The organism is Actinacidiphila acidipaludis (genome assembly GCF_019890725.1).
Lineage (GTDB): Bacteria > Actinomycetota > Actinomycetes > Streptomycetales > Streptomycetaceae > Actinacidiphila > Actinacidiphila acidipaludis.
The window spans coordinates 1-112425 of the sequence record NZ_JAINZZ010000015.1 but is presented as its reverse complement, the minus strand read 5'-3'; the positions used below and the strand labels follow the sequence as shown (position 1 = coordinate 112425).

Below are 112425 nucleotides of genomic sequence, written 5' to 3'. Positions count from 1 at the left end.
GGTCGGTGTGCACCAGCACATTGCCGACGAGTTCGGAGGCCAGCAGGACCGCGACGTCCACCTGGTCGGGCTGCGACCAGTCGTGCAGGAGCGCGACGACCTCGGCCCGCGCCTCCGACAGCCCCTCGCCCTCGTCCTGGCCGATGGTCAGCACCAGCGTGCGCTCGGGCACCAGCGGCCGGGGCACGTCGGTGTCGCGACGGAGCAGCAGCAGCGCGATGTCGTCCTCGTTGCGCGGCGCCAGGTGCACGCGCCGCCCGCCCAGGCCGTCGCGCCGCCCGGCCTCGCCGGCCTCCCCGGCCCCGGCCTGGACGCGGTCCTCGGCCCGGTCGTCCCCCTCGTACCGGGTCATCGGATGGTGCACGGCCTGGATCAGCCGGTCCGCCATCCCCTCCAGGTCCGCGCCGGGCCCCGGCTCCATCGCGTCCCTGACCCGGACCCAGCCGGTGAACATGTCGTGCCCGCCGGTCTCGATCAGCCCGTCGGTGCACAGCATCATCACCTCGCCCGGGCGCAGCTCCAGGTCGGTGACCGGATAGTCGTGCTCCTCCGGCATCAGGCCCAGCGGCAGCCCGCCGTTGACGTGCTTGATCATGCAGGTGCCGTCCGGCAGGCGCAGCACCGGGTGCGGGTGCCCGGCCCGCGCGATGTGCAGCATCCCGGTGTCCGGCTCGGCCTCGATGTACAGGCAGGTGGCGTACCGGTCCTCGTCGAGCGCGGTGAGGAAGCGCGAGGTCCTGGCCAGCACCGCGTCGGGCCCGTGTCCCTCGGCGGCGTACGCGTGCACGGCCGTGCGGAGCTGGGCCATCAGTCCGGCCGCGTGCACGTCGTGGCCCTGGACGTCCCCGATGACCAGGGCGAGCCGGCCGCCCGGCAGGTTGATGATGTCGTACCAGTCGCCGCCGACCACCAGGCCGCCGCCGGTCGGCACGTACCGCGTCGCCACGCTGATCCCCGGCACGGCGGGCTCGGCCGAGCCCATGCTGCGCCGCAGCCCGCGGGACAACGCCAGCTCGGCGGTGCTGGTGCGGGTGCGTTCCAGGGCCTGTGCGACCAGCCGGGCCACCAGCACCAGCAGCCCGCGCTCGTCCGGCGTGAACGCCATGGGGGCGCTGAACGCCAGCAGGCACACCCCGGTGATCCGGCCGGAGACCACCAGCGGCAGGAACGCCCACGAGTGACGTCCGTGCCGCGCCGCCAGCGGCCAGGTCTCGGGGTACTGCGCGCGGTACTCGTCGGCGGAGTGCAGATAGACCGGGCGCCCGGACCTGACCACCTCGGTGGCCGGGAACCGCGACGTCACCGGCATCCGGAACACCCGCTCGGCCTCGGTCCTGCGATAGCCGTACTGGCCCAGGATGTTGAGGAACTTGTCGGTCACCCCGAAGACCACGACCCCGTCCAGGGCCAGGTCGGGGCTGTACAGCCGGGTGATCTCCTTCAGCGCCTCCGCGAGCGAGTCGGCCTCGGCGAGGGCGTGGCCGGTCTCCAGCAGGAGGGCGTCCCGCCAGCGGGAGGGGTGGCGGGCGGCGTCGGCGCCGGGTTCGCCCGGGCCGGGGCGGCCGATGCTGTCGACGCGGTCGGGATCCTCGGGGGCGGGAGGGGCGGTTCGATCACCGGGAGGGCCGGTTGCGCCGTCCGAGGAGCTCTCGCCACGGCCCTCGGCAGGGCCCTCGGCACGGGAACGCGCGCGGGACTCGATCCGGTTCAGCGCGTCGATCTGCCGCAGCTCCGCGGGGTCGGACGGCTCGCCTCGCGCCCCTCCCTGCGCTGTGTTGCCCATCGGCGCCCTCTCGCCTGGCGTGTGATCCCGTCCGTTCTCCCCCCATGCTCCGACGAGACGGACGGGGGCGCGAGCGGGGCGCTGGGCGCTGTGCCGATGGGGGCGGTGCCGGGGGCGCCCGGGGGCGGTGTTCGGGGTGCCCCTGGGGGTGCGTTGCCGGGTGCGGCAGGGCTGTGGCTGGTCGCGCTGGGGGCACCTCCCGGGCGGAATCTGGGGCGCCTCGGGCCCCAGCGCGGCTCGGGGCTACCAGGGGACTTCGGTGGCGTCCCAGGAGAAGAAGTGGCCGGTGGGGGCGTCGGGGGGGAGGAGGGCGAGGCGGACGGCGCCGGCGGCGGCTTCGGCGGGGTCGCCGTCGCTGGCCCGGGCCCGTTCGTTGAGGTCGGTGTTGCGCAGGCCCGGGGCCAGGGCGTTCACCTTGAAGCCCTCGGCGGCCAGGCTCTGGGCGTAGAAGAGGGTGACGGCGTTCAGCGCGGTCTTGGACGAGCGGTACGCGGCTCCCGAGCCGTTGGACGCCGCGAACTCGCGCTCGGGGTCCGCACTCCAGGTCAGGGACCCGGTACCGCTGGAGATGTTGACGATGCGGGGGGCCGGCGAGCGGCGCAGGGCGGGCAGGAACGCGTTGGTGACCTCCAGCACCCCGAACACGTTCGTCTCGTACGTCCGGCGGAAGGCCTCGACGCTCGTCTCGGTCGCCCTGCGCCCGTCGACCATCACGCCCGCGTTGTTGACCAGCACGTCCAGCCGCTCGACCTGGCCGGCGGCGGCCGCGATGCTGCCTGGATCCGTCACGTCCAGCACCAGGACGCGGGCGCCGCCGCCGATCTCCTCCGCGGCGGCCCGCCCCCGTTCGGCGTCCCGCGACCCGACGTACACGCTGAGCCCCGCGGCGACGAGCTGCCGGGCGATCTCCTTGCCGATGCCCTTGTTGGCACCCGTGACCAAAGCAGTGGGTTCGTTCATGCCTCCGACGATGCCCTCCGCCCGGGTCCCCTGCCAGGGACAGCCGATCCCTGGCAGGGGGACGCGCGGCCGGCGGGGTGTGTTTGGCTGGGAGGTGGACGGATCGGGAGTGCCCGGTCCGTTCGGGACGGACCCGGCTCGGAGGAGGGCGGCGTGGCGCGGACGGAACTGGGACGGTTCCTGCGGGCTCGGCGGGAGGGGCTGCGGCCCGCCGACGTGGGGCTGACGGCGGCGGCCGATGGAACGCCGCGCCGCACGCCGGGCCTGCGCCGCGAGGAGATCGCGGAGCTGGCGCACATGTCGGCCGACTACTACACCCGCCTCGAACAGGCCCGCGGCCCGCGACCGTCCGCCCGCATCCTCGACGCCCTCACCGACGCGCTGCGGCTGACCCCGGCCGAGCGCGACCACCTCTTCCGGCTGGCCGGGACCGGCGTGACGCCGCCCGCCGGTCCGGTGCGGCGGGTGCGGCCGCACGTGGCCGCGCTCCTGGACCGGATGCCGGGCACGGGGGCCGTCGTCACCGACGCCGCGTACGACGTCATCGCGTTCAACCCGCTCGCGGAGGCACTGCTCGGCAGCGGTCTGCGGGCCGAGCCGAACATGGCCCGGCGGCGGTTCCTCGGCACCGGCCGCCCCCGCGCGAACTCCGCCGCGGAGGAGTTCGGGCGCGTCGTGGTGTCGCGGCTGCGGCGTTCGGCCGACCGCTACCCGCAGGACGCGGGGCTCGCCGCGCTGCTGGCCGAACTACGGGACGGCAGCGCGGAGTTCCGGCGGATCTGGGACACCGCGCCGGTGCACGAGCCCGGGCACCGCACGAAGGTCATCACGCATCCCGAGCTGGGGCCGCTGACGCTCGCCTGCGACGTGCTGGCCGTTCCCGAGGACGATCAGCAGGTCGTGCTCATGACCGCCGAACCCGGCTCGCCCTCGGCCCGGGCCCTGGCCACCCTCGTTCCCCGGCCCGCGGCCCGCTCCTGACCCCCTGCGCGCCGGCGGGTCAGTAGCCGCGGCGGACGTTGTCGGCGGCGGCGTCCAGCAGGCGCCCGTCCCGCCGCTCCCGTTCCGCGGCGAGCTCGGCCACCGCCTCGGCGACCGCCGACAGCACGGCCGCCACGCCGGTGTCGCCCGCCGGGGCGTCGTCCGCTCCCAGGTCACCGGCCCCGGCGTCCCCCACCTGCGGCGACTCCTCCTCCGCACGGTGGTCGGTGACGCCGATCGTCGTGGCCAGCCCCGCCAGGACCGGCTCGTCCGCGTTCCACCGGTGGTGGGCGCGCCGGCGTTCGGCCGAGTCCAGCAGCATCAGGCGGCTGTTCCGGACCACCAGCCAGCGCCGCCAACTCTCCCGGGCGAGCAGCCCGGCCGCCTCCATCGCGTCGAGATAGGACTGGGCCAGCCCCCGCCCCCGTCGCCACAGCCACGCGTCGACCACCTCGTACGGCTTCTCCCGCACCACGGCCGCCGCGGCCTCGTCCAGCAGCGGGTCGCCCAGCGCGCGGCGCGGGGTCCCCGGCACGATGCGGTCGGTCTCCACGCGTATCGCCCCGGCGGCGAGCAGGTCGACGGCCTCCGCCCCGGCGAGGGCGAGCGACAGGTCGCCGCGCTCGACGGGCAGGTGGGACGGCATGTCCATCGTCACGATCAGCAGATCCTTCGACGTCGTCATGTCACCTCACCCGACGAGTCCGTAGATGCTCTTGCCCATCAGCCACAGGCCCAGCGCCAGGGACAGGGACACCAGCGCCTGCTCCTGGTGCTGGTCGATCCACCGTCGCACACCCTCCAGGCGCGCCTTCGCGGCGGCCGGGCGGAACGTCGTGTACAGCTCCATCGCCAGCAGGCTCGAGGTGGCCAGCAGACAGTAACCGACCAGTGCCGCCCAGGTCGCGGCCGAGGACAGATCCGCCTCGGCGACGGTGGCCGCGCCCGCCACGACCGCGCCCCAGGGCTGCAGCAGCACGCCGAGGGCCGCGGACATCCACGGTGAGACCTGGTCCAGACGGGTCTGCCACTTGGGGGTCCTGCGCTTCCGCCGCTTCTGCTGGCCGCCGCCGCGCCTGCGCCGCCGGTACTCGGCGAAGGCGACCATGCCGACGCCGATGGCCAGCTTGATCGCGAGTTCCGCGGTGCTGGACGCGCTGTGGTGCTTCGGGGGGTTGCCGCCGGTCAGCGTGACGACGAACGCGATGAGCAGCACCAGCATCGCGAGCCAGGCGAGGATGAAGGCGAGGCCGTTGCGCACGCCCCGCTTCGAGGAGAGCAGCAGGATGAACGCCGTGTTGTGCAGCGGGCCCAGGGTGATGGCCAGGCCGATGATGAGGAGGTCGGTGACCATGGGGGACGCTCACGCCGCGGGCGTTCTGTGGCGGTGCATGAGGTCTACCTTCGGTCTTCGGAGTGCGGTGCGCATCCCGAACCCTCCTCTTGGCCTTTGTGCTGCCCGCACGGCCATCCGGGGTACGCAACGCACCCCAGGGGCAGCCCGGAAGCCGTTGCCCGGGGGAGGGGGATCAGGGGTAGAGGGTGGCGACGTTGTCGCGGGGGGCGGGGTGGGAGTGGGCGGCGGGGCCACCCGCGAAGGCCCGGAGCAGGTTCTCCGTCGTCCGCGTGACGAACCGCGCCGTCGCCGCGGACATTCCGTGATCCCGCCCGTCCTCACGGGTCCCCGCCATCAGCCCCTCCACCCACCGCATCGTCCCGGAGGCGAAGACCCCGGCCCCGCTCGGCACGGTGTAGTACGCCGCGTCGGAATGGCTGTGGCGCCCCTGGCACACCAGCGGGGAGTGCGCGAGGATCTCGGTCGGCCCCGGCGGCGGCGATCCGGGCTGCACGCGGTCGTACTCCACGCCCACCAGGTGGGCGAACGACTGCCCCTTCCGTACGCCCGTCCCCGCGAACAGCCAGTGGTCCGCCTGCTCGACCACGAACGCCGCGTCCGTCGGAAACCCCTCGTAGAGCACTCCCGTCATCGACGACTCGGGGTCGGCGGCCGGCCGCGCGCGGAAGTCGGTCGTGGCCATCGTCGGATGCTTCGCCAGGTACGGGTCGGCGTGGAAGTCGGTCTTGTAGCAGACCACGGTCCTGACCTGGTCGCCCTGAGTGCCCGCCCGGCCCGCGCCCGCCCCGGAGAAGCCCGCGGTCCCGCCGACGCCCGGCGTCCCGGCCTGCCCCGCCGCGCCGCCGCCCGAACCGCCCGCCCCCTCCAACCGCACCCGCCGGAAACACGTGTTGGCCCCGAGGAAGGCGAGGTTGGTCCCGGCGTCCCGCGCCGCCGTGACGTGCCGCCGCTGCTCGGGCGTCCAGTACTCGTCGTGCCCGAGCGCGACGGCCGCGTGCGCGCCCCGCAGCACGTTCGGCGCGAGGTGGACGTCGATGCCGGTCGTGTACGCCAGCGGGATGCCGAGCCGTTCGGCGAGCACCACCAGCGCCCGCTCGTACACCAGGAACTTCTCCGCGCCGCTGCCGTCGTAGGGCCGGTCGAAGCTGACGGCGAGCGAGCGGTGCGCGTACGAGCCGTCCCGCCCGGCGTAGAGGCTGTAACCGCCCCACTGGTTGTACGCCTGCCAGGTGGCGGGCGCGTGCATGATCAGGGTCCGCCCGGCCGCGGCGGTCGAACGGACGACGAGCGGCACGTACCGCTGGTGGCCGTTCTCCGCGTCGAGGCGGAGCAGGTACGCGCCCTCGGGCCAGCCGTCGGTGGACACCTTCAGGCTGCGCTGCCAGCCGGACGCCTGCACGGTTCGCGTGGGCACCACCAGGTGCGGCCGGTCCTGACGGTGGCCGGCCACCCGGCCGGATCGCCACACCAGCGCGGCCTGCGCGCCGCCGTACCAGCCGACCCGGAAGGCCGAGACCCGGAAGCCGGGCGCGGTGGTGGACACGTACAGCCCGAACTCCTCGCCGGGCAGGACGCTGACCCGGTCCGCGTACCCCTCGACGGCGTCCGGCGGCCCGGCCGACCGGATCCGCCAGTCGTCGGCCCCGGCCGCCGGGAGCGGGGCGGTGGTGCCGGAGACGCCGGGCCGCGCTGTGCTGCCGGCGTGCGGGCCGTGGTCCTGGCCGGACCCGGAACCGGAGTCGCACCCGGCCAGGACGGTCGCCAGACCGGCGGCTCCCACGGCCGCCGCGCCCAGGAAGTGCCGGCGGTCGAGGCCGTGATGCGGTTCGGGGTCGTGGTGGGGTTCGAGGCCGTGCTGGGGTTCGACGGGGGGGCGGGGGTCCGCTTCCCCTGAGTCGTGGGCGCGCCCGGATGCGGGATCGCCCGCGGCCCGGGCCTCGGGACCGTGTTCCGCCGCCCCCACGGGGGCGTCCGATCCGTCGCGGTCAGGGGTGCCCGACCCGGTGTGAGCTGCCCCGGGCCCCTCGCCCCCCTCGCGTGCCGGGCCGTCCCCGCGGCCGGTGGTCGCGGCCTCGTCCTCGTCGTCCTCGTCGTCCATCCGCCGTCCCGTCCGTGACGTCACGCGTGGCGGCTCGTTCGGACCACGCGCCTTTCAAGAGCATGGTCGGGCGGGCGGGGTTGCCTCACGAGCCGGGAACGGCCGAAAGGCGGGCGGCGGCATCCCGGCGGTGCGTCCGCCTCGTCCCCGCACCCGGGCGGGTGCGGGGACGACGTCGGAACCGGGCCGCACGCTCCGGAACGGGGTCACACCAGGTCGGTGTAGGTGCTCCAGCCGGTGCCGACGGCCACGCGGGGCTTGTACGGCGCCGCGGCGTCGCCCGTGCCCGCGTAGTACCAGAGCTCGCCGGCCTTGTCGGTGGCGATGATGTCGGCGTGGCCGTCGGCGAGGAGGTCGCCGATGCCGACGATGTGGGTGTAGCCGTTCCAGCCGGTGCCGATCCGGACGCGGGCGCCGTAGGGCGCGGCGGCCTTGCCGGTGCCCTGGTACAGCCAGAGCGCGCCGGCGCTGTCGCGGGCGAGGAGGTCGGCGCGGCCGTCCCCGGTCAGGTCGCCCGCCTGGGTGACCAGGTTGTACGCGCCCCAGCCGGCCCCGACGCGGACCCTGGCGGTGAAGGGGGCGGCCGTCTTGCCCGTGCCCGGGTACAGCCACAGCACACCCGCGCTGTCGCGGGCGAGGAGGTCGGCGCGGCCGTCCCCGGTCAGGTCGCCCGCTCCGGCGAGGAGGTTGTACGTGTTCCAGCCGGCGCCGACGCGGGTGCGCGCGGCGAAGGGGCGGGCCAGGGTGCCGGTGCCGGCGTAGTACCAGAGCACACCGCCGCGGTCGCGGGCGACCACGTCCCCGGTGCCGTTCGCCTTGAGCGGGGACAGGGCGGTCAGCGCGGAGTAGGTGTTCCACCCGCCGCCCACGGACTGCCGCTTGTTCAGGAGGTAGGCGTCGACCCACTCCCGGCCCCGGTACTGCCACAGGGTGCCGGTGCCGTCCACGCCGTAGAACGCGGCCTGCAGGGACGCCGGGCGGACGTCGGCGGTGAAGTCGAACTCGGCGGTCCCGCCGGCGTATTGCCTGCCCTGCGTGTCCAGGACCTGGAGGGCGCCGAGGAGTTTCCCGGCCGGCAGGCCCCAGGCGGCCTGGACGCCGAGGTCCTGGTCCGTCTGGTTGCCGGCGACCTTCGACCAGTCGATGGTGGGCAGGTCGGCGGAGAGCGAGCCGTCGGCGTTCTTCACCCACGCCAACGGAGTCAGCGTGCCCGGGGCGACGCCCATACCCGAGCTCAGGCGCACGGCCGAGACGAGTTGGTCGGCCGTGTATCCGGCCTGGGCGATCTGGTCCGCGCTGAACACCAGCCGGGTGTGGACGGCCGGCACCGGAGTCGTCTTCGCCGACCACATCTCCGTGTGCAGGTCGAGCAGAGCCGGGCGCGTCTGTCCCGTGGCGACGGCGGTGGGCACCGCCGGTTCGACCCGCGGGCCCTGGACGTACCCCGTGGCCGCCGGCTCGGTGACGGCCAGTTCCGCACCGGTGGCGCCGTCCACGACGACTCCGGTGAAGTGCACGATCTGCGACACGGGGTACTCCGCGCTGATGTGCAGGCGGATGGTGCCGGCGGTCAGGGGCGCGCCCGGCACGCCGTTGCCGTCCGAGTCCTGCGCGCCGATCGTGGCCTCGACGTAGCCGTGACTCCAGTTACCGGTGCCGGTCGTCAGCGGCAGCTCGGTGCCGGAGTCGTCGGTGATGTGCAGGCCGGTCTGCTGGCCCAGGATCTCCAGCCGCACGTAGGCGTCGGCGGTGGGCGGCGACGCGACGGTGACGTCCAGCTCCTGTGCCGGACCGTACAGGTCGAGGGCGTGCGTGGCCGTCACGGAGATCGACGGCGGTGTCGGCGCCTCGTCGGCCAGGGCGCTCGGCATGGGCGCCAGTCCGATCACGGCGCCGAGGACAGTGATGGCGAGCCCTACTCGCCTGGTTCGCGTCGTGCGCGAAAACATGAATTCCCTCCCCAAGATCCCGCCGCTGCGGGAACCGGCACATTGTGCCAGGTGGGACGGGAGGTGACGGCAAAGTGACGGTCAAGGAGGTCCGGCGGGCGGGGGTCCGCAGAGCGGGTCGTCGATGACTGTGGCGAAAGGGGGACATTCGCGGGCGGTACGGGTGCGGGCCCGGGCGCTTACCCTCGACGGCATGGGTACGGGGGACGAGTTGGTGCTGGTGGCCATCGAGCCGGGGAAGCGGCGGCTCCACGGCGGGGAGCGGCTGCGGTTCGCCGTGCGGGCCGCGGAGCTCGCGGACCTGGCGGCGCAGGGGCGGATACGCGTCGGGGAGCGGCGGATCGCGGTGCTGGATCCGGAGCGGGTCGAGGACCGGCGGCTCAACAACGTTCTGCACAGCCTGGGGACGACGAGTCCGGCGCCGAGCCTGAAGGAGTGGCTGCGGGCCACGCCGCGATCGCTCGCGCACGAGTACCTGTCGCGGCTGGAGGACCGGAAGGCGGTCCGGGTGCGGCGGTGGCGTGATCGCGGCGGCCGCACGCACCACGACATCCTGTTCGTCGACGTGGAGCGGCGCCGGAAGGTGCTGGCGGGGCTGGACCAGGGGGTCGGGGACGACGTGCTGGCCGCGCTGGTCGAGGCGTCCGGCCTGGCCTCCGTGGCGTACCCGGGCCTGCGGGGCCGTGCCGCGCGTCGCCGCCTGGCGGCCCGGGCCGAAGCGGGCGCCCTGACACCGGCGTTGACGGAGGCGGCCCGGGCGGCGGACGAGGAGACCGCCGCGATCGTGAGCCGGGGCGTCGAGGCGCTCTCGCGCCGCCTCTTCGCGGAGCTCAGCGACATCTACGGCGACTTGACCACCGGGGGTCACGGCCTCGCCCACGACTTCGACCTCGGCGGCTGGTCGAGCGGCGATCTGGGCGGTCACCACGGCGGCGGCGACCATGGTGGGGGCGGCCACCACGGTGGCGGTGACGGTTCAGGAGGCTGGTGAGCCTCGTCGCGGCCCGGCCGGTTCCGGGCCGCCGCAGCCCCAGTTGGTGAAGTCGGCCGGGCCCCTCGACGTCTCGAGCGGCATTTACGCGGGCCACCACGGAGGACGGCCGCCGCGGCAGCGCGCGTGGACGTCGTGAACGTACAGACCGTGCTTCGGACCGGCGTCCGGCGGCGGTGGGGCCGATCCGCTCGGCCGGAGGCGCCCCCGGCTCGCCGCGGGCCGGGGGCGCGTCCCGTCCCCGCGCCCGTCGCTGCGGCGTCCCGGCAGGTCAGCGGGCGGGACGTCCCGCGATGCCGTCAATCCCGGGCCGCTCCTGGCGCCCGGTACCGACGCTCCCGCAGTCTCGTCGGGACAGGCCGGGCCGCGCGGTCGCGTGCCGCGCCGCCTGTACGTCACGAACCGGGGAGAGAACATGAAGCAGTTGATCAGGCGCGGTGCGGGAGCGGCCGGAGCGCTGGGCATGGCGGCCGCGATGCTGAGCGGTGCGGCAGTCGCCGGGGCGGCCACCCCCTCCGCGGCGCCGGACGCCGTCGTCCACCCGATGACCAGCAGCCACACGACCCTGTGGCTGCCGGACGGCAAGCGCACGGCGACCGTGTGGAAGACCTGGTACAGGAAGTCCAACGGCAAGTACCACGGCCACTACGGCTTCACCTCGGCCAGCAAGAACGTCCAGGTCTTCGTCGTCCTGTGGACCAGCGACAGGACCCGCTACCTGGCGACCGAGGGCAAGAGCTACGCCTACACCAACGAGTCCAGGGTCCAGCTCTTCGCGTGCTACCGGTACACCACGAACGGCCGGGACTGCACCGCGACGTGGTGACGGGTCGCGCGCGCCCGGCATCGGTCGCGGGCGGGTGATGGCCGTCGCGGCGGGGGACACCACCACGGCGGCCACCACGACGAGGAGGGGGGGAACCCGGGGCGGTCCGGCCCGGCCCCCTGCGTCGGGCCGGACCGCCGACAGGCTGCCTCAGCGGAGAGGGGCGGGCGGAAGCGCGGTGGCCGACCGGAGCATGGCGGCCTCCGCTGAGATCCAGGGCTCCCCTCCGCTGGAAGGGAAAACCGTGCCAGCCCACCGCCCGCGCTGTATTGGAAAAAACCGCCGGTTCAGCCCTGGAGACCGTTCAGCAGACGGGCGACGTCCAGGCCGGTGGTCAGATACGCGCGGAACGTCGCGTTGTGCAGCGCCCACGGGGACCGCTTCCGCCGGATCAGGCGGATCACGCCCTCGGCGTCCCCGCCCAGCAGGATGAGGGCCTGGGCCACGACCAGCCCGGAACGGTTGTAGCCGGAGTGGCAGCGCACGAGGGTGGTGCGGCCGCCGCGGACGGCGTCCACGGTCGCCCGCGCGAGCCCCTGCACCGCCTCGATCTGGTCCGCGGTGAGCGGCCGGTCGGGAATCTCCGCCACCAGATGCTCGGTCCCGGGCGCCGGTCCGTGGCCCGGCCGCGTGAACAGGCTGACGACGACGTCGAACTCGTCGTCGACGACCGCGGGCTGCAGCTCCCCGGCCGGATCGGTCCAGAAGTGGCCGCCCATCCACAGGCCGGGCACGATCTCGTCCCACGGGGTCCCGGGCCCCGGAACGTCACGGTCGCGCTGACGCGTCCTCTTCACGCGGCCACCTCCCTGACAGGTCAACGCCGCGCAGCCGAAGGCGAGTTCCGGTCCCCGTCACACGCCGTTGTGACACCCGCGGCCGGGCGTGAACGGGTGGGGGGATTGTCAGAGGCTCAGTGGAGGAGCGCGCTGGTGACGCGGCCGGGTACGCGGTCCACCGGACGCGCGGCCCGGCGGCGGCGGGCCAGGAACTCGCCGGGCGAGCTGCCCGTCATCGCCCGGACGTCGCGGTGCAGATGCGCCTGGTCGTAGAAGCCGCAGGCCGCAGCGACGGCCGACGGCGCCGCCCCCGCCGTCAGCATCCGCAGCACCCGCTGCATCCGCAGCACCCGCGACGCCGTCTTCGGCGACAGCCCGATCTGCTGGCGGAAACGCTGTTCCAGGGTGCGTGCGCTCCAGCCCGTCGCCGCGGCGAGCCTCCCCAGCGGTACCAGCCCGTCCGAGCGCGTCAACTGCTGCCACGCCCAGCTCACTTGCGGCGCGGCCGCCCTCCCCCGCTCGATCCGCCGCGCCAGGACGTCGTCCACGACCGCGAACCGGCCCGCCCAGCCCCGCGCCTCGGCGAGCCGGTCGGCCAGCTCGGCGCCCGCGCGCCCCAGCAGTTCCGGCAGCGTCAGCATCCGCCCCCGCAGCTCGTGCATGTCGGTGTGCAGCACCGAGTACGCCATCCACGGCGCCAGATGGATCTCGACGCCCTCCAGCCGCCCGTCGTGCTCGCCCACCGCGGGGCTGTCGCGCGGCCCGTTCACCAGCGACGTGAACGCCGGCCGGGGAGCCTCGGCGTCCAGCGGTCCGACGTACACGGAGTCCCGGAGGTTGACGACCAGGGTGATCATCCCGCTCGGCAGCTCGATCCGCCGCTGCGGCCGGTTCATGTCCAGCCGGAACCCCCGGTACCGCAGCACACCCGCGCCCAGCCGCGCGCCCGGCGGCGTGGTCACGAGCTCCCAGGTGCCGTCCTCGGTTCTTCCGCGCGTCCCACGCATGACGTCCGTCCGGTACGTCCCCACGCCTCGCCGCGGCGTCAGTACCGCGTGCCCGGCTGCCGCCCGGACGAACGGTTGGCGGCCTCCGCCGCGGCCGCCTGCGCCGCCCGGCGCGCGGCCGCGTTTCCTTCCTTGGCCTCGGCCTTCGCGACGACTCGGGTCACCCTCTCCGGGCTGCGGTGTACCCACCAGGAGTAGAGGGCGACCGCGGCGGTGAGGGAGGCCAGGACCGCCCCCGTGATGAGTGAGGCGGCCCAGGAGCGGCCCCAGCCGAAGCGCCACAGCAGCACGATGAGTGCGTCGAACGGAACGCCCCTCACCAGGATCTGGCGGGGCGTCACGAGACGTCGTTGGTCGGACATGCGCGCGATCCTAGACCGCGAAGTCCCCCCGCTTGACCGCTTCGACGAACGCCGTCCAGGCCGTCGCCGCGAACACCAGGGCGGGGCCGTCGGGATCCTTGGAGTCGCGTATGGGTACGCCGGCCGAGTGGCCGTCCACCACCTCGACGCAGCTAGCGGAATCGTTGTTGCTGTAGCTCGACTTGCGCCAGCCGGTAAGGACGGATGCGTTCGGGATGATCTGCTCAGCCATGGTGCCCGTAGCCCTTCGCTGTCGCCCGCAGGAAGGCTAGAGACTCCGCCCGCGGGAGTGCGTCGCTCAGCGCGAGATCGTACATGCCCTGCAGCCGCTTGATCGCCGCTGGGGAATCATGCAACTTACCAACGCTGCAGCCTTCCGAGTAGGCCACAGGGGGTTGGTCCTCGAACCACATGAGGGACAGCATGCCCGACATGAGGATGTGGGAGCCGAGAGATAGGGGAAGGATGTGCACCCTGATGCGATCCGACTCGGCCAGGCGCACCAAGTGCATGATCTGTTCGGCCATCACCTTTGGGCCGCCAACCGGGCGCCGGAGCACTGCTTCGTCGAGCACGGCCCACAGAGCGGGCTTCACCGGATCTGCCAGGACACGCGCGCGCTCAAGGCGTGTGACGACGTTCCTGTCACGTTCCTCTTCGCCCTGCGGCGGATAGACGGTGCTCAGCACCGCACGGGCGTACGCCTCGGTCTGCAGCAGCCCCGGGACGTAGGTGATCGCGAACTCCCGGATTTCCGTGGCTTGTTGTTCAAGCGCGCGGGCCGGTGCGAAGTAGTCGGCGACCACACGTTCGTCGAGGGGCAGAAAACTGCTGAGCACATCCCCGGTGTCCAGTGCGCGGTCCAGGCGCCTCGCGTCCTCCCGCGACGGGACACGCCGCCCCGCCTCGATGTGGGCGATGTGCGACCGCGTCATGATCGCGAGATCCGCCAGCTCCTGCTGCGTCAGGCCCGCGGCCTCGCGCTGGGCCCGCAGCCACTCCCCGTAGTTGTTGCTCACGGCCGGCTCCCGTGTGACAAAAGCGGTGTCACCTGCATGTGTCTGGCGAGCCTAGTCGTCCGTCTCTCACTGTGTGAGGTGATCGCTACAGAGCGAGACGGCGGGACGGGCGGGCGGCGGGTGCCGCAGGGGCCCCACGATCACAGGGAGTTGGGAACGTGCTGCACGAACAGGCCCGAGCGGCCGGTGGGATGGGTCGGTTACTGCCGTGGACGACGGCCGAGGGGAAGCCCTGCTATCTGCTCGGCGGCGACCGCGGCGACCGCGGCTACGTGTCCCGGGTGGCCGACAACATCGAGAGCGTCCAGCTCGGCATGGCGGCCGACCTGCTGGACCACGCCGCCGACATGCTCGCCGACCGCACGGTCACCCCGCCGCAGTTCCGCTTCCTGTCCGCCCGCCTGGCCGAGTCGCTGCGCGACGTGCACCGGATCGCGGAGAGCCGCGGCGCCCGCATCCCGCAGCCGGACGACGAGGGAGGCGATCCCCCTGGAGGGGGCGCGGCCGGATGACCGGCCGGCCGCGCCCCGTGCAGGCCCGCACCCCCATGATGCGGGTCTGCCGCCTACTCGGCCGGGCGGACGGCCACGGTGTGCGAGCCCGGCGCGAAGCCGGTCAGCACGATGTAGCCGTCCTCCGAACGCGCCTCGTACGCCTTGGCCTTGACGCCGTTCCACGCCAGACGCCGGTCGACGTGAACGGTGACGGCCCGGCCGCCGGTCGGGACGGCGACCGTTCCGGAGGTACCGCGCGGCGAGCGGACCGTGAGGGTGAACGTGCCGTCCGCGCCCTGCTGCCAGTCCGCCTGGACCGGGCCGTGCGGCGTCGGCGCCTGGCCGCGGGCCCAGGCGACCGAACCCGGGTGCGGGCGGACCGTCCAGGTGGCGAAGCCGGGTGACGTCGGCTGGATGCCGAGGAGTTCGTTGGTCAGGGCGGGCAGCACACCCGTCGACCAGCCGTGGGCCATGCTCGTGTACGCGCCCTCGTACAGGGAGCCGTCCGGGCCGATGCCCTCCCACGCGGTGATGCCCGGGTCGTGGGCGTCCATCCAGCCGTAGGTGCGGCGGATCTGGTCCAGGGCGGAGTCCGCGCGGCCGGTCTCGAAGCGGGCGACCAGCTCGGGGTAGGACGTGAACGCGTACACGCGCTGCGACGCGCCGTCGAAGATCGTGTCGTTGTCCATGAAGGCGTTGCCGTACGGGCGCACCGTTGTGGCGTCGAGGTGGGCGAGCGCGGAGGCGGCGCGGGTGGCGTCGGCGACACCGGCGGTGATGGCGATCGCGTTGCCGTCCTGGGCGTGCCGGGCGGGACCGCTGCCGGAGTCCAGGTAGGCGCCCGCGGCGGCGTCCCACAGGTGGGCGTTGACCGCCGCCGCGACGGTGCGGGCCCGGGCCGACCAGCGGTCGGCGTCGGCGCCGTGACCGAGCGAACGGGCCATCGACGCGGCGTCGTTGAGTGCCTGGACGTAGTTGGCGTTGTAGTACGTGATGCGGCCGGTGCGGCCGAGGAACGCGTAGTCGCCGTATCCGGACGTGCCGTTGAGGCCCTTGCTGAGCAGGCCGTCGGAGTCCGTCACCGACGGGTACCACGTGTCGAGGACCTTGAGGAGCTGCGGGTAGTAGTGGGCCGCGTAGTCCAGGTCGCCAGTGTAGAGCACGTAGTCCCAGCTGCAGGTCACCCACCAGAGCGGGTAGTCGAAGAGCGGCAGGGTGTACCCGTTGATGGAGGCCGGCGGGATCCAGCCGTCGCCGCGCTGGTGGTCGGCGAGGTCGGCGAGCACGTTGCGGACGGCCGCCGCCGCGTCGTCGTGCGTCAGGTAGAGGGTCCGGCCGGAGACGGCGAGGTCGCCGACGTACGGGTCGCGGTCCCGCTTGGCGCCGTCGTGCAGCACCAGCTTGCCTTCCAGGCCCGCGGTCGCGGCGCCGCGCGGGTCGACGTCGGTGGCGCGGAAGGTGTCGGTGACCAGCTCGTTGGTGTAGGCCGAGCCGTACCAGTAGCGGTTGAGGTCGTCGTCGGAGCACAGGAACCAGCCGCGATAGCTGTCGGGTGTGCCGACGTACGCGGTGAAGTCCAGCCACACGGCGTCGATGGCGACCTCGCCCCACGGCTGGGCGGCGGGGGCGTCGCCGGGCAGCGCGTCGAGGCTGATCTGCAGGTAGCGGAAGCCGTGCAGGCCGTCGGCGTACACCTTGGTGCCGCTCTGGTAGCCCTGCCGGTCCTGCCAGTCGGCGCCGCCGGCGGGCACCGCGAACTGGTCGGTGCCGTGGCCGGGCGCCCCGGACTGGTCGGAGCGCGTGAAGTCGCTCCGGTCGCTGAGGAATTCGAGGGTCTCGGAGAACGCCAGCCGCACCCCGGGGTTGCCGGCCGACGCCGAGGCGAACACGACGTGCGGGTAGCCCACGACGACCTTGCCGAAGTCCACGACCACGCGCGGGATGTCGTCGGTCGCCAGCACCGCCGGATACACCTCGTTGACGCGGGTGAAGTCGCCCTTGGAGGTGTCCTGGTCGGCCGTGACGGTGATGCGGACGCCCGTGGTGCTGACATCGTTGTCGAACGGCACGGCCCGCTGGACGGCGGTGTTGCCGCTGACCGTGGCGGCGGTGTGCCACGCGCTGCCGTCCCAGGTCTCGACGGTGAAGTCGGTCGGGAATCCGTCGGGGTTGGAGAGCAGCGTGATGCCGGGCAGCGTCACCGCGGAGGGTGTGGTGATGGTGAGGACGTCCGGATAGGCGGCGATCGTGTCGTCGTTCCAGAACGTGTCCGTGTCGCCGTCGATGGCGTTGGACGCGTCGTAGGTGCGCGGCTTGCCGTCGTTGCCGTTGTTCGGGGCGTGCGAGGAGGACGCGGCGGCCGTGGTGCCGGCCGGCCAGCGCGGCGGGGCGGCCGGCTGCGGCCGCTTGAGGACGGTGGCGCCGCCGCCCGGGCTGAGCAGGGCGTCGGGCGCGGTGACGGCGCCGGTCGACCGCAGCACGCGGGCCGGGCGGACGGTACGGCCGGCCGGGCCCTGCACATAGTGCTGCCAGCCATCGGCCGCCGGGGCCGCGTCCGCGCCGGAACCGGCCGATCCGCCCGCCCACGCCGGGGCGGCGGAACCGAGGGTCAGGCCGGTCGCGGCCAGGGCGGCGCCGCCGAGCCCGGCGAACAGGACGGTGCGGCGCTGGGGGCCGGGAGAGGAGGGGGTGCGGGGCGCGGCTTCGGCGGACGCGGCCTCGCGGGGTGACGGTTCGGAGGACGGGCATCCTGCGCGCGAGGATCCTCCTGCGACGGGCTCGTGGGACGCCGGGGTGTGCGGCATCTGCGGCTCCCTGGGGTGAGGGCACTGGGCGTGCGGCCGACGGGCGAGGGTGTATGCGGGTGCTGCGTGGTGCGGCGGTGCGGTGGGGAATAGGACGTGAAACGATTCAATCCCGGGTTGCGGGGAGAGACTACAAGGGGCCTCCGGTCGCGTCCATAGGTCGCACACACAGCGCGGATTTCTTGACGGGTGCGGGGTGCGCCCGCTGAATCGATCAGGGAACGACGGTCCGGTGAGGCGTCGTCACGCCCCCCGGCGCCGGGACCAGGAGCCGGGAACGGCTCAATTCCCGTCGCGGGCACGGAGATCGGGACTGACGGCCGAGGTCAGGGGCAAGCGGCTTCCAAGAGATGAGGAGGTTGTCATGCCTGTGACGTTCCGGAAGTCCTTTCACATCCTGCCCGGCGTGCGGATCAACGTGAACCGCAAGTCGCTGTCGCTGACGCTGGGCCGCAAGGGGGTTCATCGCACCTGGTCGACCACCGGCCGCCGCACCACCTCGGCGGACCTGCCCGGGCCGCTCGGCTACCGGCACACCGACCGGGGGTGAGGGCGGCGCGCCTCCGTGCCGGCGCGGGCCCGTCCGAGGGGAACGCGCGGGGCGCCGGGGCGCGGCTCCCCGGCGGGCGGGGGAGCGCTGGGTAGGGTCGCGCTGCCCGCGGGCGCGGGCACGCCTTCGCAAGGAGCACCGCCATCGCCCAGCCAGCGCACCCTCCAGCGGCCCAGCCTCCCGCGGACCGTCCGCCCGCCCAGGGCGACCAGTTGCGGGACGTGCTGCGGCATCCCGGCTACCTCAAGGGCCTGGTGTTCTGCGCGCTCCTCGGCATCCCGGTCTCGCTCATCGCCTTCTGGTTCCTGGCGGGCATCCACCAACTCGAACACATCATCTGGGTGTCGTGGCCGCACGACCTCGGGCACCACGACGCGCCGTGGTGGTGGGCGCTGCCCATGGCGATGGTGCCGGCCGTCGGGACCACGCTGGTCGTGCTCTACCTGCCGGGCCGGGGCGGGCACGTCCCGGCCGGCGGACTGCACGCGGGCGGGGCGAGTGCGTCCTGGATCCCCGGCGTGGTGCTCGCCGCGGCCTGCTGTCTGCCGTGGGGCGTCGTCCTCGGCCCCGAGGCGCCGCTGATCGCGCTCGGCGGCGGACTCGCCCTGCTCTTCCGCAACCTCCTCCGGCTGCCGTCCACCCCGGCGAGCACCATGCTGCTCGCCGCGGCCGGTTCGGCCTCGGCCATCTCGGCGATTTTCGGCAACCCGCTGGTCGGCGGGATCCTGCTCATGGAGGTCTCGGGGGTCGGCGGGACGCAGCTTCTCGCGCTCATGCTGCCCGCGCTGCTGGCCAGTGGGGTCGGCTCCATCGTCTTCACCGGCTTCGGCCGCTGGACGGGACTGCAGACCGGCAGCCTCACCCTCGACCTGCCCAAGCCGCCGCGGCTGGACACCGGGGACGTGGTCTGGTCCGTGCTGATGGCCGCGGCCATCGGGGTGGCCGTCCACTACATTCTCGCGCTCGGGCGGCACGTGGCGGTGCGGGTCGCGCCGCGGCCGCTGCCGATGATCGCGGTGTTCACGGCCGGGATGGCGCTGTGCATCACGCTCTACGCGCTGGCGACGGGACGGTCGCCCGCCGACGCGGCCCTGTCCGGGCAGAACGCGCTCGCCCAACTCGCCAAGGATCCCCACGCCTGGCCGGTGGGGGCGCTGGTCGCGGTCCTGGCGTTCAAGGGGCTGGCGTACGCGTTCTCGCTGGGCAGCCTGCGGGGTGGCCCGATCTTCCCGTCGCTGTTCCTCGGCGGGGCGGCGGGTGTGCTGCTGGCTCCGCTGCCGGGGTTCGGCGTGGTGCCGGCGATGGCCGCGGGGATGGCGGCGGCGGCGAGTGCGGCGTTGCGGTTGCCGGTGAGTTCGGTGGTGCTGGTCACCTTGCTGGTGGGGCATGCGGAGGCGTTGCCGGTGATCATTCTGGGGGCGGTGGTGGCGTTGATCGTCGCCGAACTCCTTCCCCCGGGTCCGCCGGTGCCGCCCTTCCCCGGCGAATAGCGTTGCCCGCGGCTTCCCCTGTTCGGCTTCCGTCCTGCCCCTTGCGGTGCGTTCTGGGGGACCCCGCGCCCCTTGATCACGTGCCGTTCGTCCGCACGTTGGGGGCAGTCCGGAAGCGTCTCCTCGGACTTGTGCGTGACCGTTCTTTCGGAGGGGCTGGGCGGGTGTGTGCACAAGTCCTTGCGGGGAGCGCTTCCTCCCCACCCCCTTGGCAGCCCATGGAGCCGCCTGGGCAGTACCGGAGTACCCCGGTAACACCCCCTGCGGCCACTTTCACTGCCAGGGGGTGGGGAGGAAGCGCTCCCCGCAGGAATGTGCATACGCCCCACCAGCTGAAAGGAAAAACCCGCCATGCACAGTCCGAGGAGACGCTTCCGGACTGCCCCCAACATATGGACGTACGGCACGTGATTCAGGGGCGCGAGGTCCCAGACTTCGTCCGGGAGGTGCCCCCAACGCGACAAGCCACGATGGCGCGGAGGACGGCACATAAGGCCCCGGGGCAGCCCGGAAGCCGCACCCCGGAAGCCGGACACGCCCACGGGTGGAAGAAAGGGGAAAAAAGGGGTGAAACCGGTGTTATGACATGCCTGACCTTGACCCCCGCGGCGAACTGGACCCGCTATGGAACCGCGTATGCACCGGATGGCCCGTCCCGCTGTGACGGCCTCCTCCCCGTCTGCGTCAGCCGAACACCCCCGCACGAAGGCCAAAACCAGGCGCAGCAAGGGCTGGCGTGCCCTGATGATCGCCTCGCTGCTGCCGCTGACCGCGGCCGCCCCCGCCCTGGCCAGCCCGGGCGCCACCCGCCCCGCCCCGGACCCCAACAAGGCCGGGCTGATGGAGAAGAAGCTGGTGCCCGACCTGATCGGCACGATGCAGAAGCTCCGCATCCCCGGCGCGATCGTCTCCGTGACGATGCCGAAGTGGGGCACGACCACCGCCGCACTCGGCACCGACTACCTCGGCAGCGGCCAGCGCATGGACGCCACCGAGCACATGCGCGTCGGCGACATCACCCGGACCTTCACCGGGACGGTGATCCTGCAGCTCGCCGGCCAGCACCGGATCGCGCTCGACGAGCCCGTCGCCGCGATCGTGCGCGGCGTCCCCAACGGGCGTCACATCACCGTCCGCCAGCTGCTGCAGATGACCAGCGGCCTGTACGACTACACGCAGGACACGGCGTTCAACGCGACCCTCGACCAGCATCCGGACGCGCAGTTCGCCCCGCGCGACCTGCTGGCCGTGGCCTTCCGCCACCAGCCGTACTTCGCGCCGGGGAAGGGCTTCCACGACTCCGCCACCAACACCGTGCTGCTGGGCATGATCGCCGAGCGCGTCACGCAGCGCCCGCTGCAGACGCTCTTCCAGGAGCGGATCTTCAAGCCGCTGGGCATGAAGGACACCCAGGTCACCAACGGCCCGGCGCTCACCGCGCCGTTCGCCCACGGCTACCAGTACGGCACGAACACCGCCGTGCTGACCGCGCCCGTGCTCACCGGCAAGGACGCGGCCTGGGCGGACTACTCGGCGGGCAAGCCGGTGGACGTCACCACGGCGAACGCCTCGTACACGTGGGCCGACGGCTCCGCCACGTCGACGCTGGCCGACCTCAACCGCTGGGCCCCGGCGCTGGCCAGCGGCAGTCTGCTCACGCCGCAGATGCGCAAGCAGCAGATGACGTTCACCGCCACCTCGGCGACGCCGGGCGCGGCCACCTACGGCCTGACCGTGGCCGACTTCGGCGGCTTCATCGGCCACGAGGGCCGCATCCCCGGCTACTCCACCTTCGTCGGTTACGACCCGGCGAAGCAGGCCACCGTGGTGGTGCTCGCCAACCTCAGCGTGTCGCCCGACGGCACCGTGCCCGCCACCGAGCTGAGCAAGCGCGTCCTCGCGGACGTCTTCGGCGGCTGACCGCCCGACCAGGAAGATCCGGCGCTGCCGCCGGTCAGGAGGACGACATGAAGCTCTTCGACGACGTGCTGTTCCAGCAGTTCGCCGAGCGCGGGCTGATGACCTTGACCGGCGGCGGGGCCGAGTACGGCGAGTGCGCCCTGACCGCGCGCCGCATCACCGAAGGGGACGCCGACAGCTGGCACCGGGAGTGGACGGCGACGGCCACCATGCTCCAGGGCTGGGCCGAGAGCAGCGACGAGGCCGGCCACCGGGTCAGCGCCCGCGAGGCGTACCTGAGGGCGTCGACATACCACCGGATGTCCTACTACCCCCTGTTCGGCGCTCCGGTCGACCCGCGGCTGAGCGCGGCCGCCGCCCGTGAACGCGACTGCTTCGCCCGGTTCGCCGAGCTGTGCGACCCGCCGCTGCGGCCGGTCAGGGTGCCGTTCGAGGGGACCTACCTGGACGGATATCTGTGCCCGGCGCAGGGGCCGTCCGGGGCAGGACCGTCGGCGGTGGCCGGAGCGGCCGGAGCGGCCGGAGCGGCCGCAGAGGAGCCGCGGCGGCCGCTGGTGATCGCCGTCAACGGCTACGACTCCAACGTCCACGAGATGTACTGGGCACACGCCCTGGCGGCGACCCGCCGCGGCTACCACTGCCTGCTGGTCGACGGCCCCGGGCAGGGACTCGCCCTGATCGCCCAGGGCCTGACGATGCGTCCGGACTGGGAGAACGTGCTGCGGCCGGTGGTCGACACCGCGGTGACGCTGCCCGGTGTCGACCCGCGCCGGATCGCCGTCGTCGGCTGGAGCCTGGGCGGCTTCCTGGCGCCCCGCGCGGTGAGCGGTGAGCCACGGGTGGCCGCGCTGGTCGCCGACCCCGGGCAGTACGACCTGCTGGCCGTGCTCGTGCCGCAACTGCCGATCCCGCAGGCGCTGGCGGAGCGGCTGCCGGACGTCGACCCGGCCGACCTCGAACCGCACCTGGCGCCGCTGGCCGCCGACCCCGTGCTGCGCTGGCGGCTGGTCCAGCGCGGCCTGTGGGTGCACGGCCTGGACAGCCTCGGCGCGTACGTGGTCGACCTGGCCCGCTACCGGATCTCCGACGTCGTGGGCGGCATCACCTGCCCGACGCTGGTCGCAGCCGGGGCCGGTGACCCGCTCGCGGCCCGTGCCGACACCCTGTACGAGGCCCTGACCTGCCCCAAGACGTTCGTCCGCTTCACCGAGGGCGAGGGCGCCGACGGCCACTGCGAGGCGTGGAACCGGTCCCGCTACAGCCAGCGCGTCTACGACTGGCTGGACGAGACCCTGTCCGCCGGCGGGGCGCCGGACGCCGCACCCGAGCCGGGCGCCGCACGCGGACGGGACTCCGGCCGTGGACAGCGGCCCGCTCGTGGAGAGGACTCCGCCCGCCCACAGGAGACCGTGCGCACCAGCGGCGTCCTCTGAGCGGGACCGTCCGGGCCGGCGGCGTCACGCGCCCGGGCGTTCGCGGACCACCTCGTGCGGCGCCTTGTCGTCGCGCAGGCCCAGGTACCGGGGGTGGCGCAGCAAGCCGTCGCGGGTCCACTCGGTGAAGGCGATCTGGGCGACGAGTTCGGGCTCGACCCAGGTGGCCGTCCGGTCCCGGAGCGCCGGGGCGAAGGGGCACGAGTCACGGCGCAGGCCGGCGAGGCGGGCGCCGAGGCTGCGCAGCGTCTGCTCGCTGAAGCCGGTGCCGGCCTTCCCGGCGTACCGCAGCCGGCCCGCCTCGTCGTAGTAGCCGAGCAGCAGCGCGCCGAACTCCGCGCGCGACCCGGCCGGCGCCGTGAAGCCACCGACCACGAACTCCTGGCCGAGCGAGCACTTCAGCTTGAGCCAGTCGCGGGACCGGCGCGGCTGGTACACCGCGTCGGCGCGCTTGGCGATCAGGCCCTCCCAGCCCTTGGCGCACGCCTCGTCGAGGTGCGCGGTGTTGCGGTGGGGCGTGAAGCGCAGCGGCTCGTGGAAGGTGACGGCCGTGCGCAGCAGGGACTTGCGGGTGCGCTGCGGGAGGCGGCCGGTGTCCCAGCCGTCGAGCGCCAGCAGGTCGAACAGGTAGTAGGTGACGGCGACCGGACTGGCCCGCACGGCCCGCGGATCGGTGAGGCCCATCCGCTGCTGCAGCAGGGAGAAGTCGGTGCGGCCGTCGCGCAGGGCGACGATCTCGCCGTCGACCGTGAGGCCTTCGCAGGGCTGGGCCGCGAGCGCGTCGACCAGTTCGGGGTAGGTGGCGTTCACCGTGCGCCCGGTACGGGAGAGCAGGCGCGGGCCGTCCTCGCCGGAGACCGCCAGCGCCCGGACGCCGTCGAGTTTCCGCTCGAACAGCCAGCGCTCGTCGAAGGACCTGCGGGAGGAGAGCGTGGCCAGCATCGGGGTGGCCGGCGGCTCCCCGCGGGCCGGGCGCAGCAGCGCCCGTTCGGCCGCGGACAACCGGTCCAGGGGTGAGCTCACGGCGCCTCCCGGTCCATCCTGTTCCTCCTCAGCTGGGCGTCCGGCGCCCGCGGGCCGGCCCGACCGGGCCCGTCCGTACCGCGGCGGCCGGACACCCTGCGGCTCCCCGGCTGCCGCGGACGGTAAACGGCGCCCTCCGGGTGACGCCCGGACCGCACCCCGCCGTCGCCCGGTCGTGCCGAGCAGCCGCCGGACAGCCGCCAGACAGAGCGGTCTGGCGAATCGGGGGCGCTCGTCCCGCGTGGCGACAGCATGAACACCAACACGACCTGCGGTTTCTGGTGTTCATTTGACGTGAACAGACAGGTCTGTCTAATCTAAGCCGAGTCAATAGACAGGTCGGTCTATCCAGGGAGTGCAGCCGTGACCACCGCCGCCACCGCCAAGCAGCAGAAGCAGGCCGCCGTGTCCCGCGGCACCCGCGCCCCGGCCGGCGCCGAGGGAACGGCCGGCCGCCGACGAAGGCTCGGCCCCACCGCGTCCATCGCGGTGATCGCCTCCCTGCTCATCTCGTTCCTGGCCGCCTCCAGCGCCCCGACCCCGCTCTACGCGGTCTACCAGCACGAGTGGGGCTTCTCGCCGATCACCACCACGGTCGTCTTCGGCGTCTACGCGGTGGCGGTCCTGGCCGCCCTGCTGGTCTTCGGCAAGATCTCCGACCACGTCGGCCGCCGCCCGCTGCTGTTCACCGGCCTCGCCGGGCAGATCGTGTCGATGGTCGTCTTCACCACCGCGAGCAGCGTCTCCGCGCTGATGATCGCCCGGGTGATCCAGGGCGTCGCGACGGGTGTCGCCTTCGGTGCGATAGGCGCGGGCCTGCTGGACGTCGACCGCAGGCGGGGCGCGGTCGCGAACTCCTTCGCGCCGCCGCTGGGCACCGCGTCCGGCGCGCTGGCCGCCGGCCTGGTCGTGCAGTTCCTGCCCGCCCCCACCCACCTCGTCTACCTGCTGCTGCTCGGCGTCTTCGCCCTGCAGGCGGTCGGCGTGGCCCTGCTGCCCGAGACCGTGACCCGCAAGCCCGGCGCGCTGGCGAGCATGAAGCCCGAGATCAAGCTGCCGCGGGCGGCGCGCAAGCCGGTGGCGATCGCCGCGCCGGTGCTGTTCGCGGTGTGGGCGCTGGCCGGCTTCTACGGCTCGCTGGGCCCGGCGATCACCCGCACCCTGGTCCACTCCGACTCCGTGGTGTACGGCGGCCTGGCGCTGTTCGTCCTGGCGGCCTCGGCCGCGCTGTCCGCGCTGGTGCTGCGGGACGCCCCGACGCGCACGGTGATGTCGCTGGGCGTCGCGACCCTCGTGGCCGGCGTCGCGCTGACCCTGCTGTCCATCGGCTCGGGCGGCGGCGGAGCGCTGTCGGTGACCGGCTTCTTCGTCGGCGGCGCCATCGCCGGGTTCGGCTTCGGCGCCGGCTTCCAGGGCGGCATCCGGCTGGTGGTGCCGCTGGTGGAGCCGCACGAGCGGGCCGGCGTGCTGTCGCTGCTGTACGTGGTGTCGTACCTGGGCATGGGTGTGCCCGCGGTGATCGGCGGCGTGCTGGTGGTGCACGGCGGCGGGCTGCTGGACACCGTTCGCGAGTACGGTGCCGCGGTGATCGTGCTCGCCGCGGCCGCGCTGGCCGGACTCCTGCTGAGCGGGCGCCGGGTGCCGCAGGCCGTCCGCGAGGGATGACCGGAAACAGGCTGCGGCGCTAGAATAGACAGATCTGTCTGAAAGGGTGATCGCGATGGCGAGCAGGGTTCCGGCGGGCACCGCGGCCAGGACCGGCGGGCGGCAGGAGGCCGGGCAGCCGGCCAGGCCCTCCGCGCGCGAGCGTCTGCTGGCGTCCGCCAACGAGCTGTTCTACAGCGAGGGCGTGCAGACCGTCGGCATCGACCGGATCATCGAGCACGCGGGCGTCGCGAAGGCCTCGCTCTACAACACCTTCGGCAACAAGGAAGGTCTCGTCCGGGCGTACCTGGAGTCCCGGCGGCAGCGAAGCCGCAACCGCATCGCCCGTGCCCTCACCCGGTACCGGGAACCACGTGAGCGGCTGCTCGCGGTCTTCGAGGCGCAGGGCGAGATGTTCACCGACCCCGACTACAACGGCTGCGCGTTCGTCTCCGCGAGCGCCGAAGCCGGTGCGGGCAGCGCCATCACGGACGAGGCCGACGAGTACCGGGCGTGGATGCGCGGGATGTTCACCGAACTCGCCGCCGAGGCCGGCGCGGCCGACCCCGAACTGCTCGCCCGCCAGCTCCACTTGCTCTACGACGGCGCGATGCTCTCGGCCCGGATGGACCGCGACCCCACCGCCGCCGGCACCGCCCGGGCCGCAGCGGCCGTGCTGCTCAACGCGACGCTGCCCCCGCGGCCGGCTTCCGACGGTGACGCCCGGAAGGGGCCGGGCGCGGCCCGCACGGCCGCCGTCTGACGGTGACGCCCGCTACCGGCGGGGAACTTAGTCTCCCAGGTGGCCGCATTGCTCCGAGGAGTTTTACGCTGAGTGAGGATGCGGACGCTTCGGGGACGGAAACCCGAAGCTCATCCGGTGGCAAGACAATCGCAACACGCGAAGGAGGTGGCTTTGATGGCCACCGATTCGAGTCACCCGACTGGCGGGCGGTCCGGTACGGCCGCGGCGCCGTCGGACGCGCACATCGAGAGCCATCCGGACATTCTGTCGCTGCGTAACCGGTACGCGGCGGTGTCCGAGACTCCGGTCTCCGGCCTCGTCGAGGGCCTGTGCCTGCTGACCGGCCTCTACCTGGCGATCTCGCCGTGGGTGGTGGGATTCCAGGGCTTCGCCGGCCTCAGGGTGAGCAACCTGATCACCGGTATCGCCCTGGCGGTGCTCGGCATGGGGTACGGCTCCGTACTGGAGAGGACGCACAACCTGGGATGGGTCGCCTGCGCCATCGGCGTGTGGACGATCATCGCCCCGTGGTGCGTGGCGGGTCAGCCCAGCTTCTTCAAGGTGATTCTCAGCAACGCGATCGTCGGAGGCGTGGCCTGTGCCCTTGGCCTTGCGACGATGGGGATGGGATTCATGGCCAAGCGGCGCGCTCGCCGCGCAGCCGTCTGACGCCGTCCCGAATCGCACACGGAAGGCAGGCGGCCCCGGAGTTCCGGGGCCGCCTGTGGTGTGTTCCGGTTGTGACAGGGGGTGTGGCAGGGGAGTCCGGGCGTGTGTCCGGGGCGTGTGCCCGATGCCTGGGGGGACGTCAGTCCAGGTTGTGCTGCCGGGCGTAGAGGGCGGCGGCCGACCGGTCCCGCGAGCCGGTCTTGGCGAAGATCCGGTTGATGTGCGTCTTGACGGTGTTGGCGCTCAGGAACAGCTCGCCGGCGATCTCGGCGTTGTTCCGGCCGCGGGCGATCAGCGTCAGGATCTCCGCCTCGCGCCGCGTCAGACCGTCCGGGAGATCCCGGCCCCGCGGCGGCTCCGGCCGGCCGCCGGCGTCGGCCGCCGCCAGCAGCGTGGCCTGCACCTGCGGGTCCAGCACGGTCAGCCCCGCCGCGGCGCTGTGCAGGGTGCGGGCGATGTGCCGCCGGTCGGCGTCCTTCGTCAGATAACTGCGCGCCCCCGCCCGCAGGGTGTCCAGCACCGACCGGTCGTCCGCGTAGGTGGTGAGGACGACGACGGCCACCTCCGGGTGCTCGGCGGTCAGCCGGCGCGTGGTCTCGGTGCCGTCCATCACCGGCATGTGGAGGTCGAGCAGGATCGCGTCGGGGCGGTGCTCGGCGACCACCGCGAGCGCCTCCCGGCCGTCGGAGGCGGAGCCCACCACCTCGATGTCGGGCAGCAGATCCAGCATCAGCACCAGGCCCTCGCGCACGGCGGCCTGGTCGTCGGCGACGACGACCCGCAACGGCCGCTCCGCCGGGGTCACCTGGGGACTCGCGCGGTGACGGTCCAGTAGGCGGTGGCGCCGGCCTTGCCCGCGTCTTCCGGGCTCGCATCCTCCGGGCTCGGGCCTTCCGGGCTCGGGCCTTCCGGGGCCGGGCCTTCCGGGGCCGGGGCGCCCGGCTGCTCCGGTCCCGACCGGTGGGGACCCGCGGTCAGCGTCCCGCCGAGGAGCAGCAGCCGCTCCCGCATGCCGGTGAGGCCGTAACCGCCGTCCAGGGTGGCGAAGCCGTCCGGTACGCCGGAGCCCAGTGGATTGCCGACGGTCAGCGTCACGTCGTCGTCCCCGTAGACCAGACGCAGGGTCACGGGCCGGCGGGGAGCGTGCTTGGCCGCGTTGACCAGGGACTCCTGCGCGGTGCGCACCAGGGCGAGGGTCGCCTCGGCCGGCAGGTCCGCGCGCGGGCCGGACACCTCGGCGGTCACCACCGCGCCGTGCCGTTCCTCGTGGACCGCGGCCATCCGCGCCAACTCCTCGTCCAGCGGCGGGGTGTCGGCCCGCAGCGCGTGCACCGCCCGCCTCGTCTCGGCCAGTCCGTCCGAGGCTATCCGCTGCGCCACCGCCAGCACGCCGTCGGCCTGCCCGGCCCGCGCCGGGTCGTCCGCGCCCTCCGCGAGCAGTGCGCGGGCGGCCTGGATCTGGATGCCGAGCGCGCCGAGCGAGTGCGCCAGCACGTCGTGGATCTCGCGGGCGATCCTGGCCCGCTCGTCCAGCACCGCCACCCGCCGCTGCTCGGTGCGCAGTTGCCGCAACTGCCCGACCAGCGCCGCCGACTGCTCGGCCTGCACCCGGTACGCGCGCCGGTTGTGTCCCATCAGCAGGCCGACGAGCAGCAGCAGCGGGTAGCCGATGACGCTGGCCCGGTCCGGGGCGTTGACCACCGAGCCGGCCGCCAGGGTCAGCGCGCCGGCCGCGAACACCGCCCAGCCGTGGACGAGACGGAGTCCGGTCCCCGCCTCGACGACGGCCATGGTGGCCAGCGCCACCATCGCGCCGGCGTGCAGCAGGGTGCAGGGGACCGAGGACGCGACGACCAGGACGGTGAGCACCGCGGGCAGCCGGCGCGGGTGCCGGTCCGCGAGGTCCTTGCGCACGTCGAGGAAGGCCCAGCAGGCCACGGCCGCCAGGCTCACCGCGAAGCCCGCGACCGTCACCGGGAAGGCGACGGGTCCGTGGGGCGGCGTGGGGAACACCGAGAGGCCGACGAGGACCACCGCGGTCATCCGCGCCATCCAGATCGCGGTACGCAGCACGTGGTCACCATAGCGCCGCGTCGGGCGGCGGCCGCGGGCCGCGGCGGGGGCCTGCGGCGGGGCGGAGCCGGGGGCGCGACGGCCCGCGTCGAGCCGGGAGCCGGCGGCCGTCCCGGGCCGAGCGGGCGTCGCCACCGGGGTCACCGCCGCCGGCCCGGGTCCTCGAACCCGAGGCCACGGCGCAGGCGCCGTCCGGAGCCGAGCCGCAGCCCCTCGCCCCGGCCGCGCCCGCGATCCCACCGGGGTCCGTACCCGGAACCGCCATACCCGAGGCCGCCCTCTCCCCGCCCGCCGTACCCGGAGTCCCCGCGGCCGGAGTCCTGTCCGGGTCCGCCGTACCCGGAGTCCCCGCGGCCGAAGTCCTGGCTGGAGTCGCCGTACCCGGAGTGCCCGCGGCCGGAGTTTTGTCCGGAGCCGCTGTACCCCGGACCGCTGCCGTACCCGGAGGGGTTGCCGTACCCGAGGCCGCCCTCTCCCCGCCCGCCGTAGCCGGAGTCCCCGCGGCCGGAGTCCTGGCTGGAGTCGCCGTACCCGGAGTGCCCGCGGCCGGAACCGCCGTACCCGTGGCCGGAGGCCTGGCTGGAGCCGCCGTACCCCGGACTGTCGTATCCGGGTCCGCCATACCCCGGACCGCTGCCGTACCCGGAGGGGTCGCCGGGCCCGGGGCCGGGGGTGTCCGGGCGGCCGGGGTCGGTCCACCGGCCCATGCGGTCCGCGAGGAAGACCCGGCCGTCCTTCTCGGGCGCGAACGGAATGCCGGAGCCGAGGGCGCGCAGGGTGATCACCCCGGCCTGCCCGAGCCGGTTGAGGCCCAGCATGACCACGATCGGCGCGGAGGAGGCGGCCAGGTGCGCGCCGCTCGCGCCGGCGAGCAGCGTCAGGCCGACGCGGGCGCCGACCAGCGCCGCCCACCACCACAGCCCGCGTACCGGCATCCGGCCCCAGAGCCCGCCGCCGCGGGACTCCAGCCGCATCGTGGCGCCCTGCCCGGCGCCGATGGCCACTGCGACCAGCGCGCCCGCCACCAGGAAGGCGACGTCGGCGGCTGTCACGGCGCCGTGACCGCGGAGCCGGGTGAGGCCCACGACGGTGAGGACGGCCGGCAGCAGCAGCACCCGGCGCCCGCGCAGGGGTTCCCCCAGGAACTGTCGGCCGATGACGAGTGCGGCGACGGCGACGACGGCCAGGATGTCGATCACGGCGGTTGCCCCTTCCGGGCGGGCGGTGGCTTCACCGGCGACGCTACGAAGAGCGCCGGGCGGCGGCGTCACACCGCGGGGTGACCTCCGGGGTGACGCGTGGGGTGAGGACGGGGGGCACACGCGCGGGCCGGATCACCCCGCGTCTCGCCCCCGGAGGTGGCGCCCGGCCGGGGGGTGCGCGGCCACGGTGGTGGCGTCAGGGCCGGGGCAGGCAGCGGCCGGCCGGCGCCCGAGCGGAGAGCGCCGGCACCGCACGCGCCGGCCCCGCCCCTGTCGCACACACCGCGCCCATCGCGCCCACCGCGCCCATCGCACACACCGCGCCCATCGGCGCACCGCACAGACAAGGACCCGTCATGTCCCCCGTCGCCCAAGCCATGGTGATCAACGCGACCGTCCTGTTCGCCGTCCTGGAGGCGGACGTCGGCCCGCACCGCAAGATCAACGCCTTCCGGGTGCTGCGGCCGCTGCTGATGGCCGCCGCGATCGTGCCGATCTACCTGAAGGCCGTGACCACGCACGGCACGGGCCTCGGCCTGGAGCTGACCGCCCTGCTGGCCGGCGTGGCGACGGGACTGGGCGCGGCGGCGCTCACCCGCGTCTACCGCAGCCCGCGCACCGGCCGGCCCGTGAGCGCCGCGGGCTTCGGCTACGCGGCCCTGTGGATCGTCGTCGTCGCCGCCCGGTCCGCCTTCTCCTACGGCTCGGCCCACTGGTTCGGGCCGCAGCTCGGGCACTGGATGGTGCGGCACTCCGTGACGGCCGACGCGATCACCGACTCCCTGATCATCATGGCCGTCGCCATGACGCTGACCCGCACCCTGGCGCTGGCCGGCCGTGCCTGGAAGGTGGTCCGGCCGGCCGTCGCGGCCTGACGTGAGGAGGCCGGCCGGACTCCGCCCGGCGCCCGCGGCGAGCCGGGGGCTGCCGGGGCCCCGGCCCGTCGACGACAATGCCTGAAGGGGCGCCTTCGCCGTGCCGGCCGCGATCTCCGCGGCACCGGTGTGATCCGCGTCGCACACCCCCTCCCGTCACGTTCGCCGGATCCGGGACGTCGAAGAGGTGACGGCGTCAGGGGACGGGCATCAGGCACCACCGAGGGGAATCCATGACCGACCGGATCACCGAGGAGTTCGAGCGGTACCGCGGGCAGTTGCGCTCGGTCGGCTACCGCATGCTGGGGTCGCTCAGCGAAGCCGACGACGCGGTGCAGGAGGCCTGGCTGCGCCTGAACCGCACCGACCCGGACTCGATCGACAACCTCGGCGGCTGGCTCACGACGGTCACCGCGCGGGTGTGCCTGGACATGCTGCGGTCCCGGACGTCGCGGCGCGAGGAGTCCCTGGACACGCACGTCCCCGATCCGGTGGTGACCGGCCCGGACGGCACCGACCCCGAGCAGCAGGCGCTGCTCGCCGACTCCGTCGGGCTCGCGCTGCTGGTGGTGCTGGACACCCTGGAACCCGCCGAGCGGCTGGCGTTCGTGCTGCACGACATGTTCGCCGTGCCCTTCGACGACATCGCCCCGATCGTGGACCGCTCGCCGGTCGCGGCCCGGCAGCTCGCCAGCCGGGCCCGCCGCCGCGTTCGGGGCGCGGACCCCGACCCCGATCCCGACCTCAACCGCCAGCGGCGGGTCGTGGACGCCTTCGTGTCGGCGTCCCGCAGCGGCGACTTCGAGGCGCTGGTGGCGGTGCTCGACCCGGACGTGGTGCTGCGCGCCGACGTCGGCGCGAGCCTGCTGGGCGTCTCGCACGAGATCCGCGGGGCGGCGAAGGTCGCCGGCCAGGCCCTGCTGTTCCGCAGCCACGGCGGTGTGCGGAGCCGCCCGGTCCTGGTCAACGGCGCGGTGGGCCTGCTCAACTCCCTGGACGGCAAGCCGATGTCGGTCCTCGGCTTCACCGTCCGCGGCGACCGGATCACCCGGATGCACATCCTGGCCGACCCCGAGCGGCTCGCCGCGCTGGAGCTGCCCGCGGTGTGACGCGGCCGTGCGCCGCGTTCCCCCGGGCATGTTCCGGGGCGCATTCCCCGGGCGCGGCCCTCACGACGCGGCCCTCACGACCCGGCCCTCACAGCGCGGCCCGCTCAGACGCGGCGGGTGATCCGTTCCAGCAGCGGCAGGGCGGCGGCCAGCAGGCGCTGCTCGTCGTCGCTGAGCTCCTCGGCGATCGCGGCCGTGAGCCGCCGCGCCCGCTCGGCGCGCGCGCCGGTCAGGCCCTCGCGGCCGGCCGCGGTCAGCGACACCACCATGCGGCGGCCGTCGGCGGGGTCCTGCGCGCGCTCGACCAGGCCGCGTTCCTGCAGCCGGTTGACGATCGTGCACATGGACTGCGGACGGATGCCCTCGCCCGCGGCCAGCTCCGACGCGGTCGCCGGGCCCTCGCGGTCCAGCCGGACCAGCGCGGAGGTCTGCGAGAGCGTCAGCTCGTCGTCCGGGCGGAACTGCCGCAGGCGGCGGAGCAGGGGACCCAGCGCGGCCCGCAGGTCGGCGGCGAGCCGGGCCGGTTCTGCCGTCGGGGCGCTCATGGTCTTCAGTATAAACTGTTCAGTCCAGCCTTATGGTAGAGATGGCGTCATGACTCAACTCCCCACCGGTGCCTCCGCCTCCGGCTCCCTCACCGCCACCACCGTCACCCTTCCGGGCCACGGCGGCGACACGATCGAGGCGTACGTGGCCATGCCCGAGGGCGACACGCGACGCGGCGGTGTCGTCGTCATCCACCACCTGCCCGGCTACGACCGGCCCACCAAGGAGATCGCCCGCCGGTTCGCCGAGCTCGGCTACGACGCGGTCTGCCCGAACCTGTACTCCCGCGAGGCGCCCGGCGCCTCCCCGGACGACGCGGCGGCGGTCGCCCGATCCAACGGCGGCGTCCCCGACGAGCGGCTGGTCGGCGACGTGGCCGGCGCCGTGGAGTACCTGCGCGCGCTGCCCACCTCCAACGGGAAGGTCGGCGTGATCGGTCACTGCTCCGGCGGCCGTCAGACCGTGCTCGCCGCCTGTCATCTGGACGTCGACGCGGCCGTCGACTGCTACGGCGCGTTCGTCACCGGCATCATCCCGCCGAACCTGCCGCTGAAGGTCACCACCCTGGTCGACCAGCTCCCGGAGCTGCGGGCGCCGCTGCTCGGCCTCTTCGGCGCGGAGGACTCGCACCCGAGCCCGGAGCAGGTCGCCGAGCTGGAGCAGCTCCTCACCGACCTCGGCAAGGACTTCGAGTTCCACTCCTACGAGGGGGCGGGGCACGCCTTCTTCGCGGTCAACCGGCCCAGCTACAACGTGGCCGCGGCCAACGACGGCTGGGAGCGGATCGAGTCCTTCTTCGCACGCCACATCGGGGGCTGACTGTGTGCACGTACCTCACCGTCAAGGACGGTGTCGAAGGCAGCGCCAAGGGGCCGGGCGGGTCGTGGTTCCGCGTCACCGACGTGACGGTCTACTACGACCACCCCGTCCACGCGATGGCCGAGCACACGCTGAACATCGACTTCAGCGCGCCCGCCGCCGGGCCGGGCGCCCGGGTGGCGCTGGAGCTCACCGCGGAGTCGGCGCAGGCGCTGGTCGCCGCCGTGCAGAAGGCCCTGGACGCGGTGCCGGTGGAGATGCTCAGCTGATCTCCCCGCCCCCGCGCCGGTCTACCCCGCCTCGCGGCGATCTGCCCGGCCCAGCGCTGGTCTCCCGGGCTTCGCGGCGCCCCTGACCTGGCGTGTCAGGGGCGTGTGCGCGGGCTGTCGGTGGCGTGTCAGCGGCGGGCGGCACAGTGCTGTGCATGCTGAGGACAACGGGGACCACCGCGCCGGCACCGGGCGCACGGAGACACCGCGGGAGGCGCCGCGCGGCGCGCTGAACGCCTTCGCCAGGTTCGTCGTCTGCGGAGGCGGCGTGAGCCTGGCGTCCAGCGCCGTCCTGCCGGCCGTCGGGCACCGCCTGCCGTTCGCCCTGGCCAACGCCGTCATCACCGCGGCCGGCACCCTGCTGGCCACGGAACTGCACCACCGCTTCACCTTCGGCGCCGCCCGGGCCGGCCGGGCCGGGTGGCGGATCCACGCCAAGTCCGCGCTCACCCTGGCGGCCGCCTACCTCGTCACGACCGCCGCCGTGCTGGTCCTGGGCGCGGTCCACCCGCACTCCGGCGCGCTGCTCGCCCAGGCCGTCTACCTCGCGGCCTCCGGGCTCGCCGGCATCGGCCGCTTCCTGGTCCTGCGGCTGGTGGTCTTCACCCGCCGGACGGCCGAACGGCCCGCCGCGGGCCCGGCCCTCTACCGCGGCGAGGTGGCGGTCGCCGCCTGATCGGCGCCGAGTGGCGGAAGTCACACCGGCGTTGGGCACCGTCTCTGGCCATGGGACAGATCAGGAAAGGTCTTCCCGTTCACGAGCTTTTTGCGCATGCTTTGAGTACCCGGGTGCCGTCGTCGGCGGCTTTCGGGTGACAATGCGACAGACGAAGCAGTAGTAGTCGGACCTTTGAGGAGCGAGGATCCCATGTTGCGAAACGGGCTCGAGCCGTGGCACCTGATCGTGGTGGCGATCGTCGTCATCGTGCTGTTCGGTTCCAAGAAGCTGCCGGAGGCCGCCCGCGGCCTGGGCAAGTCGATGCGCATCCTCAAGTCCGAGGCCAAGGCGATGAAGACCGACGACACGACGACCGCGAGCAGCGCGCCGACGTCGTCGCCGACCCCGTCCCCCGAGGCCATCACGCCCAGCGACGTGGTGACCGCCGGTGAGGCGAAGACCGAGCAGCACGAGGCCGGCGTCAAGTAACGGCCAAAGATCACCCACGGCCCCCGGCCCCCGCTTCCGGAATCCGGCAGTCTTGGTACGTTCATGACGTCCTGAAACCGGAAGAGACAGCGGGGGTCTGTGGTGGCGTCGGTGGTGGGGGCTGCCGCAGCGGTGCCCCCGGAGTTCGTCGCCGGGTTCCCGGAGATCCTCGCGGACATATCCGTGAGCTGCCGCGCGCTCAGCCGCGGTGAGCGGGAGAGCCGGCGGGCGCTCGGCGAGCAGGCCGCGGACGCCGGCTACGGGCTGCGTGACCTGACCGCCGTGCATCTGGCGGCCGCGCGCCGCGCCTGGGCCTCGCTGCCCGGCGTCATGGGCGCCCGGGACGCCTCGGAGCTGCGCAGGACCGGCGCCGCGGTGCTGGCCGCGCTGGAGGCGGGCATCGTCGCTCTCGGCGAGGGCCACGAGCGGGCCCAGCGGCACGCGGTCCAGCGGGCCGAGGCGGCGCGGCGGGCGTTCGTCGACGACCTGCTCTACGGCCGGACCGACCCCGGCCGCATCGCCGAACAGGCCGAGGGCTTCGGCCTGCGGCTCGCCGACCGGCACGTCGTCGCGGTGGCCGAGCCCCCGGACGGCGAGAGCTACGACCAGGCGCACCCGCTGCTGCGGCGGGTGGAGCGCGAGCTGGCCGGCCGGTTCGGCGACCACGACGCGCTGATCGCGCCCAAGGACGGGCGTCTGGTGTGCGTGGCGCCCACCTCCCAGCAGCCGGTCCTGGACGCCTTCGTGAAGCTCGCTTCGAGCCACCGGGTGGCCGTGAGCAGGCCGCACAGCGGGGCGGTGGGCGTGGTCCGCAGCTACGAGGAGGCGCTCAGCGCCCTGGACCTGGCCGAGCGGCTGGGGCTCGCCGCGAGCGTGCTCAGCTCCGCCGATCTGCTGGTCTTCCCGGTCCTGCTGCGGGACCGCGCGGCGATGGCGGACCTGGTCAAGACGGTGCTGGGCCCGCTGGAGCACGCCAGGGGCGGCGCGGAGCCGCTGCTCGCGACCATCACCGCGTACGCCGCCGCGGGCTACGTCAACGCCGAGGCGGCGCGCCGCCTCGACCTCAGCGTGCGCGCGCTGTCCTACCGGCTGGAGCGGATCGCCACCCTCACCGGCTTCGACCTGGACGACTCCCTGCAGCGCTACACCCTGGAGACGGCCGCCCTGGGCGCCCGCCTCCTCGACTGGCCCGTTACGCCCCTGTAGCGGCGCGCCCGGGCCGGTACGGTGGCCGGTGCGGGCTCAGCAGGGTTCTTCCTCGCAGCCCTCGGCCGCGGCCGCGTCGCACTCCTGCCGCAGCCCCGCGCTGATGGCCCGGCCGATGTCCCGCAAGGCGTCCAGCTGCTCGGGGGTGAGCACATCGAAGAGCTTCTCGCGCACCGCGGTGACGTGCCCGGGCGCGGCCGCCGCCAGCGCGGCGTACCCCGCGTCGGTGAGTTCGCACACCCAGCCGCGGCGGTCGCCGTCGGCGGGCCGGCGGGTGACCCAGCCGGTCTTCTCCAGGGCCGACACCGCATGCGACAGCCGGCTGCGCGAGGACAGCGACGCCCTGGCCAGCTCACTCATCCGCAGGCACCGGCCGTCGGCCTCGCTGAGCCGGACGAGAATCTCGTAGTAGGCCATGGGCATGCCGGAGTCGCGCCGCATCTGCCGGTCGATGTACGCCGAGAACTCGACGTTCGCGGTCATGTAGGCCCGCCACGTCTCCTGCTCGGCTTCCGTCAGCCACCGCACCTCACCACTCATACCCCCAGCATAGGGGTGGTTGAACTCTCAAGCTATGTGGGTTATGTTCGGTGTTGAAAGCTCAAGCATCTGTCCGGAGAACCCGGCTTCCCTAGGAGCCCACCATGACCTCGCAGACCGAAGTGATCGACGGCTACGTCGCCGGCACCTGGACCATCGACGCCGTGCACTCCGACGTGTCCTTCTACGTCCGCCACCTGGGGGTGTCGAAGGTCCGCGGCAACTTCGAGACCTTCGAGGGCACGATCGTCACGGGCGAGAACCCGCTCGACTCCAAGGTCGACGCGGTCATCAAGACCGCCTCGGTGAACACCAAGAACGAGATGCGCGACAACCACGTCCGCGGCGACGACTTCCTGGACGTCGAGAAGTTCCCCGAGATGACCTTCACCACCACCGCCATCCGCCCGAAGACCTCCGAGCTGTTCGAGGTCGACGGCGAGCTGACCCTCAAGGGCGTGACCAAGCCCGTCACCCTGCAGCTCGAGCTGAACGGCTTCGGCACCCACTACGAGGGCCACGCGATCGCCGGCTTCTCCGCCGCGACCGAGATCAGCCGCAGCGAGTTCGGCGTGACCGGCGGTGCCGCGGGTGCGGCCGTCAGCGACAAGATCCGCATCGCCCTGGAGATCGAGGCGACCCAGGCCACCGCCTGATCACCCGGTCCCACCCCCTCGGCCGCCGGCCGTCGTCCGCCACCTCCTCGCGGACGACGGCCGGCGGCCGTTCGGTTGCGGCCCGAACCGGGACGTGAGCGGCCGGTCAAGACTGCCGGAATCCGGAAATGCCGCGCGTCCCCCGCACCTGCCACGATCACTGCGGCCGTTCGGAGAGCCGACGAGGGGATGAGGGGGCGCAACGGGAATGGGGGAGTTCACCGCTGTCGTCCTCGGCTTTCCGACCGTGCTGTTCGGAGGGGCGATGCTGGTCGTGGTGGCCTTCTGGGGCCTTGTGCTGCTCGGCGGTGCCGACGCGCACGGCCCGGGCCACCACGGCCATCTCGGCTCCCACCACGCCGGGCCGCACCCGGCGTCCGGCCGCGGGACCGGCTCCCCGGCGAACGGCCCGCACGCGAACGGCTCCCACCACGCCGGGCCGCGCGGTTCGCTGACCGCGGCCACCGGACTGGACGGCGTGCCCGTCACCATCGTGCTGTCGCTGCTGGTCACCTACGCCTGGTTCCTGAGCCTGACCGGCTCCGTCGCGGTCGACGGCGCCGTCCCGCACGGCCTCGCGCGCACCGCGCTCGACGTCGCCGTGCTCGGCGCGGCCCTCGTCGGCTCCTGGTTCCTCACCTGGCTGTCCGTCCGCCCGCTGCGGCGGCTCTTCCCCGACCGGCGCCCGCCGTCCCGCGAGGACTTCGTCGGGCGGCTGTGCACGGTCCGCACCGGCCGCGTCACCGGCGCGTTCGGCCAGGCCGAGGTCGCCGCGCCGGACGGCTCCACCGCCGTCGTCCAGGTGCGGCAGAGCGGCGAGGAACGCCTCGCGGCCGGCAGCAGCGCCCTGCTCTACGCCTACGAGCCGGAGGGGGAGTTCTTCTGGGTCGCGCCGTTCGGCGACCCGCTGGGCTCCCCGCCGACCGGCCCCCTCGACGGCCCCGCCGTCCTCTGATCCGCGCACGCACCTGGTCCGCGCACCTGATCCGCACGTCGCCCGATCCGCGACTCCACCCTTTCCGCATCGAGGTTGATCCGTCATGGATGCCACCGCCCTGGGGATCGGCGTCACACTCGCCGTCCTCGCCCTGATCGCACTCGGCGTACTGCTCACCGTCAGCCGGCTCTTCCGCAAGGTCGAGCAGGGCCAGGCGCTGATCGTCTCCAAGACCCGGCAGGTGGACGTCACCTTCACCGGCGCCGTCGTCCTGCCGGTCCTGCACAACGCCGAGGTGATGGACATCTCGGTGAAGACCATCGAGATCCAGCGCACCGGCCGCGAGGGCCTGATCTGCCAGGACAACATCCGCGCCGACATCCACCTCACCTTCTTCGTCCGCGTCAACAAGACCGTCGAGGACGTGGTGAAGGTCGCGCAGGCGATCGGCACCGAGCGGGCCAGCCACCAGCAGACGCTGCAGGCGCTGTTCAGCGCGAAGTTCTCCGAGGCGCTCAAGACCGTCGGCAAGCAGCTGGACTTCGTCGACCTCTACACCCACCGCGAGCACTTCCGCGACCAGATCATCCAGGTCATCGGCACCGACCTCAACGGCTACCACCTCGAGGACTGCGCGATCGACTTCCTGGAGCAGACGCCGGTCACCCAGCTCGACCCGGCCAACATCCTCGACGCGCAGGGCATCCGCAAGATCACCGAGCTGACGGTGATCGAGCACGTGCGGACCAACGAGTCGCAGCGCACCGAGCAGAAGGAGATCACCCGGCAGAACGTCGAGGCGCGGGAGACCATCCTGGAGCTCGAACGCCGCCAGGCCGAGGCCGAGATCAAGCAGCGTCGCGAAGTGGAGACGCTGCGGGCCCGCGAGGAGGCGGTGACCGCGAAGGTCCAGGAGGAGGAACGCCTGGGCTCGCAGGGCGCGTTCATCCGCACCGAGGAGTCGCTGGGCGTCCAGCGGGAGAACCAGGCCCGCGAGGTCGCGGTCGCCCAGAAGAACCGCGAGCGGGTCATCGCGGTGGAGAACGAGCGGATCGAGAAGGACCGCGTGCTGGAGGTCATCGCCCGCGAACGGGAGACCGAACTCGCCCGCATCTCCAAGGACAAGGAGGTCGAGGGCGAGCGCCGCGAGGTCGCCGACGTGGTGCGCGAACGCATCGCGGTCGAGCGCACGGTCGCCGAACAGGAGGAGTCGATCAAGCAGTTGCGGCTCGTCCAGGAGGCCGAACGGGAACGGCAGGCGCTCGTCATCACCGCGGAGGCGCAGGCGCAGGAGCGGCTGGTCAAGGACATCAAGGCCGCGGAGGCCGCCGAGCAGGCCGCGCAGCACAAGGCGCGCGAGGCGCTGACCATGGCCGAGGCCCGCAAGCGCGCCGCCGACCTCGACGCCGACGCCAAGGTCCGGCTCGCCGAGGGACTGCGGGCCGAGGCGGCCGCGGCGGGCCTGGCCGAGGTCGAGGTGCAGGAGCGCAGCGCCGAGGCGATCAGCAAGGTGGGCGCCGCCGAGGCCGCCGCGATGACCGCCCGGCTCACGGCGGAGGCCGAGGGCGCCCGGCAGCTGGCGCTGGCCACCGCCGAGGGCACCGCGGCGCAGGCAGGCGCGGAGGCCGCGATGATCGGCGAGCGGCTCAAGGCCGAGGCCGCGGGCCTGACCGAGAAGGCCGCGGCGATGGCGGCGCTGGACGACGCGTCGCGCGGCCACGAGGAGTACCGGCTGCGGCTGGCCGCCGAGAAGGAGATCCGGCTCGCCGGGCTCGACACCCAGCGGCAGATCGCCGAGGCGCAGGCCACCGTGCTCGCGGGCGGCCTGGAGAAGGCCGACATCAGCATCGTCGGCGGCGAGGACGTGTTCGTCGACCGGCTGCTGGCGGCGGTCAGCGCGAGCCGCGCGGTCGACTCGTTCGTCGCCGGCTCCGAGACCGTGCGGAGCGCGGCCGCGCCCTGGCTGGACGGCTCCGGCCGCTTCACCGAGGACGCTACGCGGGTGCTGGCGCAGTTCGGCGCGAACAACGGGAACCTGGGGGCGCTGCTCGGGCGGCTCGGGCTCGCGGTCCCGGCTCAGGGCCAGACTCAGGTTCCGGTACCGGCTCAGGCTCCGGCTCCGGCCCCGGCCCCGGCCCCGGCTGACGGTGCCGCGGTCCCGGCGGCGAACGGACTCGTGAAGCAGTGAACGCCGTGCACGACGGGAGCGACCCCGGCGAGGATTCCGGCCCGGCGGGGGAGGCGGTGCCCGCGACCGGGCCGGGCGCCCCAGGGGCCGGCGAGGAGGCCGGGGACGGCGCGGCGCTGCTGCGGGCACGGCTCGTCGCGGCGGGGCGTGAGCTCGCCGAGCGGGCCGGGGCGCTGGAGGCCCGCCGCCAGGAGGTGTTCGGCGGCGGTGAACTGGTGCTGGCCGGCGCCGATTCCGTGCCCACCGCCCGCCCCGCCGTGCCGGCCGACCTCGCGCCGGTCGGCCCCTGCGCCCTCTTCGCGTCCAACCCCGCCGAGGTCACCGACCCCGCCGACGTCTTCCGGCTGCTGCCGGTGGCCGCAGTCGGGCGGCCGGACGGTGACGCGGACAGTGACGCAAACGGTGACGCGGACGCGGGCGGGCGGCCGACCGGCGGGTCCGCGGGCGCGGCCCGGGACGCGCGGGCGGACGAGGCCGCCGGGCCGGACGTGCCGGGGCTGCTGGACGACGCCGAGTTCCTGCGGGACTTCCGGGAGCTGTACCGGTACTACCGGGACACCCGGGTGCTGCGGTTGCGGGTCGAGGAGGACCGGCTGCTCGCGGTGTTCCGGACCGGCGCCGAGCCGTCGGACGTCCCCGTGCTGTCGTGGAAGGCGGAACGCGACGGGTCGTACCGCTACCAGGGCACGTCCCGTGAGGCGCCGCCGGCCGGCGCGGTCCACGAGATCGGCCGGATCCCGGTCGACCGGGACCGCCATGTGCCGGGCCGGCGGCCGCACATCGCCCTCACCGCGGAGGACGGCGGCCGCGTCACCCTGCGGACCACCGGCGGGACGCTGCGCGTCGCCACCGGTGAGTCCGGCCGCGAGACGGTCCACGAGGAGCCCGTCGAGGACGCGCTGCAGTCGCTGGCGGACGCCGACGTCGCGTACGCCGCGGTCGGCCCGCTGGTGCTGCTGCGGGTGCGGCCGTACCGGGAGGACGCCGACCGGCACTTCGTCGTCAACACCCGCACGGCGACGATCGACCGGGCCGACGCCCTGGCCCGCACCTGCCTGCCGCTGCCCGACGGGCAGGGCGTGGTGTTCCCCGGCGGGTACGCGCTCGCCGCCGGCGGCCTGCGCACCTTCGACCTGGGACCCGAAGTCCCGGCTGAGCAGCTGGAGTTCGAGCGGCTGGTGCGGTCCCCGGGCGGCGAGGACGTGCTGTACGTCTTCCACGCCGCCGCCGACGGGCGCCGCCTGCTGCTGCCGTACCGCACGATCTCCCAGGAGGCCGCGGCGCCGCTGCACGTCCAGGGCTGCGCGCTGTTCGACGACGGCACCCTGCTCACCCTGCGGCCCGCGGACGGCGGCGAACCCGCCCGGGTCCACACCGTGCAGCGCTGGCACACCCCGTACCTCGCGGACACCTTCGCGCCGGCGGCCGGCGACGGCCCGCTGCAGCGGATCGGCAACCCGGACCTCGTCCGCGCGGTGTCCGACGCCCTGTCGCTGGCCCGCGCCGCCCGCGAACCGGCCCCGACCGCGGCGGCGTACGAGGCTCTGGCGGCCGCGGCCGACCGCGTCCTGGACCGGCACCACTGGCTCACCGGGCCCGAGGCCGGCGGCCTGGCCGGACCGCTGGAGCGGGCGCGACACACCGCGCGGCAGATGGTCGCTGCCCACGCCCGGGCCGGAGAGCTGACCGCGCGGGCCGCGGCCGCCGCCGACGAGGTCGAGGCGCGCATCGCCGGGCTGGGCCGCCGGGTCCGCGGCGAGGCGACCGCGAGCGCCGACGAGTGGGTCGCCCGCCTCACCGAACTGCGCGCCGCCCAGGGCCGGCTGGCCTCGCTGCGGGAGATGCGGTACGCCGATCCGGCCCGGCTGGACGCGCTCGGCGCCGGCCTGGGCGGGCACCTGGCCGAGGCGGCCGGGCGGGCGGCCGCGTGCCTCGCCGAGGAGCACGCCTTCGACGGCTACCGGCAGCGCGTGGCGGAGACGGCCGCCGCGGCCGGGGCGATCGCGACCGCCGCGGCCGCCGGGCCGGTCGCCGAGCGGCTGGCGGAGCAGGCCGCCGGCCTGGCCACGGTCACCGAGACCGTCGCCGGTCTCGGCCTGGCCGACGCGACCGTGCGCACCCGGATCCTGGACCTGGCCTCCGCCGTCCTCGCCGAGGTCAACCAGGCCCGCGCCCTGCTGGACGCGCGCCGCCGCGAGCTGACCGCGGCCGAGTCGGACGCCGAGTTCGCCGCCCAGTCCGCCCTGCTGGCGCAGGAGGTGAGCGGGGCGCTGGCCGCGGCCGCCACGCCCGAGGCGTGCGACGAGCAGCTCGGCCGGCTGCTGGTCAGGGTCGAGAACCTCACCACGCGGTTCACCGCCGACCCGGAGCGGCTCGCCGCGCTCGACGTCCGCCGCGACGAGATCCAGCAGGCGTTCTCCGGCCGCCGCCAGGCGCTCGCCGACGAACGGGCCCTGCGCGTACGGCAGCTGACCGGTTCCGCGGCGCGGGTTCTGGACGGCGTGCGGCGACGCGCCGCGGCCGCGGACTCCCTCGACGCGCTCAACACCTATCTCGCCGCCGACCCGATGGCCGCCGAACACCGCCGGATCGCGGACCGGTTGCGGGCCATGGGCGAGCCGTCGCGGGCCGCCGAGCTCGACGCGGCGCTGGCCGCGGCACGTCAGGACGCGGGCCGCGCGCTGCGCGACCGTCTCGACCTGTACGAGGACGGCGGCGCCACCCTGCGGCTGGGCCGCCACCGCTTCCCCGTCAACCCGCACCCGTTCGCCCTCGCGCTCGTCCCGCACGGCGACGGCCTGGCCTTCACCGTCAGCGCCACCGACTACCTCGTGCCGGTCACCGACCCGGAGTTCGCCGCGACCCGGCGCTTCTGGGACCGGCCGCTGCCGTCCGAGACCCCCGAGCTGTACCGGGCCGAGTACCTGGCCGCCTGCCTGCTGCTGGACGCGCAGGCCGCGGCACGGCCGCTGCCGCAGGACGCCGACGAGGCCGAGCGGCTGGTGCGGGAGGCGGTCGCCGCGCGCCCGGGGGAGGGGTACGAGCGCGGGGTGCACGACCACGACGCGGCGCTGATCCTGGCCGCGTTGTCCCGGCTGGCCGCCGGCGCCGGACTGCTGCGCCACCCGGCCGCCGTGCGGGCCGCGGCGCAGCTGTTCTGGGTCCACGGCGTCCCCGCCGCGGCCCGCGCCGGGTGGACCACCCGCGCGCGCTCGCTGACCCGCGCGGCCGCGTCCTTCGGCGGCGGTCCGGCACTGGCGGAGCTGGCGCGGGAGATCGGGGCGGCCGCGGCGGATTTCCTGGAGCCGCGCGGCCTGGGGCCCGCGCGCGCCGCCCTGGGCCCGGACGCGCACCCGGTGGGGGAGGAGCCGGCGGACGGGCGGCTGGTGGGCGAGTACCTGGTGGCCGAACTGGCCGACGAGCGGCCGGGGTTCGCCGAGGGCCCGGGCGCGCGGGAACTGCGCGAACGCCTGACCGCGGCGCTCGGCGGCCCGGAGGGCGTGCCCTTCAAGGAGCTGGCCGCCGACCTGGAGGCGCTCGGCGCGGACCCCGCGGCGGGCCGGCAACTGGCGGAGGCGTGGCTGGCCGGACTCGGCGGCGAACCGGGCGACCGGGCCGAGGCCGCGGCCGTCCTGGTCTGCGGCGCCGCGGCCGACCACTACCCCGTGGACGCGCCCGTCGAGGCCCGCGTGGACGGCCTGCTCGGCGCGCACCCGCGCACGGCCGGCCGCCGGCTGACCCTGCGCCTGGACGAACTGCTGCCCCGGGTGCGGCGGTTCAGGGCCGAGGAGGTGCCCGCGTACGCGGCGTACCAGCGGCACCGGACGGCCGTGCTGGAGGCCGAACGCCGCCGCCTGGACCTGGACGCCCACCGCCCGCGCCCGCTCACCGGGTTCGTCCGCAACCGGCTGCTGGACGAGGTGTACCTGCCGCTGGTCGGCGACAGCCTGGCCAAGCAGTTCGGCCCGTCGGGCGGCCTGCTGATGCTCATGTCCCCGCCCGGCTACGGCAAGACGTCCCTGGTCGAGTACGTGGCGTCACGGCTCGGCCTGGCGCTGGTGCAGGTGTCCGGGCCCGCGCTGGGCAGCGGCGTGACGTCCCTCGACCCGGCGGCGGCGCCCGACGCGGCGGCCCGCCGCGAGGTGGAGAAGATCGACCTCGCCCTGCGGCTCGGCTCCAACGTCCTGCTCTACCTCGACGACATCCAGCACACCTCGCCCGAACTGCTCCAGAAGTTCATCCCGCTGTGCGACGCCCAGCGGCGGATCGAGGGCGCGCACGGCACGTACGACCTGCGCGGGCGCCGGTTCGCGGTGTGCATGGCCGGCAACCCCTACACCGGCTCGGGCACGGTCTTCCGGGTGCCGGACATGCTCGCCAACCGCGCCGACGTGTGGAACCTCGGTGACGTGCTGTCCGGCCGCGAGGACCTGTTCGCGTTCAGCTACGTGGAGAACGCGCTGACCGCCAACCCGGTCCTGGCACCGCTCGCCGGCCGCGACCGGGCGGACCTGGAACTGCTGGTCCGGCTCGCCGAGGGCGACCCGACGGCCCGCCCGGAGGACCTGCGGCACCCCTGTCCGGCGGCGGACCGCGCCGAGATCACCGCGGTGCTGCGCCACCTGCTGCGGGCCCGCCGCACCCTGCTCGCCGTCAACGCCGCCTACATCGCGTCGGCCGCGCAGTCGCCGCGCACCCGCACCGAGCCGCCGTTCCTGCTGCAGGGCTCCTACCGGACGATGACGGCGATCGCCGCGCGGATCGTGCCCGCCATGGACGACGCCGAACTCGACGCCCTGGTCGGTGACCACTACCGGGCCGAGGCGCAGACCCTGGCGGCCGGCGCCGAGGCGTCGCTGCTCAAGCTCGCCGAGCTGCGCGGCGCCCTCACCGGCCGGCAGGCCGCGCGCTGGGCCGCCCTGAAGGAGGAGACGGTCAGGACGGCCACCGGCTGACCACGCAGGTCACGGCCACCGTCCGGCGGCGGGCGTCACGGCCACCGCCCGGCCGCGGGCGGGCCGTCGTCCCCTGGGACGCGGCCGAGCAGCCCGCGGCCCAGCGCGGACGCGACGTGCACGACCGTGTTGCCGTGGCGGGTGCTGGTGATCAGCCCGGCCTCCCGCAGCACGGCGGCGTGCCGGCTCGCCGACGGCACGGACACCCCGAGCCGGCACGCGAGTTCGGTGGTGGACAGCGGGACCACCAGCTCCTGCAGCGCCTCGGCCCGGGTACGGCCGAGCAGTTCGGCCAGCCGGCCGGGCGCCTGGCGGGCGTGGGGCTCGGCGCGGGCCACCGGATAGACCAGCACCGGCGGCAGCTCGGGGTCGATGAAGGTGACCGGCGCGCCCCAGCAGAAGTACGCCGGGACCAGCGTCAGCCCGCGGCCGGCCAGGTACAGGTCGCGGTCGGCCGGATAGTCGCTCTCCAGCACCGGCGGCGACCAGCGCAGGGGCGGCGGCAGGCCGCGCAGCAGCGCGTGCACCCCACCGTGCAGCAGGTCGTGGGCGCGCAGCGACCGGTCGGCGTCCACGGCCGTGTCGATCGCCCGCTGCTGGGGCAGCAGCACGGTCCGCCCGTAGGCGCGCATCGCGTCGGCCACCGCCGCCAGCCGCCGGGGCTGCCCGCCGGCCAGCTCCCGCACCCAGGAGGGCGGCCGGCGGTCGCGGAAGACGCCCGCCAGGTCGGCCCGCAGCGCCTCGCCGGGCGTGGACCGCACGGCGTCGACGGCCTGCGGGAGGCCGGCGGTGTGGTGGTGCGGTGTGAGGAAGTCGGGGAAGTCGCCGACCGGGCCGACGAGCGTGGTCAGCAGGCGGGTCGGGCGGCTGAGGCCGGGGGCGGCGAGGGCGCCGCTCGCGCGGCTGCGCCAGGGGCGGAACACCGCCGGCACCTGGGGGTTCTGCAGCACCGCCAGGCTCAGCACCAGCTCCCACAGCATGTCCGCGCACCGCACGAGGGCGACGCGGGCCAGGTCCTCGGCCGTGAAGTGGATCCGCAGCGCCAAAGTTGACCACCGTTCCGCAGCCCCGGCCGTGGTGTTTTCGCTGCGGCTCAATCTAGTGGCCGGGCGCGCCCGGCGGGCCTGATCCTGGGGGCCCCGCCCGGGGAAGCCGGGGGGCCGCACCACAACGGGGGTGTGAAGGCGGCGGACCGGTCGGTACGCCGCCTTCGCGGTCGTGGCGCCCACAGCCGTGGCGGGCACGGCGGCGGGCGTCGCGGTCAGCCGTTCGCGGACAGCACCTCGTCGTCGCTGAGGAGGTGCGACAGCGGCTCGTCACCCTGGATCTGGCTGGAGTTGTCGTCGCACTGCTGGTTCTCCGGCGAGTCCAGGACGTTGACGTCCTGCACGGTGATCGGGATCAGGCCGATCAGCGAGCCGAGGTCGGCGTGGCCGTCCAGCCCCACGCACGGCTTGTTCAGCGAGCCCTGGACGAGGCCCAGCTCGGGGCTCTCGTTGCCGCCGGTCGTCGTGTTGCCGAACGACTCGCTGGAGTTGTTGCCGTCGAGGGTGATGGTGTCGTGGTCGTTGGCCGGCGCCGCGACGGCGGTCCCGGCGGTGCCGGTGATCACCGCGGCGGCGAGACCGACGGCGGCCAGGACGGTACGGATGCGCATGACGCTCCTCTGGGTTCACGGTTCACAGAACGGTCGGAAAGATCGCAAAGACGACAATCAGACAGTTCCACCCGTCGCGCCCGTATGTCCCTCTTTCACCTGAGTGGTGGCGCGCCGCCCGTCGCCGTGCCGGCCGGCGCCCGGCCGAACAGCGGGCCCAGCCGTCGCGAGCCGCGGAGCTGCTCCACGGCCGGCGCGGCCCGCCGGGCGGCCACCGTCAGCGGCCAGGCCACGGCCACGCCCACCACGACGCCCGCCAGGACGTCGTGCGGGTAGTGCACGCCGATCCACACCCGCGAGGCCGCCAGCAGCACCGCGACGGGCACCGCCGTCCAGCCCAGCCGCCGGTCGGCGATCAGCAGGGCCACGGCGGCCGCGACGGCGATCGCCGTGTGGTTGCTGGGGAAGGACCAGTCGCCGAGCCCCGGGCACGTCTCGACCGTGACGGTGTGCAGGGTCTGGCAGGGCCGCTGCTCGTCGAACAGCGACTTGATCACGTCGTTCACCAGATAGGCCACGACCACGACCAGCGGGACGGACAGCGCGGTGGCCATTCTGGCGGCGTTCGCGGGCCGCGCCCGCCACCAGGCCACCAGCATCAGCACCGCGAAGACGGCGAGGCCGTAGTCGCTGAAGAAGCGGACGGTCTCGTCGAGCGGCCCGGGGGTGCGCTGGGCCAGGTCGGTCACCCAGCGGTAGAGACCGGCGTCGAACTGGGAGGTCACAGGCGCTCCGGGTCCGCCGGACGGCTCGCCCTCCGGTCGGCACGGTGAGCTCCCCCGGGGGTGCCCGCCGCGTCGCCGGGCGCCCCGGGCCGGGAGGCCGCGCCTCCGGCCGCCCCGGTCGCTCCGGTCGTCCCGGCCGGCCCGGTCGCTCCGGCCGGCCCGGTGCCGGGCTGGTTGCCGGCCGCACGGTTCGCGCGGCCGCGCCGCAGTTCGAGCGCGAGCGGCAGCAGCGAGACGACGACGATCAGCGCGACGATCGGCAGCAGGTAGGTGTCGACGTGCGGGACCGACGAGCCCAGGCCGTACCCGGCGAGCACCAGGCCCACCGACCACACCAGGCCGCCGGCGACCTGCCACAGCGTGAAGGCGCGGGCCGGCACGCCCAGCGCCCCGGCCAGCGGGTTGAGCACCGTGCGGACCACCGGGATGAACCGGGCCAGCACCACCGCCTTGGCGTGCCCGTACCGCTCCAGCAGCTCCGACGCCCGGGCCGCTCCCTCGTGCAGCTTGCGGTTCCGCGTCCTGGCCAGCAGTGCCGGGCCCCCGCGGCGGCCGATGACGTACCCGGTCTGCGCACCGAGCAGCGCACCGGCCGCGGCGGCGATCAGCACCTGCCACAACGAGAGGTGCACCACGTCCGAGGCGCCGGACACGCTCAGCAGTCCGGCGGTGAAGAGCAGCGAGTCGCCGGGCAGGAAGAAGCCGACGAGCAGGCCGGTCTCGGCGAACATCACGACCGCGATGCCGAGCGCCCCGAAGGACGACAGCAGCGAGGTCGCGTCCAGCACGTTCACGGCCTGATCGAGCACGGGCAGGGGCATGGCGGTGGGGCCCTCCCATAATGGGTCCGGAGGCGCGTCGGGGGCGCCGCTACCGTCTACAGTGATGTAGTCGGTCTACAGCACTGTAGACGAACCAGCGGGAAGGGGCGATCGAGCGATGCCGGACGCCAGCGCGGGACGCCGCCCTTCGGGGGAGTTGGAGGCGAGCGTGCTCGCCGCCCTGTGGGCGGCGGACGGGCACGCGATGACGCCGGCCGACGTCCAGCGCGAGCTGGGCTCGTCGCTCGCCCGCACCACGGTGACGACGATCCTGGCCCGCCTGCACGACAAGGGTACGGTCAGCCGCACCCGCTCCGGCCGCGGATACGCCTACCTGCCGGTCCAGGACTCCCCGGGACTGGCCGCGCGGCGGATGCGCACCGAACTCGACAAGTCCGGTGAGGACGACCGCCACACCGTCCTGGCCCGGTTCGTCTCCGAACTCGCCCCCGACGACGAGGCGCTGCTGCGCACGCTGCTCGCCCAGGCCGACCGCGCCGAGACGGCGGGCCGCTCCGCGGGTCCGGACGGAGGCCTCGCCGGATGAACGTGGCCGTGTGGCTCCCCCTGCTGCTGCCGCTGGTGGCCGGGCCGGCCGCCCGCCGCCTGGCCGACGCGCTCCCGCCGCGGGCCGCGGCATGGCTGCTGGCCGGCTCCGCCGTGGTCCTCGCCGGCTCCAGCACCGCCGCCCTCGTGCTGCTGGCCGGCGCCGGCGCGCTGCGGCTGCCGCCGATCGCCGCGCTGGGAGACCTGCGGCTGCCCCTCGTCGGCGACGAGGTGACGGTGCCGGCCGCGTGCGCGGCGGCCGTCCTCCTCGCTTCCGTCGCGGTCGCCGTGGTGCGGACCGCCCGGCGGCACACGGTGATCACCGCGCGGGCCCGCAGGGCGGCCACCCGGGCCGGCAGCGCCGCGGGCGACCTCACCGTCCTCCAGGACGCCGACGCCGACGCGTACGCGCTGCCCGGGAGGCCCGGCCGGATCGTCGTCACCACCGGCATGCTGCGGGCGCTGAACGCGGAGGAGCGCGAGGCGCTGCTCGCCCACGAGCGCGCCCACCTGGCCGGACGCCACCACCTCTTCCTCGCCGCCTGCGCGCTCTCAGCCGCCTGCCACCCGGCCCTGCGGACGCTGGCCGCGCCGCTGTCCTACGCGCTCGAACGCTGGGCCGACGAGTCGGCCGCCGACGCGGTCGGCGACCGGCGGCTGGCCGCCCGGGCGATCGGCCGCGCCGCGCTGGCCGCCGGGCCCCACCACCGGGCCCACGTCGCGCTGTCCGCGACCACGGGGCCCGTCCCCCGCCGGGTCGCGGCCCTGCTCGCCGCCGCGCCCGTCCCGCTCCTGCGCGCCCGGGCGCCCCGCGCGATCGCCGCGGTGCTCGTCGGGTGCCTGGCGCTGTCCGCGGCCTGCGCGTTGGAGGCTGCGCATGATCTGCACGGGTCGATCGAGGTGGCCCAGGGGGAGCGCGCATGAAGCGGGCCTCAGCGCTGAGAGGTTTTGGGCCGGGCTCGGCCTGAGTACGGGGTGTCCCTGGCGGGGGGCCGCCTCGGGGTGGGCCCTGCCCCGGGGGTGCGTTGCCGGCGGAACGGTTCGCCTCGGTTGCTCGCGCTGGAGGCACCTCCCGGGCGGAGCCTGGGGGACCCCGAGCCCCTGCGGGGCTTGGGGTGCCCCCTGGGGTGTCTTGCCGGCGAACGGTTCGCTGTGGTTGCTCGCGCTGGGGGCACCTCCCGGGCGGAGCCTGGGGGACCCCGCGCCCCTGACGGGGCTTGGGCTGTGCCCTGGGAGTGCGTTGCCGGCGTGCGAGGCTTGGGGGGCGGGTGGGAGTGGAAGGTGGAGTGTGGACGGGTTTGAGGTGGCGCTGGGGGCGGCGGTCGGGGCCGGGGGGCGCGAGCGGGAGCTGGACACGGCGGCCTCGCTGCTGGCGGCGGCCGGCGACGGCTGGGACACGGTGGCCGCCGAGGCCGCGGCGCGGATCGTGCGGGAGGCCGGGGCGCGCGGCTGGACGGTCCCGGACCTGGTCCGTATGACCGGACGCGAACTCACCGCCCGCCACCAGCGCCTCGCCGAGGCCGTGCTGCCCGGCGAAGGCGGCCTCACCGCGTTCGTGGCCGCCGAACGCCTCGACCGTTTCTCGGCGGCCGCCGAGTTCGTCGAGGTGCTGTGCCTGTGCGCCCGCCTGCCCCGCATCCCGGTGCTGGCCGTGCCCGCCCGGCCCACGGGCCCCGCGTCGAAGATGCTCGGGCGGATCCGGGCGCTGCTGGCCAAGGCGGAGTCCACCGGTTTCCCCGAGGAGGCCGAGGCGCTCTCGGCGAAGGCGCAGCAGCTCATGGCCGCGCACAGCATCGACGAGGCGCTGCTCGGCCGGCGGGGCGACGGGCCGGCCGCCCGCAGGATCGGCGTCGACCGGCCGTACGAGGGGGCGAAGGCGCTGCTGCTCGACGCGGTGGCGGCGGCGAACCGGTGCGAGGCGGTGTGGGCGTCGGACTTCGGCTTCTCGACGGTGGTCGGGCATCCGGCGAACCTCGACGCGGTCGAGCTGCTGTTCACCTCGCTGCTGGTCCAGGCGGACCGGGCGCTGCACCGGGGGAAGTCCCGGTCCCGTGACTACCGCGAGAGCTTCCTCATCGCCTACGCGGCGGGGATCAGGGAGCGGCTGAGCGCCGCGGCCGCCGCGGAAGTGGCCGCACGCCCCGCCGACCTGCTGCTGCCCGCGCTCGCCGCGCGGGACCTCGCGGTGCGCGAGACCCGGGAGCGGCTCTTCCCGTCGACCAGGACGGCCCGCCTCAAGGGCCGTGACGCCGCGGGCTGGGCCGCCGGCCGCACCACCGCATCCGAGGCGCGTCTCTGAACCAGCCCGCCGCCCGCCCCGCCTGACGCCGCCCGCGCCTCACCTCTCGGGGTGAGATATCCGGTAATGCGCCCTTTCGGCGGAATGTCCGTGTGGAATCGGGTAGCCGAACCCCGTCCGCAGAGATCTCGGGGACGCGAGGACGACGGAAAGGCGGCAGGTCATGGCGAAGCACGCGAAGCCGAGCAAGGGCGAACGGGTCTCGTGGCGGAGTCACGGCGGCACGGCCGTGGGGCGGGTCACGCGCCGGATCACCGGGCGTACCAAGGCGGGCGGCCGGACCGTCGAGGCCTCGCCCGACGACCCCCAGTACGAGGTGCGCAGTGAGAAGTCCGGGGGTCGCGCGGTGCACCGGCCAGGCGCCCTGCGGGGCCGGGGCGGCGGCTCGTGACGGCCCGCGGACAGGACGGCCGCGGTGACCGCGAAGACGTCCTGCGCGACTTCCACGAGGCCGTGAACATGACCCCGCGCGAGCTGGAGGACTGGCTCGGCACCGAGGACTCGCGTGACGCCGGGCAGCAAAAGGGCGGCGGCGAGAGCGTCGGCCACGCCTCCGGGCGGCGCATCGTCACCCTGCTGCGCACCCGCAAGGACGATCTGGACGACGACGACCTCGCTCACATGCGCAAGGTCAGCGGATATGTGCACCGCCACCTCGCCCAGCGGCCCGGTGGCGACATCACGGACAGCACATGGCGGTACTCCTTGATGAACTGGGGGCACGATCCACGGAAGTGAGCGCGCGGCCGCGTGCGCCGCCGGTCGCAGGACGGAGGGTGCGGGAAATGAGCGCTCGGACAGGTGACGTGGACGCCGTGGTGGTCGGTGCCGGTGTCGCGGGGCTGGTGTGCGCGCAGGACCTGGTCGCGGCCGGGCTGCGGGTGCGGGTCCTGGAGGCGTCCGACCGGGTGGGCGGCCGGATGCGGACCGACGTACGGGACGGCTTCCGCTTCGACCGCGGGTTCCAGGTGGTCAACACGTCCTATCCGCAGATGAAGCGCCGGATGGATCTGCGCGGGCTGCGCCTGCGGCCGTTCAGCCCGGGCGTGCTGCTGTGCACCCCGCACGGCCGGCTGCGCTTCGCCGACCCGACCAGGACCCCGAAGCTGGCCGCCGACCTGCGGCCCGGGCGGCTGGGGTCGCTGCGGGACCTCGCGGGCCTGGCCATGCTCACCGGGCGGGACCTGCTGACGCCGCCGCGGCTGATCAAGCGGGCGGAGGACCGCACCACCCGGACGGCGCTGGCGGACGCGGCCATCGGCGAGGCGCTGGTGGAGACGCTGTTCCGGCCGTTCCTGTCGGGGGTGTTCCTGGAGGACGAGCTGGAGACCTCCAGCCGGTTCTTCCACCTGGTGTGGCGTTCGATGCTGCGCGGCACGCTGTGCCTGCCCGCCGACGGCGTCGCGGAGGTGCCCGAGCAGCTGGCCGCCACGCTGCCCGAGGGCACGGTGAGCCTGGGCACGCCGGTCGAACAGCTCACCGACGAGGGCGTGCTGACCGCCTACGGACGGGAGACGGCGGCGCCCGCGGTGGTCGTCGCCGCGGGACCGGCGGCGGCCGCCGCCCTGCTGCCCGGCCTGGACGTGCCGCCGGTCCGCTCGGTCACGACCTACTACCACGCCGCCCCCGAGACGCCGCTGGACGAGCCGACGCTGCTCGTCGACACCGCGCGGCGGGTGCTGAACACCGTGGTGGTGAGCGAGGTCAGCCCGGTGTACGCGCCGCGCGGCCGGGCGCTGGTGTCCACCTCGGTGCTCGGCGCGGACCACGGGCCGGGCAAGGAGGCCGAGGTCCGCGCGGTGCTCGCGGAGCTGTACGGGACGGACACCGGGGGCTGGGAGCCGGTGGCCGAGTACCCGGTGGCGGAGGCGCTGCCCGCGATGACCCCACCGTGGCCGCTCAGCCGCGGTACCCGACACGCCCCGGGCCGCTATGTCTGCGGCGACCACCGGGCTACCGGGTCGGTCCAGGGCGCGATGGCCTCCGGCGCCCGCGCGGCCCGGGAACTGCTCGCCGACCGGCGCTCCTGAGCCGGCCCGCCTCCCGGGCCCACCCGTTCCCGATCCGGCCCGTTCCCGATCCGGCCCGCCTCCCGGGCCCACCCGTTCCCGATCCGGCCGGACCGCCCGGCTCAGGGGCCACCGGCGCAGGGGCCACCGGCTCAGGGGGCCAGCGGGTCCTTGGGCGCGGGCCGGACCTTGCCCTCGATCATCGCGCCGAGGCCGCGCACCGCCACCGTGTCCGGGTGCGGTGCGATGTGCACCGGCATGTGCGTCTCCTGGCGGAGCATCAGGTCCAGTCCCGGCATGTGGGCGCTGCCGCCGGCCAGCATGATGCCGCGGTCGGCCAGGTCGGCGACCAGGTCCGGCGGGCAGGTGCGCAGGACCGACGTGATCGCGTCGAGCACGCCGGTCAGCGGCGCCCGCATGGCGTGCCGGACGTTCTCCGTCTCGACGGTGACGGTCCTGGCCAGGCCGCTGATGACGTCCCGGCCGTGCACCTCCGCGGTCGAGGTGCCGCCCAGCATCTGGTGCAGCGGTCGCACCGACTGGCTGGGCAGCAGCAACTCGTGCTGACTGCGCAGGTGTTCGACGACCGCGCGGTCGATGGCGTCGCCGCCCACCGGCACGGTCTCCGCGGAGACGATGGCGCCCAGCGACAGCACGGCGACGTGTGTGGTGCCCGCGCCGCACACCACGATCATCGTCGCCTCGGGCTGTTCGACAGGCAGCCCGCAGCCCACCGCGGCCGCGATGAGCGTGTCGACCAGCTCCACCTTCCGCGCGCCGAGCCCGTACATCGTCTCGACCGCGGCCCGCAGCGCGATCGGCTCGCTGCCGTGCGGCATGCACACCGCGGCCCGCATCACGGGCATCGGCATGCCCCGGACCATCGACATCCGCATCCAGCGCCGGCCCAGCTTGTCGCCCAGGACGTGCCGCAGCATGCGCTGGGCCATGGTGACGTCGACCACCGCGCCGCTGGCCACCGGCCGCACCACACGGATGTGCTGGGGGGTGCGCCCGGCCATCGTCTCGGCCCGGGAGCCGACCGCGATGAGGGCGCCGCTGCGGACGTCGACCGCCGCGACGCTCGGCTCGTCCACGACGAGCCCGTTGTTGCGCAGGTAGACGCGGGTGCGGGCGGCCCCGATGTCCACCGCGATCGAGCAGCGCCTGAGGTGCTCCAGGGTGGGGGTCAGCGGACCTGCCGCCAGGTGCGGGTTCACAGAAGGACACCTCCGCTTCGGCTGTCGGCGTGACCGGACGGGGTGGGACCGGTCGGACCCGGTGGCTCGGACCCGGGCGGGAGAGGCGGGCAGGGGGTGTCCTGATGACTCATGGCGGGGCTCCCGGGGGGACTACGAGGGCGTCGTGGTCCGAAGCTCGTCGGTGCTGACGACAGAGGCTTTGACGGATGGTCGGATTTTGCGACCGTTGTTGCGCCGTTCGGGGAGCCGCCATCGGGGGAAACGCCCCCGTTCGGCGCAACGCGGGGCCGGCGGGACCCGCCCGGCCGGTCCGGTCGGGTCCGGCGCGGGCGCCCCTCCCGTCGGCGGCTGGTCGGCGGCTGTTCGGTGGCTACTCGGCCTCCTCCAGCCGGAAGCCGACCTTCAGGCCCACCTGGTAGTGCTCCACCTCGCCGTCCACGATGTGTCCGCGGACCTGGGTGATCTCGAACCAGTCCAGGCCGCGCAGGGTCTGTGCGGCACGGCTGAGGCCGTTGCGGACGGCGGCGTCCACGCCGTCGTGCGCGGTGCCCACGATCTCGGTCACGCGGTAGGTGTGCTCGGCCATGGCGGGTCCTCTCGGGTCGGCTCGGGTCAGTGGTGGAAGGCGGTCGCGACGTTCTTCGGGCGTCCCAGCGGGTGGGGCTGGGCGCACATCTCCGGGATCAGCCGCTCGACGTCGTCCATCAGCAGGCTCGCGAGGTCCTCGGAGAAGCCGTTGCGGCAGACCACCCGCAGCACGGCCAGGTCCTCGCGGTCGGCGGGATAGGTGTAGGCCGGCACCAGCCATCCGTGCTCGCGCAGCCGCCGGGAGACGTCGAAGACGTCGAAGTTCTTCACCTCGGGGGTGGTGGTGAGGGCGAACACCGGGAGCTGGTCGCCGCGGGTGATCAGCCGGAACTCCTCGTGCGCCGCGAACTGCGCGGCCACCTTCATGGCCACGTCGCGGCTGGTCTGCTGCACCGCGCGGTAGCCCTCGAAGCCCAGCCGCAGGAAGCTGTAGTACTGCGCGACGACCTGCGCGCCCGGCCGGGAGAAGTTCAGCGCGAAGGTCGGCATGTCGCCGCCGAGGTAGTTCACCCGGAACACCAGCTCCTCGGGCAGGTCGTCGGGCTCGCGCCACAGCGCCCAGCCGACACCCGGGTAGACCAGGCCGTACTTGTGGCCCGAGGTGTTGATCGAGGTGACCCGCGGCAGCCGGAAGTCCCAGACCAGGTCCGGGTCGAGGAAGGGCGCGATCATCCCGCCGGAGGCTCCGTCGACGTGCACCGGGATGTGCACGCCGGTGCGCTTCTCGTAGTCGTCCAGGGCCGCGCAGATCTCCTGGACCGGCTCGTAGGAGCCGTCGAACGTCGAGCCGAGCACCGCCACCACGCCGATGGTGTTCTCGTCGACGAGCTCCATCGCGGCTTCGGCGTCCAGGTGCAGCCGGTCGCCGCGCATCGGCGCCAGCCGCGCCTCGACCTCCCAGAAGGTGCAGAACTTCTCCCAGCACACCTGCACGTTGGCGCCCATCACCAGGTTGGGGCGGGCGGTCGCCGGATAGCCGGGGGTGCGCTTGGACCAGCGGCGCTTGAGCGCCATCCCGGCGAGCATGCACGCCTCGGAGGAGCCGGTGGTGGAGCAACCGATGGTCTTGTCCGGGTCGGGGGCGTTCCACAGGGCGGCGAGGATCGCCACGCAGCGCCGTTCCAGTTCGGCGGTGCGCGGGTACTCGTCCTTGTCGATCATGTTCTTGTCGGCGCACTCGGTCATCAGGAGGTTGGCCTGCGGCTCCATCCAGGTGGTCACGAAGGTGGCCAGGTTCAGCCGCGAGTTGCCGTCGAGCATCAGCTCGTCGTGCACCAGCTGGTACGCCGCCGCGGGCGCCATCGGCCCGTCCGCCAGGCGGTGTTTGGGCGGTGCCGTCTCCATGCCGCCGACCGGGTCAGCCACGCCGACGAAGGGGTTGACGGCGACGTGGTGCGGGGCGTTGGTGCCCTTGTGCAGGGGCATGGGGGCCTCCTGGCCGATGTGGATCCGAAGCCATCGGTGCCGTGTTCAGGGACACCATTCGTGACGATAAGGGCATTCCGCCCACCCCGCAGCGGGCGATGGGGCGTCCGGAGGCCTGGAGGCGCGCACGACGGGCATCGACCCGACGCACGAGGAGAAGTCCGAGGTGTCCGGGAGGGGAGCCGGCCGGGCGGGAGTGCGCCCGGCGTCAGGCGGCGTCCGCGGGCGTCAGCACGACCGCGGTGCCGTAGGCGCAGACCTCGGTGCCGATGTCGGCCGCCTCGGTGACGTCGAACCGCATCGTGAGCACCGCGTTGGCGCCGCGCGCCCGCGCCTGCTCGACCAGGCGCTCCATGGCCTGGTTGCGGGTCTCCACCAGCGTCTTGGTCAGCCCCTTCAGCTCGCCGCCGACCATCGACTTCAGGCCGGCGCCGATCTGGCTGCCCAGGTGGCGGGAGCGTACGGTGAGGCCGAAGACCTCACCGATCACCTGCTGCACCCGGAACCCGGGGGCGTCGTTCGTGGTCACCACGAGGAAGTCCGAGCCCTGGGCCGGGCCGCCGCCGTATTCGTCGATGCTCATGGCGGCAGCCTGCCCGGGGCCCGGACGTCCCGCATGTGCTGCTACTCCAGTCGCGGCTGCTCGTTGGGCGCCGGGCAGATCCGCCGGCCCTCGTGGTCGAAGACGTACAGGTGCGCCAGGTCGACCAGCAGCGGGACCCGGTCGCCGCGGCGGAGCCGGATGTCCGGCCCGGTGCGCACGACCAGGTCGCCGGTCTGCGTCTCGGGCGCCGCCGCCGGGCGGTCCATCACGGACACCGGCGCGTGGCCGGGGGCGTGGTCGGGCCGCGGCGGCACGCCGCCCGGCACCGTGGAGCCCTTGCCGTCCAGCACGGACGACTGGATGCGCCGGGCCGCTTTCTGGGCGAGCCGGCCGATGCCGCCGGAGCCGTTCGCGGCGCGCCGGGAGGCGCCCCGGCCGCTGGAGACCGCGGGCCGCGGCGCCTCCAGCTCGGGCACGACCGCGGGCCGCGAACCGGTGTTGAGGTGCACCAGCGACTCGTGGCCCTGGTACTCCACGTGCTCGACGATGCCGCTGATCACGACCTCGCCGGCGTGTGCCTGGCTGGGCTGTGCGATCCGTACGGCCTCCGAGCGGAGCCCGACGATGATCGGGCGGCCCTGCTGGATGCGGAGCATCTGGTGGTCCAGGCTGAGCGGCTCGGGGAGCCCGAGGCGCTGCCGCCCGAAGTCGATCCACATGCCGCCGCCGAGCGGCGCGATGACGGTGGCCTGCAGCAGGTTGATCCGCGGTGTGCCGACGAACGCCGCGACGAACACGTTCGCCGGCAGGTGGTAGGCCTCGCGGGGCGAGCTGATCTGCTGCAGCACGCCGCTGCGCATGATCGCGACGCGGTCGCCGAGGGACATCGCCTCGGCCTGGTCGTGCGTGACGTACACGGTGGTGACGCCCATGCCGTGGGTGAGGCGGGCGATCTCGGCGCGCAGATGTGCGCGCAGTTTGGCGTCCAGGTTGGACAGCGGCTCGTCCATCAGGAAGACGGACGGGTGCCGGGAGATCGCGCGGCCCATCGCCACGCGCTGCCGCTCGCCGCCGGACAGCTGTCCGGGGTAGCGGTCCAGGATCTCCTCGATGCCGAGGATGCGGGCCGTCTCGTCGACGCGGGGCCCGTGCTCCTCACCCGGCATCTCGAACCGCAGCGGGAAACCGATGTTCTCGCGGCTGGTCATGCTGGGGTACAGGGCGAAGTTCTGGAAGACCATCGCCATCTTGCGGTCGCCGGGGGCGAGATCGTTCGAGTACTCGCCGTCCAGCAGGAGTTCGCCGGTGGTGATGTCCTCCAGACCGGCGATCATGCGGAGCACGGTCGACTTGCCGCAGCCCGAGGGCCCGAGCAGCACCAGGAACTCGCCGGGCGCGATGTCCAGGGAGAACCTGTCCACGGCCGGCGCGGGCTGCTTCGGGTAGTACTTGGAAACTTCGTGCAGAGTGATGGCGCGAGTCATAACGGGAGCCGCCAGGTTGGTCGGACTTGGTGACGGGGCACGTGGGGGGAAGCCTTGCGTGACACTCGGATGACGCTGCGGAGAAGGTAGTGCACTACCGGTCAGTTGCGGAACGTTTGTATCAACACTGCATTGATAGTTTTGGATCGTGATGAACCTCGCGCTGGGCCCGAGCTGGCTCGACCCCGACCACCTGATCAACACCTACGGCCTGTGGGGCGTGCTGCTGATCGTGTTCGCCGAGTCAGGGCTGCTGATCGGTTTCTTCCTGCCCGGCGACTCGCTGCTGTTCACGACCGGTCTGCTGGTGGCGTCGGGCACGCTGCACCAGCCGCTCGCCCTGGTGGCCGCGGCCATCGCGGTGGCCGCCGTCGCCGGTGAGCAGGTCGGTTACCTCTTCGGGCGCAAGGTCGGGCCGTCGCTGTTCAGCCGGCCGGATTCACGCCTGTTCAAGATGGAGAACATCGAGAAGGCGCACGCGTTCTTCGAGCACCACGGGCCGAAAGCGATCGTCATGGCGTGCTTCGTGCCGATCGTGCGCACGTTCACACCGATCGTCGCGGGCGTCAGCCGAATGAACTACCGCACCTTTCTCACCTTCAACCTCATCGGCGGCACGATGTGGGGCGCGGGTGTCACGCTCTTGGGTTACTGGCTCGGCCAGATCGAATTCGTGCACAAGAACATCGAGGCGATGCTCGTCCTCGTGGTGCTGATCTCCGTGGTGCCGATCGGCATCGAGTACCTGCGGTCCAAGCGCAAGGCGAAGGCCGCCGGGCCGCAGGGCGAGGGGACGCCGGGCGGCCCGGAGGCGTTCTCGGCGTCGCGCGGCGGACGGCACCGGGCGCAGAAGCGCTGAGCACCCGTTGACAGACGAGCAGGGCGAGCACAAGGAGCCGGGCCGGCGCGGCGAGCAGGGCCGGGCCGGCGGCGAGCCGGTGATGGGCTCGGCCTTCACCCCGCCCGAGGGCGTGCCCATGGTCGTCCTCCCGCCGGAGGGCGCCCTGTGGCAGGACCGGATGCGCACGATGCTGCGGATGCCGTCCACCGAGCGTCCCGCGCCCGCCGTACGCCACCCGGCCACCACCGTCTCCGTGCCGCGCGTGCTGGACCTGACCCTACGCATCGGCGAGCTGCTGCTGGCCGGCGGCGAGGGCGCGGAGGACGTCGAGGCCGCGATGTTCGGCGTCGCCTTCGCGTACGGCCTCGCGCGGGTCGAGCCGACCGCCACGTTCACGCTGCTCGGCATCTCGTACCAGCCCGCGCTCACCGAGCCGCCGGTCACCATGAGCCGCACGGTCCGGCGGCGCGGCACCGACTACACCCGGCTGGCCGCGGTCTTCCACCTGGTCGACGGCATCACCGCGCACGAGGTCAGCCTGGAGGACGCCTACCGCCGGCTGGCGGACATCCGCCGCAACCGGCATCCGTACGGGAGCTGGGCGCTGACCGGCGCGGCCGGGCTGCTGGCGGGCGCGGCGAGCATCCTGGTCGGCGGCAACCTGATCATCTTCGTGGCCGCCGCGGTCGCCGCGATGCTCGGCGACCGGCTTGCCTGGCTGCTGGCCGGGCGCGGGCTGCCGGAGTTCTACCAGTTCGCGGTGGCGGCGATGCCCGCCGCCGCGATGGGCGTGGTCGTCGACCGGTACGCGCACTGGATCCCCGGGGCCACCGGGGTGCAGTCCTCCGCGGTGATCACCGGTGGGCTCTTCGCGCTGCTGCCGGGCCGCGCGCTCGTGGCCGCCGTCCAGGACGGCCTCACCGGCTTCTACATCACCGCCTCGGCACGTCTGCTGGAGGTGGTGTACCTGGTGGTCGGCATCGTCATCGGCGTCACCCTGATCCTCTACGCGGGTGTCGGCCTGGGCGCCGACCTCAACCCGGACCAGGCGCTGCGCGCCTACGACCACCCGTGGGTGCAGCTCGTCGCGGCCATGGTGCTGACGCTGGCGTTCGCGGTGCTGCTGCAGTGCGAACGCGGGGTGCTGGTGCTCGCCACCCTCAACGGCGGCGTCGCCTGGACGGTCTACGGCGTGCTGCACCAGCAGGCCGGCGGCAACCAGGTGGCCTCGACCGCCGCGGCGGCCGGACTCGTCGGCCTGTTCGGGCAGTTGATGGCGCGTTACCGGTACGTCTCGGTGCTCCCGTACGTCACCGCGGCCATCGGCCCGCTGCTGCCCGGTTCCGCCACCTACTTCGGCCTGCTGGCGGTCACCCAGCACCACCTGAGCCAGGGCCTGACCCAGCTCACCAAGGCGGCGGCGCTCGCCATGGCCATCGCCATCGGCGTGAACCTCGGCAACGAGATCGCCCGGCTGGTCCTCAAGACGCCCGGACCGCCCGGACCGCGCCGCGCCGCCAAGCGCACCCGCGGCTTCTGACCCGCGGCCCGGGCGGCGGCGTCACCGGGCCGGACGCAGCAGGTCCGTCAGGCCGAGCCGGCGCATGAACTCCAGCCGCATCCGGTCGGCGACCGCGTTGACGACCACCGCGCCGTCGTCGGTGGGGTCGACGTGCACCCGGAACGGCCGGCTGCCCTTGTCGGCGTCCACCACCGCCACGATCGCCCGGGCCACCTCGGAGACGTCCGCGTCCGGCGGCTCGAGTTCGTGCATCCGCTGACCGATCTGCTCCATCAGGCCGCCGTAGAGCTCCTCGTACTCCTTGACGACCTCCTCGTCCTCCGGATGACCGGCGTTGGCGTAGTGGTTGGTGCCGCTGGTGAACGAGCCGGGCACCACGATGGTGGTCTCGATGCCGAAGCGGGAGACCTCCAGCGCGTAGCTGGCGGCGAGGGCGTCCATGGCGGCCTTCGCGGCGAAGTACGGCCCGAGGTACGGGGGCGTGCCGCCGCGGGTGCTGGAACTGCCCACCCACACCAGCAGCCCGTCCCTGCGGCCGCGCATGTGCGGCAGGGCCGCGCGGTTGACGCGCTGCGCGCCGAGCACGTTGATGTCGTAGAGCTGAACGTACTGCTCGGGTGAGAACGCCTCCGCGGGGCCGGTCACCATGTGCCCGGCGTTGTGGACCACGACGTCCAGCGCGGGCTGCTCGTCGAGGACGGAGGCGATCGCGGCGCGCGCGGACTCCTCGGACTGCACGTCGAGTTCGACCGTCCGCAGGTCGCGGCCGTTCTCCTTGGCCCAGGCGGCGGCCTCGGCCACCTTGGGCGCGTTGCGCCCGGCGGTGTCGCGCATGCTCGCGTAGACGATGTGGCCGGCCTGGGCCAGGGCCCGGGCGGCCAGGGCGCCGAACCCGCTGGAGGCGCCCGTGACGAGGATCGTTGACATGTCTGCCTCCTGGTCGCGTACTTCTCGTACTCCTGGTCCGGTACTCCCGGCCGGATCGCGGTGCCGGGATCAGCCGAAGGTGATCACCGAGCGGACGCCGCCGTGGCCCTGGGCCATCGCGTCCAGCGCGGCCGGCGCCTCGTCGAGGGTGATCGGCTTGAACTCCGGCAGGATGCCCCGCGCCGCGGAGAACTCCAGCGTGTCGCGCAGGTCGTGCGGCGAACCCGACGGGTTCGCCATGGCGTGCAGCCGGTTCAGCACCATCGGCTGCGTGGGCAGGGTGAGCGGCTCCGGGCCGTAGCCGCACAGCACCAAGGTGCCGTCGGGGGCGAGTCCGCCGAAGGCGGCCTGCGCGGCGGCGGTCGAGGGCGCGGCGCTCAGGATGACGTCCGCGCCCTGGGCCCACTTCTGCAGGGCCTCACCGGGGTCGCCCTCGTCGGTGGCCACGAAGATCTCCGCGCCGAGCTCCTTGGCGCGGTCCTCGCCGTGCCGGGAGCGGCCGATCGCCGCCACCCGGGCGCCCACGGCCGCCGCGTAGCGGATCGCGAGGGCGCCGACACCGCCGGTGCCGATCACCGCGACCCGCGAGCCCGGGGTCATCCCGGCCTGCCGCAGGCCGTTGAAGGCGGTGATGCCCGCGCACATCAACGGCGCCGCGGCCACCGGGTCGAGCCCGGCCGGCAGCTCGGTGACGAAACCGGCCTTGAACACCGCGTACTCCGCGTAGCCGCCGTCGGTCATGATCCCGGTGATCCGCTTCTCGCGGCACAGGATCTGGTCGCCCCGGCGGCAGTACTCGCAGTGGCCGCAGGAGTCGTGCAGGAACTGCGCGCCGACCGTGGTGCCCACCGGCGGCCAGGTCGCTCCGGGGCCGGTCGCCACGACCGTGCCGGTGACCTCGTGGCCGGGCACGACGGGGAAGCGGGCGAAGGGATAGTGGCCCTGGAGGAGGCCGAGGTCGGTGTAGCAGACGCCGCAGGCGATGATCTTGACGAGGACCTCGTCGGGGCCCGCCTCGGGGACGTCCAGGTCGGTCAGGCTCAGCGGCTCCTTCGCCGCGGTGGCGAGTCCGGCACGCATCACACACCTCCTGGTGGGTGGACTGCGGTGATGGATTTCGGTAATCGATGGTGGTGTTGGATTGGGGCGTTGAATTGTGGTGGTCTGCCCGGGAATGAGAACTGCTCCACCGCTGAGTATTCTCGCGGCGTCCGCGCCTGTCCAAGGCTTGTCCCGGCGCCATCGATGCCCTGCCGGCATCAATGCCCTCCCGCCTGCGCGGCAGGGGGGCCGGAGAGAGCAGGGGAGCCGCAGAGAGGGGACCCATGCACGAGCCGCTGCTCGACCTGCGGAAACTGCGGTACTTCCTCGCCGTGGCGGAACGGCTGCACTTCGGGCGGGCGGCGCTCGACCTCAGGATCAGTCAGCCGGCGCTCTCCCGCCAGGTGCGGCAGCTCGAGCACGACATCGGCACCGACCTGTTCGTCCGCACCAGCCGCGAGGTGACGCTCACGCCCGCCGGGGAGCAACTGCTGGAGGACGGCCGCCACCTGCTGGCGGCCGCGCGGCGGGCCGGGGAACGCGCCCGGCGGGCCGCCGGCCAGGACCGGCTGACCGTCGGGTTCATGCTGGGTGTCCAGGTCGACCCGCTGCTGGCGGCGTTCGCCGCCGCCCGCCCGGACGTCACCGTCCGTCTGGAGCGGCTGCGCTGGTGGAACCACGGTGAGTCACTGCAGGACGGCCGCGTGGACGTCGCGGCGATCCGGCTGCCGGTCCGGTCCGACGAGGGCCTGCGGATGCTGACGCTCGATCAGGAGCGCCTGGTCGTCGCGCTGCCCGCCGGCCACCCGCTCGCCGGCGAGGCGTCCGTGCCGGTCGGCGCGCTGTCCGGCGAGCCCGTGCTGCGGTACGCCGACGCCGGGTCCGCGTGGAACGCCTTCTGGACCGTCGACCCGCGCCCCGACGGCACCCAGCCGGCCTCCGGGCCGGAGGTGCGGGACATGGAGGAGATCCTGGCGTACGTGCGGGCCGGGCGCGGGGTCGCGTTCCTGCCGCAGCCGGTCACCGCGGCCTTCCGGCGGCCCCACATCGCCTATGTGCCGGTGTCCGGCGTCCCGCCGGGCACCGTCGTGCTCGCCTGGCCCGTCACCGAGCGGTCCGGGCCCACCCGGGACTTCGTCGAGGCGGTGCGGGCGGCCGGGGCGGGCTGACCACCCGTGCCGGCCGCGGGACCGGCCGGGACCCGGCGCGGTACGGGCACCGGGAACGCCGTACCGGCCGCCGGGAACGCGGCGACGGGCGGTCCGGGATCCTCTCCCGGACCGCCCGTCGCCCGGCGGCTCAGCGTTCGGCGGGCCTCAGTGGCCGTTGCCGTGCTCCTTGAGACGGCGGAAGGACTCCTCGATCTCCGCCTCGGCCTCGGCGCGGCCGACCCAGTCCGCGCCCTCGACGGACTTGCCGGGCTCCAGGTCCTTGTAGACCTCGAAGAAGTGCTGGATCTCCAGGCGGTCGAACTCGCTGACGTGGTGGATGTCCCGCAGGTGCTCCATGCGCGGGTCGGACGCCGGCACGCACAGCACCTTGTCGTCGCCGCCGGCCTCGTCCGTCATCCGGAACATGCCGATCGCCCGGCAGGTGATCAGGCAGCCGGGGAACGTCGGCTCGTCCAGCAGCACCAGCGCGTCCAGCGGGTCGCCGTCCTCGCCGAGCGTGTTCTCGACGAAGCCGTAGTCGGCCGGGTAGCTGGTCGAGGTGAAGAGCCGGCGGTCCAGGCGGATACGACCGGTCTCGTGGTCCACCTCGTACTTGTTCCGCGAACCCTTCGGGATCTCGATCGTGACGTCGAACTCCAAGGCCCTACTCCTCCATGATTCAGCGCACAGTGCGGGTGATTAAGTGTCTCCCACGCATTGGGGTGGTCGCGAAAGGGGCTGGTCGGTGGCGCCGCTCGGCAGGACGTGGCAGGTCGTGGCGGGGTCGGCCGCGACAGGTCTGGCGGTGGCCGTCGCGGCGGTGGCCGCGGCAGGTCCGTGGGAGTCAGGTCAGCGTACGGCGGAGCGGTCGTACGCCGCTGCCCGGGACCGTCAACTGGCGGCCGCGGCGCACCCCGTGCCCACCCGGCACGCGGCCCCCGCGCCGCCGTCCGCGGCCCCGGTGCTGGAGCCCGTCGGGCCGGCGCCGTCGCAGGCCGCGGGCGCGGGCGACCCGCTCGCCGCGCGCCTCGACCAGCTGATGGCCGGGCCGGACCTCGGCCCGGTGCGCACCGGCGCCGTGATCGACGTCACGACCGGGCGGCTGCTGTACGGGCACCGGCCGACGACGGCGACGACGCCCGCGTCGATCACCAAGCTGGCGACCGCCGTCGCCGCGCTGGGCACGCTGGGGCCGCAGCACCGGCTCACCACCACCGTCGTCACGACCGCGCCCGGCCGCGTCGTGCTGGTCGGCGGCGGCGACCCCACCCTGGAGCTCGGCGGGCTCGCCGACGACACCGCCGCCGCGCTCAAGGCCCGCGGCACCCGCAGCGTGCGGCTGGCCTACGACACCTCGTACTTCGCCGGGCCCGCGCTGCACCCCATCGGCACGAACGAGAACCTCGCGCCGGTCACCGCGCTGATGGTCCGCGAAGGACGTGAGAACGACAGCTCCAGCGGGCCCGCGGACCGGTACGACGACCCCGCGGGCGAGGCGGCGCAGAGCTTCGCGCAGCTGCTCCGGGCCCGCGGGATCGCCGTCACCGGCGCGCCGGCGGAGGGCTCCGGGGCCGGCGGCACCCGGCTGGCCGCCCACGTGTCGGCGCCGCTGTCCGACCTCGTCGAGCGGATGCTGACGAACTCCGACAACGACCTCGCAGAGGCCCTGGCCCGGCAGGTCGCCCGGGCCACCGGGCGGCCCGCCACCTTCGCGGGGGGCGCGGCGGCGGTGCGGGCGGCGCTGAGCCGGTACGGGGTGCCGATCGGCGGCGCGGTGTTCGCCGACGGCAGCGGGCTGGACCACGCGGACCGGCTGTCGCCGGAGACGGTGGCGCGGGTGCTGGCGCTGGCCGGGGCGGCGGGGCATCCCGAGCTGAGGTCCGTGCTGACGGGGCTGCCGGTGGCGGCGTTCACCGGGACCCTGGCGTCCCGGTTCCACGGGTCGCCTGCGGCGGGGCTGATACGGGCCAAGACGGGGACGCTGACCGGGACGAACACGATCGCCGGCACCACCGTCCTGGCGGACGGCCGCCTCGTGGCCTTCTGCTTCATGACCCAGGGCGCCCCGGCCCCCCTCCCCGCCGAATCCACCCTCGACCACCTCGCCACCACCCTCACCTGACCCCACCTCTGGCAGAGGGCAACCATCCAGGGGCGCGGGCAACCGGCCACCGGCGGGTGGTCCGGGGCGGACGTGACCCCCCTCCGGGGCGGTCGGCGGAGTGCGGCACGCGTGCTGGCTGGTCGCGCTGGGGACACCCCCCGGGCGAATACGGGGTGCCCCTCAGCGACAGGTAACCGCCCCTCCGGCGCCAGCCGGCCCCGGCTCGGGCAGAGCTCCCCCCCGGCTCGGGCAGGGCAGAGCGGCCCCCCGGGGCGGGGAAAGGGCGGTGGGAACCCCCAAAGCGGGAGCGGCAACGTACCGTGAAGGCATGACGAGCATCGGTGCAAGCGAGATGGTCGACTGGAACCTCGCCGTGGCGACCGCACAGCGCCTCACCCGGCCGGGCCCGGACGTCAGCCGTGAAGAAGCCCGGCAGATCGTCGCCGAGCTGCGCAGCCACGCCCAGGACTCGGAAGCGCACGTCCGCGCCTTCACCCGGATGTACGGCGAAGGGGACCTGGACGCGGACGGCAGGCCCACCCCGCACGGCACCCCCGTGCTGATCGTGGACCGCCCTGGCTGGGTGAAGGCCAACGTCGCCGGCTTCCGCGAGATCCTCAAGCCCCTGCTCGGCAAGATGCAGGCACGCCGGCCGGGCGGCGCGGGCGGCGCCGTGCTGGGGACCGTCGGCGGCAAGGTGACCGGCGTCGAGGTCGGGATGCTGCTGAGCTTCCTGTCCTCCCGGGTGCTCGGCCAGTACGAGACCTTCGCCCCGGCGAGCCGCGACATGCCCGCGGGGCCCGTGAAGCCCGCGCCGGGGACGTCCAAGGCGGGCCGGCTGCTGCTGGTCGCACCGAACATCGTCCACGTCGAGCGGGAGCTGGACGTGGACCCGCACGACTTCCGGCTGTGGGTGTGCCTGCACGAGGAGACCCACCGCACGCAGTTCTCCGCCGTGCCGTGGCTGCGCGACCACATCGAGGGCGAGATCCAGGGCTTCCTCGGCGAGACCGACCTGGACGCCTCCGCGGTCGTCGGGCGCGTCCGCGAGGCCGTGCAGTCGTTCACCGGCTCCCCGTCCGCCGAGGACGAGCCGCACGACGACGGCCGCAGCCTGGTGGACCTGGTGCAGACGCCGACGCAGCGGGAGATCCTCGGCCGGATCACCGCGGTGATGTCGCTGCTGGAGGGGCACGCCGACTTCGTGATGGACGGTGTCGGCCCCGAGGTGGTGCCGACCGTGGCGGAGATCCGGGAGAAGTTCACCCAGCGCCGGGCGAGCGGCGCGGGCCGCCTGGACCAGGCGCTGCGCCGGCTGCTCGGGCTGGACGCCAAGCTGCGGCAGTACCGCGACGGGGAGCGCTTCGTGCGGGCCGTGGTCGAGGAGACCGGCATGGAGGGCTTCAACCGCGTGTGGACCTCGCCCAACACGCTGCCGACGAAGGCGGAGATCGCCAAGCCCGCGGAGTGGATCTCCCGGGTGCACGGCCGCGGCGACGGCTGATCCCGGGGGGCCCGCAGGGCCGTTCCGGGCTCCGGGTTCACCCGTCCGAGGGACCGTAGCGGTGGGGTGGCGCGTGCGATGCTCGGGTAATGCCCCAGCTTCTGTCACCATCTGAACACCCTGCGTCATCTCCCTTGCTCACTGCAGCCCCTCACAGCCTCCCCAGGAGGGATCCGGACATGGGACCCCATCCCACGGTCGCGGCGATACGCCTGGCGGTCCGCCGCGTCCTGCACGACGTCCTCGGCACGTCCGAGGACCCGCACCCGCTCGTCCTCGCGGCGTGCAGCGGCGGTGCCGACTCCATGGCGCTGGCCGCCGCCCTCGCCTTCGAAGCCCCCCGGCTCGGCGTACGCGCCGGAGCCGTCACCGTCGACCACGGCCTGCAGGCCGGCTCGGCCGTCCGCGCCGAGGAGGTTGCCGGGCGGCTGCGCGCGCTCGGCCTGGACCCGGTGGACGCCGTCGGCGTCAAGGTCGGCCGCCAGGGCGGTCCCGAGGCCGCCGCGCGCGACGCGCGCTACGCCGCCCTCGACGCCACCGCCGAACGCCGCGGCGCCTCCGCCGTGCTGCTCGGCCACACCCGCGACGACCAGGCAGAAACGGTGCTGCTCGGGCTCGCCCGCGGCTCGGGCATCCGCTCGCTGTCCGGCATGGCCGCGGTCTCCGGCACCGGCGGCCGCTACCGCCGTCCCTTCCTGCTGCTCGACCGCGACACCGTGCGCCAGGGCTGCCTGGCCCAGGGCATCACGGTCTGGGAGGACCCGCACAACCACGACCCCGCCTACACCCGGTCCCGGGTGCGGCACGAGGCGCTGCCGATCCTGGAGAAGTCTCTCGGCAAGGGCGTCGTCGAGGCGCTGGCCCGCACCGCCCAGCTCTCCCGCGACGACGCGGACGCGCTCGACCAGTGGGCCGCGGACGCGGAGGCCGACGCGGCGGGTGACGACGGCAGCCTGGACGCCAAGCGGCTGCACGCGCTGCCCGCGGCCGTCCGGCGCCGGGTGCTGCGGCGGGCGGCGATCGCGGCCGGCTCGCCCCCCGGCTTCCTGTTCGCCCGGCACATCGAGGAGGTGGACCGCCTGGTGACCGGCTGGCACGGCCAGAAGGCGCTCAACCTGCCGGGCGCCGTCGCCGTGCGCAGGGCGAATGGCAGACTGTTCTTCTCGCAGGCGTAGAGGCGCAGAGCCGCAGACCTAGGGACGTACCGCGCAGTGAACGAGAACGACATGGGCGCCGACCTCGAAAAGGTGCTCATCTCCAAGGCAGAGATCGACGCGAAGCTGAAGGAGCTGGCCGCCGAGATCGACCGGGACTACGCGGGCAAGGACCTGCTGATCGTCGGTGTGCTCAAGGGCGCCGTCATGGTGATGGCGGACCTCGCCCGGGCCCTGTCGGCCAACGTGACGATGGACTGGATGGCGGTGTCGTCCTACGGCGCCGGCACCAAGTCCTCGGGCGTGGTCCGGATCCTCAAGGACCTCGACACCGACATCGCCGGCCGTGACGTGCTGATCGTCGAGGACATCATCGACTCCGGTCTGACGCTGTCCTGGCTGATCAGCAACCTGGGCTCGCGCGGCCCGGCCTCCCTGCAGGTGTGCACGCTGCTGCGCAAGCCCGAGGCCGCCAAGGTCCAGATCGATGTCAAATACACTGGATTCGACATCCCGAACGAGTTCGTCGTCGGGTACGGCCTGGACTACGCCGAGAAGTACCGCAACCTTCCCTTCGTCGGAACGCTCGCCCCGCACGTTTACGGCGGCTGACCGCGGGCGGGAACCCCTGCCGGTTTTCCGCCGTTGGAGCAGGGGAAAGCGCGATTGTTAACGGGCGGCGGCAACCTCGGGGGACAATGCTGGGGTACCGTCCGAAGGTCGGGTACATACACCGGATGCACGCGGCGCCAACAGGCGGCGGTGCCTCACTGCGGCAGGAGGGACGGGGCGATTCCGCCCCGCATGGATGGACGTGAAGCGCTATTTCCGTGGGCCAGTCATGTGGATCGTGCTGGCTGTCCTCGTCGTGGTCGTGTTGATGCAGGTCGTCGGGTCCGGCGGCGGCTACAAGACGGTCGACACCGGCGCGGTCGTGCACGCGATCAACACCAATCAGGCCAAATCCGCCGAGCTGACCACTGGGGACGACAACTCGATCAAGGTCCAGCTCAGGGACGGCTTCAAGATCGACGGCAGCAGCAAGGTCAGGGGCAGCTACGTCGGCAACCAGGGTTCCGACCTGGCCAACCACCTGCAGGACATCGTCGACGGCAAGGTCAAGGGCGTCAGCCTGCCCGACAAGTACACGGTCTCGCAGTCCAAGCAGAACGCCTTCGTCGGCATCCTGCTGTCGCTGCTGCCGTTCGTACTGATCGTGGTGGTCTTCCTGTTCCTGATGAACCAGATGCAGGGCGGCGGCTCGCGCGTCATGCAGTTCGGCAAGTCCAAGGCCAAGCTGATCACCAAGGACACGCCGAAGACCACGTTCGCCGACGTCGCGGGCTGCGACGAGGCCGTGGAGGAGCTCCAGGAGATCAAGGAGTTCCTGCAGGAGCCCGCCAAGTTCCAGGCCGTCGGCGCCAAGATCCCCAAGGGCGTGCTGCTCTACGGCCGTCCCGGTACCGGTAAGACCCTGCTCGCGCGGGCCGTCGCCGGTGAGGCGGGCGTGCCGTTCTACTCGATCTCCGGTTCCGACTTCGTCGAGATGTTCGTCGGTGTGGGCGCCTCCCGCGTCCGCGACCTGTTCGAGCAGGCCAAGGCGAACGCCCCGGCGATCGTGTTCGTCGACGAGATCGACGCCGTCGGCCGGCACCGCGGTGCGGGCCTCGGCGGCGGCCACGACGAGCGCGAGCAGACCCTGAACCAGCTGCTCGTCGAGATGGACGGCTTCGACGTGAAGGGCGGCGTGATCCTGATCGCCGCCACCAACCGGCCGGACATCCTCGACCCGGCGCTGCTGCGCCCGGGCCGCTTCGACCGCCAGATCGCGGTGGACCCGCCGGACCTGCAGGGCCGGCTGGAGATCCTCAAGGTGCACCAGAAGGGCAAGCCGATCGCTCCGGACGTCGACCTGATGGCCGTCGCCCGCCGCACCCCCGGCTTCACCGGCGCCGACCTGAGCAACGTGCTCAACGAGGCCGCCCTGCTGACCGCCCGCAGCGACAAGAAGCTGATCGACAACAGCATGCTGGACGAGGCCATCGACCGCGTCGTGGCCGGTCCGCAGAAGCGCACCCGGATCATGTCGGACAAGGAGAAGAAGATCACCGCGTACCACGAGGGCGGACACGCCCTGGTCGCGGCGGCCTCGCCCAGCTCCGACCCGGTCCACAAGGTGACGATCCTGTCCCGCGGCCGCGCCCTGGGTTACACCATGGTGCTGCCCGACGAGGACAAGTACTCCACCACGCGCAACGAGATGCTGGACCAGCTCGCCTACATGATGGGCGGCCGGGCCGCGGAGGAACTGGTCTTCCACGACCCGACCACCGGCGCCTCCAACGACATCGAGAAGGCCACCGCCACCGCCCGCGCCATGGTCACGCAGTACGGCATGACCGAGCGCCTCGGGGCGATCAAGTTCGGCTCCGACAACTCCGAGCCGTTCCTGGGCCGTGAGATGGGTCACCAGCGCGACTACTCCGAGGAGGTCGCCGGGCTGGTCGACGAGGAGGTCAAGAAGCTCATCGAGACGGCGCACAACGAGGCCTGGGAGATCCTGGTCGAGAACCGGGACGTCCTGGACAACCTGGTGCTGTCGCTGCTGGAGAAGGAGACGCTGAACAAGGAGGAGCTCGCCGAGATCTTCGCTCCGGTGATCAAGCGCCCGTCGCGTCCGGCCTGGACCGGCTCCTCCCGGCGGACCCCCTCCACCCGCCCGCCGGTGCTCTCGCCGAAGGAGCTGGCGCTCACCAACGGCGCCCAGCCCGCCAACGGCAACGGCCCGTCGCAGATCTCCACCACCAAGCCGGCCGAGCCGGTGGACCTCCCCGAGGACGGCTCTACCGAGAGCTGACGCTCGAGCTCCCGGAGTGGCCGGCCGAGGTACGAGGCCGTCCGCGAGGGGAGTGAGGAGGAAGCTCGACTGAAGTCCGGAGAGCTGAGCCGGAGAGCCGAGCACGCTCGGACGCCCCTCCCCGATGGGGGAGGAATGCAGGTCGCGGCCCCAGGGTTCTAACCTTGGGGCCGCGGCCTTTGTCCGGAGCGTCCGTCGCGGCAGTGGCGTCACGCCACGCCCGGGTCGTTTCCGGCCGCGTACGCGGTGCTCGCCGCGTCCGCCCTCGGGCCGTCGCACTCAGCAAAGGAACGAGACACTGATGACCGATCCCGTAACCCTCCTCGGGGAGACCCCCGCCGGCGAGTTCGACGAGAAGCGGGCCGAGGCCGCAGTGCGTGAGCTGCTGATCGCAGTCGGCGAGGACCCGGATCGCGAGGGTCTGCGTGAGACCCCGGCCCGGGTGGCCCGTGCCTACCGGGAGATATTCGCCGGGCTCTGGCAGCAGCCGGAGGACGTGCTCACCACCACCTTCGACCTGGGCCACGACGAGATGGTGCTGGTCAAGGACATCGAGGTGATGTCGTCCTGCGAACACCACCTCGTGCCCTTCGTCGGGGTCGCCCACATCGGCTACATCCCGTCCACCAGCGGCAAGATCACCGGCCTGTCCAAGCTGGCCCGGCTGGTCGACGTCTACGCCCGCCGCCCGCAGGTGCAGGAACGTCTGACCACGCAGGTCGCGGACGCCCTGATGCGCATCCTGGAGCCGCGCGGCGTGATCGTGGTCGTGGAGTGCGAGCACATGTGCATGACCATGCGGGGCGTGCGCAAGCCCGGCGCGAAGACCCTCACCTCGGCGGTGCGGGGTCAGCTCCGTGACCCCGCGACCCGCTCCGAGGCGATGAGCCTGATCATCGGACGCGGCTGATCACCATCGGCCCCGGGCCGTTCGTCGCCGGCGCGCCCGGCGACGGCCCGTGCGGGGCCTTGCCGTGGTGCGCCGGCGGGTGCGGCGTCCGTCCGGAGGCCGGCAGGCTCCTGGCGGGCGCGTCCGGCACCAGGCGGCCGGACAGCCACTGCAGCGCGGGCGGTATCTCCCGCCCCCACGTCGTGAAGTTGTGACCGCCGCTCGGCAGGATGATCGACGACAGCTTGGTCGGGCCCTTCACCAGGCTCATGAAGTGCACGGTGGCGCGGTAGTTCTTCTCTCCCTGCCGGCTGCTGGTCACCAGCAGGCTCACCGGGGGCTGCGGAAGGTGCTGCAGCCGCCAGCTCAGGTTGTTGTCCTCCCGCACCTTCGTGCTCCCGCCGAACAGATCGCCCGTCGTGGGGTCCTTGGGCGCCGCGTAGTCCGCGGACAGGCCGACGGCCGCCGAGTAGGACCCCGGGTCCTCCAGGGCCAGCTTGAGGGCGCAGTAGCCGCCCGTGGAGTCGCCGATGACGCCCCAGCTCCCGGCGCCCGCGCCGATCCGGTAGTGGCCCAGCAGGCCGGCCCGCAGATCCTGCGCGAAGAACGTCTCGGTCTGCGGCCCGTGCGGCACGTTCATGCACTCGGTGTCCCGCGGCGGTGCGACGGTGGGCCGCAGCATCACCAGGACCATCGGCTGGGCCTGACCCTTGTGGACCAGGGAGGCCTCGATCGCCGGGTACTTCAGCTTCTTGTAGAGCGACTCGGCGATCCCCGGGTACCCGGTGAGCACCACGGTGGCCGGGAAGACACGCTGTGGCTGGCGGAAGTACTCCGGCGGCAGGTACACGTAGGCTGTGGTGCTGATCCTGGAGCGGCCGCCGGCCACCGCGATCTTCTGGATCTGGCCGCCGACCGTCGGCACCGCGCCGCCGGGCACGTTGACGGCCAGGGTGTTCAGCACCCGCAGCTGGCCGCCGTCGCCGTTCGCCGCCTGGTCGACGACGACCCCGGGCGCGGTCTCCTGGCCGAACAGGTCGGCCCAGGAGGCGTAGAAGCCGAAGTTGTAGTTCGCGGCGAGCGCCAGCGCGGCGATCAGCGAGAGCTGGGTCGCCATGAGCATCCCCACCCGGCCGAGGACCGGCACGACACCCTTGCGGGAGAGCCGCGGCCACAGCCACACGGTCACCGCGAACAGGATGACCGCGAGCACGACGGAGAGGAGCAGGACCTTCTTACTCGTGAGACCCATGTCGGCAGGTGTACTTTCCGTGTCGGCCCAAACGCGTCCGCCCCGGACGGAACCCGGAGGCTCCGGTTTCCGTCCTAGAGGGCGCACATTGGTCGTAGTGGCGCAGATTGCGGGCCATGTCCCGTGATTCCCGGTGATGTTGGGGTTTGGTGACCCATGTCTGTACAGCTAGAGGGTGAAAGCCCGGTCCGGGTTCCGTGGGCGGTGTCGGATGTCCACTGAACGCGTGGACCCCAGGCGTCCCCGCTGGCACCTGCGCCCCTCGGCGGTACCGAAGATCATGGGCTCGGGAGCGGCCGTCATCGGCTTCCTCGACGTGATCTCCGCGGTGTTCCCGGCGTTCCGCAACGGGCGGATGCACCACATGGCCGCGGTCTTCCCCGGCACCGTGAGCTCGCTGGCCGCCGCGACCTCGGTGGTCACCGGCATCCTTCTGCTGATGCTCGCGCACGCCCTCAAGCGCGGAAAGCAGCGCGCCTGGTGGGCGGCGGTGCTGCTGCTGCCCGTCGGCGCCGCGACCCAGCTCGTCTACCGGCACTCGATCTTCGGCGCCGCGGTGTCGCTGGGCCTGCTGGTGCTGCTGATCCGGCACCGCGACGAGTTCACCGCGCTCTCCGACCCGCGGACCCGATGGCGGGCGGCGGTCAACTTCGTCGGCCTCAGCGCCCTGGCCTTCGCCCTCGGTCTGATCATCACCAGCGCCCACCCCGCCTCCGAACGCGGCAACCCCGGCTTCACCGCGCGCTGCGAGCACGTGCTGCTCGGCCTCTTCGGCTTCGAGGGACCGGTGGCCTACACCAGCGACCGGGTCGGCGACGTCGTCGCCTACTCCCTCGGCGGCCTCGGCCTGCTCATCGCCTGCTCCACCGTCTACCTGCTGCTGCGCCCGGCCCGCCCGGTCGCCGAGCTCAGCGAGGAGGACGAGGAGCGGCTGCGGGCCCTGCTGGTCCGCCACGGCCACCGCGACTCGCTCGGCCACTTCGCCCTGCGCCGCGACAAGTCGGTGGTCTTCTCGCCCAGCGGCAAGGCGGCCGTCTGCTACCGCGTCGTCTCCGGCGTCGCCCTGGCCAGCGGGGACCCGATCGGCGACGTCGAGGCGTGGCCCGGCGCGATCGAGCGGTTCATGGACCTCACCCGCGCCTACGCGTGGCTGCCGGCCGTCGTCGGCTGCAGCGAGACCGGCGGTGAGGTGTGGACCCGGGAGACCGGTCTGGACGCCCTGGAACTGGGCGACGAGGCGATCGTCACCACCTCCGAGTTCACCCTGCAGGGCCGCGCGATGCGCAACGTGCGGCAGATGGTCAAGCGGATCGAGCGCTCGGGCTACGAGTGCCGGGTCCGCCGCGTGCGGGATCTGACCGAGGACGAGAGGCAGCGGGTGCGGCTGGCCGCCGACGCCTGGCGCGGCACCGACACCGAGCGCGGCTTCTCCATGGCGCTCGGCCGGTTCGGCGAGGACGAGGACGGCGACTGCGTCGTCGTCACCGCCCACAAGGAGCGCGAGCCCGGCGCCCCGCACCCGGAGCTGGGCGACCTGCGGGCCGTCCTGCACTTCGTGCCGTGGGGCAAGGACGGGATGTCGCTGGAGCTGATGCGGCGCGACCGGGCCGCCGACCCCGGACTGAACGAACTGCTCATCGTCGCCGCCCTGCAGCAGGCGTCCGAGATGGGCGTCGCCCGGGTCTCGCTGAACTTCGCGATGTTCCGCTCGGCGCTGGCGCGCGGTGAGCGGATCGGCGCCGGGCCGGTGCTGCGGGGCTGGCGCGGCCTGCTGGTCTTCCTCTCCCGCTGGTTCCAGATCGAGTCGCTGTACAAGTTCAACGCGAAGTTCCAGCCCGAGTGGGTGCCGCGGTTCCTGGTCTTCCCGAACTCGCGCGACCTGCCGCGCATCGGCTTCGCGATCATGCAGGCGGAGGGGTTCGTCACCCTGGCGCTGCCGCTGCCCGCGGCCGTCCAGCGGTTCCTGCCGGGCCGGGCCAAGCGGGCGCCGCACCGCCACCAGACCGGCTACGCCGCGCCCGGCACGGCACCGGCCGCCGCCTCGGCCGGCTCCCGGTCCGGCGCGTCGGGGGCGTCGGACGGCTCGGACGACGCCGGCCACGACGCCGTCGCCTGACGGGCGGCGCCGCGATCCGCCGGCGGGACGGCGACGGCCCGGGGAGACCGGCGGGGGAGGAACCGTAGGCTGGGCCCCATGAGTACGTCACAGGGCCGCAGCGGGCCCCTCGGTCTCCCCACCTGGGACCGGTGCGCGGTCATGGGCGTCGTGAACGTCACACCCGACTCGTTCTCCGACGGCGGCCAGTGGTTCGACCCGGAGCTGGCGGTCAAGCACGGCCTGGACCTCGTGGCCCAGGGCGCCGACCTGGTGGACGTCGGCGGCGAGTCCACCCGCCCCGGCGCCGCCCGGGTCGACGCGGCCGAGGAGCTGCGCCGTGTCGTCCCCGTGGTGCGCGAGCTGACGGCCGCGGGGGTGCTGGTCAGCGTCGACACCATGCGCGCGGAGGTGGCCGAGCGGGCGCTGGCCGCCGGCGCCCGGCTGGTGAACGACGTCAGCGGCGGACAGGCCGACCCGGCCATGATCCCCGTGGTGGCCGCCGCCGGGACGCCCTTCGTGGTCATGCACTGGCGCGGCCAGAGCATCGACATGAACAACCGAGCGGTCTACGGCGACGTGCTCGGCGAGGTCGTCGCCGAGCTGCGGACCAGCCTGGACCGGGCCGTCGCCGGGGGCGTGGATCCCGAACGGATCGTGGTCGATCCCGGCCTGGGCTTCGCCAAGGACGCCGGCCACGACCTGACGCTGCTCGCCCACCTCGCCGACCTGCGGTCGCTCGGCCGTCCGCTGCTGGTCGCCGCCTCCCGCAAGCGGTTCCTCGGCCGGATCCTGGCCGGCGGCACCGGCGCGCCGCCGCCGGCCCGCGAGCGCGACGCCGCGACCGCCGCGGTCACCGCCATCGCCGCCCGCGAGGGCGCCTGGGCGGTCCGCGTCCACGAGGTGCACGCCAGCGCGGACGCGGTCCGGGTCGCCCGGGCCATCGAGAACGCCGGGAACGGGCCGGCCGGACCGGACGGGACGGCCAGGTGACCCCCACCACCGCCGAGGCGCGCGCCGTGGAGGCGGCCAACCAGGCCTTCTACGACGCGGTCGAGAACTCCGACCTGGACGCGCTGGAGGCCCTCGTGCTCACCGGCCCGCTCGCCGAGTCGGTCAGCGTCGTCCATCCCGGCTGGCCGGTGCTGCGCGGCCGCCGCGAGGTCATGCGCTCCTACGCGCTGATCATGGCCAACACCGAGTACATCCAGTTCTTCCTCACCGACGTCGAGATCGCCGTCGACGGCGAGACCGCGCTGGTCACCTGCACGGAGAACATCCTCAGCGGCGGCCCGGCCGAGGAGGACGGCTCCGCCGGCTCCCTGGTCGGCGGCCGGGTGGTGGCCACCAACGTCTTCCGCCGCGGCACGGACGGCTGGCAGCTCTGGGTCCACCACGCCTCCCCGGTCCTGGCCGACGACAGTGACGACGCCGACGACGCTTACGAGGGGGACGACGCTTACGAGGGGGACGACGCTTACGAGGGGGACGACGGGGACGACGACCTCGGCATCGGCCGCGGCCTCGACGACGACGGCGACACCGGCTCGGCGGGGGAGGGCGGATCGTCCTTCGGGCCGGACGGGCCCGCCGGTGGTCCGGACGCGTGACGTAGATTCTTCCCGCCGGGCCCGCCCACGCAGCGACGGACCCGCCGCCCACCGCACCGACCGGCAGGAGTAGTGAAGTCGTGGATCGAGTCACCTTGCGGGGACTGAGCGTCCGCGGACACCACGGAGTGTTCGCGCACGAACGCGAGGACGGCCAGACGTTCGTGGTCGACCTCGTGCTCGGCCTGGACACCGCCCCCGCGGCGGCCACCGACGACCTCGCGCTGACCGTGCACTACGGTGTGCTGGCCGAGCAGGTCGCGGCGATCGTCGCCGGCGAGCCGGTCGACCTCATCGAAACCCTCGCTCAGCGCATCGCCGACACGTGCCTCGGGCATGAAGTGGTCGAGGAGGTGGAGGTGACCGTGCACAAACCGGACGCGCCGATCACCGTGCCCTTCGACGACGTGACCGTCACCATCACGCGGAGGCGCCCGTGACTTCCCCGAGCCCCGAGTACCCGTCCGAGCAGCAGCCCGTCGATCCGACCGTGCAGCCCGTGCCGGCGGCCGTCACCGCCACGGTCGACGCCGCCGACAGCACGCTGCAGAATCCCCGGAGCGCGGTGATCGCCCTCGGCAGCAATCTGGGCAACCGCCTGGAGACGCTGCAGGGAGCCGTCGACGCGCTCGAGGACACCCCCGGTGTCCGGGTCAAGGCCGTCTCGCCGGTGTACGAGACCGAGCCGTGGGGTGTCGAGCCCGGCACCCAGTCCGCGTACTTCAACGCGGTCGTGCTGGTCCGCACCACCCTGCCGCCCGCGTCGCTGCTGGAGCGCGCCCACGCCATCGAGGAGGCGTACCTGCGGGTGCGCGCCGAACGCTGGGGGCCGCGCACCATCGACGTCGACATCGTCGCCTACCAGGGCGTGGTCTCGGCCGACCCGGTGCTGACACTTCCGCATCCGCGGGCGCACGAGCGGGGCTTCGTGCTCGTACCGTGGTACGACGTGGATCCGGCCGCGGAGCTGCCCGGCCACGGCGCGGTCGCCGACCTGATGGCGGCCGTCGGCCAGGAGGGTGTGCGGCTGCGGCCCGACGTGGAACTCCGGCTGCCCGAGTAAGCGTTGGCAGCAACGAGGACCAAGGAACGGTGGAGGCGGGCAACTCGGTGAGGACGCTGCGGATCAGGACACTGGCGGGACTCTTCGTGGTCGCGGCGGTGGTCTCCTGGGCGGGTTCCCGGCTGTGGGACACCGTGGGGACGCTCCCCGGGGTGCCGGTCGCGGCCCCCATCGTGCTGGCGCTGATCGCCGTGGCCCTGTTCGCCACGGCGCTGTCGCTGCGGTCCCGGCTGCGGGCCCAGCGTGAGCGGCGGCCCGGCGCCAAGGGCGTCGACCCGCTGGCCGCGGCCCGGGCGGTGGTCTTCGGGCAGGCCAGCGCGTTGGTCGCTTCGCTGGTGGCGGGGATCTACGGCGGGGCGTGCGTCTATCTGATCATGTACAAGCTGGACATGGCGCCGCGGCGCGACCAGGCGATCTACGCGGGGACCGCGGTGCTGGCCGGGATCGCGGTGGTGGCCGCGGCGATCTTCCTCGAGCGCGTCTGCAAGCTCCCCGAGGACGACGACAAGTCCACGACTCCCCCCGACCAACGCCGCAACGCCTCCCGCTGAGGGTCAGCCCGCCCGGGCAGGCACGGACTCTGTCTGCGCAGAGGGCAACCATCCAGGGGCGCGGGGAACTGCGCGACCAGCCACGACGGCGCCGCAGTTCGTCACCGCCCCGAAGGGGCTGTTGCTGCCGTGTCCGGACCACCGGCCGGTGGCCGGTTGCTCGCGCTGGGGGCACCTCCCGGGGAGGGTGTACCCGGTCCTGGGTGAGGGGAGGGTGCTTGACCGGGGGCGGCCGGTCATGGTTGGGTCCGCAGCGTGAACGCGTTCACGCTGCGCCTGCATCGGAGGGTCCACCTGGACCTCCTCCGCTACGCGGGCTGCGTGTGTACGGCCGCGCGCTGAAGCGCGCCTCAGGCCCGCCGTTCACCCACGTCCCAGGCTTGGTGACCCATGCCCGTGCCCTCCCGCACACCCTTTTCCCGTCAGGTTTCCCGTGAGGGCCTCGCGCCCAGCCCCGCCGACCTGCTCGACTTCGCCCGGCGCGTGGCCGCCGACCCCGCCGTCGTCGGCGCCCTCCCGCTGGACCCCGAGGGCCGCACCTGGACCCGCCTGGAGGGCCCCGGCGGCGCCGAGGCCTGGCTGATCGGCTGGCCGCCGGGCGCCGAGACCGGCTGGCACGACCACGGCGGCTCGCACGGCGCCTTCGTGACCGCCGCCGGTGAGCTCACCGAGCGGTCGCTGTCCGTCCCGCTGCCCTCCGAGGGCTGGCGCTCGCTGGAACTGGCCGACGGCCTGGACCGGCTGCGGGTGCTGCCCGAGGGCCGCGGCCGGGCTTTCGGCCGCAACCACCTGCACCAGGTGGAGAACCGTTCGGGCAATCTGCACGCCGTCTCGGTGCACGCCTACTACCCGCCGCTTCCGCTGATCCGCCGGTACAGCCGCAAGGGCAGCACGCTGCGGCTGGAACTCGTCGAGCGCCCCGAGGAGTGGTGATGGCCGCCCGTTCGGTCGAGGAGCACCTCGCCCGGGTGCGTGCCGGGCTGGTCCGGCTGACGCCGCGTCAGGCCGCGACGGCCGCCGCCCGGGAGGACGCCCTGCTGGTGGACATCCGGTACGCCGCACTGCGCGACCGCGACGGCACCGTGCCGGGTGCGGTGGTGGTCGAGCGCAACGAACTGGAATGGCGGCTGGACCCCGTCGGCTCGCACCGCCTGCCGCAGGCCACCGGCCACGACCGGCTGGTGGTGGTCTTCTGCAACGAGGGCTACGCCTCCTCCCTGGCCGCGGCCTCGCTGCGGGAGCTCGGACTGCACCGGGCGACCGATCTGGTCGGCGGCTTCCAGGCGTGGCGGGCGGCCGGCCTGCCGGTCACCGCGCCCGGCGGAATCCCCTCCGTGCCGACCCCGCACATCGGTTCTTCACCAACTCCGCACAATGCCACTTCGGCCGGATTCGATCTTGAAGAATGATCTTGAACCGGGGGATGCGGAAGGCATTTGCGGACACATCGTGCCCAGCTGAACGCTCTCCGTGTCCCCCGGGGGAATCCGGGGCCCAAACCCCCCGAAAATTAAGGGACCCGGCGCCCCACGACGCCACCGCGCACGCTAAATTTCTGGCCATGCCCCGTGGACGCCACCGCCATTCGCAGCCGCTGCACCGGCTGCTGCCGCCGCTGACTGTCGCGTGCTGCGCCGCGGTACTCGCCGCGGCCTCCCTGTTCGCCGGCGATCCGGCCGTTCTGCGGGCGATCGCCGGGGCCACGGCCCTCACCGCCTGCGCCGGCGCCCTGCTCGCCCGCAACTGGGACCGGTCCGCCGGCCGTGAGGTCGCCGAGCTGACCGCGGCCCGGGTCCGGGACGAGTGGCACACCGACGAGCGGATCGCCGAGGTCGAGACGGACCTCGAGGAGTCCCGCGAGATCCGCACCCGGCTGGAGAAGAAGCTGCGCAGCAAGCGGGCCGAACTCGCCCGGCTGCGCACCGAGCACGCCGAGCTGCTGCGCCGGTACGCCACGGCCGAGTCCGAGCGCGCCCGCGCCCTGGAGGCCAAGCGCCGGCTCCAGGTCGAGGGCACGAACGCCCCGCAGCCGCTCGCCCTCACCACGGGGGCCCCGCCGGTCGGCCCGGCCGCCTACCTCAAGGCGTTCCAGGCGCTGCGGGACCTGCCGCGCAACGCGGCCAGTCAGCAGGCCCAGCGCACGGTGGAGGAGGCCCGCCGCCGCGAGGCGGCCGCGGTCACCGACGACCGGCAGGGCAAGCACGCCTCCGGCGCCCCCACGGCCCTGCCGGTGCGCGAGCACCGCCTGGTGCCGGCCGCCGCCGCGGTCCTCCCGTACGCGCAGCGCGGCTCGTCCGCGACCGCCTCGGCCTCGGGCAACCGCGCCATCGGCGGGTTCGACTTCTTCGGCACGCAGTCGCGCAAGGCCCTGGAGTCGGCCGACGCCGGCCAGGACCCGGCCCGCGAGCACGAGCAGGCGGCGGAGACCCCGGCAGACCCCGAGGTCATCGACCTGACCGCGCACGACGAGACCGAGCAGCTCGACGTCACGGAGCTGCGCGCCCAGGTCTGACCGGCCCGTCCCGGGCGGGCCGTCCCGGGCGGTCCGCCCTACTTGTCGATGTCGCCCACGACGAAGAACATCGACCCGAGGATCGCCACCATGTCGGCCACCAGCGTGCCCGGCAGCAGCACGGTCAGCGCCTGGATGTTGTTGAAGGACGCCGAGCGCAGCTTGAGCCGGTAGGGCGTCTTCTCGCCCTTGGACACCAGGTAGTAGCCGTTGAGGCCGAGCGGGTTCTCGGTCCACGCGTAGGTGTGGCCCTCGGGGGCCTTCAGCACCTTCGGCAGCCGCTGGTTGATCGGGCCCGGCTTGAGTTCGGCGAGCCGGTCCAGGCAGGCGTCGGCGAGGTCCAGCGCGTTGTGGGTCTGCCGCAGCAGCACCTCGAACCGGGCCAGGCAGTCGCCCTCGGTCCGCGTCACGACGTCCAGCACGTCGCCGAGTTCGCCGTACGCCAGGTAGGGCTCGTCCCGCCGCAGGTCGAAGTCCACGCCCGACGCGCGGGCGATGGGGCCGCTGATGCCGAACGCGTGCACGTCCTGCCGCGACAGCACGCCGACGCCGCGGGTGCGGCCGCGGAAGATCTCGTTGCCGAGCACCAGGTCGTCGAACCGGTCCATCCGCGAGCGGACCGAGGCCACCGCGTGCCGGGCGCGTTCGGTCCAGCCGTTCGGCAGGTCCTCCTTGAGGCCGCCGACGCGGTTGAACATGTAGTGCATGCGCCCGCCGGAGACCTCCTCCAGCACGTACTGGAGCTCCTCGCGTTCGGTGAACGCGTAGAAGATCGGGGTGATCCCGCCCAGCTCCAGCGGGTAGGACCCCAGGAACATCAGGTGGTTGAGGACCCGGTTGAGCTCGGCGAGCAGGGTGCGCGTCCACACCGCGCGCTCGGGCACCTCCATGCCGAGCATCCGCTCGACCGCGAGCACCACGCCCAGTTCGTTGGAGAACGCCGAGAGCCAGTCGTGCCGGTTGGCGAGCATGATGATCTGCCGGTAGTCCCGGGCCTCGAAGAGCTTCTCCGCGCCCCGGTGCATGTAGCCCACGATCGGCTCGCAGCTCTGGATCCGCTCGCCGTCCAGCACCATGCGCAGCCGCAGCACGCCGTGTGTGGAGGGGTGTTGCGGCCCGATGTTCAGCACCATGTCGGTGCCTTCGGCCGCCCCGCCGATCCCGATCGTGGTCTCCGTCATGCCCCCATCCTCTCAGTCCCGGCCCGGTACGCCGACGGCGGAATCGCTCTCGGCGTGATCGCTGGCGGACGGCCCCGGACGGCCCCGAGAGTGAGGGCATGGAACTGCTGGTACTGGGTGGGACGGAATTCGTCGGGCGTGCGGTCGTCGAGGAGGCGGTGGGACGGGGCTGGCAGGTCACGGTCTTCCACCGCGGCCGGCATCCGGCGCCCGCGGGCGTGCGGGTGCTGACGGGGGACCGGGAGGGGGACCTGGGCGCGCTCGCCGAGGGCCGCTGGGACGCCGTGGTCGACACCTGGTCGGGCGCGCCGGGCGCGGTGCGGGCGTCGGCGGAACTGCTGAAGGGGCGAGTGGGCGGCTACGCGTACGTCTCCAGCCGGTCGGTGTACGCGTATCCGACGCCGGCCGGGCTGGACGAGAGCGCACCCGTTGTCGAGGGCGCCGAGGACGCCGAGGACGCCGACTACGCGGCGGTCAAGCGCGGCGGGGAGCTCGCCGCGCTGAAGGCGTTCGGGGACCGGGCGCTGCTGGCCCGGGCGGGCCTGGTCCTCGGTCCGTGGGAGAACATCGGCCGGCTGCCGTGGTGGCTGAACCGGATCGCCCGCGGCGGTGAGGTGCTGGCACCCGGGCCGCGCGACCTCGGGCTGCAGTACGTCGACGCGCGGGACCTCGCCGCCTGGATGCTGGACGCCCTCGCCGCGGGGCTGGGCGGCCCGTACAACGTGGTGAGCGAGCCCGGCCACACCACCATGGGCGAGCTGCTGGAGGAGTGCGTGGCCGTCACCGGGTCCTCGGCGGTGCTGCGGTGGATCCCGCCGGAGGTCGTCGAGGCGGCGGGCATCGAGCCGTGGACGGAGCTGCCGGTGTGGCTGCCGCCGGGCGAGCTGTACGACACGCTGCACCGCGGGGACGTGAGCAAGGCCCTCGCGGCGGGCCTGCGCTGCCGGCCGGTGGCGGACACCGTGGCGGACACCTGGGCCTGGCTCCGGTCCCTGCCCGGCCCGCCCCCGCAGCGCCCCGACCGGCCGGCCGCGGGACTGCCGGCCGCACGCGAGGCGGCGGCCCTGGCGCTGCTCGGCGCCTCCTAGGTCCTGCCCTCGGGCAGCGGTCCGGGGGCGGCGTCCGCGGGCAGCAGGCCGGCGCACTCCAGGCCCACGGGTGTGCTGAGCCAGGTGAAGGAGCCCAGGCCGGTGGGGGAGAGCAGCTCGGCGACGTGGGAGGCGGCCGCCAGGCGGCGGACGTAGGCGGCGGGGTCGGTGGAGGCCAGCGACAGCGGTGGGCGGGCGCCGGAGAGCCCCAGGGCCCGCAGCGCGGCGCGCTGCGGGCACGTCGTCCCCGGCAGGGCGTCCCAGGCCACGTGGGCCGTGATGTCGCAGCTCCCGTCCGGGACGGGCGGCACCTGCCGTCCGTCCCGGTAACCCGTCAGGGTGCCCTCGGCCGGCCGGGACGCCAGCGTGTGCCCGTAGTCGACTGCCACCGCCAGCCCCGCGGCGAGCGTCCCCACGGCCCCGGCCCACGCCTCCTCCCGGGGCAGCCCGATCTCGGCGCGGCTCTCCTCGGGGCCGGGCGGCCACCACCGCCGCAGCCACTCCGCGTCCTCACCGCGCACCTCGGCGCCCGGCCGCTCCCGGCCGTCGGCCGTCCGGACCTCCAGGTAGCGCGCGTCACCCGTGGGTGTGACGATCGCGACGTCCAGCGGCACGTTGTCCAGCCACTCGTTGGCGAAGAGCAGTCCCCGGGCGCCCGGCGGCGGCTCCGGGGTCCAGACGACCCGCGGGTCCAGCCCGTCCGGCCGCGCGGCGCGTTCCACCGCGTGGACCCGCAGCCGATCCGTCACCGCGGCGGGCAGCGCGGCCAGCACGCCCGCGGCCAGTTCGCCGCGCCCGGCGCCCATGTCGACGAAGTCCAGCTCAGGGGGGCGCCCGAGGGCCGCGTCGACCCGCTCCAGGAGCGAGGCGACGGCCCCGGCGAAGTGCGGGGAGGCGTGCACCGAGGTGCGGAAGTGCCCGGCGGGGGCGTGCCGCACGAAGAAGCCGCCGGGCCCGTACAGCGCGCGCTCCGTCGCGGTCCGCCAGGGCAGCCACTCTTCGTCCACGGCGCCTACCGTATGTGACGGCGGACGTGGGACGGATCACAGGGGATGTGTGAGGGAACCTTCACGCCTGCGTGGAGCGTCCAACGTCCGAGCGCTGTGCCGCCCGAGCCCGGTAGGGTTTCGTGCGGCACGGCAGTACGAGGGAGTGGACAGCGGATGACGGCCGGACACGAGGGCACCCCGGAGAACGACGACCCGTTCGCGTATCTCTACCGGTCCGAGGGCGGCGAGGAGCAGGACCCGGCGGGGGCGCAGCGCCCTGCCTATCCGCAGCCGCGCACCTCGTACAACCAGGTGCAGCGCGTCGGTGAGCGGCGCAGCCCGCAGCAGCAGCCGCCGGCGACCGGCGGCTACGGCTACCCGCCCCAGCAGCAGTACGGCGGCGCCACCCAGCAGTACCCGCAGCAGCAGTACACCGGCGCCACCCAGCAGTACCCGCAGCAGCAGTACGGCGGGCAGGGCGGCCAGCAGTACGGCGGGCAGGGCACGCGCGAGTTCGGGTCGCCGCCTCCGGGCGGGCACCGCGGCGCGGGCCAGCAGGGCGGCGGGGGCGGTGGCACGCCCAACCGCAAGGGCCTGCTCATCGGGGCCGTCGCGGTCGTCGCGGCCGTCGCGATCGGCATCGCCTTCGCCATGACCAACGGCTCCGGCGGGGACAAGGGCAGCAACGACAAGGCCGCAACCACGCCGCCGTCGGTCGCCTCGACCGCGCCGAGCAGCGACCCCAGCCCCTCGGCCACGCCGACGCAGTTCGACTCCGGCAAGACCGACGCCTCGACGCTGACGCTGGGCGGCGGCGCCGAGAAGAGCACCCAGTGGCCCGGCGCCGCCGCCTCCGGCGGCACCTACGTGGACGGCCTGGGCACGGCCGGCGCGACGGTGACATGGACGGTCACGGTGCCCGAGGACGGCCCGTACACGTACTTCATCGACTACGGCAACGCCGGCCAGACCGCCAACCTCGGCCTCGCGGTCAACGGCAAGCCCCGCTCCAACCCGGTCAACCTGCCCAACTACGGCAACTACACCGACTGGTCGAAGGCGTGGGACAACACCACCTACCAGTGGGTCGACCTGAAGAAGGGCGCCAACACCCTCACGCTGACCTGCATGCCGAACACGAACTGCGGCGTCAACCTCGACCAGGTGTGGCTGAAGCAGGGCCAGGTCAAGAAGTAGGCCCGGGCGACGGAGCGGGCCCGCACCGGCCGGCCCCGCCTCCCCGCCCGGCCCGCGCCCGGATCAGCCGGCGGCGTCCACCTTCACCTGGGGGAGCAGCTCCTCGTAGACCGCGCGGTCGTACTCGCCGGCCGCGGGGGCGACCACCGTCGCCGCGGACAGGGCGACCGCGCGGGCCAGCCGGCGGGGCCACGGCAGTTCCTCCACCACGCCGGACAGCAGACCGGCCACCGCCGAGTCGCCGGCGCCCGTCGGGTTGCCGGTGAGGCGGCCGGGCGGCAGCGCCCGCCACAGGCCCTCCTCGGTGACCGCCAGCATGCCCTCCGCGCCCAGGGACGCGGCCACGGCCCGCGCCCCGCGCCGCCGGGCGTCCCGGGCGGCCCTGGCGGGCTCGGAGAAGCCGGTGAGCCCGGCCAGCTCGTCGGCGTTCGGCTTGATCAGGTCGGGCCGCGCGGCGAGCCCCCGCCGCAGCGGCTCCCCGCTGGTGTCCAGCAGCGCGAACACCCCCGCCGACCGCGCCTCCCGGACGAGTTCGGCGTACGCGCCCACCGGCACGCCCGGCGGCAGGCTGCCGCACAGCGCCACCGCGCCCGCCTCGCCGGACGCCAGCAGGCTGCGGTAGACCTCCACGAAGGACGCCCACTCGGCGGGGCTGACCGTCGGGCCGGGCTCGTTGAACATCGTGGTGTCGCCGCTGGCGGCGTCCACCACGCCCACCGTCCTGCGCGTCGGCCCAGCGGTCGGCACCAGGGCGTCGGTGAGCAGGTCCGCCCGTGTGACGGCCGCCAGACGGCGGCGCAGCTCGTCGCCCGCGGGCCCGCCGGCGAAACCGGTGACGACCGTGTGGTGGCCCAGGTCGGCCAGCACCCGCGCGACGTTGAGTCCCTTGCCGCCGGGCCGCTCCGCGATGTCGAGGACCCGGTGGGTGGTGTGCGGGCGCAGCGACGGGACCCGGTAGGTCACATCGAGTGCCGCGTTCAGCGTGACGGTGATGATCACCATGTGATGATGGCAAAACCGAGGCGGCCAGCCCAGACCGGGCCGGCCGCCTTTACCCACACGTTTCCCGGCGGTTCCGCGGGATGGGCGGGGGTGCTCCCTGTGCCCCGTTATGCGCTCGCGGCCGGCGCGACGACCCACTCGCCCTTGCGCATGACGCCCACCAGGTCGTAGGCCTCGTCCAGCACCACCAGGTCGGCGTCCTTGCCGGGCTCCAGACCTCCGACCCGGTCGGACAGGCCCAGCAGGCGGGCGGGGTTGGCGGAGAGCGCCTGCACGGCGTCTGTCAGGGCCAGGCCGTCGACCGTCACGGCCCGCTTGAAGGCGGTGTCGAGGGTGAGCGTGGAGCCGGCGATGGAGCCGCCCTCCACCAGGCGTGCCACGCCCTCGCGCACCTCGACCTTCATCGGGCCGAGGTCGTACATGCCGTCGCCGAAGCCCGCCGCGTCCATCGCGTCGGTGATGAACGCGACCCGGCCCGCGCCCACGCTGCCGAAGGCGAGTTCGAGGACCGCGGGGTGCAGGTGGGTGCCGTCGTTGATCAGCTCGACGGTGACCCGCTCGTCCTCCAGCAGCGCCGCGATCGGGCCCGGCTGGCGGTGCTGCAGCGGCGGCATCGCGTTGAACAGGTGGGTGGCGACGGTCGCGCCCGCGTCGATGGCCTCGCGGGTCTGCTCGTAGGTGGCGTCGGTGTGGCCGATCGCGGCGATCACGCCGAGCTCGGCGAGCAGCCGCACCGACTCGATGCCGCCGGGCAGTTCGGCGGCCAGGGTCACCATGCGCACCGCGCCGCGGCCGGCCTCGACGAGCTTGCGCACGTCGGCCGGGTCCGGGTGGCGCAGCAGGCCCTCGTCGTGCGCGCCCTTGCGGCACGGCGAGATGAACGGGCCCTCGTAGTGGATGCCGGCCAGGTCGCCCTGCTCCACCAGTTCGGCCAGCAGGCCCGCCTGGCGGGCGAGGGTGTCGAGGTTCTCGGTGACGGTGGAGGCCACCACCGTGGTGGTGCCGTGCTCCCGGTGGGTGCGGACGCCGGTGAGGATCTCCTCGGCGGTGCCGGAGGTGAAGGACGCGCCGCCGCCGCCGTGGTTGTGGATGTCCACGAAGCCGGGCACGACCGTCCAGCCGCGTCCGGACAGGTCGACGGTGGTCTCCCCCTCGGTGGGGGCGCCTGCCGTGCCCGAGGGGTCTGCGGCCGCGAACCGGGTGCCCTCGACGGTCAGCCGGCCGCCTTCCACCACTCCGGACGGCAGGACCACACGGGCACCGGTCAGCACGGTGCGCTGCGTTGTCGATACGGGGGCCATCAGGCGCTTACCTCCACGGAGATCAGATCCCAGGCGAGCAGGCCCGCACCCAGGCATCCGGCGGTGTCCCCGAGGGCGGCGGGGACGATGAGGGGGAGTTTCTGGAACGTGATGCGGGCCTCGACGGCCGCGCGCAGCGGACCGAAGAGGGTGTCCCCGGCTTCGGCGAGACCCCCGCCGATGATCAGCACCTCGGGGTCCAGCAGGGTGAGGCCGGTCACCAGGCCGGCGGCGAGCGCCTCCACGGCGTCGCGCCAGACCTCCAGCGCCGCCGGGTCGCCCGCCTCGACGGCCCGCGCGCAGGCCGCGGCGTCGGCGTCCGGATCGCCGCTGGCGGCGGCCCACGCCCGGGAGACCGCGCCGGCCGAGGCCAGGACCTCCAGGCAGCCGCGCTGCCCGCAGTTGCACCGCGGTCCGTCCGGGCGGACCACGATGTGGCCGATCTCGCCGGCGTAGCCGTGGGCGCCCGCCTCGATGTGCCCGTTGATGCCGATGGCGCCGGCGATGCCGGTGCCCAGCGGCAGGAAGAGGAAGCGGGTGGCGCCGTTGCCGGCGCCGATCCGGCCCTCGGCCAGGCCGCCGGTGCGCACGTCGTGGCCCAGGGCCACCGGGACGCCGTCGAGCCGTTCGGACAGCAGGTCGCGCAGCGGCACGTCCTTCCAGCCGAGGTTGGCGGAGTAGGCCGCCACGCCGCGGACGTCGTCGACGATGCCGGGCACGGCGACGCCCGCCGCGACGGCCGGCTCCCCGTACTCCCGCAGGCCGTGGTCGCGCAGGTCGGCGGCGAAGTCGAGGATCGCGGTGACGACCGCGTCAGGACCGCGCTCGCGGCCGGTGGGACGGCGTGCCTGGTGCAGCAGCGTGCCGTCCGCGGCGACCAGGGCGGCCTTCATCCCGGTGCCGCCCACATCGAGGGCGATGACATGTCTCACGGGAGACAGTCTCCCGTCTCACCCCTGGACAGGTCTAGTCCACTCCGGGGCAAAGATCGATCGAAGCCCGTCCGGAGGCGGGTCGTGGGCACTGGGCGGGACCCGTTGCGGAAGCGATATCACTCATGGTGTAGACCTTGGCTCAAGGTGTGGGGAAGACTCGACGCTTCCGTGGGCGTGTGGACACGAAGAACGCCCGTAGTCAGTCAAAGGCGGTAGGAACGGTGCAGCGGCGACGACTTCTCGGACTTGCGGCGATGGGAGCCGCGTCCGTCCTGGCGGCCACCACCCTCAGCGCGTGCGGCGGCAGCAGCCCGCTGAGCAAGGACGTCACGCTGCACATGGTGGCCGCCGACTACGGCGACCCCAAGACGCACAACAGTTCCACGAAGTACTGGGACGACGTCGTCGCCGCCTTCGAGAAGCAGAACTCGCACATCAAGGTGGACGTCCAGGTTCTGAGCTGGGACGTCGTCGACGACAAGGTCGCCCAGATGGTGAAGGCGGGCCACGCGCCCGACATCGCCCAGATCGGCTCCTACGCGGCCTACGCCTCGGCCGGCCAGCTGTACAGCGCCGACGACCTGTTCACGGTCAGCGAGCAGTCCGACTTCCTGCCGGCCCTCGCCGACGCGGGCTCGGTCAACCGCGTCCAGTACGGCATACCGTGGGTGTCCAGCTCCCGGATGTTCTTCTACAACAAGCACCTCTTCGAGCAGGCCGGCATCACCAAGGCCCCGAAGTCCTGGGACGACGTGGAGAAGGACGCCAAGCTGCTGAAGGCGAACGGCGTCAAGGACCCCTACGGCCTGCCGCTCGGCACCGAGGAGGCGCAGGCCGAGTCGCTGCTGTGGATGCTGGGCGACGACGGCGGCTTCACCGACAGCGTCGGCAGCTACACCTTCGACTCCGCCGCCAACATCGAGACCTTCCAGTGGCTCAAGACCCACCTGGTGCAGCCCGGTCTGGTGCAGGCCTCGGCCCCGGGCAAGACCAACCGCCGTGACGTCTTCGCCGACTTCCTGTCCGGCAAGGCCGGCATGATCATGGGCCACCCGACGCTGCTCGCCCAGGCCAAGGCCGCGCACATCGACGTGGGCGTGGCGCCGCTGCCCGGCAGGACGGGCCCGTCCAGCGACACCCTGGGCGTCGCCGACTGGATGATGGCCTTCAAGCAGAACGGCAACAAGGACGCGTCCGGCAAGTTCCTGCAGTTCGTGTACCAGGAGAAGAACGCGGTCAAGTTCCTCGACGAGTACGGCCTGCTGCCGGTGACCACCACGGCGCTGACGACCATGAAGAACGACCCGAAGTACGCGGACCTGCGGAAGTTCCTCGACCTGCTGCCGGAGGCGGTCTTCTACCCCGTCAACAAGACGTCCTGGGGCCCGGTCAGCGACGCCGTGAAGGCCGACATCGGCAAGGCGGTCACCGGCGACCCGAAGACGGTGCTGTCGAAGCTGCAGGTCACGGCCCAGGGCCTGGACAACGCGCAGAAGTCCTGACGCCGGGCCCGGACGGCCGAGGGCTGACGCCCGAGCTCGTGAAGTGGCCGGCCGAGGAACGAGGCCGTCCGCGGAGCGAGTGAGCAGGAAGCCCGAGCTACGGGCCGGCCGGGCCCGTAGGGTGAACGGCATGAGCGAGGACAGCGGCGCGGCGCCGGGCGAGGACACCGGCGCCGCCGCGAGCGGGCACACCGGCGGTGACGGCGGCCCCGGTGGGGGTGAGCTCTCCGAGCGCGACCGCGCGGTGCTGGACATCGCCGGCCGCACCTGGACCGGCCCCGGCCCGCGCGAGCGGGCGATACGCGAACGGCTCGACATCTCGCCGACCGCCTACTTCCAGGTGCTCAACGCCCTGCTGGACGACCCGCGGGCCCTGCGCCACGCCCCGGTGACCGTCAACCGGCTGCGCGCCGAACGCGAGCGGCACCGCGCCGAGCGCTAGCGGCCGGAACGGGGACGTCCCGCGACGTGCGACCGTACGCCGGGCGTGCGCCCGTCCGCCGCGGGTAGGGTCGGCACCATGGCCTCCGCCGACCTCCCCACCCCCCGCACGCCCGAGGGCAGGGACGGCCTCGCCGCCCTCCTGGCCCACCCCGAACGCGCCGTCGTCGCGCTGGACTTCGACGGCACGCTGGCCCCCATCGTGGCCGACCCCGACCAGGCCCGCGCCCATCCCGGCGCCCCGGCCGCGCTCGCCCGTCTTGCCCCGCGCCTGGCCGCGGTGGCGGTCGTGACCGGCCGGCCGGCCGGCGTCGCGGTCCGCTACGGCGGCTTCGCGGGCGTCCGCGGCCTGGAGCACCTGGTGGTCCTCGGCCACTACGGCGCCGAGCGCTGGGACGCGGTCAGCGGCCAGGTGCACACCCCCGGCGCCCACCCCGGCGTCACCGCCGTGCGCGCCGAACTGCCCGGCCACCTCGACCGCATCGGAGCCTGGTCGGGAACCTGGATCGAGGACAAGGGCGGCCGGGCGGTCGCCGTCCACACCCGCCGTACCGAGGACCCCGACGCCGCCTTCGAGGCGCTGCGCGGACCCCTGCACGAACTCGCCGAGACCCACGGGCTGATGGTCGAACCCGGGCGTTACGTCCTGGAGTTGCGGCCGCCGGGCATGGACAAGGGTGTGGCGCTGGCCGCGTACCTGCGGGAGGTCGGCGCCGGGTGCGTCCTCTACGCCGGGGACGACCTGGGTGACCTCGCGGCCTTCGCGGCCGTCGACGACCTGCGCAAGAACGGCATGCCGGGCCTGCTGGTGGCCAGCGCCGGCACCGCCGAGTCGCCGCCCGAGGTGGCCGAGCAGGCGGACGTCACGGTCACCGGCCCCGACGGCGTGGTGGCACTGCTCGACGCGCTGGCGGACGCGCTGGAGTGACGTCCGGGGGCCCCGGCGCTGTTACGAACGGCCGGGGCACTGTTGCCGTGCGGTGACGATTCCCCCACCCCCCGGGGATCACCGGTGCGCGAAGATTCCCGCATCGCCAGCCGCTGAGGTCGAGCACGGACGAAGGTCACCGGACGCAAGCGGGCAGCGCTTCCACACCACAGCCATGTTCCCGGGGGGGAATCACCATGTCCGCGAAGTCCGTCCGCCGCCTGTCCGTCGCCGCGACCGCCGTCGTCGCCGCCGCCGTCTGCGGCACCCTGCTGGCGCCCGCCGCGCACGCCGCGTCCGACGAGCCGCTCGCCGTCGTCCTCAGCGACGTCAGCCACAACGCCGTCGCCCGCGGCCAGGGCAGCCAGACGCTCACCCTGACCGTCACCAACACCACCGGCACCGCCCAGGACTACGCCAGCAGCGTGTTCGGCATCCCGGACGGCCCGAGCCCGATCCTCGGCAGCCAGATCCTCCTCCAGGCGGCCCCCGTGACGGCCCCGGCCACCGACGTCACGCTGGGCCAGGAGGACGCGTCGGCCCTGGTCACGCTCGCCCCGCACGGTGGGAAGCCGTTCGCTCCGTTCTCCGTCCCGGCGCACGGCAGCATGAGCTGGAAGATCACCTTCGGCTTCGCCAAGGACTACCCGTCCAACGACGACGGCATCACGCTCGCCTTCGACACCGGCCACGGCTCCAAGAGCGTCCACGTCGACCTGCCGCCGGCGCAGGCCGACGGGAAGCTCACCGGCGCGCTCGGCGCCAAGGCCACCGTCGCGCCCGGCCGGCCCGGCCGGACCTCGTACGACGTCGCCGACAGCGCCGGCGGCGCGTTCCAGAGCCCGCTGCGGACCCTGGTGACCGTCGCGGACGCCCCCAAGGGCATGAAGCTCCAGGTCCTCACCAACGGCACGTGGACCGACGCCCCCTCCCTCAGCCCGTGGGAGTGGACGCTGCCGCAGATCGCCACGGGCTTCAAGGGCGGCGACAAGCACCACTACGACCTGCGGTTCACCGTCCCGAACGGCCAGGGCGACGGCAAGGCCCGCGACCTGCACCTCAACATGACCACCGGGATGACCGAGGGCAACCGCGCGCCGATCGTCGACCTGGACGGCGTGCTGCGCTACGACCCGACCCCGGTGGTCACGGCCACCGCCGGCCCGTCGCCGAGCGCGTCGAGCTCCGCGGCCGCCACCCCGGCCCCGTCGGCGTCCACGACGGTCGCGGCGTCCACCGACGCGCCGGCGACCGACGCGCCGTCCACCGACACCGGTTCGGGCCGGCAGCTCGCGAAGACGGGTTCGGGCAACGCGGGCCTGCTCGCCGGCCTGGCCGCGCTGTTCGCCGCCGCGGGCGCGCTGGTCATGGCCTCGGTCGCCCGCCGGCGCCGCAACGCCGCCTGAGAGAGCGGAAGTTCCTGGCGCGGGAGCCGTGGGGGCCAGGGCCCTACGCCAGGAAGGCCGCGGTGGCCGCCACGAACCGCTCGGCGTCGTCCCGCCAGGGGTAGTGGGAGGCGCCCGGCTGCACGACCACCGACGTACGGGGGAACAGCCCCGCGAGGTCCGTCACGGACGTCGCGGGGCTGTTGACGTCGAACTCTCCGGCGAGCAGCAGCACGGGAGCCGTCACGGCGGCCAGGGCCGCCCGGGTGGCCTCCGGGTCGAATGCCCCCTCGGCGGCGAAGTGCGCGACGGCCTCCTGGTTGCGCGGCTGGGACGCCGCGTGGTGCTCCCGCGTCTCCGCGTCCCAACGGGCGTGGAAGAAGGGCGCGATGGCGTCCCAGTCGCCTCCGGTGCCCTCGGTGATCGCCTCCAGCGCGGCGAACGCGGCCGGGTACCAGGGCTCGGCCGAACGCAGCCGGGCCACGGCCAGCCGCTGCTCACCGGTGATGGCGATGCCGGCGGCCCGGCTGCCCGGGGTGATCAGCGCGAGTGCGCCGATGCGTTCCGGGTGATCGGCGGCGTACCGCAGCGCGAGGTTGGCGCCGCCGGAGTGGGCGAGGATGTCGAGCCGGGCGAGGCCCAGGTGCGCGCGCAGCGCCTCGACGTCGTCCACCATGCGGTCGCAGCGGTACGAGGAGGGGTCGGCGGGGACCTGCGAGCCGCCGGTGCCGCGCGGGTCCAGGAGGACCAGGCGGCGGTGCGCGGACAGGCCGCCGAGATCGCCGAGGTAGGCGGCGTCGGCCGGGCCGCCGGGGAGGCAGACGAGTAGGTCGCCGCGGCCGGCCTCGCGATAGGCGAGGCGGGTTCCGTCGGGAGCGGTGAAGGTGGGCACGGTCAGGGAGCCTGCCACGCATAACCCGGTTGTACAACCCGGTTATGATCGCTGGTGCCGCGGGGTGTATAACCGCGGTGTGGACCCTGAGACGCTGACCGAGGAGCAGGCCGGGCGCATCCTCGCCGGCATGAACGAGGTCATCCGTGCGGGTGAGGAGATGCGCCGGGTGCGCGCCGAGATGATCGAGGCGCTGGCCGCCCTCGGCTGGACGCAGGACGCCATCGCCCGCCTGGCCGGGATGAGCCAGCCCGCCGTCTCCAAGCAGATGGTCAAGGCCCGCAGGGCCGAGCCGGCGCCCGTGGTGCCGCTCGTGCTCGACCAGCGCGACGGGCCCTGGCTGGACGGCCGCCTGTGGGGCCTCGCCGAGGAGATCTCCGAGCGGCTCGACGACACGGCCGCCTGCTCGCGCCACGTCCATGCCCTCGCCCGCGGGCGGCGGCGGTTCACCCCGCAGGATGTGGACGCACTCCGGCGCCTGGTCGAGGAGGACCTGCGCCTGCGGTCGGCGGCACTGCCCGCGGGGTGCCGCGACGCCTACGACGTGATCAGCCGCGCCCTCGACGTCCCCGCCAAGTCCCGGTCCGCGCCCCCCGGTTCGCCCTCCCTGCGCCGCACCCTCGCCCGCGCCCTCCAGCGCGACCGGCTCCGCGCGGGGGGCTGAGCGGGGGTCCTCCCCGGCGGTGGTGACGGCCTTCGTCGCGGCGGTGACCTCGGTGCTGCCCGAGCGTCTGGCAGTTCGTCGACGTGCTCACGGGCTGACGGGGCCGGGCCATCCCGATCGCCGCACAACCCCTGCGCCGTGTCGGGGTCTAGCATGTGTCCGTCCCGTACGAGGTGCGGGCGTCAACTTCCCTGGGGGGGAACACACTTATGCGGATTTCGTTCCGTGCTGCCCTGGTGACGGCCGCGGCCGCGCTGGGGCTGATCGCCACGTCGGTGGCTCCGGCGCAGGCCGCCACCGGCTACGCGCGCTGCGCGTCGGGCAAGTTCTGCGTCTTCGACGGCGCCGGGGGCCAGGGCGCGATGACGTCCTACACTTCGCCGCAGGCCGACCTGGGCACCTGGCGGAGCAAGGCGTCCTCGGTCTACAACCGCACCGGCTACAAGTACGCCTGCCTGTACAGCAGGACGAACTATGTCTACGACGACGCGGTCCACGAGGTCGAGGTCGTGACCGCCGGGGCCGCGCAGGTCGACCTCGCCGATTTCCAGGACAGTAACAGCCATCTCGACAACAACCTGGGGTCCGTCCGATGGGCGCACACCGTCAGGCAGTGCGAGGGCGGCAACGAGTACGTGGACTGGTCCGACACCGCCGCGTCGTACCCGCTCTCCCCGGCTGCCTTCTCCGACCTCAACCGGGACGGCATGCCCGACCTGCTGACCCGCACGTACGCGGGAAGGCTCTACTTCCTCGGCGGTGACGGCAGGGCCAGCCTCATCGGTGCGGGCTGGAACTCCATGACGGCCCTCACCCGGCACGGCGACCTCAACGGCGACGGTGCGGAGGACCTGCTCGCGCGGGACACCGCGGGCAAGTTGTGGATGTACCCGGGTAACGGCAAGGGGGCCTTCGGCGCGCGGCAGTTGATCGGTGGCGGCTGGAACACGATGACCGCGATCCAGGCGGTCGGCGACCTGAACGGTGACGGCAAGGGCGACCTGGTGGCCCGGGACACCGCGGGGAAGCTGTGGATGTACCCGGGCAACGGCAAGGGGTGGTTCGGCGCGCGCAAGCTGATCGGTGGCGGATGGCAGGTCATGCGGGCGTTCGCCGGCGTCGGCGACCTGAGCGGTGACGGGCGCAACGACCTGGTGGTCAGTGACTCGTCCGGGAAGCTGTGGCTCTACCCGGGCAACGGCAAGGGCTGGTTCGGCGCCCGGAAGATGATCGGCACCGGAGGGTGGGGGCCGTTCACCACGCTGCTCGGTGTCGGCCAGATGGCCCGGGACGCCCACCCCGACCTGCTCGCGGCCCAGAGCGTCGCGACCGGCGGCGAGATCCGCATCTACTACGGCCGGACCGCCGGGGCCATCGCCAACGACGGTGGCTACTACGGCCACCTCGAAGACGGCGACGCCCTCTTCTAGCCGCCCGTCATCTCCGCAGCCGCGCACGTCGGGAACCCGGACCAGCGGCTGCGGAGAACGTCGGGACAAAACGTCGCCCGCACGGGTGTGCGGGCCTGAAGTTCCTTAGGGGAACCAGACATGCGGATTTCGTTCCGTGCCGCCCTGGTGACGGCTGCGGCCGCGCTGGGGCTGATCGCCACGTCGGTGGCACCGGCGCAGGCCGCCACCGGCTACGCGCGCTGCGCGTCGGGCAAGTTCTGCGTCTTCGACGGCCAGGACGGCCAGGGTGCGATGGCGTCGTTCAGCACGCCCCAGGCCGACCTGGGCGCCTGGCGGACCAAGGTGTCCTCGGTCTACAACCACACGAGCTACCAGTACTTCTGCCTGTACAGCCGGACGAACTACCAGTACATCGACCCGGTCCACGACGTCGAGCTGCTGGACAGCGGAACCAACGTCGGGGACGACCTGTACTACTACCACGACGCCAACAGCCACCTGGACAACAACGTCGGGTCCATCCGCTGGGCGCACACCGCGCGGCAGTGCGAGGGCGGCCCCGAGTACCTGCCGTGGGACAGCCCGGACGTCGGGGACCCGGGGACTCCGGCCTCCTTCGGGGACCTGAACGGGGACGGCAATCCGGACCTGCTGAACCGTACGTACGCTGGGCGGCTGTACTTCCTGCGTGGTGACGGCACGGGCACCCTGATCGGTGCGGGCTGGAACTCCATGACCGCGCTCACCCGGCACGGCGACCTCAACGGTGACGGTGCGGAGGACCTCCTCGCGCGGGACACCGCGGGCAAGTTGTGGATGTACCCGGGCAACGGCAAGGGCTGGTTCGGCGCGCGCAAGCTGATCGGGGGCGGCTGGAACACGATGACCGCGATCCAGGCCCTCGGCGACCTCAACGGTGACGGCAAGGGCGATCTCGTGGCGCGGGACACCGCGGGCAAGTTGTGGATGTATCCGGGCAACGGCAAGGGCTGGTTCGGCGCGCGCAAGCTCATCGGCGGCGGCTGGAACGTCATGCGGGCGTTCGCCGGCATCGGCGACCTCAGCGGCGACGGACACAACGACCTGGTCGTCAGCGACTCGTCGGGCAAGCTGTGGCTCTACCCGGGCAACGGCAAGGGCTGGTTCGGCACCCGCAAGATCATCGGCAGCGGCGGGTGGGGCCCGTTCACCACCCTGCGTGGCGTCGGTGACATCACGCGGGACGGACATCCCGACCTGCTGGCCGCCCAGACCGAGGCGTTCGGCGAGGTCCGCTTCTATGCCGGTCGGGCCGGCGGCACCATCGCCTACAACGGTACGAACGACTACCTGGCCGACGGCGACGGCCTCTTCTAGCCGCGCGCCCTCTCCGCCGCCGCGTACGTCAGGAACGCCGACCACGCGGCGGCGGAGAACGTGAGGACCGGGCCCTCCGGGTCCTTGGAGTCCCGCACGTGGACGGTCGCGGGGCACGCCGCGACCTCGACGCAGTCGCCGCCCTCGTTGCCGCTGTGGCTGGACTTCCGCCATTCCAGGGCGACCTCGACGCAGTCGCCGCCCTGGGTGCCGCTGTAGCTGCTCTTGAACCAGGTGAGTTCGGAGGTCATAGCTCCCCTGCTATCTGCTCGATCACCTTCGCGGACTCCCTCACGCTGAGGGCCTGCGAACGGATCATCGCATAGCGCTGGTTGAGCGTACTCACCTCGTCACGGTCCTCTAGAAGGAAGCTACGGCCCTGGACCTCCAGGTAGCCGAACTGGCGACGGGCTTCTGTCTCGATCAGCGTCATGGGGCCGTCGAACCCGGCATGGGCTTCAGCGCTGGTCGCTACCACCTGGATCGTCACGTTACGTAGCTGGCCGATCCCCAGCAGACGTGTGAGCTGGGCCTTGTGCACGTCTGGGCCGCCCAGCGGGCGTTTCAGTGCCGACTCTTCGACCAGGAAGGCGAGTTGAGCCAGCGGCGTGCGGGTGAGCAAGTTCTGACGCGCCAGCCGTGCCTCCACTCGCCGTTCGATCTCATCGGCTTCCACCAGGGCTGAGCTGTCGCTGAGCAGAGCCCTCGCGTAATCCACGGTCTGGAGCAGGCCATTGACGACGAAGTTGTCGTACTTGTAGAGGCTGATCGCCGACCGCTCCAGGTCGGCATACGGCTCGAACCACTCCGGAAAGTCGCTCCGCCGTTCCAGATGGGCCGCGGCCTGCGCCAGCAACGCCCCTCCGCCCAGGAGTTCCGTCGCCTTCTCCACGAACATCGGCGGCGGCATCCGCTCACCCCGTTCGACCTTGATGATCAGCGACTTCGAGTAACCGACGCGCTCGGCCAGCGCGTCCGTGGTGACGCCGGCGTTCTCCCGCAGTCCGCGCGCCACCGCACCGAACATCCGCATGCTCGCGGAACCCTCGCTCTTCGTGGGCACGCGCCCCGCCTCCCCGTACACACCCGATACACACCGGGAACGTCGCCCGGCCCACCTGACGCGTGGTCAGGTCGTCCCTGGTCACGGTAGCCACGGGCCGCGACCGTGGTGGGCATGACCTTGAAATCTCCACCCGGCGCGGTGGTGCGCGAAATGATCGCCGACCCCGCGTCTTTCACCGGCGTACGCCGGCGCATTCGTGAGCAGTTATGCGCCTGGGGGCGCACGGAACTGGCCGACGCGGCGGCACTGTGCGTCACCGAGCTGTTGACCAACGTGCACCGGCACGTGCCCTCGCCCGCGTGTGTGCTGACGCTGACCCGGCTGCCCGGCGGGGGCGTGCGGGTGGCCGTCGCCGACCGTTCGCACGTCGTGCCGGTGGCCGGGCCGCCGCCCGGTGCGTGCGAGGAGCGCGGGCGCGGGCTGCTGCTGATCGCCGCCGTCGCGGACCGGTGGGGGACGACCCTGACGGCGGACGGCAAGCAGGTGTGGGCGGAGCTGCGATGACGACGGTGCCGCTGATCAACACGACGGCCGCGTGGTCGTGGATCGACCGGACGGGATGGGGGCCGGTGGCGTTCCTGCTGCTCGTCCACCCGGACCCGGCCTGCGGTGAACTCCTCGCGAGGTCGCTGCGGTTGGCGCCGCCGGCGCGGCGCCTGCCGGACGTCGGGGAGCGTGTGACGGTCGCCGGTGCGGGGCACGCGGCCGTGCGGCTCGACGGGTCGGACCACCTCATCCGCGTGCCGGCCGGCGACCGCTGGTGCGCGTTCGTGCGGGGCGGCGGTCCGGTGGCCCTCGTCGTCGGCCTGGCGCCGCTGCCCAGACGCGCGTCCGCCGAGGCCGTGGCGTCCTACCTCGGACGGGCGGCCGTCGCGGGGCGCCTGCGGCTGGGCCTCGACCGCGGCGCGGACCGGGTGGTCGTACCCCCGTGGTGAGGCGGAGCCGGGCATGCCCGGCTCCGCCGCCGAGTAGGGTGCGACCAGGCACAACGCCTGGCCGGACACGGGGAGGGGCCATGCTGGAAGGGCACGACGGGGTCGTCATGTACTGGCGTCCGGACTGCGTGTACTGCCTCAAGCTGCGGCTGAGTCTGCTGTTCAGCGGGCTGCGCTACCGCACGCGCACCATCATCGGGGACAAGGAGGCCAAGGCCTTCGTGCGGTCCGTGGCCGACGGGAACGAGACGGTGCCCACCGTCGTCGTCGCCGGACACGCCATGGTCAACCCGTCGCGGCGCGCGCTGCTCGCCGCCGTCCGCGAGCGCGCCCCGCACCTGCTGGACGCGCGGCGGTGAGCCCCGAACTCCTGGACGCCGCCCGGCTCACCGCCCGCGACGGGCTGCCCGGGGCCTTCGCGGAGTCCGCGCACCGCGTCCTGGACGGGCTGGTGCGCGGCGGCGCCGCCCTCGGCTGGGTCGACCCGCCCACGCGCGCCGAGGTGGACGACCTGGTCGACCGCGTCCTGACCGCGGCCCGGCAGGGCGACGCGGCGCTGCGCGCGGCCTACCTCGGGGACCGGCTCGCCGGGTTCGGGTACTGGCTGCGGTACGCCCGGCCCACCCACCGTCCGCACGCCGACCTGGAGAAGATCGCGGTGGACGGCGCGGTGCACGGGCACGGCGTCGGACGGGCGCTCACCGCCGCCCTGGTCGAGGACGCCCGGCAGGCCGGCATCGAGGTGCTGACGCTGGACGCCCGCGGCGACAACACCCGCGCGCTGGACCTCTACCGGTCGCTGGGCTTCCGCGAGTACGGCCGGCTGCCGGACTTCGTCGCCGTCGGGCCCGACCGGTACGACAAGGTGTTCTGCATGATCGACCTGCGGGGTCCCGCCGCCTGACCGGCGTCAGCCGCCGAGCGCGGTGAGCTGGTCGAGGAACCACCGCGACGGCGGCAGGGCGGTCGCCGCGTCGGCGAGACGCTTGGTGCGGTCCGCCCGCTCGGCCTCCGGCATGGTCAGCGCCGTGTTGAGCGCGGCGGCCGTCTGCCGGATGTCGTACGGGTTGACCGTGATCGCGTCCTCGGCCAGCTCCTCGTAGGCGCCCGCCTCCCGGGACAGCACCAGGGCCACACCGCCGTCCGAGGCGACCGGGACCTCCTTGGCCACCAGGTTCATGCCGTCGCGGATCGGGTTGACCAGGGCGACGTCCGCCAGCCGGTAGGCGGCCAGCGAGCGCGCGAAGTCGTCGTCCACCTTCAGCATCACCGGCTGCCAGTCCCGGGTGCCGAACTCCTCGTTGATCTCCCCGGCGACCCGGGTGACCTCCTCGGTGTACGCCCGGTACAGCGCGAGGTCCTGCCGGGAGGGGTAGGCGAAGGCGACGTGCACGACGCGTTCCCGCCAGCCCGGGTGGTCCTGGAGCAGCTGCCGGTAGGCCAGCAGGCCGCGGACGATGTTCTTCGACAGTTCCGCCCGGTCGACCCGGACGATCAGTCGCCGGCCGGGGCCGGCCTCGGACCGCAGCAGGCCGATGCGTTCGTCGACGTCCTCGCGGTGCGCCCGCTCCCGCAGGAAGTCCCCGTCGGCGCCCAGGCCGTGCACGCCCAGCCGGGTCGTGCGGCCCTGGTAGGTCACCTCCGAGCCGTCGTCGCTGACCGTCGCGCCCAGCACGGAAACGCAGCACGCGGCGAAGGCGTCGGCCCAGCGGCGGGTCAGGAACCCGGCGCGGTCCGCGCCCAGGATGCCGGTCAGCAGCCGGGCCGCCACGTCGTCCGGCAGCAGCCGGAAGTAGTCCGGCGGCGCCCACGGGGTGTGGGAGAAGTGGCCGATCCGCAGGTCGGGGCGGCGTTCCCGCAGCAGCGCCGGGACCAGGGCGAGGTGGTAGTCCTGCACCAGGACCGCCGCGCCCTCGGCCGCCTCCTCGGCGATGGCGTCCGCGAACGCGGCGTTGTACGTCTCGTAGCCCGCCCACTGGCCGCGGAACTCCTCGTCGAAGACGGGCTCCAGCGGCGTCTGGTACAGCATGTGGTGGACGAACCACAGCACGGAGTTGGCGATGTCGTTGTACGCCGCGTGGAACACCTCCGGCGGCACGGCGATCATGCGCGAGCCGGGCTCGGTGACGCCCTGCGCGACGGCCTCGCGGTCGGCGTCGGAGAGGGCGGCGCACACCCAGAGCGCGCCGGCGTCCGGGCCGATCGCACTGAGACCGGAGACCAGACCGCCGCCGCCGCGCCTGCTGGTCAGGGTGCCGTCGGGGGAAACGCTGTACGACACCGGACCGCGGTTCGAGGCGACGAGGATCCTCGCAGAATGCGCCATGCGGCGAGCCTAGCCACCCCACGCGTCCCTCAAACGCCGCCGCGCCACGGGCGGCGCGTGTCCTGCGCCACGCGGCCCCCGGGGCGCCTCAGGCGGCGGGCCGGCGGTACTCCGGCAGCGTCAGGATCGGGGGCCGCTCGGCGGTGTCGACCGGATGCGTGGTGGGGACGAAACCGTCCGCGCCCCGCTCGAACTGGGTGAGCTGCGGCCGCACCATCGGCGCCCGCGCCAGCCGCTGCTGCGCCGTGCGGTAGATGGCCGCGGCCATCCGCCCGAGGGCCTGCCCGCCCTGATGCCGGTGGTGCCGCACCCCGACGTCGACCTGCCCCAGCGCGTCCAGTCCCACCAGGTTCAGCGCGTCGATCAGCATCCCCAGCTCCACGCCGTACCCGACGGGGAACGGCAGGCGCTCCAGCAGGGAGCGCCGCGCCGCGTACTCGCCGCCCAGCGGCTGCACGAACCCGGCCAGCCGCGGCCAGTTGAGGTTCAGCAGCGGCCGCGCGACGAGTTCGGTCACCCGGCCGCCGCCGGCCGGCAGCACCGTGCCGCCCGTCTCCAGCGGCCGGTCGTACATCGCCTTGACGAGCTGCACCGACGGCTCGGTGAGCAGCGGCCCGACGATCCCGGAGACGAACCGCGCGTCGAACTGCCGCAGGTCCGCGTCCACGAAGCAGACGATCTGCCCGCTGGTGACCAGCAGCGAGCGCCACAGCACCTCGCCCTTGCCCGGCAGCGCCGGAAGCCGCGGCAGGATCGCGTCGCGCCGCACCACCCGGGCCCCGGCCCGGGCGGCGATCTCCGCGGTGCGGTCGCGGGAGCCGGAGTCCACCACGACCAGCTCGTCGACGAGCGGCACCTCCGGCGTCATCAGCTCACGCCGCACGGTGGCGACGATGTCGCCGACGGTCTCCTCCTCGTTCAGCGCGGGCAGCACCACGCTCACCGTGCCCTGTGCGCCGGCCGCCCGTTTGGCCGCGACCAGCCGCTCGACCGGCCGCTCGGCCGCCGACCACGACCGCCGCTCCAGCCAGCGCTCCACCTCATCGAGCACGTGCGCAACTCCCTGTGTGATCCATCTCGCGGTACGGACGACGCTCTCGGCCGCCGGGGTCGTCGGTTACAGTCTTGAACAACGCGTACGGCGATCGCATGTCGGGGTCGCGCGAGTGCGACACCCCGTACGACCACGTACGTTCGTGTACGTCCACGTACGCACAACTGCATACCGCTCATCCAGAGGGGCAGAGGGAACGGCCCGTTGAAGCCCCGGCAACCCTCCCGCCGACCGCGAGGTCACCACGGTGGGGAAGGTGCCAATTCCGTCTCGCGACGCGACCTGCGGCGCGAGGAAGATGAGGAGAAAGGGCCTCGCCATCATGGCTGTGTACACCGCCGACCGCACCGACTCGCCGTATGCGACCGCGTTCGGCCCCGCCGCCGCGCTGTCCTGTCGCGAGTGCGGCACCCGGTTCCCGCTCAGCCCGATCTTCGCGTGCCAGGAGTGCTTCGGTCCCCTGGAGGTCGCCTACGACCTGCCGACCGGTGACCCGGAGGCGCTGCGCCGGCAGATCGAGGCCGGCCCCGCCAGCATCTGGCGCTACGCCCCGCTGCTGCCCGTCCCCGCCGACGTGGCGACCAAGCGGAACCTCCACCCGGGCTGGACCAAGCTCGTCAAGGCCGACAACCTCGCCCGTGAACTGGGCATCACCGGTGGCCTGCACGTCAAGGACGACTCCGGCAACCCGACGCACTCCTTCAAGGACCGCGTCGTCGCCATCGCCCTGGAGGCCGCCCGCACCTTCGGCCTCACCACGCTGTCCTGCTCCTCCACCGGCAACCTGGCCGGCGCGGTGGGCGCGGCGGCGGCCCGGGCCGGTTTCCGCTCGTGCGTGTTCATCCCGCACGACCTGGAGCAGGCGAAGGTCGTCATGGCCGCGGTCTACGGCGGCGAGCTGGTCGCCATCGAGGGCGGCTACGACGACGTGAACCGTTTCTGCTCCGAACTCATCGGCGACCCGGTCGGCGAGGGCTGGGGCTTCGTGAACGTCAACCTCCGCCCGTACTACGGCGAGGGCTCCAAGACCCTCGCGTACGAGATCGCCGAGCAGCTCGGCTGGCGGCTGCCGGACAACCTGGTCATCCCGATCGCCTCCGGCTCCCAGCTCACCAAGATCGACAAGGGTCTGCAGGAGCTGATCAAGCTCGGACTGGTCGAGGACAAGCCGTACAAGATCTTCGGCGCGCAGGCCGAGGGCTGCTCGCCGGTGTCCGCGGCGTTCAAGGCCGGGCACGACGTGGTCCGCCCGGTGAAGCCCGACACCATCGCCAAGTCGCTGGCCATCGGCAACCCCGCGGACGGCCCCTACGTCCTGGACATCGCCCGCCGCACCGGCGGCGCGGTGGAGGACGTGACCGACGCGGAGATCGTCGACGCCATCACCCTGCTGGCCCGCACCGAGGGGATCTTCGCGGAGACCGCGGGCGGCGTGACCGTCGGCGTGCTGCGCAAGCTGGTCGAGTCCGGGCAGCTCGACCCGGCCGGCGAGACCGTCGTGCTCAACACCGGCGACGGCCTGAAGACCCTCAACGCGGTGGAGGCCACCGCCCGCCCGACCGCCACCATCCGTCCCACCCTTGCCGCGTTCCGAGAGGCTGGCCTCGCATGAGTGCTTCCGTCCGCATCCCCACGATCCTCCGCACGTACACCGGCGGCCAGGCCGAGGTCCCGGCCGAGGGCGCCACGCTCGCCGAGGTCATCGACTCGCTGGAGAAGAATCACGCCGGTATTTCCGCGCGCGTTCTCGACGACACCGGAAAGCTCCGTCGTTTCGTGAACGTTTATGTGAACGACGACGACGTCCGCTTTTCCGAAGGCCTCGCCACCGCGGTGCCGGACGGTGCCAGCGTCTCCATCATTCCCGCGGTCGCCGGCGGCTGAACCCTCTCCGCGGGATCCGGCGGAGATCCTGCGGACATCTGGCGGTTTGTGCCCCGTTCACCCCCGAGGGTGGACGGGGCACCCGTATGACCGTCCGGTAGTTGAAGAACGGTACTGTTGCCACTGGCAAGTGAGCTCCTTCGGTCGCTGCGGCGATTTATCGCCAAATTCATGCGCGAATTGTCCTTCGGATCCCTTATGTCCGGCCCGAGATGCCCTGCCTTATCGCCTTTTCCTGGGGTATTTCGGATCGGTCTCGCCGAGAATTCTCGTCCGATTGACCTGTTGCACTGGGCATCCGTGCAGATACATTCAGCCGCGGTCGACGCGTTCCGGCGCACGCCCCCCAGGGTCCCCACCCGTTCTCGGTAAGGGGTGCTCAGGGAGGTGAGGTCTGACCCGGGCCCGCGGAGTGCGGGGCCGCGATAGGGCCAGCAATAGGGGAGTTAGGAATGGCTCAGGGCACCGTCAAGTGGTTCAACGCGGAGAAGGGCTACGGCTTCATCGCGGTCGACGGTGGTGCGGATGTGTTCGTCCACTACAGCGCGATTCAGATGGACGGCTACCGCACCCTCGAGGAAGGCCAGCGGGTCGAGTTCGAGATCTCGCAGGGTCAGAAGGGGCCGCAGGCGGACATGGTCCGTCTCGCAGGCTGAACATCCCGGCGCGTTCGGCCATCGACGCGACGCTCGCACGCAGAAGGGCCCGCTTCCGTCCAGGAGGCGGGCCTTTCGTGCGCCCGCGTGCGACGGCGTGCACCCGACCCGGACGCCGGCGCCCGCGCCCCGGCCGCCGGTACCCGTGAAGCCGCGGTCGGCGGGCCGCCGCGACCCGGACTCGCTTGCACTCGATAGGGGTGAGTGCTAATCATTGGCGTTAGCACTCTACGAGTGAGAGTGACAGCAGGACCGGGTCGGTGAGGCCCGCCGGGAACCGGGACGGAACCGGTGACCGGTCGGCCGTCCGTCGCGGGCGCCACGCGGTCCCGAGCGCAACTCACCCCCTGTCCGGGAGGACCACTTCACATGGCCAAGATCATCGCGTTCGACGAGGAGGCGCGGCGCGGTCTCGAGCGCGGGATGAACCAGCTCGCCGACGCCGTCAAGGTCACCCTCGGCCCCAAGGGCCGGAACGTCGTCCTCGAGAAGAAGTGGGGCGCCCCCACGATCACCAACGACGGTGTCTCCATCGCCAAGGAGATCGAGCTCGAGGACCCGTACGAGAAGATCGGCGCCGAGCTGGTCAAGGAAGTCGCGAAGAAGACCGACGACGTCGCCGGTGACGGCACGACGACCGCGACCGTCCTGGCGCAGGCCCTGGTCAAGGAAGGCCTGCGGAACGTCGCCGCCGGCGCCAACCCGATGGCCCTCAAGCGCGGCATCGAGAAGGCCGTCGAGGCCGTCTCCGCCGCCCTGCTGGAGCAGGCCAAGGACGTGGAGACCAAGGAGCAGATCGCCTCCACCGCCTCCATCTCCGCCGCCGACACCCAGATCGGCGAGCTCATCGCCGAGGCCATGGACAAGGTCGGCAAGGAAGGCGTCATCACCGTCGAGGAGTCGCAGACCTTCGGGCTCGAGCTGGAGCTCACCGAGGGCATGCGCTTCGACAAGGGCTTCATCTCCGCCTACTTCGCCACCGACCTGGAGCGGATGGAGGCGTCGCTGGACGACCCCTACATCCTGATCGTCAACTCCAAGGTCTCCGCGGTGAAGGACCTGCTCCCGCTGCTGGAGAAGGTCATGCAGTCCGGCAAGCCGCTGCTGATCATCGCCGAGGACGTCGAGGGCGAGGCCCTGTCGACCCTGGTGGTCAACAAGATCCGCGGCACCTTCAAGTCCGTCGCCGTCAAGGCCCCGGGCTTCGGTGACCGCCGCAAGGCCATGCTCGGCGACATCGCCATCCTCACCGGCGGCACGGTCATCTCCGAGGAGGTCGGCCTGAAGCTGGAGAACGCGGGCCTGGACCTGCTCGGCCGCGCCCGCAAGGTGGTCATCACCAAGGACGAGACGACCATCGTCGACGGCGCCGGCGACACCGACCAGGTCAACGGCCGGGTCAACCAGATCCGTGCGGAGATCGAGAACAGCGACTCCGACTACGACCGCGAGAAGCTCCAGGAGCGCCTCGCCAAGCTGGCCGGCGGCGTGGCCGTCATCAAGGCCGGCGCGGCCACCGAGGTGGAGCTCAAGGAGCGCAAGCACCGCATCGAGGACGCGGTGCGCAACGCCAAGGCCGCCGTCGAGGAGGGCATCGTCGCCGGTGGTGGCGTGGCCCTGCTGCAGGCCTCCGCGGTGTTCGAGAAGCTGGAGCTCGAGGGTGACGAGGCGACCGGCGCTGCCGCCGTCAAGCTCGCCCTGGAGGCCCCGCTGAAGCAGATCGCCGTCAACGCCGGCCTCGAGGGCGGCGTCGTGGTGGAGAAGGTCCGCAACCTGACCCCGGGTCACGGCCTGAACGCCGCCACCGGCGAGTACGTGGACCTCGTGGCCGAGGGCATCATCGACCCGGCCAAGGTCACCCGCTCCGCGCTGCAGAACGCGGCGTCCATCGCCGCGCTGTTCCTGACCACCGAGGCCGTCATCGCCGACAAGCCGGAGAAGGCCGCTGCCGCGGCTCCGGGCGGCATGCCCGGCGGCGACATGGACTTCTGAGTCCGGTCCTGCGAACGGAACACGGCGCCCCCCTCCCGGCCGGGAGGGGGGCGCCGTTCGTCGTGCCCGCGCGGGGCACCCGTCCGGAGTGCCTGTGCGGTGGGCCCGTCCTGGGGTGCCCGCGGGGTCAGGCGGTGCCGGCGGCCGTGTCGATGGCGGTGCGCAGGTGCCCCTGGGACTCGGTGAGCAGGCGGGCCGCGGTCGCCGCGTCCACCCGGGCCAGCAGCGTCAGGATCGCGGGCTTGACCTCGCCGTCGGTGGCGGTCAGCGCCTCCTCGATCGCCGCGTCCCCGGCGCCCGTCGCGAGCGCCACGATCCGGCGCGAGCGCGCCCGCAGCTTCTCGTTGGACGCCCGGACGTCGACCATCAGGTTCCCGAAGGTCTTGCCGAGCCGGATCATCGTGATCGTCGACAGCATGTTGAGCACGAGCTTCTGCGCGGTGCCGGACTTCAGTCGCGTCGACCCCGAGACCAGCTCGGGCCCGACCACCACCTCGATCCCGTGGTCGGCGGCCGCCGCGAGCTGCGAACCGGCGTTGCAGGACAGCCCGATCGTCAGCGCGCCCGCCCGCCGGGCGTACTCCACCGCGCCCACCGCGTAGGGGGTGCGGCCCGACGCCGAGACGCCCACCACGGCGTCCGCCGCGGTCAGCCGCAGCGCCGAGAGGTCGTCCGCGGCCAGCTCCTTGCTGTCCTCGGCGCCCTCGATGGAGGTGACCATCGCGTCCGGGCCGCCGGCGATCAGGCCGACCACCTCGCGCCCGGGCGTGGTGTTGAACGTCGGCGGGCACTCGCTGGCGTCGAGCACGCCGAGGCGCCCGGCGGTGCCCGCGCCCGCGTAGACCAGGCGGCCGCCGCGCGCCATCCGCTCCGCGATGCCGTCGATCGCCGCGGCGATCGCGGGCAGTTGCCCCGCGACGGCGGCCGGCACCGTCGCGTCCTCACCGTTCATGATCCGGGCGATCTCCAGCGTCGGCATGCGGTCGATCTCGGCGAGTTCGGGCCGGAACGCCTCGGTGGTCAGCGTCTCCAACTCGCGGCGCAGCTCGGTGTACTGGTGGGTCATATGCGGCTCGTTCATCCTTCTCGCATGACGTGAGGTGCCGGTGGGGGGATGAGGTTCTTCCAGGGCCTGGGGCCGCGAGGCCCGGGGCCGTGACGGTGCTCAGCCGCGGTTGGCCCGCGGGCTGTGCCGGTGGGCCAGCGCCTCGTACGACGCGGACAGGGCTGGCGCGGCGTCCTCGTAGGTGCGCTGCGCGACGCCTATGAACAGGCAGTCGACGACCAGGAGCTGGCTGGTGCGGCTGGACATCGCGGCCGGCCGCAGCTCGCTCTCGCGCGAACTGGCCGTGGTGAGCACCAGGTCGGCGTACTGCGTCACCGGGCCGTCGGCCCGGCCGGAGATGGCGATGGTGGTCGCCCCGCGGTCGAAGGCCGCCCGCAGCGGCTCGATCACGTCGTGGGTGCCGCCGGAGTGCGTGATGGCCAATGCCACGTCTCCGGGCCGCAGTTGGACGGCGTTGGTGACCGCCAGGTGCGGGTCGGCGTGCGCGTGCGCGATCAGCCCGATCCGCAGCAGCTTCTGCGCCAGGTCCTGGGCGACCAGACCGGACGCGGCGATCCCGTACACGTCGATCCGCCGGGCCGCGGCCAGCGCGCCGACCGCCGCCTCGAGCTGGGCGGTGTCGAGCTGGGCCGCGGTGTCGGCGAGGGTCTGCTGCTCCTCCAGGGCGAGCTTGGTGACGACGTCGCCCAGCGGGTCGTCGACCGCGATGTCGGCGGTCACGGCGGGCGGCGCCCCGGTGGCCTGCTGGGCGGCGAGCGCGGCCAGTGCGAGCCGCAGGTCGCGGTAGCCCGGGTACCCCAGCAGCCGGGCGGTCCGCACGACCGTGGCCTCACTGGTGCCGGTGCGGACGGCGAGGGCGGTGACGGTGAGGTGGGAACAGCCGGCCGGGTCTCCCGCCACGGCCTCGGCGACGCGCTGCATCGAGCGCGTCATCGAGGGGGCGAGGGTGCGGACCTTGGCGGCGAGGGCCCCCGGATCGGGGGGCGCGACAGGGAGGGGCGCGCCGGGCACGCCGCGGAGGGCGCGGACGCTCGGGGAGAAAGTTTCCTTCACGCTGTAGGTCACCTTGTGAAAGCTATTTTCAGGGGGGCTCACCGTCAAGACCACGGAAGAGGGATGCCCCGGGAGCACCGCCGCGGAAGGGCGTCGCCGGACGGGCGACAATGGGGGCATGGACGCAGCCGGCCACGAGCCCGACCCCCGCAGCCTCGAAGCGGTCATGCACGCCGCCCGCGCCCTGGTCCTCGCCGACCTGGCCGCCCGCGACGTGGCCGAGGCGGGCATCGTCTCGCTGCTGGAGGACGCGGTCAGCAAGCGGCGCTGGTGGCTGCAGCAGTGGCCCGACGGCGCCGCGTTCGTGCCCGGGCTGCTCGCCCAGGACGTCCAGGACGCGCTGATGGAGACGCACGGCCGCTGGCCGCTGTGCCCGCACTGCGAGGAGCCGCACGCGCTGGCCGTCGAGCCGGAGCTCGGCGAGGACCCGCACTGGGTCTGCGAGGCGCGCGGCGAGGCGGTCGCCGCGGTGGGATCGCTCGGGACCGCCTGAGATGGCCGTCTACATCGACCCGCCGACCTGGCCCGGCCACGGCCGCTACTGGTCGCACCTCGTGAGCGACGTCTCCTACGCCGAACTGCACGCCTTCGCCGAGCGGTTGGGCGCTCCGCCGCGCGCCTTCGAGCGGGACCACTACGACATCCCCGCGCACCGCTACCGCGACGCCGTGCGGCTGGGCGCGGTCGAGATCGGCAGCAAGGAACTCGTCGCCCGCCTCACCGCCGCCGGCCTGCGCCGCCGCAAGTACCAGGCGCCGCGCTAGGTCCGTTCCGGCAACCCCGACTGCCCCGCGGCGCCCCTGCCCCGTTCGGCCGCGGGGGTGTGTGCGGCACGGGGGCGATTCCGTGCACGTGGGAGGCGTGGCGCACGGTGCGCGCGTGACGGCGGTGGTGGGATGCGCGCGTGAAACCTTCGGTGTGTTTGTGCATGATCGTGAAGAACGAGTCCGCGGTCATCGGGCGGTGCCTGGCCGCGGCCCGCGGGCTCATCGACTACTGGGTGATCTCGGACACCGGGTCGACCGACGGCACCCAGGACCTCATCAGACAGGCCCTCGACGGCATCCCCGGCGAGCTCCACGAGGAGCCGTGGGTGGACTTCGGGCACAACCGCAGCCTCAACCTGCGGCACGCCCGCGGCCGCGCGGACTACCTGCTGCTGCTCGACGCCGACCTCGAACTCCGCCAGGACGCCGCCCTGCCGCCGCTCACGCGGGAGGCGTACATGCTGCGGCACGAGGGCGTGACCGAGTACCGCATCAAGCGCCTGGTCCGCGGCGACCTGCCGTGGCGCTACGAGGGCGTCACCCACGAGTACCTGACCTGCGACCGCACGGACGACCAGGCCAGCCTCGACGCCCTGGTCATCGTGGACCACGCCGACGGCGGGTCCAAACACGACAAGTTCGAACGCGACGAGCGGCTGCTGCGGGCCGAGTTCGCCCGCGACCCCGGTAACGGGAGAACCGTCTTCTACCTGGCGCAGACGCTGCGCGACATGGGCAGGACCGCCGAGTCCGTGGAGCTGTACGAGCGACGCGCGGCGATGGGCGGCTGGCCCGAGGAGGTGTACTTCGCGCTGTACCAGTCGGGTGTCCTGCGGGCGCGGGCCGCCTCGGCGGCTTCGGTGGACGCGGTGGACGCGGTGGACGCCACGGCTTCGCCGGAGCCCGGGCCCAAGGTTGCCGTTCCCCACCAGGGTGCCGCGAACGGTGGAAGCGGCGGCACCGTGGACCTGACGTGGCCCGCCGCCATGGACGCCCTGATCCGCGCGTGGGACGCCCGCCCGCAGCGTCTGGAGGCCTGCTACGAACTGACCTCGCGGCTGCGCGTGGCCGGCCGCTACCACGCCGCCCACGTCTTCGCCCGCGCCGGTCTCACCGCGGCCAGGAGCGGTCTCCCGGACGACCTGTTGTTCGTCCAGCCGTGGATCTACCGGTACGGCCTGCTGTTCGAGTTCTCCATCACCGCGTACTGGACCGGCGACTTCGCGGCATCACTGAGGGCCTGCGACGAGCTGCTCGCCCGGAAGGACCTACCGGCCGCCTATCGCGAGCAGACCCTCGCGAACCGGGAGTTCGCGCTGGCCAAGCTGCCGCGTAGGCCATCGGCGCGGTCGCGTTCCGCCAAAGTGATCACGACGCGTGGCGGTGCGGTAGTGGCATCACGTGCCAACCCATAAATGGGCGAGGAGGCAGGACCCAACGCCTCCCCAGGCTCATCGACGGAACAGCACGCAAGGAGTTGTGCATGAGTCCCATTGTCAGGACGCCCCGCGCGGCGGTCCGCTCGTCCCTCGGCCCGCTGCCGGTGCGCGGCAGGGTGGCGGTGGGCGGCGCGC

General features: G+C 73.5%; 107 protein-coding genes, 2 pseudogenes and 1 riboswitch (1 of these 110 only partly in view). Of the genes and pseudogenes, 66 read left to right on the top strand and 43 right to left on the bottom strand.

Annotated elements, in window-relative coordinates; genetic code table 11:
- Positions 1-1783, bottom strand: the 5' portion of a protein-coding gene (locus K7862_RS15105; RefSeq protein WP_222963087.1) for an ATP-binding SpoIIE family protein phosphatase. 248 nt of this gene lie to the left of the window's left edge; only the first 1783 of its 2031 coding nucleotides appear in the window; the start codon lies at positions 1781-1783; the stop codon falls past the left edge of the window.
- Between the two features lie 243 nt (positions 1784-2026).
- On the bottom strand, positions 2027-2743 hold the full coding sequence (locus K7862_RS15100) for an SDR family oxidoreductase (RefSeq protein WP_222963086.1): 717 nt from the start codon (positions 2741-2743) through the stop codon (positions 2027-2029).
- Between the two features lie 153 nt (positions 2744-2896).
- Here K7862_RS15100 and K7862_RS15095 point away from each other — a divergent pair, with 153 nt between their 5' ends.
- On the top strand, positions 2897-3724 hold the full coding sequence (locus K7862_RS15095) for a helix-turn-helix transcriptional regulator (protein WP_222963085.1): 828 nt from the start codon (positions 2897-2899) through the stop codon (positions 3722-3724).
- Positions 3725-3743: 19 nt separating this feature from the next.
- On the opposite strand, the gene K7862_RS15090 is transcribed toward K7862_RS15095, so the two are convergent.
- The 4 genes from K7862_RS15090 to K7862_RS15075 form a co-directional block, all read right to left on the bottom strand.
- Positions 3744-4409 carry a GOLPH3/VPS74 family protein gene (locus K7862_RS15090; protein ID WP_222963084.1) on the bottom strand — a complete coding sequence of 222 codons (666 nt, stop codon included), beginning with the start codon at positions 4407-4409 and terminating at the stop codon, positions 3744-3746.
- Positions 4410-4415: 6 nt separating this feature from the next.
- Positions 4416-5078: a GAP family protein gene (locus K7862_RS15085; RefSeq protein WP_222963083.1), complete on the bottom strand. Its 663-nt coding sequence runs from the start codon at positions 5076-5078 to the stop codon at positions 4416-4418.
- A gap of 175 nt (positions 5079-5253) precedes the next feature.
- Complete coding sequence (locus K7862_RS15080) at positions 5254-7203, bottom strand: N,N-dimethylformamidase beta subunit family domain-containing protein (RefSeq protein WP_308011996.1); 1950 nt, start codon at positions 7201-7203, stop codon at positions 5254-5256.
- A 182-nt stretch (positions 7204-7385) separates the two neighbouring features.
- Entirely contained in the window at positions 7386-9068 is a 1683-nt protein-coding gene (locus K7862_RS15075; RefSeq protein ID WP_222963082.1) for an FG-GAP repeat domain-containing protein, read from the bottom strand.
- 253 nt (positions 9069-9321) lie between these two features.
- Here K7862_RS15075 and K7862_RS15070 point away from each other — a divergent pair, with 253 nt between their 5' ends.
- Positions 9322-10119, top strand: a complete 798-nt coding sequence (locus K7862_RS15070) for a GOLPH3/VPS74 family protein (protein ID WP_222963081.1) — start codon at positions 9322-9324, stop codon at positions 10117-10119.
- Between the two features lie 415 nt (positions 10120-10534).
- Positions 10535-10945, top strand: coding sequence for a hypothetical protein (locus K7862_RS15065; RefSeq protein WP_222963080.1), 411 nt, complete (start codon positions 10535-10537; stop codon positions 10943-10945).
- A gap of 287 nt (positions 10946-11232) precedes the next feature.
- Here the strand turns inward: K7862_RS15065 and K7862_RS15060 are convergent, their stop codons facing one another.
- The 5 genes from K7862_RS15060 to K7862_RS15040 all read right to left on the bottom strand — a co-directional run bounded on the left by K7862_RS15060 (position 11233) and on the right by K7862_RS15040 (position 14112).
- Complete coding sequence (locus tag K7862_RS15060) at positions 11233-11742, bottom strand: protein-tyrosine phosphatase family protein (protein ID WP_222963079.1); 510 nt, start codon at positions 11740-11742, stop codon at positions 11233-11235.
- A 116-nt stretch (positions 11743-11858) separates the two neighbouring features.
- Positions 11859-12731 carry an AraC family transcriptional regulator gene (locus K7862_RS15055; RefSeq protein ID WP_222963078.1) on the bottom strand — a complete coding sequence of 291 codons (873 nt, stop codon included), beginning with the start codon at positions 12729-12731 and terminating at the stop codon, positions 11859-11861.
- 38 nt (positions 12732-12769) lie between these two features.
- Complete coding sequence (locus K7862_RS15050; RefSeq protein ID WP_222963077.1) at positions 12770-13093, bottom strand: hypothetical protein; 324 nt, start codon at positions 13091-13093, stop codon at positions 12770-12772.
- A 10-nt stretch (positions 13094-13103) separates the two neighbouring features.
- Positions 13104-13325: a DUF397 domain-containing protein gene (locus K7862_RS15045; protein WP_222963076.1), complete on the bottom strand. Its 222-nt coding sequence runs from the start codon at positions 13323-13325 to the stop codon at positions 13104-13106.
- Positions 13318-14112 (bottom strand): helix-turn-helix domain-containing protein, encoded by a 795-nt coding sequence (locus K7862_RS15040; RefSeq protein ID WP_222963075.1) that lies wholly within the window; start codon positions 14110-14112, stop codon positions 13318-13320. The genes K7862_RS15045 and K7862_RS15040 overlap by 8 nt, the downstream gene beginning before the upstream one ends.
- A 191-nt stretch (positions 14113-14303) precedes the next feature.
- Here K7862_RS15040 and K7862_RS15035 point away from each other — a divergent pair, with 191 nt between their 5' ends.
- Positions 14304-14624 carry a hypothetical protein gene (locus K7862_RS15035; protein ID WP_222963117.1) on the top strand — a complete coding sequence of 107 codons (321 nt, stop codon included), beginning with the start codon at positions 14304-14306 and terminating at the stop codon, positions 14622-14624.
- A gap of 53 nt (positions 14625-14677) precedes the next feature.
- Here K7862_RS15035 and K7862_RS15030 read toward each other — a convergent pair whose 3' ends face one another.
- Positions 14678-17410, bottom strand: coding sequence for an alpha-L-rhamnosidase-related protein (locus K7862_RS15030; RefSeq protein WP_222963074.1), 2733 nt, complete (start codon positions 17408-17410; stop codon positions 14678-14680).
- A gap of 364 nt (positions 17411-17774) precedes the next feature.
- Between K7862_RS15030 and K7862_RS15025 the strand changes: the two genes are divergently transcribed.
- The 4 genes from K7862_RS15025 (at position 17775) to K7862_RS15010 (ending at position 22803) form a co-directional block, all read left to right on the top strand.
- The gene (locus K7862_RS15025) at positions 17775-17960 is read left to right on the top strand and encodes a DUF4236 domain-containing protein (protein ID WP_222963073.1); all 186 of its coding nucleotides are present in this window, start codon (positions 17775-17777) and stop codon (positions 17958-17960) included.
- A gap of 221 nt (positions 17961-18181) precedes the next feature.
- Positions 18182-19450: a chloride channel protein gene (locus K7862_RS15020; RefSeq protein WP_222963072.1), complete on the top strand. Its 1269-nt coding sequence runs from the start codon at positions 18182-18184 to the stop codon at positions 19448-19450.
- Between the two features lie 744 nt (positions 19451-20194).
- Entirely contained in the window at positions 20195-21370 is a 1176-nt protein-coding gene (locus K7862_RS15015; RefSeq protein WP_262413159.1) for a serine hydrolase domain-containing protein, read from the top strand.
- Between the two features lie 47 nt (positions 21371-21417).
- Positions 21418-22803: an alpha/beta hydrolase family protein gene (locus tag K7862_RS15010; protein ID WP_222963071.1), complete on the top strand. Its 1386-nt coding sequence runs from the start codon at positions 21418-21420 to the stop codon at positions 22801-22803.
- Between the two features lie 24 nt (positions 22804-22827).
- Here K7862_RS15010 and ligD read toward each other — a convergent pair whose 3' ends face one another.
- Positions 22828-23826, bottom strand: a complete 999-nt coding sequence (ligD, locus tag K7862_RS15005; RefSeq protein WP_308011995.1) for a non-homologous end-joining DNA ligase — start codon at positions 23824-23826, stop codon at positions 22828-22830.
- A gap of 363 nt (positions 23827-24189) precedes the next feature.
- Between ligD and K7862_RS15000 the strand changes: the two genes are divergently transcribed.
- The 3 genes from K7862_RS15000 to K7862_RS14990 all read left to right on the top strand — a co-directional run bounded on the left by K7862_RS15000 (position 24190) and on the right by K7862_RS14990 (position 26884).
- Positions 24190-25491 carry an MFS transporter gene (locus tag K7862_RS15000; RefSeq protein ID WP_308011994.1) on the top strand — a complete coding sequence of 434 codons (1302 nt, stop codon included), beginning with the start codon at positions 24190-24192 and terminating at the stop codon, positions 25489-25491.
- A 55-nt stretch (positions 25492-25546) separates the two neighbouring features.
- Positions 25547-26233 carry a TetR/AcrR family transcriptional regulator gene (locus tag K7862_RS14995; protein ID WP_222963070.1) on the top strand — a complete coding sequence of 229 codons (687 nt, stop codon included), beginning with the start codon at positions 25547-25549 and terminating at the stop codon, positions 26231-26233.
- 156 nt (positions 26234-26389) lie between these two features.
- Positions 26390-26884: an SPW repeat protein gene (locus K7862_RS14990; RefSeq protein ID WP_222963069.1), complete on the top strand. Its 495-nt coding sequence runs from the start codon at positions 26390-26392 to the stop codon at positions 26882-26884.
- Between the two features lie 139 nt (positions 26885-27023).
- Here the strand turns inward: K7862_RS14990 and K7862_RS14985 are convergent, their stop codons facing one another.
- The 3 genes from K7862_RS14985 to K7862_RS14975 form a co-directional block, all read right to left on the bottom strand.
- Complete coding sequence (locus tag K7862_RS14985) at positions 27024-27689, bottom strand: response regulator (protein WP_222963068.1); 666 nt, start codon at positions 27687-27689, stop codon at positions 27024-27026.
- Positions 27686-28957: a sensor histidine kinase gene (locus K7862_RS14980; RefSeq protein ID WP_222963067.1), complete on the bottom strand. Its 1272-nt coding sequence runs from the start codon at positions 28955-28957 to the stop codon at positions 27686-27688. The genes K7862_RS14985 and K7862_RS14980 overlap by 4 nt, the downstream gene beginning before the upstream one ends.
- Before the next feature lie 140 nt (positions 28958-29097).
- The gene (locus K7862_RS14975; protein ID WP_222963066.1) at positions 29098-30156 is read right to left on the bottom strand and encodes a hypothetical protein; all 1059 of its coding nucleotides are present in this window, start codon (positions 30154-30156) and stop codon (positions 29098-29100) included.
- Between the two features lie 359 nt (positions 30157-30515).
- On the opposite strand from K7862_RS14975, the gene K7862_RS14970 reads away from it, so the two are divergent.
- Positions 30516-31034 (top strand): hypothetical protein, encoded by a 519-nt coding sequence (locus tag K7862_RS14970; protein ID WP_222963065.1) that lies wholly within the window; start codon positions 30516-30518, stop codon positions 31032-31034.
- Between the two features lie 233 nt (positions 31035-31267).
- Complete coding sequence (gene sigJ / locus K7862_RS14965) at positions 31268-32143, top strand: RNA polymerase sigma factor SigJ (RefSeq protein ID WP_222963064.1); 876 nt, start codon at positions 31268-31270, stop codon at positions 32141-32143.
- Between the two features lie 104 nt (positions 32144-32247).
- Here the strand turns inward: sigJ and K7862_RS14960 are convergent, their stop codons facing one another.
- Positions 32248-32688: a MarR family winged helix-turn-helix transcriptional regulator gene (locus K7862_RS14960; protein ID WP_222963063.1), complete on the bottom strand. Its 441-nt coding sequence runs from the start codon at positions 32686-32688 to the stop codon at positions 32248-32250.
- A gap of 49 nt (positions 32689-32737) precedes the next feature.
- Here K7862_RS14960 and K7862_RS14955 point away from each other — a divergent pair, with 49 nt between their 5' ends.
- The 5 genes from K7862_RS14955 (at position 32738) to K7862_RS14935 (ending at position 36130) form a co-directional block, all read left to right on the top strand.
- Positions 32738-33508, top strand: a complete 771-nt coding sequence (locus K7862_RS14955; RefSeq protein WP_222963062.1) for a dienelactone hydrolase family protein — start codon at positions 32738-32740, stop codon at positions 33506-33508.
- Between the two features lie 2 nt (positions 33509-33510).
- Positions 33511-33777 (top strand): DUF6295 family protein, encoded by a 267-nt coding sequence (locus K7862_RS14950; RefSeq protein ID WP_222963061.1) that lies wholly within the window; start codon positions 33511-33513, stop codon positions 33775-33777.
- A gap of 151 nt (positions 33778-33928) precedes the next feature.
- Positions 33929-34453, top strand: coding sequence for a GtrA domain-containing protein (locus K7862_RS14945; protein WP_222963060.1), 525 nt, complete (start codon positions 33929-33931; stop codon positions 34451-34453).
- A gap of 192 nt (positions 34454-34645) precedes the next feature.
- Positions 34646-34924: a Sec-independent protein translocase subunit TatA gene (gene tatA / locus K7862_RS14940; RefSeq protein WP_222963059.1), complete on the top strand. Its 279-nt coding sequence runs from the start codon at positions 34646-34648 to the stop codon at positions 34922-34924.
- Positions 34925-35038: 114 nt separating this feature from the next.
- Positions 35039-36130, top strand: coding sequence for a PucR family transcriptional regulator (locus K7862_RS14935; RefSeq protein WP_222963058.1), 1092 nt, complete (start codon positions 35039-35041; stop codon positions 36128-36130).
- Positions 36131-36166: 36 nt separating this feature from the next.
- On the opposite strand, the gene K7862_RS14930 is transcribed toward K7862_RS14935, so the two are convergent.
- Complete coding sequence (locus K7862_RS14930) at positions 36167-36670, bottom strand: MarR family winged helix-turn-helix transcriptional regulator (protein ID WP_222963057.1); 504 nt, start codon at positions 36668-36670, stop codon at positions 36167-36169.
- A 104-nt stretch (positions 36671-36774) separates the two neighbouring features.
- Between K7862_RS14930 and K7862_RS14925 the strand changes: the two genes are divergently transcribed.
- The 4 genes from K7862_RS14925 (at position 36775) to K7862_RS14910 (ending at position 45406) form a co-directional block, all read left to right on the top strand.
- Positions 36775-37326 (top strand): YceI family protein, encoded by a 552-nt coding sequence (locus K7862_RS14925; RefSeq protein ID WP_222963056.1) that lies wholly within the window; start codon positions 36775-36777, stop codon positions 37324-37326.
- Positions 37327-37534: 208 nt separating this feature from the next.
- Entirely contained in the window at positions 37535-38281 is a 747-nt protein-coding gene (locus K7862_RS14920; RefSeq protein ID WP_222963055.1) for a hypothetical protein, read from the top strand.
- Positions 38282-38366: 85 nt separating this feature from the next.
- The gene (locus K7862_RS14915; RefSeq protein ID WP_262413158.1) at positions 38367-40451 is read left to right on the top strand and encodes a flotillin family protein; all 2085 of its coding nucleotides are present in this window, start codon (positions 38367-38369) and stop codon (positions 40449-40451) included.
- A gap of 5 nt (positions 40452-40456) precedes the next feature.
- Positions 40457-45406, top strand: coding sequence for a DNA repair ATPase (locus tag K7862_RS14910; RefSeq protein ID WP_222963054.1), 4950 nt, complete (start codon positions 40457-40459; stop codon positions 45404-45406).
- A 35-nt stretch (positions 45407-45441) separates the two neighbouring features.
- Here the strand turns inward: K7862_RS14910 and K7862_RS14905 are convergent, their stop codons facing one another.
- The 4 genes and pseudogenes from K7862_RS14905 to K7862_RS14890 form a co-directional block, all read right to left on the bottom strand.
- Positions 45442-46452, bottom strand: coding sequence for an ArsR/SmtB family transcription factor (locus K7862_RS14905; protein ID WP_222963053.1), 1011 nt, complete (start codon positions 46450-46452; stop codon positions 45442-45444).
- Between the two features lie 215 nt (positions 46453-46667).
- On the bottom strand, positions 46668-47063 hold the full coding sequence (locus K7862_RS14900; RefSeq protein WP_222963052.1) for a rodlin: 396 nt from the start codon (positions 47061-47063) through the stop codon (positions 46668-46670).
- 95 nt (positions 47064-47158) lie between these two features.
- Positions 47159-47788 carry a phosphatase PAP2 family protein gene (locus K7862_RS14895; RefSeq protein WP_222963051.1) on the bottom strand — a complete coding sequence of 210 codons (630 nt, stop codon included), beginning with the start codon at positions 47786-47788 and terminating at the stop codon, positions 47159-47161.
- Positions 47789-47958: 170 nt separating this feature from the next.
- A pseudogene (locus K7862_RS14890) lies at positions 47959-48609 on the bottom strand (DedA family protein); the annotation flags it as partial.
- A 118-nt stretch (positions 48610-48727) separates the two neighbouring features.
- Between K7862_RS14890 and K7862_RS14885 the strand changes: the two are divergent.
- The 6 genes from K7862_RS14885 to K7862_RS14860 all read left to right on the top strand — a co-directional run bounded on the left by K7862_RS14885 (position 48728) and on the right by K7862_RS14860 (position 53484).
- Entirely contained in the window at positions 48728-49156 is a 429-nt protein-coding gene (locus K7862_RS14885) for a BlaI/MecI/CopY family transcriptional regulator (RefSeq protein WP_222963050.1), read from the top strand.
- Entirely contained in the window at positions 49153-50079 is a 927-nt protein-coding gene (locus K7862_RS14880) for a M56 family metallopeptidase (RefSeq protein ID WP_222963049.1), read from the top strand. Before K7862_RS14885 ends, K7862_RS14880 begins: the two co-directional genes overlap by 4 nt.
- Before the next feature lie 364 nt (positions 50080-50443).
- Positions 50444-51454 (top strand): DUF2786 domain-containing protein, encoded by a 1011-nt coding sequence (locus K7862_RS14875; RefSeq protein WP_308011993.1) that lies wholly within the window; start codon positions 50444-50446, stop codon positions 51452-51454.
- Between the two features lie 163 nt (positions 51455-51617).
- Complete coding sequence (locus K7862_RS14870) at positions 51618-51845, top strand: hypervirulence associated TUDOR domain-containing protein (RefSeq protein ID WP_222963047.1); 228 nt, start codon at positions 51618-51620, stop codon at positions 51843-51845.
- Complete coding sequence (locus K7862_RS14865) at positions 51842-52192, top strand: DUF3140 domain-containing protein (protein ID WP_222963046.1); 351 nt, start codon at positions 51842-51844, stop codon at positions 52190-52192. Before K7862_RS14870 ends, K7862_RS14865 begins: the two co-directional genes overlap by 4 nt.
- Positions 52193-52239: 47 nt before the next feature.
- On the top strand, positions 52240-53484 hold the full coding sequence (locus K7862_RS14860; RefSeq protein WP_262413156.1) for an NAD(P)/FAD-dependent oxidoreductase: 1245 nt from the start codon (positions 52240-52242) through the stop codon (positions 53482-53484).
- 131 nt (positions 53485-53615) lie between these two features.
- On the opposite strand, the gene K7862_RS14855 is transcribed toward K7862_RS14860, so the two are convergent.
- The 5 genes from K7862_RS14855 to K7862_RS14835 all read right to left on the bottom strand — a co-directional run bounded on the left by K7862_RS14855 (position 53616) and on the right by K7862_RS14835 (position 58706).
- Positions 53616-54656 carry a rod shape-determining protein gene (locus tag K7862_RS14855; RefSeq protein WP_222963113.1) on the bottom strand — a complete coding sequence of 347 codons (1041 nt, stop codon included), beginning with the start codon at positions 54654-54656 and terminating at the stop codon, positions 53616-53618.
- Between the two features lie 379 nt (positions 54657-55035).
- Positions 55036-55251 carry a dodecin gene (locus tag K7862_RS14850; RefSeq protein WP_222963044.1) on the bottom strand — a complete coding sequence of 72 codons (216 nt, stop codon included), beginning with the start codon at positions 55249-55251 and terminating at the stop codon, positions 55036-55038.
- Positions 55252-55277: 26 nt separating this feature from the next.
- A complete protein-coding gene (gad, locus tag K7862_RS14845; RefSeq protein ID WP_222963043.1) occupies positions 55278-56678 on the bottom strand; it encodes a glutamate decarboxylase in 1401 nt (466 codons plus the stop codon).
- 208 nt (positions 56679-56886) lie between these two features.
- Complete coding sequence (locus tag K7862_RS14840) at positions 56887-57261, bottom strand: YbjQ family protein (RefSeq protein WP_222963042.1); 375 nt, start codon at positions 57259-57261, stop codon at positions 56887-56889.
- Positions 57262-57302: 41 nt separating this feature from the next.
- Positions 57303-58706, bottom strand: a complete 1404-nt coding sequence (locus K7862_RS14835) for an ABC transporter ATP-binding protein (RefSeq protein WP_222963041.1) — start codon at positions 58704-58706, stop codon at positions 57303-57305.
- 151 nt (positions 58707-58857) lie between these two features.
- Here K7862_RS14835 and K7862_RS14830 point away from each other — a divergent pair, with 151 nt between their 5' ends.
- The gene (locus tag K7862_RS14830; protein WP_222963112.1) at positions 58858-59565 is read left to right on the top strand and encodes a DedA family protein; all 708 of its coding nucleotides are present in this window, start codon (positions 58858-58860) and stop codon (positions 59563-59565) included.
- 7 nt (positions 59566-59572) lie between these two features.
- Complete coding sequence (locus K7862_RS14825) at positions 59573-61087, top strand: threonine/serine exporter family protein (RefSeq protein ID WP_262413155.1); 1515 nt, start codon at positions 59573-59575, stop codon at positions 61085-61087.
- Between the two features lie 21 nt (positions 61088-61108).
- Here K7862_RS14825 and K7862_RS14820 read toward each other — a convergent pair whose 3' ends face one another.
- Entirely contained in the window at positions 61109-61996 is an 888-nt protein-coding gene (locus tag K7862_RS14820; protein ID WP_222963040.1) for an SDR family NAD(P)-dependent oxidoreductase, read from the bottom strand.
- Positions 61997-62065: 69 nt separating this feature from the next.
- Entirely contained in the window at positions 62066-63076 is a 1011-nt protein-coding gene (locus K7862_RS14815; protein WP_222963039.1) for an alcohol dehydrogenase catalytic domain-containing protein, read from the bottom strand.
- A gap of 245 nt (positions 63077-63321) precedes the next feature.
- Here K7862_RS14815 and K7862_RS14810 point away from each other — a divergent pair, with 245 nt between their 5' ends.
- Entirely contained in the window at positions 63322-64206 is an 885-nt protein-coding gene (locus tag K7862_RS14810) for a LysR family transcriptional regulator (protein WP_222963038.1), read from the top strand.
- Positions 64207-64353: 147 nt separating this feature from the next.
- On the opposite strand, the gene K7862_RS14805 is transcribed toward K7862_RS14810, so the two are convergent.
- Entirely contained in the window at positions 64354-64848 is a 495-nt protein-coding gene (locus K7862_RS14805; RefSeq protein ID WP_222963037.1) for an inorganic diphosphatase, read from the bottom strand.
- An 85-nt stretch (positions 64849-64933) separates the two neighbouring features.
- Here K7862_RS14805 and dacB point away from each other — a divergent pair, with 85 nt between their 5' ends.
- The 6 genes from dacB to folE all read left to right on the top strand — a co-directional run bounded on the left by dacB (position 64934) and on the right by folE (position 72717).
- Positions 64934-66310 (top strand): D-alanyl-D-alanine carboxypeptidase/D-alanyl-D-alanine endopeptidase, encoded by a 1377-nt coding sequence (gene dacB, locus K7862_RS14800; RefSeq protein WP_308011992.1) that lies wholly within the window; start codon positions 64934-64936, stop codon positions 66308-66310.
- Between the two features lie 310 nt (positions 66311-66620).
- Positions 66621-67796: an Rv3626c family coenzyme F420 biosynthesis-associated protein gene (locus K7862_RS14795; RefSeq protein ID WP_222963036.1), complete on the top strand. Its 1176-nt coding sequence runs from the start codon at positions 66621-66623 to the stop codon at positions 67794-67796.
- A 179-nt stretch (positions 67797-67975) separates the two neighbouring features.
- Entirely contained in the window at positions 67976-68971 is a 996-nt protein-coding gene (gene tilS / locus K7862_RS14790; RefSeq protein WP_222963035.1) for a tRNA lysidine(34) synthetase TilS, read from the top strand.
- A gap of 36 nt (positions 68972-69007) precedes the next feature.
- Positions 69008-69562, top strand: a complete 555-nt coding sequence (hpt, locus tag K7862_RS14785) for a hypoxanthine phosphoribosyltransferase (RefSeq protein ID WP_308011991.1) — start codon at positions 69008-69010, stop codon at positions 69560-69562.
- Positions 69563-69758: 196 nt separating this feature from the next.
- A complete protein-coding gene (gene ftsH, locus K7862_RS14780; protein ID WP_222963034.1) occupies positions 69759-71807 on the top strand; it encodes an ATP-dependent zinc metalloprotease FtsH in 2049 nt (682 codons plus the stop codon).
- 301 nt (positions 71808-72108) lie between these two features.
- Complete coding sequence (gene folE, locus K7862_RS14775) at positions 72109-72717, top strand: GTP cyclohydrolase I FolE (RefSeq protein ID WP_222963033.1); 609 nt, start codon at positions 72109-72111, stop codon at positions 72715-72717.
- On the opposite strand, the gene K7862_RS14770 is transcribed toward folE, so the two are convergent.
- Entirely contained in the window at positions 72701-73948 is a 1248-nt protein-coding gene (locus K7862_RS14770; RefSeq protein WP_222963032.1) for an alpha/beta hydrolase, read from the bottom strand. The genes folE and K7862_RS14770 overlap by 17 nt on opposite strands.
- A 280-nt stretch (positions 73949-74228) precedes the next feature.
- On the opposite strand from K7862_RS14770, the gene K7862_RS14765 reads away from it, so the two are divergent.
- The 9 genes and pseudogenes from K7862_RS14765 (at position 74229) to K7862_RS14725 (ending at position 81779) form a co-directional block, all read left to right on the top strand.
- Positions 74229-76064, top strand: a complete 1836-nt coding sequence (locus K7862_RS14765) for a phosphatidylglycerol lysyltransferase domain-containing protein (RefSeq protein WP_372461578.1) — start codon at positions 74229-74231, stop codon at positions 76062-76064.
- A gap of 78 nt (positions 76065-76142) precedes the next feature.
- Positions 76143-77036 (top strand): dihydropteroate synthase, encoded by an 894-nt coding sequence (folP, locus tag K7862_RS14760; protein WP_222963030.1) that lies wholly within the window; start codon positions 76143-76145, stop codon positions 77034-77036.
- Positions 77033-77500: pseudogene (locus K7862_RS14755) on the top strand (nuclear transport factor 2 family protein); the annotation flags it as partial. The gene folP and the pseudogene K7862_RS14755, both read left to right, overlap by 4 nt.
- A 233-nt stretch (positions 77501-77733) precedes the next feature.
- On the top strand, positions 77734-78093 hold the full coding sequence (gene folB, locus K7862_RS14750) for a dihydroneopterin aldolase (protein ID WP_222963028.1): 360 nt from the start codon (positions 77734-77736) through the stop codon (positions 78091-78093).
- Positions 78090-78716 (top strand): 2-amino-4-hydroxy-6-hydroxymethyldihydropteridine diphosphokinase, encoded by a 627-nt coding sequence (gene folK / locus K7862_RS14745; protein ID WP_222963027.1) that lies wholly within the window; start codon positions 78090-78092, stop codon positions 78714-78716. The genes folB and folK overlap by 4 nt, the downstream gene beginning before the upstream one ends.
- 47 nt (positions 78717-78763) lie before the next feature.
- Positions 78764-79267 carry a DUF3180 domain-containing protein gene (locus K7862_RS14740; RefSeq protein ID WP_222963108.1) on the top strand — a complete coding sequence of 168 codons (504 nt, stop codon included), beginning with the start codon at positions 78764-78766 and terminating at the stop codon, positions 79265-79267.
- A 390-nt stretch (positions 79268-79657) separates the two neighbouring features.
- Positions 79658-80200, top strand: a complete 543-nt coding sequence (locus K7862_RS14735) for a cupin domain-containing protein (protein ID WP_222963026.1) — start codon at positions 79658-79660, stop codon at positions 80198-80200.
- Positions 80200-80676, top strand: coding sequence for a rhodanese-like domain-containing protein (locus tag K7862_RS14730; RefSeq protein ID WP_222963025.1), 477 nt, complete (start codon positions 80200-80202; stop codon positions 80674-80676). Before K7862_RS14735 ends, K7862_RS14730 begins: the two co-directional genes overlap by 1 nt.
- 152 nt (positions 80677-80828) lie before the next feature.
- Positions 80829-81779: a hypothetical protein gene (locus tag K7862_RS14725; protein WP_222963024.1), complete on the top strand. Its 951-nt coding sequence runs from the start codon at positions 80829-80831 to the stop codon at positions 81777-81779.
- 38 nt (positions 81780-81817) lie between these two features.
- On the opposite strand, the gene K7862_RS14720 is transcribed toward K7862_RS14725, so the two are convergent.
- Entirely contained in the window at positions 81818-82960 is a 1143-nt protein-coding gene (locus K7862_RS14720) for an NADH-quinone oxidoreductase subunit D (RefSeq protein WP_222963023.1), read from the bottom strand.
- 98 nt (positions 82961-83058) lie between these two features.
- Between K7862_RS14720 and K7862_RS14715 the strand changes: the two genes are divergently transcribed.
- Positions 83059-84048, top strand: coding sequence for an NAD-dependent epimerase/dehydratase family protein (locus tag K7862_RS14715; RefSeq protein ID WP_222963022.1), 990 nt, complete (start codon positions 83059-83061; stop codon positions 84046-84048).
- Here K7862_RS14715 and K7862_RS14710 read toward each other — a convergent pair.
- The gene (locus tag K7862_RS14710; RefSeq protein ID WP_222963021.1) at positions 84045-85055 is read right to left on the bottom strand and encodes an SAM-dependent methyltransferase; all 1011 of its coding nucleotides are present in this window, start codon (positions 85053-85055) and stop codon (positions 84045-84047) included. The two genes, K7862_RS14715 and K7862_RS14710, sit on opposite strands and share 4 nt — an antisense overlap.
- Positions 85056-85211: 156 nt before the next feature.
- Here K7862_RS14710 and K7862_RS14705 point away from each other — a divergent pair, with 156 nt between their 5' ends.
- The gene (locus K7862_RS14705; RefSeq protein WP_222963020.1) at positions 85212-86234 is read left to right on the top strand and encodes a carbohydrate-binding protein; all 1023 of its coding nucleotides are present in this window, start codon (positions 85212-85214) and stop codon (positions 86232-86234) included.
- Between the two features lie 63 nt (positions 86235-86297).
- On the opposite strand, the gene K7862_RS14700 is transcribed toward K7862_RS14705, so the two are convergent.
- From K7862_RS14700 to K7862_RS14690, 3 genes are all read right to left on the bottom strand, one after another.
- Positions 86298-87233 (bottom strand): 1-phosphofructokinase family hexose kinase, encoded by a 936-nt coding sequence (locus tag K7862_RS14700; protein ID WP_222963107.1) that lies wholly within the window; start codon positions 87231-87233, stop codon positions 86298-86300.
- Between the two features lie 110 nt (positions 87234-87343).
- The gene (gene nagA / locus K7862_RS14695; RefSeq protein WP_222963019.1) at positions 87344-88537 is read right to left on the bottom strand and encodes an N-acetylglucosamine-6-phosphate deacetylase; all 1194 of its coding nucleotides are present in this window, start codon (positions 88535-88537) and stop codon (positions 87344-87346) included.
- Complete coding sequence (locus K7862_RS14690) at positions 88537-89469, bottom strand: ROK family protein (protein WP_222963018.1); 933 nt, start codon at positions 89467-89469, stop codon at positions 88537-88539. The genes nagA and K7862_RS14690 overlap by 1 nt, the downstream gene beginning before the upstream one ends.
- 257 nt (positions 89470-89726) lie before the next feature.
- On the opposite strand from K7862_RS14690, the gene K7862_RS14685 reads away from it, so the two are divergent.
- The 4 genes from K7862_RS14685 to K7862_RS14670 all read left to right on the top strand — a co-directional run bounded on the left by K7862_RS14685 (position 89727) and on the right by K7862_RS14670 (position 93749).
- Positions 89727-90974, top strand: coding sequence for an extracellular solute-binding protein (locus K7862_RS14685; protein ID WP_222963017.1), 1248 nt, complete (start codon positions 89727-89729; stop codon positions 90972-90974).
- Positions 90975-91104: 130 nt separating this feature from the next.
- Complete coding sequence (locus K7862_RS14680) at positions 91105-91416, top strand: DUF3263 domain-containing protein (protein ID WP_222963016.1); 312 nt, start codon at positions 91105-91107, stop codon at positions 91414-91416.
- Positions 91417-91494: 78 nt separating this feature from the next.
- A complete protein-coding gene (gene otsB / locus K7862_RS14675; protein ID WP_222963015.1) occupies positions 91495-92343 on the top strand; it encodes a trehalose-phosphatase in 849 nt (282 codons plus the stop codon).
- A gap of 197 nt (positions 92344-92540) precedes the next feature.
- Positions 92541-93749: a hypothetical protein gene (locus tag K7862_RS14670; protein ID WP_222963014.1), complete on the top strand. Its 1209-nt coding sequence runs from the start codon at positions 92541-92543 to the stop codon at positions 93747-93749.
- A gap of 43 nt (positions 93750-93792) precedes the next feature.
- Here the strand turns inward: K7862_RS14670 and K7862_RS14665 are convergent, their stop codons facing one another.
- Positions 93793-94620, bottom strand: coding sequence for an alpha/beta fold hydrolase (locus K7862_RS14665; protein ID WP_222963106.1), 828 nt, complete (start codon positions 94618-94620; stop codon positions 93793-93795).
- 79 nt (positions 94621-94699) lie between these two features.
- On the opposite strand from K7862_RS14665, the gene K7862_RS14660 reads away from it, so the two are divergent.
- The 3 genes from K7862_RS14660 to K7862_RS14650 all read left to right on the top strand — a co-directional run bounded on the left by K7862_RS14660 (position 94700) and on the right by K7862_RS14650 (position 98052).
- Positions 94700-95284 carry a sigma-70 family RNA polymerase sigma factor gene (locus tag K7862_RS14660; RefSeq protein WP_308011990.1) on the top strand — a complete coding sequence of 195 codons (585 nt, stop codon included), beginning with the start codon at positions 94700-94702 and terminating at the stop codon, positions 95282-95284.
- Positions 95285-95493: 209 nt separating this feature from the next.
- Entirely contained in the window at positions 95494-96714 is a 1221-nt protein-coding gene (locus K7862_RS14655) for an FG-GAP-like repeat-containing protein (RefSeq protein WP_222963012.1), read from the top strand.
- Between the two features lie 120 nt (positions 96715-96834).
- Entirely contained in the window at positions 96835-98052 is a 1218-nt protein-coding gene (locus K7862_RS14650; RefSeq protein WP_222963011.1) for an FG-GAP-like repeat-containing protein, read from the top strand.
- Here the strand turns inward: K7862_RS14650 and K7862_RS14645 are convergent.
- Positions 98049-98303, bottom strand: a complete 255-nt coding sequence (locus K7862_RS14645; protein WP_222963010.1) for a DUF397 domain-containing protein — start codon at positions 98301-98303, stop codon at positions 98049-98051. The two genes, K7862_RS14650 and K7862_RS14645, sit on opposite strands and share 4 nt — an antisense overlap.
- Positions 98300-99115, bottom strand: coding sequence for a helix-turn-helix domain-containing protein (locus tag K7862_RS14640; RefSeq protein ID WP_308011989.1), 816 nt, complete (start codon positions 99113-99115; stop codon positions 98300-98302). The genes K7862_RS14645 and K7862_RS14640 overlap by 4 nt, the downstream gene beginning before the upstream one ends.
- 114 nt (positions 99116-99229) lie before the next feature.
- Here K7862_RS14640 and K7862_RS14635 point away from each other — a divergent pair, with 114 nt between their 5' ends.
- From K7862_RS14635 to K7862_RS14620, 4 genes are all read left to right on the top strand, one after another.
- The gene (locus K7862_RS14635) at positions 99230-99622 is read left to right on the top strand and encodes an ATP-binding protein (RefSeq protein WP_262413153.1); all 393 of its coding nucleotides are present in this window, start codon (positions 99230-99232) and stop codon (positions 99620-99622) included.
- Positions 99619-100053 (top strand): hypothetical protein, encoded by a 435-nt coding sequence (locus tag K7862_RS14630; protein WP_222963009.1) that lies wholly within the window; start codon positions 99619-99621, stop codon positions 100051-100053. Before K7862_RS14635 ends, K7862_RS14630 begins: the two co-directional genes overlap by 4 nt.
- 80 nt (positions 100054-100133) lie before the next feature.
- Complete coding sequence (locus K7862_RS14625; RefSeq protein ID WP_222963008.1) at positions 100134-100412, top strand: glutaredoxin domain-containing protein; 279 nt, start codon at positions 100134-100136, stop codon at positions 100410-100412.
- Positions 100409-100957, top strand: a complete 549-nt coding sequence (locus K7862_RS14620; protein WP_222963007.1) for a GNAT family N-acetyltransferase — start codon at positions 100409-100411, stop codon at positions 100955-100957. The genes K7862_RS14625 and K7862_RS14620 overlap by 4 nt, the downstream gene beginning before the upstream one ends.
- Positions 100958-100963: 6 nt before the next feature.
- Here the strand turns inward: K7862_RS14620 and K7862_RS14615 are convergent, their stop codons facing one another.
- Together K7862_RS14615 and K7862_RS14610 are read right to left on the bottom strand one after the other, a co-directional pair.
- Entirely contained in the window at positions 100964-102379 is a 1416-nt protein-coding gene (locus tag K7862_RS14615) for an alpha,alpha-trehalose-phosphate synthase (UDP-forming) (RefSeq protein WP_222963006.1), read from the bottom strand.
- 88 nt (positions 102380-102467) lie between these two features.
- Entirely contained in the window at positions 102468-103430 is a 963-nt protein-coding gene (locus tag K7862_RS14610) for a glucosyl-3-phosphoglycerate synthase (RefSeq protein ID WP_222963005.1), read from the bottom strand.
- A 175-nt stretch (positions 103431-103605) separates the two neighbouring features.
- Positions 103606-103738, top strand: a riboswitch (SAM riboswitch).
- Between K7862_RS14610 and thrC the strand changes: the two genes are divergently transcribed.
- From thrC to groL, 4 genes are all read left to right on the top strand, one after another.
- Positions 103732-105045 carry a threonine synthase gene (gene thrC, locus K7862_RS14605; protein ID WP_222963004.1) on the top strand — a complete coding sequence of 438 codons (1314 nt, stop codon included), beginning with the start codon at positions 103732-103734 and terminating at the stop codon, positions 105043-105045. Its footprint overlaps the riboswitch before it by 7 nt.
- Positions 105042-105317: a ubiquitin-like small modifier protein 1 gene (locus tag K7862_RS14600; RefSeq protein ID WP_222963003.1), complete on the top strand. Its 276-nt coding sequence runs from the start codon at positions 105042-105044 to the stop codon at positions 105315-105317. The genes thrC and K7862_RS14600 overlap by 4 nt, the downstream gene beginning before the upstream one ends.
- Before the next feature lie 452 nt (positions 105318-105769).
- Complete coding sequence (locus K7862_RS14595; protein WP_009339379.1) at positions 105770-105973, top strand: cold-shock protein; 204 nt, start codon at positions 105770-105772, stop codon at positions 105971-105973.
- Positions 105974-106342: 369 nt separating this feature from the next.
- Positions 106343-107965: a chaperonin GroEL gene (gene groL, locus K7862_RS14590; protein ID WP_222963002.1), complete on the top strand. Its 1623-nt coding sequence runs from the start codon at positions 106343-106345 to the stop codon at positions 107963-107965.
- A gap of 127 nt (positions 107966-108092) precedes the next feature.
- Here groL and murQ read toward each other — a convergent pair whose 3' ends face one another.
- Positions 108093-109046 (bottom strand): N-acetylmuramic acid 6-phosphate etherase, encoded by a 954-nt coding sequence (murQ, locus tag K7862_RS14585; protein WP_262413152.1) that lies wholly within the window; start codon positions 109044-109046, stop codon positions 108093-108095.
- A gap of 84 nt (positions 109047-109130) precedes the next feature.
- The gene (locus K7862_RS14580) at positions 109131-110096 is read right to left on the bottom strand and encodes a MurR/RpiR family transcriptional regulator (protein WP_372461577.1); all 966 of its coding nucleotides are present in this window, start codon (positions 110094-110096) and stop codon (positions 109131-109133) included.
- A 106-nt stretch (positions 110097-110202) separates the two neighbouring features.
- Between K7862_RS14580 and K7862_RS14575 the strand changes: the two genes are divergently transcribed.
- From K7862_RS14575 to K7862_RS37565, 3 genes are all read left to right on the top strand, one after another.
- Positions 110203-110577 (top strand): DUF8819 family protein, encoded by a 375-nt coding sequence (locus K7862_RS14575; RefSeq protein ID WP_222963000.1) that lies wholly within the window; start codon positions 110203-110205, stop codon positions 110575-110577.
- Between the two features lies 1 nt (position 110578).
- Positions 110579-110848 (top strand): DUF4031 domain-containing protein, encoded by a 270-nt coding sequence (locus K7862_RS14570; RefSeq protein WP_222962999.1) that lies wholly within the window; start codon positions 110579-110581, stop codon positions 110846-110848.
- A gap of 164 nt (positions 110849-111012) precedes the next feature.
- The gene (locus K7862_RS37565; RefSeq protein WP_262413151.1) at positions 111013-112266 is read left to right on the top strand and encodes a glycosyltransferase; all 1254 of its coding nucleotides are present in this window, start codon (positions 111013-111015) and stop codon (positions 112264-112266) included.
- The last annotated feature ends 159 nt before the right edge of the window (positions 112267-112425 follow it).

Coding starts and splice junctions, on each gene's coding strand:
- K7862_RS15100 (WP_222963086.1), bottom strand. CDS start 2,743: ATGAACGAACCCACTGCTTTGGTCACGGGTGCCAACAAGGGCATCGGC.
- K7862_RS15090 (WP_222963084.1), bottom strand. CDS start 4,409: ATGACGACGTCGAAGGATCTGCTGATCGTGACGATGGACATGCCGTCC.
- K7862_RS15085 (WP_222963083.1), bottom strand. CDS start 5,078: ATGGTCACCGACCTCCTCATCATCGGCCTGGCCATCACCCTGGGCCCG.
- K7862_RS15070 (WP_222963081.1), top strand. CDS start 9,322: ATGGGTACGGGGGACGAGTTGGTGCTGGTGGCCATCGAGCCGGGGAAG.
- K7862_RS15065 (WP_222963080.1), top strand. CDS start 10,535: ATGAAGCAGTTGATCAGGCGCGGTGCGGGAGCGGCCGGAGCGCTGGGC.
- K7862_RS15055 (WP_222963078.1), bottom strand. CDS start 12,731: ATGCGTGGGACGCGCGGAAGAACCGAGGACGGCACCTGGGAGCTCGTG.
- K7862_RS15050 (WP_222963077.1), bottom strand. CDS start 13,093: ATGTCCGACCAACGACGTCTCGTGACGCCCCGCCAGATCCTGGTGAGG.
- K7862_RS15045 (WP_222963076.1), bottom strand. CDS start 13,325: ATGGCTGAGCAGATCATCCCGAACGCATCCGTCCTTACCGGCTGGCGC.
- K7862_RS15035 (WP_222963117.1), top strand. CDS start 14,304: ATGGGTCGGTTACTGCCGTGGACGACGGCCGAGGGGAAGCCCTGCTAT.
- K7862_RS15030 (WP_222963074.1), bottom strand. CDS start 17,410: ATGCCGCACACCCCGGCGTCCCACGAGCCCGTCGCAGGAGGATCCTCG.
- K7862_RS15025 (WP_222963073.1), top strand. CDS start 17,775: ATGCCTGTGACGTTCCGGAAGTCCTTTCACATCCTGCCCGGCGTGCGG.
- K7862_RS15015 (WP_262413159.1), top strand. CDS start 20,195: ATGATCGCCTCGCTGCTGCCGCTGACCGCGGCCGCCCCCGCCCTGGCC.
- K7862_RS15010 (WP_222963071.1), top strand. CDS start 21,418: ATGAAGCTCTTCGACGACGTGCTGTTCCAGCAGTTCGCCGAGCGCGGG.
- K7862_RS14995 (WP_222963070.1), top strand. CDS start 25,547: ATGGCGAGCAGGGTTCCGGCGGGCACCGCGGCCAGGACCGGCGGGCGG.
- K7862_RS14990 (WP_222963069.1), top strand. CDS start 26,390: ATGGCCACCGATTCGAGTCACCCGACTGGCGGGCGGTCCGGTACGGCC.
- K7862_RS14970 (WP_222963065.1), top strand. CDS start 30,516: ATGTCCCCCGTCGCCCAAGCCATGGTGATCAACGCGACCGTCCTGTTC.
- sigJ (WP_222963064.1), top strand. CDS start 31,268: ATGACCGACCGGATCACCGAGGAGTTCGAGCGGTACCGCGGGCAGTTG.
- K7862_RS14960 (WP_222963063.1), bottom strand. CDS start 32,688: ATGAGCGCCCCGACGGCAGAACCGGCCCGGCTCGCCGCCGACCTGCGG.
- K7862_RS14955 (WP_222963062.1), top strand. CDS start 32,738: ATGACTCAACTCCCCACCGGTGCCTCCGCCTCCGGCTCCCTCACCGCC.
- tatA (WP_222963059.1), top strand. CDS start 34,646: ATGTTGCGAAACGGGCTCGAGCCGTGGCACCTGATCGTGGTGGCGATC.
- K7862_RS14930 (WP_222963057.1), bottom strand. CDS start 36,670: ATGAGTGGTGAGGTGCGGTGGCTGACGGAAGCCGAGCAGGAGACGTGG.
- K7862_RS14925 (WP_222963056.1), top strand. CDS start 36,775: ATGACCTCGCAGACCGAAGTGATCGACGGCTACGTCGCCGGCACCTGG.
- K7862_RS14920 (WP_222963055.1), top strand. CDS start 37,535: ATGGGGGAGTTCACCGCTGTCGTCCTCGGCTTTCCGACCGTGCTGTTC.
- K7862_RS14915 (WP_262413158.1), top strand. CDS start 38,367: ATGGATGCCACCGCCCTGGGGATCGGCGTCACACTCGCCGTCCTCGCC.
- K7862_RS14900 (WP_222963052.1), bottom strand. CDS start 47,063: ATGCGCATCCGTACCGTCCTGGCCGCCGTCGGTCTCGCCGCCGCGGTG.
- K7862_RS14885 (WP_222963050.1), top strand. CDS start 48,728: ATGCCGGACGCCAGCGCGGGACGCCGCCCTTCGGGGGAGTTGGAGGCG.
- K7862_RS14880 (WP_222963049.1), top strand. CDS start 49,153: ATGAACGTGGCCGTGTGGCTCCCCCTGCTGCTGCCGCTGGTGGCCGGG.
- K7862_RS14870 (WP_222963047.1), top strand. CDS start 51,618: ATGGCGAAGCACGCGAAGCCGAGCAAGGGCGAACGGGTCTCGTGGCGG.
- K7862_RS14860 (WP_262413156.1), top strand. CDS start 52,240: ATGAGCGCTCGGACAGGTGACGTGGACGCCGTGGTGGTCGGTGCCGGT.
- K7862_RS14850 (WP_222963044.1), bottom strand. CDS start 55,251: ATGGCCGAGCACACCTACCGCGTGACCGAGATCGTGGGCACCGCGCAC.
- gad (WP_222963043.1), bottom strand. CDS start 56,678: ATGCCCCTGCACAAGGGCACCAACGCCCCGCACCACGTCGCCGTCAAC.
- K7862_RS14840 (WP_222963042.1), bottom strand. CDS start 57,261: ATGAGCATCGACGAATACGGCGGCGGCCCGGCCCAGGGCTCGGACTTC.
- K7862_RS14835 (WP_222963041.1), bottom strand. CDS start 58,706: ATGACTCGCGCCATCACTCTGCACGAAGTTTCCAAGTACTACCCGAAG.
- K7862_RS14830 (WP_222963112.1), top strand. CDS start 58,858: ATGAACCTCGCGCTGGGCCCGAGCTGGCTCGACCCCGACCACCTGATC.
- K7862_RS14820 (WP_222963040.1), bottom strand. CDS start 61,996: ATGTCAACGATCCTCGTCACGGGCGCCTCCAGCGGGTTCGGCGCCCTG.
- K7862_RS14815 (WP_222963039.1), bottom strand. CDS start 63,076: ATGCGTGCCGGACTCGCCACCGCGGCGAAGGAGCCGCTGAGCCTGACC.
- K7862_RS14810 (WP_222963038.1), top strand. CDS start 63,322: ATGCACGAGCCGCTGCTCGACCTGCGGAAACTGCGGTACTTCCTCGCC.
- K7862_RS14795 (WP_222963036.1), top strand. CDS start 66,621: ATGACGAGCATCGGTGCAAGCGAGATGGTCGACTGGAACCTCGCCGTG.
- tilS (WP_222963035.1), top strand. CDS start 67,976: ATGGGACCCCATCCCACGGTCGCGGCGATACGCCTGGCGGTCCGCCGC.
- ftsH (WP_222963034.1), top strand. CDS start 69,759: ATGGACGTGAAGCGCTATTTCCGTGGGCCAGTCATGTGGATCGTGCTG.
- folE (WP_222963033.1), top strand. CDS start 72,109: ATGACCGATCCCGTAACCCTCCTCGGGGAGACCCCCGCCGGCGAGTTC.
- K7862_RS14770 (WP_222963032.1), bottom strand. CDS start 73,948: ATGGGTCTCACGAGTAAGAAGGTCCTGCTCCTCTCCGTCGTGCTCGCG.
- K7862_RS14765 (WP_372461578.1), top strand. CDS start 74,229: ATGGGCTCGGGAGCGGCCGTCATCGGCTTCCTCGACGTGATCTCCGCG.
- folP (WP_222963030.1), top strand. CDS start 76,143: ATGAGTACGTCACAGGGCCGCAGCGGGCCCCTCGGTCTCCCCACCTGG.
- K7862_RS14735 (WP_222963026.1), top strand. CDS start 79,658: ATGCCCGTGCCCTCCCGCACACCCTTTTCCCGTCAGGTTTCCCGTGAG.
- K7862_RS14730 (WP_222963025.1), top strand. CDS start 80,200: ATGGCCGCCCGTTCGGTCGAGGAGCACCTCGCCCGGGTGCGTGCCGGG.
- K7862_RS14725 (WP_222963024.1), top strand. CDS start 80,829: ATGCCCCGTGGACGCCACCGCCATTCGCAGCCGCTGCACCGGCTGCTG.
- K7862_RS14720 (WP_222963023.1), bottom strand. CDS start 82,960: ATGACGGAGACCACGATCGGGATCGGCGGGGCGGCCGAAGGCACCGAC.
- K7862_RS14715 (WP_222963022.1), top strand. CDS start 83,059: ATGGAACTGCTGGTACTGGGTGGGACGGAATTCGTCGGGCGTGCGGTC.
- K7862_RS14705 (WP_222963020.1), top strand. CDS start 85,212: ATGACGGCCGGACACGAGGGCACCCCGGAGAACGACGACCCGTTCGCG.
- nagA (WP_222963019.1), bottom strand. CDS start 88,537: ATGGCCCCCGTATCGACAACGCAGCGCACCGTGCTGACCGGTGCCCGT.
- K7862_RS14685 (WP_222963017.1), top strand. CDS start 89,727: ATGGGAGCCGCGTCCGTCCTGGCGGCCACCACCCTCAGCGCGTGCGGC.
- K7862_RS14680 (WP_222963016.1), top strand. CDS start 91,105: ATGAGCGAGGACAGCGGCGCGGCGCCGGGCGAGGACACCGGCGCCGCC.
- otsB (WP_222963015.1), top strand. CDS start 91,495: ATGGCCTCCGCCGACCTCCCCACCCCCCGCACGCCCGAGGGCAGGGAC.
- K7862_RS14670 (WP_222963014.1), top strand. CDS start 92,541: ATGTCCGCGAAGTCCGTCCGCCGCCTGTCCGTCGCCGCGACCGCCGTC.
- K7862_RS14655 (WP_222963012.1), top strand. CDS start 95,494: ATGCGGATTTCGTTCCGTGCTGCCCTGGTGACGGCCGCGGCCGCGCTG.
- K7862_RS14650 (WP_222963011.1), top strand. CDS start 96,835: ATGCGGATTTCGTTCCGTGCCGCCCTGGTGACGGCTGCGGCCGCGCTG.
- K7862_RS14645 (WP_222963010.1), bottom strand. CDS start 98,303: ATGACCTCCGAACTCACCTGGTTCAAGAGCAGCTACAGCGGCACCCAG.
- K7862_RS14635 (WP_262413153.1), top strand. CDS start 99,230: ATGACCTTGAAATCTCCACCCGGCGCGGTGGTGCGCGAAATGATCGCC.
- K7862_RS14630 (WP_222963009.1), top strand. CDS start 99,619: ATGACGACGGTGCCGCTGATCAACACGACGGCCGCGTGGTCGTGGATC.
- K7862_RS14625 (WP_222963008.1), top strand. CDS start 100,134: ATGCTGGAAGGGCACGACGGGGTCGTCATGTACTGGCGTCCGGACTGC.
- K7862_RS14615 (WP_222963006.1), bottom strand. CDS start 102,379: ATGGCGCATTCTGCGAGGATCCTCGTCGCCTCGAACCGCGGTCCGGTG.
- thrC (WP_222963004.1), top strand. CDS start 103,732: ATGAGGAGAAAGGGCCTCGCCATCATGGCTGTGTACACCGCCGACCGC.
- K7862_RS14600 (WP_222963003.1), top strand. CDS start 105,042: ATGAGTGCTTCCGTCCGCATCCCCACGATCCTCCGCACGTACACCGGC.
- K7862_RS14595 (WP_009339379.1), top strand. CDS start 105,770: ATGGCTCAGGGCACCGTCAAGTGGTTCAACGCGGAGAAGGGCTACGGC.
- groL (WP_222963002.1), top strand. CDS start 106,343: ATGGCCAAGATCATCGCGTTCGACGAGGAGGCGCGGCGCGGTCTCGAG.
- murQ (WP_262413152.1), bottom strand. CDS start 109,046: ATGAACGAGCCGCATATGACCCACCAGTACACCGAGCTGCGCCGCGAG.
- K7862_RS14575 (WP_222963000.1), top strand. CDS start 110,203: ATGGACGCAGCCGGCCACGAGCCCGACCCCCGCAGCCTCGAAGCGGTC.
- K7862_RS14570 (WP_222962999.1), top strand. CDS start 110,579: ATGGCCGTCTACATCGACCCGCCGACCTGGCCCGGCCACGGCCGCTAC.
- K7862_RS37565 (WP_262413151.1), top strand. CDS start 111,013: ATGATCGTGAAGAACGAGTCCGCGGTCATCGGGCGGTGCCTGGCCGCG.